Here is a 115,343-nt window from a genome sequence, read left to right on the forward strand (position 1 = left end):
GAGCCGAACAGCTATGTCTGCGTCGGTATCGCGGGCGAGCAGGTGCTGGTCACCCGCGACGCGGACGGTGTGCTGCACGGCATGTCGCCGATCTGCCGGCACCGGATGATGCCGCTCGTCGAACCCGGCGCCGCCGGCCGCGCCGAGTCCTTCACCTGCCCCTACCACCTGTGGAGGTACGGACTCGACGGCCGGCTCGTCGGCGCGACCCATATGCGCAGGAACCCCGACTTCGACCCCGGGAACTGCCGGCTGCCCGCCTTCGCCGTGGCGGAGTGGCACGGATTCGTGTACGTGAACCTCGACCCGGCCGCCGCCCCCCTCGCCCCCGAACTGAGCAGGATCTCCGACGACCTGGCCAACTACCGGCTCGACGGTATGGCTCAGCTCGGGGCGTGGAGCGAGGAGTGGGCCTGCAACTGGAAGGTCGCCGTCGAGAACGCCCATGAGAACTACCACGTGATGGGCTTCCACCCGGAGACCCTCCAGCCGTCGACGCCAGGCGGGTCGGACACGGACGTACGGGTCGACTCCCCGTGGGCGCTGCGCCTTCTCATCCCGTTCACCAAGCCCCAGGAGACCTACGTCCTGCCGCTGACCGACGAGGAGAAGGCCCATCTGTACGGCTTCTTCGTCTTTCCCTCGGCGAGCCTGGCCGCCGCCGGAGAAATGATCATCTGGCTCAGCCTGATCCCGCAGGCGATCGACCGGACGCTGGTCCGCGGCGGCATCCTCGTGCCGCGCGGCGCGCTGGAGGGCGCCGACGTCGACGAGTTGCGCCGACAGGCCGAGTCGTACGCGGGAATGATCAACAGCGAGGACCGGAACGGACTGGAGGCCGTCCAGCGCGCCGTGGGATCGCGCTTCGCCGCACGCGGCCATCTGAGCCCCAAGGAACCCGGCGTCGTGGCTTTCTACCAGAACCTGGCCAGGGCACTGCTGCGCGGCGACGGCGACTGGCCGGGAGTGCTGTGAGCCGCCGGCCGGACGTGTCGGCCACCGCACGTCATGACGATCGCTACTCCGCTTCTCGAGGAAGAGGACTTCCACCATGCCCAGTTGTCGGATCTGCGGCGGTCGGCTGCACGAGTTCATGGACTTCGGACAGCAGCCGCTCTCCAGTGGGCTCCTCGAACCGGAGTACCTCGGTGACGAGTACTTCTTCCGGCTGGCCGTCGGGGTCTGCGGGGAGTGCACCATGGTCCAGCTCACCGAGGAAGTGCCGCGGCACCTGATGTTCAACGGCCACTACCCGTACCTGTCGTCCGGGTCCTCCGTCATGCGCAAGCACTTCGAGGAGACCGCGCGGCACTTCCTGGAGACCGAACTCGCCCGGAAGGGCGCCTTCCTGGTCGAGCTGGGCTGCAACGACGGGATCATGCTCCGGGTCCTGGCCGAGGCAGGGGTCCGGCACCTGGGCGTAGAGCCGTCGCAGAGCGTGGCCGACCTCGCCCGCCGCCAGGGCATCCGGGTCACCACCGAGTTCTTCCAGGAGTCGACGGCGGCGGACATCCGCAAGGCCGAGGGGCAGGCGCAGGTCATCTACGCGGCCAACACGATCTGCCACATCCCCTACCTGGACTCGATCTTCCGGGGAGCGGACGCGCTGCTCGCGCCCGAAGGGGTGTTCGTCTTCGAGGACCCGTACCTCGCCGACATCGTCGACCTCGCCTCCTTCGACCAGATCTACGACGAGCACTACTACTTCTTCTCCGTCTCGTCCGTGAGCACCATGGCCGAGCGGTTCGGCTTTGAACTGGTCGACGTGGAGCGGTTGCCCGTGCACGGCGGCGAGGTGCGCTACACCGTCGCCCGCGCGGGGCGGCGCACCCCCTCGCCCGCGGTCGCCGAGCTGCTGGAGCGGGAGCGGCGGCGGGGGCTGTCGGACCTCGCAACCCTCACGGGCTTCGTCAGCCGGGTGGAGCGGGCCCGGGACGAACTCGTCTCGCTGCTCCGCGGACTGCGCGAGGAAGGCCGGACGGTCGCCGGGTACGGGGCCACGGCCAAGAGCGCCACGGTGGCCAACTACTGCGGCATCGGTCCCGACCTCGTCTCGTTCATCTCCGACACCACCCCGAACAAGCAGGGGCGGCTGACACCGGGCTCGCACATCCCGGTGCGGTCGCGGGAGGAGTTCGAGAACCCCTACCCCGACTACGCCGTGCTGTTCGCCTGGAACCACGCCGAGGAGATCATCGCCAAGGAGCAGCAGTTCCGTGCCTCGGGCGGCAAGTGGATCCTCTACGTCCCGGACGTCCGTGTGGTGTGAGCGCTCCCGCTCCCGCACCGACCGCGCCGGCCGAGGAAGGGTGCCCCATGAGGGTCCTGTTCACCACACACACCGCAAAGTCCCATCTGTTCGCGCAGGTCACGCTGGCGTGGGCGCTGCGGGCTGCCGGCCACGAAGTCCATGTGGCCGGCCAGCCGGATCTCGCCACCGACATCACGGGCACCGGCCTGACCGCCGTCACGGCCGGTGCCGCCCTCGACCTGGCGGCCCGGATGGAGTCCTACGAGCAGCACGACGGGCCGTCCGGGTCCGGTGAGGCCGCCGAGCACGGGGGCGCGGGAGGACACACGGCCCAGGACCCGGGCCCCCGGAGCGAACCGGAGACCGCCGCCGACCACCGCGCGATGGCGGAGCGGTTCGAGTACTGGACGGACATGACAGAGATCCGTCCGCACAAGCTGTCGTACGAGTACATGCACGGTGTCTTCACCGCCATGACCACCCACGTCTTCCAGCAGTACTCCGCACCGGCGATGGTCGACGACCTGGTCCGTCACGCCCGGTGGTGGCGGCCGGACCTGGTCGTCTGGGACCCGCTCACCTTCGCCGGGCCCATCGCCGCGCGGGCCAGCGGCGCGGCCCACGTCCGGCTCCTGTTCGGCCTGGACCTCATCGGCCGCATGCGCGAGTCCTACCTCGACGCGGTGCGCGAGCTGCCCCCCGGGCAGCGGGAGGACCCGATGGAGGAGTGGCTGGGCTGGACGGTGCGGCGGTACGGCGGCGAGTTCGGCGAGGACCTCGTCGTCGGGCAGCGCACCATCGACCCGCTGCCGCCCTCACTGCGCCTCCCCGTCGACCTGGACCGCGTGCCGATGCGGTCCACCACCCACAACGGCAGCTCGGTCCTTCCCGGCTGGCTGCGCGAACCGACGAGGCGCAGGCGGATCTGCCTCACGCTCGGCGTCTCGCACCGTGAGCTGCTCGGCGCCGACCGGGTGCCACTCGGAGAGGTGCTCGCGGCAGTGGCCGGGGAGGACGTCGAGGTGGTGGCCACCCTGAACAAGGCCCAGCTCGCGTCTGCCCCCGAAGTCCCGGACAACGTACGCGTCGTGGACTTCGTCCCCCTGGAGGCCCTGCTGCCCGGTTGCTCCGCGGTGATCCACCACGGCGGCGCCGGCACCTTCAACACCGCGCTGGGCTGCGGGGTGCCCCAGCTCATCCTGCCCGACGGGGTGTGGGACACCGACCACAAGGCACGCCTGCTGGAGGAGCGCGGAGCCGGGCTCCGCGTCGCGGAACCGGCGCGGGCCGACGCCGGGATGCTGCGCGGCATGCTCACGCGGCTGCTGGAGGAACGCTCCTTCGCCGACGCCGCCGCCCGGCTGAGCCGCGAGTCGGGGCGGATGCCGGCGCCCAGTGCCGTCGTGCCCGTCCTCGAAGAGCTGGCCGAGGCGAACAGGCGCGGCGCCCGGCCGGATCCGACGACCCACAACGAGACGGGGGAGTGACGGTGAAGGGTTTCTCACGCCGAGGGTTTCTCGCGGGCAGCGTCGTGGCCGGCGGCGTCGCGGCACTGGCCGGGCCCGGTACGGCGGCGGCGGACCGGACGGCCCACGGCTGCTTCCCGCCGCCTCCGGCCAGGGACATACGCCCGGGCGATCCGCGTTACGCGGAGCTGACCGTCCGGGGCTACAACGGGCGCTTCACCGCCCGGCCGGAGTCCGTACGCCTCGTCCACTGCGCCGACCACGTGGTCGACGCGGTGGACGACGCCCTGCGGACGGGCAGACGGATCGCCGTGCGCAGCGGCGGACACTGCTTCGAGAACTTCGTCGACGACCCCGCCGTCCAGATCGTCGTCGATGTCTCCGAAATGAGGTCCGTCTACTACGACCCCGGGCACCGTGCCTTCGCCATCGAGTCCGGCGCGACCCTCGGCGAGGTCTACCGCACCCTCTACCTGGGCTGGGGCGTGACCGTCCCGGCGGGCGCGTGCCCCGGCGTGGGAGCCGGCGGTCACATCGCGGGCGGTGGGTACGGCGGCCTGTCACGCCACCACGGCTTCGTCGCCGACCACCTCCACGGGCTCGAGGTGGTCGTCGCCGACCGCGGCGGTCGCGCCCGTCTGGTGCTGGCGACGCGAGACCCGGACGACCCCCACCACGACCTGTGGTGGGCCCACACCGGCGGGGGCGGTGGGAACTTCGGCATCGTCACCCGCTATCTGATGCGCTCGCCCGGCGCCCGCCCGGGCGACCCCGCGACCCTGCTGCCACGACCCCCGGCGACCATTCGCTCCGTCACCGTCGGCTGGTCGTGGGCGGACATGACCGAGTCCGCGTTCGTGCGAATCCTGCGCAACCACGGAACCTGGCACGAGAAGGAGTCCGGGACCGGCTCCCGCTACGCACCGCTCAGCAGCTGGCTCGTACTCAACCACCGGGCGAGCGGGCGCTTCACACTCGTGGCGAACGTGGACGGCTCCCTGCCGCACGGCAGGACGCTGCTCGACGAGTACGTCGCGGCGGTCACCGCGAACACCGGGGTGCGTCACGAGACCGAGCACTCCACCGCGCTGTGGATGAAGTCCACGCTGACCGCAGACCCGTACGCCGGCGGCAGATACCCCTTCAAGTCCAAGGCGGCGCTGCTGCGCAAGGGCTGGTCGGAGGCGCAGATCCGGACCATCCACCGCTGGCTGACCCGGGGCGGGGACGAGCACCAGGCATCGGCGGTGTACCTCTCCACCCTCGGAGGCAGGATCAACACGATCCCGGCGTCAGCGACGGCGGTCCCGCACCGCGACTCCCTCTTCAGCGCGACGTACGAGACCTCGTGGTGGCCCGGTGTCCCCGGGGACGGGCAACTGGCATGGGTGCGCGGTCTGTACCGGGACGTGTACGCGGACACCGGCGGCGTCCCGGTACCCGACGCCCGCAACGGCGGGGCCTACATCAACTACCCGGACGTCGACCTGACCGACCCCCGCTGGAACACCTCCGGGGTGCCGTGGCACACGCTCTACTACCGGGACAACTACCCCAGGCTCCAGCGGGTCAAGGCGCGGTGGGACCCCGCGAACGTCTTCCGCCACGCGATGTCCGTCCGGCCGCCGGGCCGCTGACGCGCCACCCGCCCGCGGCCCGACCGGCCCTGTGCCCCTCACCCGGCCCGCGACTCCAGCCGCCGGACCAGCGCCGCGGGGGACGGCATCGCCGCGGTCTCTTCCCGCACCTCGACCGCAGCCGCACGCAGCCCCTCGTCCTCCAGCAGGGCGCGGAACTCCTCCTGGCCGACCGTCTCGGCCGAGGTCCCGATCGCGATGCCCCGCGCCACGACCGCGCTCTCGTTGTCCTTCTGGTCCGGGCTGAGCGGCATCACGCACTGGGGCACGCCGGCGGTCATCGCGACCGCAGAGGTGCCCGACCCACCGTGGTGGATCAGCCCGCGACAGGTGCCCAGCAGCGGCCCGAGGGAGAGCCAGTCCACCGTCCTCACGTTGGGGGGAAGGTCGCCGAGAAGAGACGGGTCGCCGCCGCCGAGCGTGACGACGAACTCGGCGTCCGTGCCCGCCGCCGCCGCGACGAGCGGCGCCAGCACGGCCAGGCCACCCCACAGACCGGCGATCGACCCGAGGGTGACGGCGATCCTCGGCCGCCGCGGCGGCTCCAGCAGCCAGCCCGGCAGCTCCCCGTTGCCGTTGAAGGGCACATGGCGCACCGGTACGTCGTCGTCCGCCCGCACCCGGTCCGGAAGCAGCTCCCGAAGACTCGGCGGCATCGAGTTGAGCCGGAAGCCGGGCGGGGGCTCGGGGGTGACACCGTGCCGCAGGTAGTGCTCCTTCATGTGGTCGCGCAGCAGGCCGTCGATGCGCGGTGCGCTGTCGGCCGGCCCGGTCACCAACGACACGGCGGGCACGCCGAGCGCCCCCGCCGCCAGCGGGCCGGCACCCTGCAGCGGTGAGTGGACGATCAGGTCCGCGGACCAGCCACGGGCGACCTCCACCACCCGGTCGACGGTGACACCCGAGACCCTGGCGAACAGCGCGGCGACGAACTCGTCCCCGCCGTCGACGCTGAAGTCGATCTCCTCGGGCCGGAACACCGTCGCGTAGTCGAGTCCGGGGGTCACATCGACGACGTTGACGCCCGCGGCGGCCACCGCTTCGACGTCACCGCCCTGGGCGTACAGCACGTCGTGACCCGCTGCGGTCAGCGCGTGCGCCAGGGGCACGGAGGGGAAGATGTGCCCCAGTCCTGGGGAGTTGACGAACAGTACGCGCATGGGAACTCCTCGCCTCACGAGAGGGACGGGGTGGAGGTGTCACCTTGCACCGGCGCCCTTGAAGCCACGCGGAGCTTCGTTGAACGGACCTCCCGCCCCGCTCCCGGCCGGCGGTCCGAGACCTTTCGAGCGCCTTTCGACACCAGGCTGCGAAGGTCGTTGCCCCCAGCGACCCGAAGGGCTGCCTTGCCATATGGAGATCATCGGGAACGGGTTCCTCGCACGACATCTCGCACCCCTCTCGGCCGAGCATCCCGCAGCGACGGTGCTGGCCGCGGGCGTGCCCACGCACCCGCTGCCCGACGCGGAACACCGGCGTGAGAACAGGCTCGTCGAGGAAACGGTCCGGCACTGCCTGCGGCGCGACCGGATGCTCGTGTTCTTCTCCACCGTCAGCATGTACGGCGGCCCGGGCGGCCCGGGCGACGAGGGCGGCCCGCAGGTCGCGTCCACCCGTTACGGCCAGCACAAGCTGGACCTGGAACGGCTGATCAGGGCCTCCGGGGTGCGCCACCTGATCCTGCGGCTCGGCTATGTGCCGGGCCCGGGCGAACCCGGCTTCCGCCTCCTCGCCGCGCTCATCGCGCAGGTCCTGGCCGGCCGGGTGCGCGTCCAGCGCGGAGCGCGCCGGGACATGGTCCACGTGGAGGACTTCACCACCGTCGTGGACGCCCTGCTCCGCACCGGGGTGTGCGACGAGACCGTGAACGTCGCCTCCGGAGACTGCGTGGAGGTCGCCGCCATCGTGCGGCACCTCGAGCACCGCCTCGGCGTCACCGCGCGGTGGGAGGTCACCGGCGACAGCATCGAGCACTGCCCTTCGGTGGGAAAACTGCGACGGCTGGTGCCCGAGGTCGACCGGCTGGGATTCGGGCCGGGCTATCACCGGACCGCCATCGACCGATATCTGGCGGCGACGTGCCCCACGGAAGTCATCCGGACGGAAAGGACGGAAAGGCCATGACGGACCAGGCCGGCGGCACGCACCGGGCGTGGACGGGGGACCTCTCCCGGCCGCTCACCCCCGAGGGCGACGCACTGCTGGACATACTGAGCAGGCATCTGCCGGACCTGGCGTCCGGCGCGACCGAGCACGACCGCGACGGCTCGTTCCCGCTGGAAGCCTTCCGGCGCCTGGGCTCCGACGGCGTGCTCGGCGCTACCGTGCCGCGTGAGTTCGGCGGACTGGGCGTGAGCAGCGTCCACGACGTGTGCCTCGCCGTGAAACGGATCGCCGAGGCCGACGCGTCCGTTGCGCTGTCGCTGCACATGCAGTTCAGCCGCGGGATCACCATGTCGTACGAGCGCGAGCACGGCTCCGACACCGGGCGTGCCCTGGCCGGGCGGCTGCTGCGGCTGATGGGCAGGGAAGGGGCACTGGTCAGCGGCGCCCTCAAGGACGCCGGAGTCACCACCGAGCTGGCGCCCGCCGCCGACGGCGGCTGGCGGCTGACCGGCCGGAAGATCCTCGTCAGCATGGCCCCGTTCGCCACGCACTTCGTCGTCGCGGCGCAGACCCGTCCCACCGCCGGGCCCTCGCTGCTCGCCTCCGCCTTCCTGCCCGCGGACGCCCCCGGCCTGAAGGCGCCCGACAACTGGAACGGCATGGGCATGCGGGCCTCCGCCAGCACCGAGGTCGTCCTCCAGGACTGCCCGGTCCCCGCGACGGACGTGTTCCTGCGCGGACCCGTCGGCCTGCGCGACGACGCCGCGATGGCGGGCCGGACCGTCAGCTCCATCGGACTGCTGGGGGTCTACGCGGGCATCGCGCAGGCGGCGCGCGACTTCGCCGTCGCGGGCGTCGCCCGGCGCGGCGGACAGCCGGCGGCGGCGGTCCGCACCCTGGTGGCCGAGATCGACGTGAAGCTGTACACGCTGCGCGCCACGCTTGCGGCGGCACTGACCAACGCCGACCACCACGCGCGGCGGACGGCGGACGACCCCGGCGAACGCGGCCGGCTGATGATGGCCCCCTTCCAGTACGCGAAGCTCGTCGTCAACCGCACCGCGGCGAGCATCGTCGAGGACTGCATGACCCTGGTGGGCGGCGCGTCGTTCAACGCGAACCACCCCCTGTCCCGCCACTACCGCGACGTGCGTGCGGGCTGGTTCATGCAGCCCCTCACCTACGCCGACGCCGTCGACCACCTGAGCGCGCACGCCTTCGGATCCGACCGGGCAGGCGGTGCGACGTGAACGGTACGAGCGGCGGAACCGTCGGGGGCGCCGACGCGGACGAACGGCCCGTCGACGCCCTGGTGCGGATGTCGGACCTGGTGACCCCCATGGCGCTGCGGGTCGCCGCCACCCTGCGGCTGGTCGACCACCTCAGAGCCGGCGCCACGAGCCCCGAGGCCCTGGCCGAGGCCACCGGAGCGGCCCCGGACGCGCTGTCGCGGCTGATGCGGCACCTGGCGGCCGCCGGGGTCCTGGAGGAGACCGGACCCGGCCGGTACGCGCCGACCGGCATCGGCGAACTGCTCGCCGACGACGACCCCTCCCGGCAACGTTCGTGGCTCGACCTGGACCAGGCCGTCGGCCGCGCGGACCTGACGTTCCTCGATCTGCGCGAGGCGGTCCGCACCGGCCGGCCGCAGTACGAGGCCCACTACGGAAAGCCGTTCTGGACGGACCTGTCCGAGGACGGCGAACTCGGTGCCTCCTTCGACACCCTGATGACGACACGGGAGGACGCGGCCTTCGCCGCGCCCGTCGCCGCGTACGACTGGAGCCGGGCAGGGCATGTGCTCGACGTCGGCGGCGCCCCCGGTGGACTGCTCAGCGCCGTCCTGCGGGCCGCGCCCGGGGCCCGCGGCACGCTGCTGGACCTGCCGGGAGCGGCCGAGAGGGCGCGCGAGCGCATCGCGGCGGCCGGAATGGACGGCCGTATCGACGTCGTCGGCGGCGACTTCTTCGACGAACTGCCGGTGTCCGCCGATGTCGTCGTGCTGTCGTTCGTGCTCCTCAACTGGTCGGACGCGGACGCGCTGCGGATCCTCGGCCGCTGCCGTGACGCCCTGCGGCCGGGGGGCCGGATCGTCCTGCTGGAGCGGGCCGAGGCGCCGTCCGGCGGGACGCGGACATCGGACCTCTACTTCAGCGTGCTCGACATGCGCATGCTGGTGTTCCTCGGCGGCAGGGTCCGCACCGACCGCGAGTGGGCCGCTCTGGCCGGCGCCGCCGGCCTCGACATCGTCTCCCGGACCGGGCCCCTGGCGTCGCCCAACGTGCCGCTGGACTCGTGCCTCTGGGAGATGACCCCGCGCTGAGCCCGTCCGCCGCCGAAACGACGATCCACGGAACCGGGAGGTTCCCCGACCCGAGAGGAACGGCACAGTGGCACAACGCTTCGTCACGTCGAAGGACGTCGAGCTGTGGAGCGAGGACTTCGGTGACCCCGCCGACCCCGCCCTGCTCCTGGTGACGGGTGGGAACCTGACCGCGATGAGCTGGCCGGCCGAGTTCGTCGAACGGCTCGTCGCCGGCGGGCTGCACGTGATCCGCTACGACCACTGGGGGGTGGGCCGCTCCACCGGCTGGGATCCGGCCGAGCGCCCCTACGGCTATGTCGAGCTGGCCGCCGACGCCGTCGCGGTGCTCGACGGGTGGGACGTCGAACGGGCCCACTTCGTGGGCATGTCGATGGGCGCGGTCCTGTGCCAGCTGGTCGCGCTGGACCACCCCCGGCGGATGCTGAGCATGTCGATGGCGCTCGGCGGAGCACTCGACGTGGACTTCCCCGGCAACATCCGCCGCGCCATCGCCGGGGAGCCCTCCGCCGACGGGCTCCCCCTGCCGCAGGAACGGTTCCTGAAGGCGCTCGCTGTCATGAACGAGGAGGTGGACGGCCTGGAGGCGGAACTGGACCGGCGGGTGCGCCGGTGGAAGCTGTTCTCCGGCGACGCGGTCGCCTTCGACGAGGCCGAGTTCAGGCGCTGGGAACGGCAGGCCGTCGACCACTCGGGATCCCTCACCGAGCCGCAGGTGCACTACGCGGTGCAGCCGCCGCCGCGTGAGCGCGCCCCCGAACTGCGCGACGTCCGCGTCCCCACCCAGGTCGTCCAGGCCATGGAGGACCCGATCGCCCCACCGCCGCACGGCCGCCACCTCGCCGGTCTGATCCCCGGTGCGGAGCTGGTGGAGATCCCGGGCATGGGGCACGCGCTCCCGGGCTCGGTGCACCGGCCGCTCGCCGAGGCCGTGCTCCGGCATGTGCACCGGCAGCGGTAGGCGGCGCGGCCCCGCCGGACGTGCGGGTCAGTCGGCCATGTCGAACCGGGGCTCACCGGTCCGGGTCCGCTTGACCTCGTGGAAGCCCGGAACGGTGGCCATCAGCACGAAACCGTCCCACAGCCGTCCGGCCGCCTCCCCGGTGGGCGCGGGGGAGACGACCGGACCGAAGAAGCCGACGCGTTCGCCACCGGGCCCGGCGACCGAGACCACCGGCGTGCCGATGTCACCGCCGGCCAGGGCCACGGCCTGCGCGTGAGAGGACCGGATCGCCTCGTCGTAGGCGGTGGACCCGGCGGCCTCCGCGATCTCCTCGGGCAGCCCGGCATCCGCCAGGGCCGCGGTGAGGTTCCCCCAGTCCCCCCGCAGATGGAAACGGGTGCCCATCGCCGTGAAGAGTTCACCGAGCGCCTGCCCGCCGAACCGCTCCTCCACGGCGGCACACACCCGCACCGGAGCCCACATGTAGTCCTCCCACTCCCCCTCGGGATTGTCGTCCCGGTGCTCGTTGAGCACCGAAAGACTCATCACCCGCCAGCGGATGTCCACCGGCCGGACCTTGGTGACCTCCACCATCCACCGCGAGGCGATCCACGTGTACGGGCACACGGGGTCGAACCAGAAGTCGACGGTCCGCTGTTCGGTCATGATCGGCTCCTCGCACGGTCGCGTTCTATCGGCGCCAGCCCTCCGGCTCCGGCCACGGCTCACCGAGCTGGCGGTACGTGCTCTGGTACTCGGGCCAGTCCCGATGGTCCCTGATCTTGCCGTCGACGACGCGCAGCAGATGGATCTGCTCACCGGAGAAGCGGCGGCCGGTGGGCGCGAAGCCCACCATCGGTCCGACGTGCCTGCCGTAGAGCACCAGGTACGCCCGGACCCAGTCGCCCCGCTCCTCGATCCTGACCTCCTCCAGATGCGCGTCCTCGGAGAAGGTCATCCGCAGCCAGGCTACCGCCATCGCGAACGCCTCGGGCCCTTCCCCGATCCCGTGCTCGATCGTGGCCGGATTCAGGTACTCAGGGTGGATGAACTCGTGGACATCGCCGGTCCTGCCCGTGTTGTACGCCTTGATCATCCGCCGTACGACTTCGACGTTCTGACTCATCGTCACGCCTCCGGATCTCGGTCTGCTCCTCGCCGAAGAGCATCGCAACACCGCCATCGGCAGCGGATCGAGGTTCGCTCGACCCGCGGCTCCACGGCTGCTCGATCCACCTCCCCGCCACCTCCGGCGCCGGATCCAGACGCCGTCGAGCGGGCTGCGAGAGCCGACGCCCACGTTGGACGACGCCACACGTCAAAGCCCGACGTCGCACGTGGAAGGGGGAGCCGAGATGCAGCCGAACGACCTTGAGCCCACCGGGAGCGGGGTGGTCACCTTCATCAACCGGTTCACGGTGCACTCCTCGCCGGAGGAGTTCGAAAGGGCCTTCGCCGAGACCGGACGGTACGTGGCTGACCTGGACGGATTCCTGCGGTACACCCTGCACCGGCACGCCGAGGACCCCAACCGCTGGATCAACATCGCGCACTGGCGCGACGTGCGGGCCTTCCGCGCCGCGGTGGGCTCCCCCTCCTTCCCTCAGCACGCCGCAAGGTTGAGGGAACTGAGTACCAGTGAGCCCGGCCTCTACCTCCCCCGGCAGTACGTGTCGGCGGAGCGGGCGGCGGCGGGGGACCGCTGATGGCCGCGTCCGCGGGCCGCCGTGCCGTCATCACCGGCATCGGAGTCGTCGCTCCCAACTCCGTGGGCCGCAAGCCGTTCTGGGACGCCCTGACCGCCGGGCGCACGGCCACCAGGAGAATCAGCTTCTTCGACCCCACGCCCTACCGCTCGCAGGTCGCCGCCGAGGTCGACTTCGACCCGCTGCGGGAGGGACTGTCCCCGCAGCAGGCCCGCCGGATGGACCGCGCGGCGCAGTTCGCCGTGGTGAGCGCCCGGGAGTCCGTCGCGGACAGCGGGCTCGACCACGCGGAACTGGATCCCGCGCGGACCGGGGTCACCATCGGCAGCGCGGTGGGCTGCACCATGAGCCTCGAGGACGAGTACTCCGTCGTCAGCGACGGTGGGCGTCACTGGTACGTGGATGACGCCTACGCCGGGCGGCACCTGTTCGACTACTTCGTGCCGAGCTCGATCGCCGCAGAGGTCGCCCGCGACGTGGGCGCCGAGGGCCCCGTGTCCCTGATCTCGACCGGCTGCACCTCCGGCCTGGACTCGGTCGGGCACGCGGTGGAACTGATCCGGGACGGCTCGGCGGACGTGATGGTGGCAGGCGCCGGCGACGCCCCGATCTCGCCGATCACCGTGGCCTGCTTCGACGCGATCAAGGCGACCACGCCGCGCAACGACGAGCCCGGACGCGCGTCGCGGCCCTTCGACCGCACCAGGAACGGGTTCGTCCTCGGCGAGGGCGCCGCGGTGTTCGTCCTCGAGGAGCTCGGGCACGCCCGTCGGCGCGGCGCCCATGTGTACGCGGAGATCAGCGGCTTCGCCTCCCGCTCCAACGCCTTCCACATGACCGGGCTGCGCCCCGACGGCCGGGAGATGGCGGAGGCCATCCGCGTCGCGATGCGCCGGGCCGCCGTCGTCCCGCGAGACGTCGACTACGTCAACGCGCACGGGTCGGGCACCGTGCAGAACGACCGGCACGAGACGGCGGCCTTCAAGAGCGCCCTCGGCGAGCACGCCTACCGGGTGCCCGTCAGCGGTATCAAGTCGATGATCGGGCACTCCCTGGGGGCCGTCGGCTCCCTGGAGATCGCGGCCTGCGCGCTCGCCATCGAGCACGACACCGTCCCGCCCACGGCCAACCTGCACGAGCCCGACCCCGAGTGCGACCTGGACTACGTGCCGTTGACGGCGCGCGAACAGCGGGTGGACACCGTCCTCACGGTGGGCAGCGGTTTCGGGGGCTTCCAGAGCGCGATGGTGCTGCGGAGCCCGGAGAGGGCGGCGTCATGACCCCCACCGCCGTGATCACCGGTATGGGCGTCCTCGCGCCGACCGGCCTGGGCGCCGCCGCCCACTGGAGCAGCACGCTCGCCGGCCGGGCCGCGATCGGCCCGATCAGCAGCTTCGACCCGGACCGCTATCCCAGCCGGCTGGCCGGTGAGATCGCGGACTTCGACCCGAAGGCGCACGGCATCCCGAACCGGCTGCTCCCGCAGACCGATCACATGACGCGGCTGGCGCTGGTGGCCGCCGAATGGGCCGTCAAGGACGCCGGGGTGGAGCCCGGGGACCTGACGGAGTACGGCATCGGTGTCGTCACCGCCAGCTCGGCCGGCGGATTCGCGTTCGGCCACCGGGAACTGCACAACCTCTGGAGCAAGGGCCCGGAGCACGTCAGCGCCTACCAGTCCTTCGCGTGGTTCTACGCGGTCAACACCGGCCAGATCTCCATCCGGCACGGACTGCGCGGCCCGGGCGGTGTGGTCGTCACCGAGCAGGCCGGTGGGCTGGACGCGGTGGCGAAGGCGCGGCGGCAGCTGCACGACGACGTCCGGATGGTGATCGCGGGCGGCGTCGACGGCTCGCCGTCGCCGTGGGGCTGGGTCGCGCAGCTGGCGGGCGGCCGGATCAGCACCGTCGACGATCCCGAGCGGGCGTACCTGCCCTTCGACGCGGACGCCTCCGGCCATGTACCGGGCGAGGGCGGCGCGTTGTTCGTCCTGGAGTCCCCGGAGTCGGCACGCGCCCGCGGCGTGCGGTCCTGGTACGGGGAGATCGCCGGGTATGCGTCCACCTTCGACCCCCCACCCGCGACGGGCCGGCCCTCCAACCTGCGGCGCGCCGTCGAACTCGCCCTCGTCGACGCCGGTCTGGAGCCCGGCGGCATCGACGTGGTGTTCGCCGACGCCGCGGGCATCCCCGAACTCGACCGTGCCGAGGCGGACGCCGTCCGCGAGGTGTTCGGGCCGAACGGCGTGCCCGTGACCGCCCCCAAGACGATGACCGGACGGCTCGGTGCCGGTGGCGCCGCGCTGGACCTGGCCACGGCCGTGCTGTCCATCCGCGACGGGGTGATCCCGCCGACGGCGAACGTGCGGCGACCCGTGCCCGATTACGGGATCGACCTCGTCCTCGGCCGCCGCGACGTACCCGTGTCCGCCGCGCTCGTGCTGGCCAGGGGGCACGGCGGCTTCAACGCGGCCGCGGTGGTGACCCGACAACGATGAGGAGAGAAATGTCCGCTCAAGACGACCGGCACGCCGTGGTCACCGGCGCCACCAGTGGCATCGGCCTCGCCGTCACGACGCTGCTGTGCCGGCTGGGGCAGCGCGTGTTCATCTGCGCCCGCGACGCCCGGAACGTCGAGAACACCGTCGAACGGCTCCGCGACAAGGGCTACGACGTCGCGGGCCGGGCGTGCGACGTGCGCTCCACGGAACAGGTCGGTGCCTTCGTCCGCGCCGCCGTGGACCGGTACGGCCCGGTCGACGTGCTGGTGAACAACGCGGGCCGCAGCGGCGGAGGCCCCACCGCGCAGATCACCGACGAGCTGTGGCTCGACGTCGTCGACACCAACCTCAACAGCGTGCTCAGGCTCTCCCGTGAGGCGCTCACCACGGGCGGCATGCTCGACCGGGGCACCGGGCGGATCATCAACATCGCCTCGACCGGCGGCAAACAGGGCGTGGTGCTGGGGGCCCCGTACTCCGCGTCCAAGCACGGCGTCGTCGGCTTCACCAAGGCGCTGGGCCTGGAACTGGCCAGGACCGGCGTCACCGTGAACGCGGTCTGCCCCGGCTATGTGGAGACGCCGATGGCCCAGCGGGTGCGCGAGGGCTACGCCGCCGTCTGGGACACCACGGAGGAGGCCGTGCTGGAACGGTTCGAGGCGAAGATCCCGCTCGGCAGGTACACCACCCCGGAGGAGGTCGCCGGCCTCGTCGGCTACCTCGTCACCGACGAGGCCGCCCCCGTCACGGCGCAGGCGATCAATGTCTGCGGCGGACTGGGCAACTACTGACGGCCCGCGCGAGGACCAGGAGACCCGCAGCATGACGAACAACCACCGCGCCGAGCACCGGATCACCGTGGAGGCACCCGCGCGCACCGTCTTCGGCCTGATCGCGGACGTCGAGGCATGGCCACGGGTCTTCCCCCCGACCGTGCACGTGGACGTCCTCGAGCGGACCGCCGGCGAGGAGCGCATCCGGATCTGGGCGACCGCCAACGCCGCCGTCAAGACGTGGACCTCGCGCCGAGTCCTCGACTCCCAGGGGCTACGGGTGAGCTTCCGCCAGGAGGTGTCCCAGCCGCCGGTCGCCGCCATGGGCGGCGAATGGATCGTCGAGCCGCTGTCGGAGTCCCGGGCCCTGGTCCGCCTCACCCACGACTTCCGGGCCGTCGACGACGACCCGGAGGGCGTGGAGTGGATCACCCGGGCCGTCGACCGCAACAGCGACGCGGAACTGGGCGCGCTCGGGCGGGCCGCGGAACGGGCCGGCGCGGACGATCTGTCGTTGCAGTTCGACGACGTGGTGGAAGTGGCCGGAGACCCCGCCGAGGTCTACGACTTCCTCCACGACGCCCGGCGGTGGGAGGAGCGGCTGCCGCACGTGAAGCGGGTCGAGCTCGAGGAGAGCACCCCGAACCTGCAACTGCTGGAGATGGACACGCTCACCGCGAACGGCGCGATCCACACGACGACGTCGGTGCGGGTCTGCTTCCCCGACACGACCATCGTCTACAAGCAGCTGAGGACACCCGCGCTGATGTCCGTCCACAACGGCCGCTGGCACATCGCAAGAGGTCCGTCCGGGTGCGCCGTCACCTCGACGCACACGGTCGTGCTGAACCCCGACGCGGTCGTTCCGGTCCTCGGCGAGGGCTCCACGGTCGAGGACGCACGCGCCTTCGTCCGCGAGGCGCTGGGCCGCAACAGCACCGCGACGATGCTGCTGGCCAAGGAGTACGCCGAGCGCGCGGTACGGGAACGCTGATGCGCGTCCTGTTCACCACCTTCGGCGCCCGCAACCACGTCCACGCCCAGGTGGCTACGGCCTGGGCACTGCGGGTCGCCGGGCACGAGGTCTGCGTGGCCAGCCACCCCGACCTCGGCGACGTGATCGCCCGCACCGGGCTGACCGCGGTCCCGGTCGGCCGGGAGCTCAACGAGGACCAGGTGATGGAGGAGCTGCGGGAACGCGAGGAAGCCTCCCGAGACACGTACGACGACGCCCCCGACGCCCAGCTGCTGCTGGCGATGGACGAGCTGCGCCCGGAGAGGCTGACGTACGACCACATGCACGGCGTCCTCACCGCGATGACCTCGGCGGTCTTCCAGAACTACTCGTCGGCCGAGATGATCGACGACCTGGTGGGGTTCGCCCGCGCCTGGCGGCCCGACCTGGTGGTCTGGGACCCGCTGACCTTCGCCGGGGCCGTCGCCGCCCGGGTCACCGGTGCCGCGCACGCCCGGCTGATGTTCGGCCTGGACCTGGTCGGCCGCATGCGGGAGAGCTATCTGGCGGAGGTGCACCGGCGGCCGGCCGCGCTGCGCGAGGACCCCATGAGGGAGTGGCTCGGCTGGGTGATGGAGCGTTACGGCGGCACGTTCAGCGAGGACCTGGTGACCGGGCAGTGGACCATCGACCCGGTGCCGAACTCACTGCGGCTCCGGGTGGATCTGCCGTACGTGCCGGTCCGCTGCGTCGCCTACAACGGCAGGGGCAGCGTCCCGGCCTGGCTGCGCGCGGCGCCCGAACGCCCACGGGTGTGCCTGACGCTCGGGGTCTCGCACCGCGAGGTGATGGGCGGCGACCAGGCGTCCATCGGCGAGCTGATCGACGCGGTCGCCGGACTGGACGTCGAGGTGGTCGCCACTCTGGACGCCCGCCAGCTGCGGGAGGTCAGCACCCTTCCCGACAACGTCCGCACCGTCGACTTCGTGCCGATGGACGCGCTGCTGCCGAGTTGTTCGGCCATCGTCAGCCACGGCGGGTCCGGGACGGTCCACACGGCGTTCCTGTACGGCGTCCCGCAGGTCCTGGTGCCCGGAACCATGTGGGACAACGGCATCCGCGCCGACCTCGTGGAACGGTCGGGCGCCGGACTGCGTCTGGACGCGGACACCCTGACGGCCGGGGAGCTGCGCGACGCGCTCGGCCGGGTGCTGACGGAGCCGTCCTTCGCCGCCGGAGCCGACCGGCTGCGCCGGGAGACGCTGGCCACTCCCTCTCCCCGGGACATCGTCCCGGTACTGGAGTCGCTCACCGCCGAGCACCGGCGCCGCGGCGCCACGGGACACGACGACCACCCTGCGAGGAACGATGTCTGACACAGTTTCCCCGCCCTCCGCCCCGGGGCCGGTCGTGGTGACCGGCGGCGGTTCCGGTATCGGGCGAGCCGTCGCACGCGCCTTCGCCGACGAGGGCGCGGCCGTACTCGTCGTCGGCCGCACGGCCGCCGACCTCGTCGGCACGGCGAAGGGGTACGACACCATCAGGACGCTCGCCGTGGACCTCACCGAGGCGGACGCGCCGGGAAAGGTCGTGGAGACCGCGCTGCGCGAGCTGGGCGGGATCGACGTCCTGGTGAACAACGCGGCCGCACTGGGCCATCGCTCGCTCGCCGACGTCGACGCGGAGCAGGTGACCACCCAGCTCGGCACCAACCTCGCGGCGCCCGTGCTGCTCACCCGGTGCGCGCTCGACGCCCTCGCCGCCGGCGGCGGCACCGTGGTGAACGTCAGCTCGTCCGGTGCGCGGGGGTCCCGGGCCTGGCCGGGCAACGGCGTGTACGGGGCAGCCAAGGCGGCTCTCGACTTCCTCACCCGTACCTGGGCGGTCGAACTCGCACCGCGCGGCATCCGGGTCGTCGGCGTCGCCCCCGGGCTGGTCGACTCCGGTTTCGCGGAGCGGGCGGGCATGTCGGCCGAGCAGTACGACGGCATGCTCCACCACGTCGGCGCGCTGACACCCCAGGGCCGTGTCGGGACCCCGGAGGACATCGCCTGGTGGATCACGCAGCTGACCCGGCCGGGCGCCCACCACCTGACCGGCGCCGTGCTGCCGGTCGACGGCGGCCTCTCCCTGACGTGACCCGGTACGACCTGAACCGGGACCGGACCACGGCCCACCCCCTCGGAAGCTGGAGTTGACGACATGGCGAGCATGACCGAGAGCGAGTTGGGCCGGGTGCTGCTCACGCACCGCGGTGTCCAGTGGATCGTCGGTACGAAGGACGACCCGTACGCCCTGCTGCTGAGGGCCGCCGGTGACGATCCCCATCGGCTCGGCGAACTGATCCGGGAGCGGGGCCGGCTGTACCGGAGCAGTGCCGAGGCATGGGTGACGGCCCATCACGAGGTCGCCGCGGCCGCGCTCCGCGACCCGAGGCTCGGCTTCCGGCACCCCGACGCGGACGCTCCCGCCGCGGACGACGAGGGGGAGCGGCGCGAACCCATGCCGTGGGAGGTGCCCGCGCTGCGCGAGGTCCTCCCGTTCGACGAGCTGTTCCTGACCGCGGGCCGGGCCGACTGCGAGCGCGTGCGCGCAACCCTCGAACCGCTGCTCGGCGCGACGGCCCTGGAGCGGTGGCGGCCCGCGGCCGAACGGGCGCAGCGCCGTGCCCTCGCCGCCGCGGGCGCCGGTTTCGACCTCCGGTCGGACGTCGCCGACCCGTTCGCCGCCGAGTTCGTGCGGCAGCTCCTGGGCGTACCGGAGGAGGACGGCGACCGTTTCGCCGCGTTCTGCCGGGGTGCGGCGGGCGCCCTGGACGCCATGGTGTGTTCGCCGCACCTGCGTACGGCGCACGAGCTGATCACCTCCGTCGGGGGCATGCGGTCCCTGCTCACCGACCTGATCGCGCGGCGGGGCGAGCAGCCCGGGGACGACCTGGTCAGCGCCCTGCTGAAGGTCACGCACGACAACGAGGTGCGGTCGGTGTGCATGCTCCTGGCCCTCGTCGGGTCCGAGCTGTCCGCGACCCTGTTCTGCAACGCGGTGGCGTCCCTGCTCGACCACCCCGCATCGTGGCGGTCGCTGTGCGAGGACCCGGACCTCGCGCCGGCGGTGGTCGAGGAGACGCTGCGCTACGCCCCGCCCGTCCGGCTCGTCCCCCTGTACGCGCACGAGGACCTCGAACTGGCCGGGACGGCCGTCCCGGCCGGCGCCCAGGTCGTGGTGGCGGTCGAGGCGGCCAACCGGGACTCCGCGGTCCATGCGGAGCCGGCCGTCTTCGACCCGGCCAGGGAGCGGAGCGGGGAGCACCTGGCTTTTCCCGACGGTCTGCCCACGTCCCTGCTCGCGCCGCTGGTACGGCTCCAGGCCGGGTCGGGGCTCCGGGTCCTGTCGGCCGAGGCGCCCGGTGTGCGGCGCACCGGGCCCGTACTGCGGCGTCTGCGCTCCGGGGTCACCGGTGCCGTCCTGGAACTGCCCCTGGCTCTCTGACACATCTCCTCACGATGCGTCACCAATCTCGACCGTGTCACTTGTGCGGGTCGTAGTAGAGCTACTATCTTTGATCTAACAGGTCTGATCGAAAGGTAGAGGGCCTATGGCAGGGGCTAGCGATCTGCAAGAGCTGAGTCAGACGGGGGGAGCACCGGACGGCGCCTCGGGGGAACGAGTGATCGACATCCGCGGACTCCGGATGCGGTACGGCTCCAAGGACGTGCTGAACGGAGTCGACTTCAGCGTCCGGCGGGGTGAGGTCCTCGCTCTGCTGGGGCCGAACGGCGCGGGGAAGACCACGACCATCGAGATCATGGAGGGGTTCCGCACCCGTTCGGCGGGTGAGGTCAGTGTGCTCGGCGTCGATCCGGCCAAGGGTGACGAACGGTGGCGCGCCCGGCTGGGCATCGTGCTCCAGTCGTGGCGCGACCACGGGAAGTGGAAGGTCCGGGAGCTGCTGGCCCAGCTCGGCGACTTCTACCGGCCCTACTCCACCGCCGAGCGGCCCCGCCCGCGGAACGTGGACGAGCTGATCGCCATGGTCGGCCTGGAGCAGCAGGCGGACCAGAAGGTCGGGTCCCTGTCCGGCGGTCAGCGCCGCCGCCTCGACGTCGCCATCGGCATCGTCGGCCGGCCCGAGGTGCTGTTCCTGGACGAGCCCACCGTCGGGTTCGACCCCAAGGCCCGGCGGGACTTCCACGACGTGGTGCACCGGCTCTCCGACCTGGAGGACACCACGATCCTGCTGACCACCCACGACCTGGACGAGGCCGAGAAGCTGTCCGACCGCATCCTGATCCTGGCCGGCGGCCAGATCGTCGCCGACGGCAGCGCCGACCAGCTCGCCCGGGAGGCCGCGGGCAAGGCCGAGGTCCGCTGGAGCGTCGGGGGCGAGCACTTCGTCCACGCCACCCCGGACGCCAGTGTGTTCGTCCACGAGCTGTACAAGCAGCACGGCGACCGGGTCCGTGACCTCGAGGTGCGCAGGGCGAGCCTGGAGGACACGTACATGACCATGGTCCAGCAGCACGAGGCCGGCCGGTCCGAAGAGGCGATCGCGGCGTTCCGGGAGGCGAGCAAGTGAATCCCACGGCGTACGCGGTGCGGCTCGGACTGCGCCGCGGCTGGACCGAGTTCCGGCAGAGCGTGACCTCGCCCGGCGACATCGTCTACTACCTCGTCCTGGGGGGCGTGTTCCTCGGGGTGCTGTTCTTCATGCGGAACTCGACCGTGGAGGGTACGGACCTCTCGCTGGCGACGCTCTCCATGCCGAGCATGATCGGCGGACTGCTGGCGTTCCAGGCACTGGGCGGTGCGGCGTTCGCGCTGGCGGCCGAGCGGGAGGACGGCACTCTGCTGCGGGCCAGGACAGTGCCCCAGGGCCTCGTCGGGTACATCGCCGGCAGGGTGCTGGGAATCGCGCTGAGCACCGCGCTGACGCTGGCGATCATCCTGGTGCCGAGCGTGTTCCTCTTCGACGACCTGGTGACCGGCGACCTCGCCAAATGGCTGAACCTGCTGTGGGTGCTGGGCCTCGGGCTGCTCGCCACCCTGCCGGTCGGCCTGATCATCGGGGCGATGGTCAAGAACCCGCGCGGCGCGAACACCTGGGGCATCTTCCCGACGATGGGTCTGATGGCGATCTCGGGTATTTTTTACCCGATCACCTCACTGGCGGGCTGGCTCCAGGGCGTCGCGCAGGTCTTTCCCGTGTACTGGGTGGGACTGGGCACTCGCGCCGCGCTGCTGCCCGAGGCGGCGGTCGCGGTCGAGCTCGGCGAGTCCTGGCGCAGGCCCATGACCGCGGTCGTGCTGCTCGCCTGGGCCGTCGTCGCGCTGCTGATCGCGCCGAAGGTCCTGGGTCGTACGGCGCGCGGTGAGACGGGATCGAAGGTGGAGGCACGGCAGCAGGAGGCATTGAAGCGCGTTGGGTGACAGGGCATCCGGCAGGAAGGGCGGTCTGACGCGCCGCGGCACGTCGGCGCCTGAGCCGGAGACCGGGGCGTCGGAGCCCCGGCCCGGCACCGGCGCCGACAAGCCCGCCGCGGGCCGGCGGGCCGCCGGTGAACAGGGACGCTCCCGGGGCGGCACCGGGAGCGAGACGGTGCACAACCGCATCGCCATGCTGCGGGTGGAACGCGCCATCACCCGCAGGCAGCTCGCCGACGCCCTCGGGGTGCATTACCAGACGGTGGGTTATCTGGAGCGCGGTGAGTACAGCCCCAGTCTGTACCTGGCCCTGCGGATCGCGGAGTACTTCGAGGTCCCGGTCGAGGTGATCTTCTCGACCACCCCGTTCCCCCGCATCGGGAGCGCCCCACCCTCCGAGTGAAGGGTGCCGTGGCCGCGGGGCGTCGGCTCCCCGCGGCCGCGGCGGACGGAGGGCGGTCAGGTGCCGGACATGCCGTGGGGCGGTGCGCGTGTCGGTGGTGCCGGCGTCGGGCGGGTGGTGCCGGCCTGTCCCATGTCCGCGCTTCGGCGAGGGCGTCGGGTCGACCTGTCGTGAGTCCGGCGGCCCGGGCGCAGCCGTCGTGGGCGCGGAGGACCGCCCGGCCGGGACCGGACGGTTGTGCCCGGCCGTCCTCAACCGCGAGGATGAGTTCATGACAACCCGTCAGTTGGAGTCGGCGCGCGTGTTCCACGCCGGAGCGGCCCCCGGGCCCGCGCGGGTCGGAGCCTTCGGGGCCACGACGGATGCCGCACCGCAGGTGGCGACCAGCGCGCCACTGACCAGGTGCGCTCACGCCGGCCGTGCCTCGAGTCGGCCCGCACGGGCCGTGGCCCCCCGTGGTGCCGACATCCCCCGCCGTCCCTCCAGAGAAGGGCCAGGACATGGCCGCAGCACGTGAGGCAGCACGGTTCGGCATGCTCTGCGTGAGCCTGACGGCGGTCGTCGCGGCCACGGTCGCGTCCCCCGCCGCATACGCGGACGACTCCCCGAACGCACCCCTCACCGGCACCTTCGACGTGCTGACCTACAACATCGCGGGACTTCCCGAACCCCTCTCGGGCAGCCGGCCCGCGCAGAACACGAAGGAGATATCCAAGAGGATCAACGCCTACGACATCGTGAACGTCCAGGAGGACTTCGCGTACCACGCCGACCTCCTCAAGCACGACGAGCACCGCTACCGGACACCTCCGTCGGTGCCCTCGTGGGTGCCGGTGCCCGGTGTGCCCTTCTCGGACGGTCTCAACACCCTGTCCGGCTTCAAGCTCAGGAAGCTCGACCGGGTGACGTGGAACCGGTGCACCAACGCCGACTGCCTCACGCCGAAGGGCTTCACCTACCTGCGGCTGGAACTTCCCGGCGGGCGGTCGCTCGACCTGTACAACGCGCACATGAACGCGGGTTCCGGCACGGAGGACATGCTGCGCGCCCGCCGTGACAACGTCCGCCAGCTGTCCCGCTACATCGAGAAGCACTCCGCCGGGAGGGCCGTCATCGTCACCGGTGACACGAACAGCCGTTACACGAGGTCCGGCGACAACATCCGCGAACTGCGCGACGGCAACGGGCTCACCGACGCCTGGGTCCGACTGGTCAGGGGCGGCTCGACGCCCGACGTCGACGACTCGGCACCCACATGCAAGGAATCCACCGGGTGCGAGCTCCTCGACAAGATCTTCTACCGCAGCGGTCCGGGCCTGACGCTGGAAGCGGTCCGCTACGGCAACGAGTACCAACGGTTCCTCGACGGCAAGGGCAGGCCGCTGTCCGACCACAATCCGCCGTCCGTCACGTTCACCTTCACCGCGGACGGCGACGACGGCTGACGCCCACGCCTCCCAGGTGGGCACCCCCGAACCGGGCTGGTCACGCCATGCCCGCCCGGCTCAGGGGGCCCGGCGTGCGCATCCGGTGTGCGGGGCCTGCCCGGCAGCCCGGGTGACCAGGGTGTGCGGCGCGGCCGCACCCTGGAGCGCCCGGTGTTCGGCCGTGAGCCTCTCCAGCACCGGGACGATGTCGGCGGGAGCCGGCGTGCCGGCGACCTCGCGGCGCAGCCGGTCCGCGTTCGTGGCGAACGCCGGCTCCCCCAGCACCCGGACCAGTGCGGTGCGCAGCCCGTCCGGCGTCAGGTCCTCCGGATCGATGCAGAGTCCGGCGCCCGCATCCCGTACCCGGTGCGCCTTGGGGACGTTGCACCACATTTTGGCCGGCACCATCACCTGCGGTACGCCGTGCGCCAGTGCGGTCTGGAGCGTCCCCGAACCGCCGTGGTGGACGATCGCCGCGCTGGTGGCCAGCAGGGCGTCCAGCGGAACGAAGTCGACGACCCGCACATTGCCCGGCACGCGCCGGTCCGGATCGAGCTGGTCCGCGGTGAAGGTGGCGACCACCTCCACGTCCAGATCCGCCACCGCGGCCAGCAGATCGCCGACGGACGCCCGGTCGGCGCCGACCACCTCGCGGAACGACCTCCCGAGGGTCAGGCAGACGCGGGGCCGCCGGGGCCGCTCCCGCAGCCATCCGGGGATCGTCGCCTCGCCGTTGTACGGCACGTATCGCATCGGTACCGACGGCAGGTCGACGGGCAGCCGCAGCGACGGCGGAACGGGGTCGATGGTCCACTGGCCCACGACCAGGTCCTCGCTGAACTCCCGGCCGTGCCGCCGCAGGATGCGGCTCATCCACTCCTCGAGCGGGTCCTCCCGCAGGGCCGGCGGAAGTGCGGCGAGCCCGCCCAGGTAGTGCCTGCGCATGAGCCCCACCAGATCCAGCCCGAACATCAGCCGGGCGTGGGCCGCGCCGCTGATCCGCGCGGCGAGCGCGCCGGGGTAGTACATGGTGTCCCACACGACCAGGTCGGGCCGCCAGGCCCGGGCGAAGTCGATCAGCTCCTCGGTCGTGGTGTCCGGCAGCGTGTTCTGGTAGACGAACGACGTCCACGCGGTGAGCACCCCGTGCACATAGGAATGGGTCAGCTTCTCCGGCCGGGTCTCGCTGATGTCGAGGACGTCCAGCCAGGCCTCGTCGCGCATCTCCTCGGGCTCGTCCGTGTATTCCGGGTTCATCGTGGCCGGAACGTCGAGGACCTCGCCGACCGCGACAGCGGTCAGCCCGGCGTTGTTGATGTCCTCGACCACGTCCGGCTGGGTGGCCACACGGACCTCGTGTCCCGCGGCCCGCATCGCCCACGCCAGCGGTACCTGGGTGTGGACATGGGTGCTCGCGGGGAACGGCGTGAACAGCACTCGCATGGGCCCACCCTGCCGGTGCGCGTTCGCACGGCGCTCGAGGATTCCCGCAGCGCCGCACGAGGGCGCGCCAGCGGGCCTCCAGCGGACTTCGAAGCCCACCGGTGAGTCTCGGCCCCCGGGTACCGGCGGCCCCGACCGGGCGTCGCACCGAGGGAGGACGGCAATGGCCACAGCCGACGCAGAAGTCGATGTCCTGGTCGTGGGCGCGGGCCTGGGCGGGCTCTCCACGACGATGTTCCTGGCCCGGCTCGGCGTACGGGTCCTCATGGCAGAGAAGCACCCGACGACGTCGATCCACCCCAGGGCCATCGGCCAGAACCCGCGGACCATGGAACTGCTGAGGCTCGGCGGCATCGCCGAGCAGGTGCAGCAGGTCACCGACCACCGCGGTGCGAAGGGCCACTTCACGACCCGGGTCGCCGAGACGGTGCGGGGCGAGGTGCTCGACACCTTCGAGGAGGGCTTCGACCACCTGGTCGCCACCACCGCGCCCTGCTCCCCGATGCCCTGGGCGCTGGCCTGGCAGGACCAGCTGGAGCCGCTGATGCGGGCCCGGGCGGTCCAGGACGGGGCGCTGATCCGGTTCGGCACCGCGCTGGTCTCCTACGAGCAGGACGCGCACGGGGTCACCGCGGTGCTGCGCGACCGCGAGAGCGACGCCGAGACCACCGTCCGGGCGAGCTACCTCGTCGCCGCCGACGGCGACCGCAGCCCCGTGAGGGAGGGACTCGGCATCGCCCGCCACGGCCACGGCTCGCTGGCCCACGTGGTCGGCACGATCTTCGAAGCCGATCTGTCGGAGGTGCTCCCGAAGGACGCGTCCGGGCTGTACTACCTGCGCAACCCCCACTTCAGCGGCATCTTCATCGGCAGTGACCGGCCCGAACGGCACACCTTCCTGGTGGAGTACGACCCCGGACGCGGAGAATCCGCCGAGGACTTCACCCATGACCGCTGCGTCGAGCTGGTCCGCATCGGCCTGGACGCACCCGACCTGGAACCCAAGGTGCTGGACATCCAGCGCTGGGAGATGGCGGCCCGTATCGCCGAACGGTGGCGCGCCGGCCGAGTGTTCCTGGTCGGAGACTCGGCCAAGGTCGTGCCGCCCACCGGCGGGCTCGGCGGCAACACGGCCATCGGTGACGGCTACGACCTGGCCTGGAAGCTGTCCGCCGTACTGACCGGCCAGGCAGGGCCGGGGCTGCTGGACAGCTACGAGACCGAGCGCGGGCTCGTGGCCCGGCTGGTGATGGACGAGTCCATGCACCTCTACGCCTCCCGGCTCGCCCCGCACCTGAAGGACCGGATGGCGGAGCCCGCCGGCTACGCCGAGGTGATCCTCGGCTTCCGGTACCGCTCGAACGCCGTGCTCGTCGACGACGGAGACCCCCACCGGGTCGAGTCCCCGGCCCGGCCCAGCGGACGGCCCGGATTCCGGATGCCGCACGTGTGGGTGCGGCGAGCCGGTCAGCGGATCTCCACCGTGGACCTCTTCGGCTCCGGCTGGCTGCTGATCACCGGGGAGGACGGTGCGGGCTGGACCGAATGGGCCCTGGGCGCGGGCGACGAACTCGGCGTCCCGGTCCAGGTCCACGGCCTGGCCACCGACCTCAGCGACCCCGGCGGCGAACTGGCCGAGCGGTTCGGCATCGGCACGGGCGGCGCCAGCCTGATCCGGCCCGACGGTGTCGTCGCCTGGCGCACCGCCACCAGCCCGGACGACCCCGCCGCGACGCTGCGCGACGTACTCGCCCGGGTGCTGTCCCGCTGAACGCGAACCCCGACGGGAACGGGCCGGTCGGCCCGGCCGCACGACGTCCGCACCACCGCGACAAGGAGTGAATCCGCCATGACGGCACGAACCGACCCGATCACGGCCGACGTCCTCACCGACGAGGCGTACCGGTACTACCAGGAGAACGGCTTCGTCCGGATCCCCCAGGTCCTCTCCGCCTCCGAAGTGGCGCGGTTCAGGGCGGCCTCCGAGGAAGCGATGGCCCAGCACGGCCCGGAGATCTGGGGCGCGGGCGAGGACACGGTGGAGGTGCACTTCGTCGCCCAGGCCTGGCTCAAGCACGAGGCCCTGCGCGACCTCGCGCTGCACCCGGCCGTCACCCGCGCGGCGAAGCGGCTCGCCGGGGTGCCGCTGCGCCTGTACAGCACCGACGTCCTCCTCAAGCCGGGCCGCAAGACCCTGACCACGCTTCCCACGCTCGTGCACGACGACGAGACGGGCCTGCCGCTCGACGGCCTCGACCGGACGCTCACCGCGTGGATCGCCCTGGTCGACGTACCGGTCGAAAGCGGCTGCCTCAGCTACGTGCCGGGTTCCCATCTGCGCGAAACCGCCCACCGGCAGACCCACATGACCAGCTTCGCCGAGCACCGGGCCATCTCCGACATCTGGCCGGAGTACGCCTGGCAGCCCCGGACCACCGTCCCGCTGAGGGCCGGCGACGTCGCCTTCCACCACTGCCGCACCGTGCACATGGCCGGACCGAACCTGACCGACAGCCCCCGGCTGGGCCACGGCATCGTCTTCATGGACGCCGGAGCCACCTACCGGCCCGGGACCGAGGACGCCCACATCTCCCACCTGGCGCCCGGTGCCCCGCTGGACAACGAGAACTTCCCCCTCGTCTAGAGGAGACCGTCAAAGGTGAGCGCCATTCACGGGACACGCGAACGCGAGGACATCGGCGAGCTGGGCAGGCGGCTGCAGCGGGCGCACGGGGAGGTGTGGCTGCGGCAGGTCAAGGGCGACCCGTACGCCGATGTGCTCCGCGGTCACGCCGAGGACCCCGGTCCGGGCCACGAGCGGATCCGTGCGCTCGGCCCGCTGTGGCGCAGTAGCACGGGCACCTGGGTGACGGCGGACCACCGCCTCGCCGGGGCGCTGCTGGGCGACGCCTGGCCGCACGCCCCGGTGAGCGGCGAGGACGCCCACGTACCCGTGGACGACGCGGGACTGGGCGGCGACGCGGCGCACTACGAGCGGCTGCGCGGGCGGGCGGCGAACGCCGTCACCCCCTCCGCCGTGGCATCGGTGTGCGAGCGGGTGGCCGGCGGCCTGGCCGGCAGTTTCGACCTCGTCACCGACCTCGCGGAGCAGGTCCCCGTGGAACTGCTGGCCGAGACCTTCGGGTTGCCCGAGCCGCGGCGCCGGGAACTCGCCGGAGCCTGCGCCGCCGCCGGCGTCGTCCTCGACGGTCTGCTGTGCCCGCAGCGGCTGGACGTCACCCGCCGAGCGGTCACCGCCGTCGGCCGGTTGCGGGCACTCCTCGCGGAACCCGACGACGGCGGGGCCGCCGGCACGCGGGAGCCGGCGATCCTGCTGGCCACCGCCGGTGTGCGCACCGCGGCGCGCCTGGTCGCGAGCGCGGTGCTGGCGGTGGTCGACCACCCCCGGGAGTGGGCGCGGGTGGCGGAGGACCCCGCGCACGCGGCCCGGGTCGTGGGCGAGACCCTGCGGTACGACTCCCCGGTGCAGCTCCATCCGATGGTCGCCCGCGCCGACGTCGCGCTCGCCGGGCAGCAGGTGCGGGCGGGCGAACGGGTGGTGGTGCTCGTCGGGGCCGCGAACCGCGACCCCGGGATCTTCGACCACCCCGACCGGTTCGCCCCCGGCCGGCCCGCCGACGCTCTCGTCCCCGGCCTGTACCACCGTGTGACGCTGCCGTTCGCCCGCGCCCAGGCCGAAGCCGTGCTTCGCGCGCTGGTGGCCGCCGGTCCTCGGCCGCGCCGGGCGGGCCCTCTCCTGCGCAGCCGCCGGTCACCGGTGACCCGGCACCTGCTCAGCTGCCCGCTGGTCATCGGCTGACCCCGACCGACAGAAGGGAATCCGGCGATGCGAGTCCTGTTCACCTCCGTCGAGGGCAATCACTTCCACCAGATGGTTCCGTTGGCGTGGGCCCTGCGCACCGCGGGCCACGAGGTGCTGGCGGCATGCAATGAGCAACTCGTCGACACCGTCACCCAGACGGGTCTGACCGCGGTGCCGATCCAGTCGCCGACCCTGTGGGAGCGGCTGGACGACTTCCAGAAGGAGGCGATCGCCCTCTTCAACGAGATCGGTACCCGCAAGCAGGACCCCTCGAAGGTGACCTGGGAGGACCACCTCGCCTACGAGAACATGGTGGTCCCCGCCCTCTACCAGCCGCTCAACAACGACGCGCAGCTCGACCAGCTGGTGGAGGTGGCCCGCGGCTGGCAGCCGGACCTGGTGCTCTGGGAGAGCTTCTCCATCGCGGGGGCGGTCGTCGCCGTCGCCACCGGCGCCGCCCACGCGCGCCTGGTGTCCGGCCCCGAGCTGGCCCTGCAGATGGTCACCCGCGGGCACTTCCTGCGCCATCGGGCCCAGCAGCCCGAGCCGCTGCGCGAGGACCCGACCGCCGAGTGGCTCGACTGGACGCTCGAACGCCTCGGCAGCGACCGGCGGTTCGACGAGACGATGCTGACGGGCCAGTGGGTCGTGGACACCCGGCCCGGCAGACTGCGCCAGGAGCTCGACCTGCCCACGGTGCCGATGCGCTACGTCCCGTACAACGGGCGGTGCGCCGTGCCGAGGTGGCTCCACGAACCGGCGCAGCGCCGACGGGTGTGCGTCACCCTCGGCACGTCCATCACCAGCGAGGAGTCCGAGCGGTTCCGGCTGGGCGACACCCTCGCCGCCCTGTTCCGGAGCCTGGCCGGACTGGACGTCGAGATCATCGCCGCGCTCGACCCGGCACAGCGCGAGGCCCTGCCCGAGCTGCCCGACAACATCCGCACCACCGACTTCGTCCCGCTCAACGAACTGGCCCCGTCATGCTCGGTGATCGTGCACCACGCCGGCTACCAGACGAAGGCCACGGCGGACCTGCACGGCGTCCCCCAGGTCGTCATCGTGGGCTACGAGTGGGTGAGCGAGGACATGGGGGAGGAGTACGAGAAGTCGGGCACGACCCTGGCCGTCTCCGCCCGTGACCTGACCGCCGACGTGCTGCGGGAGAGGATCCTCCGGCTGCTCGACGACCCCTCGTACACCGAACGGGCCAGGGAACTCCGCGAGGAGATCCGCGCCATGCCGACACCCAACGAGGTCGTGCCCGTCCTCGAGAAGATGACCAGGGAGCACCGGCACGGAACGTGACCGGCCCCGCCGGACCCGTGACGGTGGACCAGTGCTCCTCATGCCTTCCTCGAGACCGGTGCGACAGCGTCGTCGGCATGCCGAATCCGTGGGACCTCCCCGACGAACTGCCCACCGACCTCCCCGTCGCGCGCTGCGAACTGCCCGACGGCCGCGCGGTGTCGGCGGTGCAGGAAGCGGAAGCACACACCCTCTGGGAGGAGATCAACAGCGCCGCCCCCTACCGCAGGGCCGCCGAGGGCCTCCGACCCGACGAGGCCGTCGTCGACGTCGGCGCACACATCGGCCTGGCGTCCCTGCTCTTCGCCCGACTGGCGCCCGACAGCCGCCTGATCGCCTTCGAACCCGCCCCCAAGGCCTACGCCTGCCTCGAGGAGAACCTGGCCCGTCACCTTCCGGGGGCGACGACGTGCCGGCAGGCGCTCGGAGCCGCACCCGGGAAGTCCGAGCTGATCTACCGCCCCTACGTGGCCTCGGCCTCGACCCTGTACGACGACGCCGAGGACGACGCCCGCAACCTCGAGGCGCATCTCGACAACATCGACGCGGACGAACGGACCAGGGAGGTCGTGCGCCGGACCTTCCACGTGACCCGGCGGGTGCCGGTCGAGGTGACCACCCTGACCGCCGTCATGACGGAGCACCACGTGGAGCGCGTGGGCCTGCTCAAGATCGACGTCGAACGCGGTGAACTCGACGTCCTCGACGGCATCGATCCGGCCTGCTGGCCCCGTATCCGGCGGATCCTGCTCGAAGTCCACGACATCGACGGCAGGCTCGGCCAGGTCGTGTCGCGCCTGGTCGGTCTCGGCTTCCGGGCCACGGCCTCCCAGTGGGGGGTCTATGTCGGGGGCAGCGTCCACCTGGTGCTCGCGGAGCGGGACTGACACGTCGAGGAGGAAGGACCGATGAGCGACGGCGCTGCGCGCCTGTCCGAACCCGGGGCCCCGAGCAGGCGCGCCCTCGCCCCCGATCTCGCCCGGGGCCTCATGCTGCTGATCGTCGCCCTGGTGCACGCCCACATGTTCGTGCGGGGGAGCGCCGTGGTGATCCGCGGGTACCCACCGGTGTCCGGCTCACCGGCGGACGCCCTGACGGCGGCGCTGCTCACCGTACTGGCCGACAGCCGCAGCTTCCCCATGTTCGCCCTGCTGTTCGGCTACGGCACGGGCCGGATCCTCGCCCGCGAGAGGGAGCGGGGACGGGACGGAGCCGGGGCCCGGGCGGTGCTGCGGCGGCGCTCACGATGGCTGCTGGTGTTCGGGTTCGCCCATGCGCTGCTGCTGTTCGCCGGGGACGTGCTCGGCGCCTACGGGCTGCTCGGACTGGTCGCGCTCGGTCTGACCGGTGTCCGTGACCGCACGCTGTTCACACTGGCGGGCGCCGCCGCCCTCGTGGGGGCGCTGCTGTACGGGGGCACGATGGCGGCGAACGCCTCCGGCGATCCGGGCGACACCGCCGCGGCGATGTTCCTGGCCGCCGAGCCGGCGACCGACGCCGCGTACCGCGTCGGCACCTGGCTGTTCACCACCCCGCTCTTCGCCGTCGTGTCCCTCGGGCCGTTCCTGATCGGTGCGCGGGCGGCCCGGCAGCGGATCCTGGAGGAACCGGGCCGACACTGGCTGCTGCTGCGGCGGGTGGCGGTGGCGGGCACCGTCACCGGCGTCGCCGGCGGGCTTCCCCTGGCGCTGATCACCTCGGGCACGTGGACGACCGCGCCCTCGGGCGTGACGCTGGGACTCAGCGTGCTGCACGTCCTGACGGGCTACGCGGGCGGCTGCGCACTGGCCGCGGCCGTCGCCCTGCTCGCGCTGCGCCTTGGCGAGCGGCGGAGCGGGGCGGTGGTGACGGCGGTCGCCGAGTGCGGCCGGCGGTCCATGAGCTGCTACGTCTGGCAGTCGGTCGTGTGGCTGGTGCTGTTCGCCCCGTACGCCTTCGGGCTCGGGGACCGGATCGGTGTCCACGGGTCGGCACTCGTCGCGTTCGGCGCCTGGTGCTGCGGTGTTCTGATCGCCGAACTGCTGCGCCGCCTGGACAGACGCGGTCCGGCCGAAGCACTGCTGTACCGGGCGACCCGCCGGGCCGGGAAACCGCCCGGCGCGCACCGACTCGGGAGCGCGGCGGCGCGGTCCACCGTGCCGCCGCGGCCCTGACCGCCGACCCGGCAGAGCCCCGCCCCGTCGTGCGCGGGGGCGGGGCCCTCGTGACGGTCGGCCCCGGACGCCGATGCCGGACCGGGCGCCACGAGGCCGTCGCGGTGGCTCAACCGGCGGGTGCGGCCGGCCGCGCAGGCGCCGGACCGGCCGCACGGCCCAGCAGCGGTTCCCACCAGTCACGGTTGTCGCGGTACCACCGGACGGTCTCGGGGAGTCCGCGCTCGAAGGGGATCCCCGGCTCGAAGCCGAGCTCCGTCCTGATCCTCTCGGCGTTCAGCGCGTACCGGCGGTCGTGCCCCGGACGGTCGGTGACGTGGTCCACCCGGTCCCAGCCGGCCCCGAACTCCCCGAGCAACAGCCGGGTCAGGTCCCGGTTCGTCAGCTCCGTCCCGCCGGCGACGTTGTAGACGGCACCCGCCCGGCCCGACTCCAGCACGAGCTGGACCGCCCTGCAGTGGTCGTCGACGTGCAACCACTCCCGCATGTGCATCCCGTCACCGTAGAGCGGGACGTTCCTGCCCTCCAGCAGGTGCGTGACGAACAGGGGGATGACCTTCTCGGGAAACTGGTGGGGTCCGTAGTTGTTGGCGCAGCGGGTGATCGTGGTCCACAGCCCGTGGGTGCGGTGGAAGGCCCGCACGATCAGATCGGCGGCCGCCTTGGACGCGGCATAGGGGGAGTTGGGCTCCAGCGGGGAGTCCTCCGAGGACGACCCCTGCTCCACCGACCCGTACACCTCGTCCGTCGAGACGTGCACGAACCGGCTCACCCCGGTGCGGACACAGCAGTCCAGCAGGGTGTGGGTGCCGGTGACGTTGGTGGTGACGAAGGGGGCGGAGCCGGCGATGGAGCGGTCCACATGGGACTCCGCCGCGAAGTGCACCACGGCGTCGTGGCCGGGCAGCAGGTCCATCAGCAGCCCGTGATCGCAGATGTCGCCCCGGACGAAGGCCAGCCTCGGACCGGAGGGTGGCAGATTGGTCAGCGTGCCGGCATAGGTGAGCTTGTCCAGGACGGTCACCCGCGCGTCCTCGTAGCCGCGGTAGCGGCCCGCGAGCAGGCTTCTGACGTAGTGCGAACCGATGAAGCCGGCACCGCCGGTGATCAGCAACCTCGTGGTGTGCGGCCCTTCGGACGCGGGCGGGGGAGACGGCGCGGACGGCGCTCCCCGGCGGACGGAATCGTGCCGGATGCCGCGGTGCCGTACAGGGTGGTCGTACCGCCGCTCAACGGGCCACGCTCGCCGTGACGTAGCGCACCGGAGTCTCGATCGACACCGGTCCGCCGTCCGTGCGCATGTCGTCCAGCGCCTCGGTGAGGCGGACCCGCAGCCGTTCCCGGTCGTCGTCGGGCAGGTGCTCCCACAACAGGCGCATGCCCTGGGTGTGGGACCACTCCACCCACACGGCGCCTGACGGGGCCACCAGGGCGACCGGTTCGTCGTTGGTCTCCACCTCGCCGAACCCCGCGGACTCCAGGGTCGCGCGCAGGTCGTCCTCCTTCGCCAGCCAGCTGTTGAAGCGCCGCTGGAGCTCCTCCGGCCGCCACTGGGCCGGCAGGTTCTCCAGCAGCGAGCGGGGGATGAGTTCCGTGAAGACCGGGGGAAGGAAGGGGAAGGTGTCGTCGGTGAACACCGGGCTGGTGAAGGCGATGCGTCCGCCGTCGGCGAGCAGCCGGGCATAGCGCGGCAGGGCGCCCCGTGCGTCCGGGAAGAAGATGAGGCTGTAGCTGCCGGTCACGAGGTCGAAGGAGCCCGGCGGCAACTCGGGGAACTCGCCGTCCATCACCCTGAGCTCCACATTGTCGGCCCCGGCGGCCGCGGCCTCCTTGCGCGCTTCCTCGATCATGGCCGGGGCGATGTCGATGCCGAGGACCCGGCCCGACTCCCCGACCAGCGAGGCGGCGTGGAAGAGGCAGGCGCCCCGGCCGCAGCCCACGTCCAGCACCCGCTCGCCGGGCTTCGGGGCGGCCCGCTCGACGAGGCGGCGGCCCATGGGTGTGAAGAAGGTGACCCCCAGCCGGTCGTAGGACCCCGCGGCCCGGTCGAAGGCCGCCGTGACACGGGCCTTGTACGTTGTGTCGTCCACGTGTGCTCCCAGGAAATCCCGCCGAATTGGCGGTACGGCCCACCATCGTCCGGCGGCCGCCTTCGAAAGCACTCGAAAACAGGTGGAGCATGGCTGGATCAAAACCCGGTGGGTCGTTCGTTCCCGGTATCGGGTTTACACGTCCTGAGCGGCAAAATAGGGTACTTCGATGACTCTCTCAGATCAGCCCGGAAACCAGCGGCTCGAGGCCGACAGTCATGACTTCATCGAGGTTCGCGGCGCCCGGGAGAACAACCTGGCCGATGTCTCCCTCGATATCCCCAAGCGCCGCATCACCGTTTTCACCGGTGTTTCCGGTTCCGGCAAGTCCTCGCTGGTCTTCGGCACCGTCGCCGCCGAGTCCCGGCGACTGATCAACGAGACGTACACGGCGTTCGTCCAGTCGTTCATGCCGAATTTCGGCCGACCTGATGTCGACGCACTGCGCAATCTGAGCGCGGCGATCGTCCTCGATCAGGAACGGATGGGTGCCAACTCCCGCTCGACCGTGGGCACCGCCACGGACGCGCACGCCATGCTGCGGGTCATTTTCAGCCGTTTAGGCACTCCGCACGTCGGCACGTCCGGAGCGTTCAGCTTCAATCTGCCCGAGGGCATGTGCCCCGACTGCCAGGGAATCGGCCAGGTGTCCGCTCTCGACGTCGACCGGTTGGTGGACGCCGAACTCTCCCTCGACGAGGGGGCGATCACGGTTCCCAACTTCAACGTCGGTTCCTGGTACTGGAAGTCGATCGCCCACTCCGGCTATTTCGACCCAGCCGTGAAGCTCAAGGACTACACCCCGACCCAGTGGCACGACCTGCTGCACAGGACCGCCACCAAGATCAGGCTCCTGCACGGCGGCGCCGGCAGCACCTACGAGGGTCTGGTGGTCAAGGTGCGCCGCCTGTACCTCGGCAAGGACCGGGACGCCCTGCAGCCCCACATCCGCGCCTTCGTCGACCGGGCCGTTGCCTTCGCCCGCTGCCGGGCCTGCGGCGGTGGCCGGCTCAACCCCGCCGCCCTCTCCTGCCGGATCGACGGGCTCAACATAGCCGAGTGCTGCGCCCTGCAGATCAGTGAGCTGGCCCGGTTCGTCCGGGCCGTCGACGCCCCCTCGGTGGCACCGCTGCTGACGAACCTGGGCGAACTCCTCGACTCGCTGGTGGAGATCGGCCTCGGCTATCTGAGCCTGGACCGCGAGTCGGGCACCCTGTCCGGCGGTGAGGCCCAGCGGGTCAGGATGGTGCGGCACCTGGGATCGAGCCTCACGGACGCCACCTATGTCTTCGACGAGCCCACCGTCGGTCTGCACCCGCACGACATCCAGAGGGTGAACTCCATCCTGCTCCGGCTGCGGGACAAGGGGAACACCGTCCTCGTCGTGGAGCACAAGCCGGAGCTGATCCGCATCGCCGACCACGTGGTCGACCTGGGCCCCGGCGCGGGACCGGCCGGCGGCAGGGTCTGCTACACCGGGGATGTCGCCGGGATGCGCCGGTCCGGGACGCTGACCGGGCGGTACCTGGACCACCGGGTGCGGACCAAGGAGCAGGTGCGTCGGCCCACCGGGCACCTGCCGATCACCGGTGCCACGACGCACAACCTCCGGAACGTCAGCGTCGAGGTGCCCCTCGGCGTGCTGACCGCCGTGACCGGCGTGGCCGGATCGGGCAAGAGTTCGCTCATCCACGGCTCGCTGTCCGGGCGGGACGGTGTGGTCGTGGTGGACCAGTCCGCGATCCGCGGTTCCCGGCGCAGCAACACGGCGACCTACACCGGTCTGCTCGACTCGATCCGCGCCACCTTCGCCAAGGCCAACGGCGTCAAGCCGGCGCTGTTCAGCCCCAACTCCGAGGGGGCCTGCCGCAACTGCCGGGGCATCGGACTTGTCTACACGGACCTGGCGATGATGGCGGGCGTCGCGACCGTGTGCGAGGAGTGCGAGGGCAAGCGGTTCATTCCCGAGGTCCTCACCTACACACTGCGCGGCAAGGACATCAGCGAGGTGCTCGCACTGACCGTGGACGAGGCCCGCGACTTCTTCACCACCGGCCAGGCCCGGATCGTCCTCGACCGGCTCGCCGACGTCGGCCTCGGGTACGTCGGTGTGGGCCAGCCCCTGACCACGCTGTCCGGCGGTGAGCGGCAGCGCCTCAAGCTGGCCGTCCGCATGGCCGAGAAGGCCGCCGTCTACATCCTGGACGAGCCGACGAGCGGACTGCACCTCGCCGATGTGGACCAACTGCTGAACCTGCTCGACCGGCTCGTCGACGACGGCAACACGGTCGTCGCCATCGAGCACCACCAGGCCGTGATGGCCCGCGCCGACTGGATCATCGACCTCGGACCGGGCGCGGGCCACGACGGCGGCCGGGTCGTGTTCACCGGCACCCCGGCCGGACTCGTCGCCGGCGGGGACACCCTCACGGCCCGGCATCTGCGCGAGTACGTCGCCGCGCCGGAAGCGTGAGGACGGACATCGCCACCCCGCCCCACCCCGGCGGTGGGGACCGGCCCGCGTCGACTGCCGGCCGGGCCTGGTCCAGCCGTCGTTGAGGCGGGCACGAGACGTCGGGGACACCATCGGCAGCACACGGGCCCACCGGAGAGCAGCGAATCCCGAACCGCCGGACACGGAACCCAGGCCCACACGGAACGCAGACCGAGCAATACGGCTTTGAATCGGAGTCCGTTATGGTTTCCACCATGCAGTCGCGGGCACTTCTCGTCGAGGGCGCGTTTGAATTCACCCCACGGGTGTTCGACGACGAGCGCGGCATCTTCGTATCGCCCTACCAGGAGTCGGCGTTCTCGGGTGCCACCGGGCTTTCGCTGTTCCGCGTTGCCCAGACCAATCACAGCAGGTCACGCAGGGGAGTGGTGCGCGGGCTGCACTACACCCTGACACCGCCGGGGTGCGGCAAGTACGTGTACTGCGCCCGAGGGAGGACGCTCGACATCGCGCTGGACGTCCGGGTGGGATCGCCGACCTTCGGCAGGTGGGACGCCGTGCTGCTGGACACCGAGGAATTTCGCGCCGTGTACTTCCCCGTCGGCGTGGCCCACGGCTTCGTCGCGCTCGAGGACGACACCGTCGTCTCCTATCTGCTCTCCGGCGAGTACGTCCCGGAGAACGAGCTGGCACTGTCGATCCTCGACCCGGAACTGGCCCTGCCCATCCCGGGCGACATCGATCCGGTCCTTTCGGGACGCGACCTCGCGGCACCCACCCTGGAGAAGGCCGCTTCGGACGGCCTGCTGCCCGACTACACCGAGTGCCTGGCGATCGACCGGGCGCTGCGGGCCGCCTGAGCCGCCCGGCGGTACGACGAACGGTGGCGGCCCACCGGAGACCGGTGAGCCGCCACCGACCGGCCGTGTCCGGCCGGCCCCTCGGCTCCCTCACCGTGGTGGTGCCGCACCCGGGGGCAACAGACCGTGCAGGCAGGCCACCAGGCTGCGGGCCTGGACGTTGAGGTAGTGGCTGTGCCGCAGGAGCGCGCTGAGCTGGTGCAGCGTCAGCCAGCGGTGGTTCCCGTCCTCCAGCGCCTCGGCCGCACCGTCGGCCTCCACGACGAGGTAGCGGTTCAGGGCGTGATGGAAGCGGCCGCCCTCCTCGGACAGCAGGCAGGAGAACCTGATCCGCTCCGGCGGGGCCGACAGCACGTCGTCCAGGAAGCGCGGCCGCGCCCCGTCGGGCAGCACCTCGTAGCTGTCCGGGACGCACTGGACGGTGGGCGAGAGCTCTACGCCGTCCACGTAGCCGGGTTGCGCGCCGGCCCGCATCAGCGCGTGGAGCACTCCGCCGATCTCCTTCACCAGTACGGCGATCACACCGATCCCGTGTGGCTCGACCATCGGCTGGGACCAGCCGCCGACCTCGCGGGTGCCGGCCGAGACGGTCACCCCGATCACGGAGAAGAAGCGGCCGCTGTCATGGCTGATCCGGTCCGGCGAACTGCGCCAGTCCCGCAGTTCGCTCAACGGCACCGGGTGCGTGGTGAGATCGCCCTGGGCGCGGTGCTCGGTGATCCAGCTCAAAATCTCCTCCATGCCGTGCGCACCGGCCCCTCCGCCGGCGCAGGAGCGGACCAGCGCATCCCGGAAACCGCCACCGGTGCCCAGCACGCCCTCGACACCGCCGCCGGCCAGGGGAAGACAGGACAGCGTCGTACGCGTGTCCATGTTGACGATGTCCTCGACCGCCAGCTGCCGGTATATCTCACCGAGCGTCATCCAACGGAAGTCCTCCTCGACGACGACGTCCTCCGCGACCTCCACGACGATGTTCCGGTTCCGCTTTCGGAAGAACCAGGCACCCTGTTCCGACTGCAGGACGTCGGCGACGACGTGGTGCCGGGTCCGGTCCTGGAAGTACGTCAGATAGGGCACCCCGCGGCCGTTGTGCAGCCGCAGGAAGTTGCTGCGGGTGGCCTGCACGGTGGGGGAGAGCTGCAGGTGGTTCTTGTTGCCGGGTTCGACCTTGGCCTGCATCAGGAAGTGCAGCACCCCGTCGAACTCGCGGGCCAGCAGACCCAGTACGCCGATCTCCGGCTGATGGATGATCGGCTGCTGCCAGTGGGGCACCGGGCCGGAGGGACACCGGACCCCGATGCCGTCGATGGCGAAAAAGCCACCGCTGCGGTGGCGCAGCGCCCCCGTGTGCGGGTCCCGGTCCCAGCCCGGCAGACTGTCGAGTTCCGCCCGTTCGACCCGCAGGCGGGACCGTTCACGGGCGGTGGCGAACCAGGTGGCGAACGTGGTCGCCTGTTCCACCCTGCACTCCTCGGTGAGGGCCGACCTCGCGAGCCGGGCCGGGAGCGTACCGGAGAGGGGCGGGGGCGGCTGGGCGATTCGGTTCACCAGGGGTTCCTTTGCGCTGGCAGGACGGGGTGTCGGGCACGCAGTGGTCCTCCGGGGCCGCGCTGCCGGTGAGAGCGGCCGTACCGGTGTCCTCGTACGCTCCGGTTCGGGCGGGGCCGCCGGCGGCGCGCACGGTTCAGTACAGTGCGGACGGCCCGCAAGGACCTCGAATTCCCCTGGACCCTCCCGGGAGGAGGAGCGGCCGGCGCGCCGGAGGGCGGCGGGTTCCGGTCACCGGGACGCGCACCGCCGGGGCCGCTCTCGGGCCCTACCGGCGGAATTCCAGCGTCCAGCCGGAGCCGGGCGTTCGGTTCGACCGTTCTTCGAGGACGGGACCCGAGGGTACGTGCATGACGACCCCACGCGATGGTGTCCCGTCGGACCCGGTCGCCGTCATGCGGCAGCAGCGAAGTCGGGCAGCGACCGGCCACACGGTTCGAACGCCCCGGGTGACCACCGGGAGACCGAGCGTCCGTCGTGCCTCCACCGCTGATGGCTTCCTACCCCGGCGGCTGGATCCACCCGGGTCGGTACCGGAATCGGTCCGCATTTCAATTTCAAACTTCAATTGACTGTTTCCCCGGCGTCCGGCCGGCCGGCGCGAAGACCGTCGGGTGTGCCATCTGGCCGCATCCGAGGTGTGCGTGTCGCGCGCCGGGCGGCCGCGGGGCGTGCAGTGGCCTGAATGTGTGCCGAGCATCGATGGAATGACCTTTTCCAGTTGTGCGACAAGGGCCGGCCGCGTAAAGATTACGGTTGGCCTCTTGCGGATATCACGCCAAGAGCGCATGTCATCGAACGGGGGACGAGATGGATTTTCGGCTGCTCGGGCCGTTAGAAATTCTCGACGGTGCACGCAATGTCGTGCCCACCGCACCCAAGCCGCGCCAGGTGATCGCCCTTCTGCTGATGCGGAGAAACACCCTGGTGCAGACATCGGAGTTGATCGACGAACTGTGGGAGAACGATCCTCCCGCGAGTGCGATGACCACCCTTCAGACGTACATCTACAAGCTCCGGAAAATCCTTACCGCGCGTAATTCGGTGGAAATTCTGCTCACCCGGCCGGGGGGATATACGCTGGCCGTCCCGGACTCCTGCACCGACCTCCACCAATTCGAAGTGGAAGCTGACGAGGGAAAAGCACTGCTCAAGAAGGGCGAGCCGGCCGCGGCAGCCGACGTCCTCAAGCGCGCCCTCGGGCGCTGGCGGGGCTCCGCACTCGTCGACGTCGTGCCGGGCGGCCTGCTGTCGTCCTACGTCACGCGGCTGGAGGAGCTCCGCGAGCGGACGCTCGATCTGCGCATCGAGGCGGATCTGCAGCTGGGGCGCCACCAGGAGCTGATCAGCGAGCTGAAGTCGCTTGTGCTCAGCCGCCCCCTGCACGAGAACGTGCACGCATCCCTGATGATCGCACTCCACCGCTCCGGGCGGCGCCACGAGGCCCTGGAGGTGTACCAGGCGCTGCGGCGCAGCATGATCGACAACCTCGGTCTGGAACCGGGCCAGGAGCTTCGGTCCCTGCACCAGGCGCTGCTGTCGGAGGGCACCGTCGGTGTGCCCTACGCGCCGCGCCGCCCCATCGTCCCCATCGAGCAGCACCATCGGACCGCCACCCCGCGTCCCGAGCCCGAGAAACCGACGGTGCCCGCGGCGGGCGCCGCGCCCCCGGCTCGCCCCGCGACCCATGGCGTTCCCGTTCCCGCGCAACTCCCGGCCGACCTCACGGACTTCACCGGGCGGCGGTCCGTCGTGGCACAGGCGCCCGCGGTCCTCGCCCGGGACGCGGAGCACACCCGTCCCCGCACGGCCACCCCCGTCGCCGTCATCAGCGGGATGCCGGGAGTGGGGAAGACCGCGCTCGCGGTGCACTTGTCCCACACCGTCCGATCGCTCTTCCACGACGGGCAGCTCTACGCGGACCTGTGCGGCTCCACCGGCCCCGCGGACGTACTCCACGGATTCCTGCGGGCCCTGGGGACGCCGGCCGGCGACATCCCGGCCGACCTCGAGGAACGGTCCAAGCTGTTCAGGTCCACCACGGTCGGCCGGCGGCTGCTGGTCCTGCTGGACGACGTGTCCTCGCCGGCGGAGGTGCGCCCGCTGCTTCCCGGCGATCCGGAGTGTGCCGTCGTCATCACCAGCCGCAGGCGGCTCCACGGTCTGGACGGCGCCTGGAACATCGACCTGGACGCCATGGACACGGCGGAGGGCAGCGAGTTGCTCTCCCACATCGTCGGCTTGGCGCGGGTGCGCCGGGAGCGGCAGGCCGCCGAAGAGCTCGTGGAGACCGTCGGCGGTCTCCCCCTGGCGGTGCGGTGCCTCGGAGGCCGTCTGAACGGCAGCCCGGGGCTCACCCTGTCCGGTCTGGCCCTGCAGCTGGCCTGTGCCGACAAGCTGCTGGACGAGCTGCGTCTGGGGGACCTCGACGTGCGGTCCCGGTACGACCGCAGCTACGAGGGGCTGGGCCGCGTGGAACGGAGCGTCTTCCGGCTGCTGAGCATCCTCCCGTCGAGGCAGTTCACCACCGACTCCGTCGTCGAACTCCTCGGCAGCGACCGCCGCACGGTGGAACGTCAGCTCGAGCGCTTCGTCGACGGCCACCTCATCAGCATCCGGTGGGAGAACGACACCGCCCACTACGCCATCCCCGCAGTGACCCGGGCCTACGCCCGTGAACGGCTGCTGGACACCCTCTGGCACGACGGGCTGGACCACGAGAGAGGGCGGCAGCAGATCGCGGAGTCCACGACCGCGTCCGGCGAACCGGCCACCGAGCGCCGATCACGGCGCTCCCAGAGAACTCCCAACCGAAGCGCCCGGACGGCACTGCCCGCCGGCGTCCGCCCGGACTGCAATCGTTGGTGAGAGGGGCCGAGACCCCGGCTGGGGCGACGCCCCCGCTTGTTCCCGGATGCGCATGACGGATCGAATCGGCTGACCGGGCGCCCTGGCCGGCGTCGGCCGAGCGCCCTCGCCCCTCTCCGTCACGCCTGTCCGCAGGACGGGCTTGCCGTGCGGGCGGTCAGCTCGCCGCGTCGGCGGCGCGCCGGGGGAGCTTCCAGCCGGGGCGGGGGAAGTGGCAGGTGTAGCCGTCCGGGTACCGCTCCAGGTAGTCCTGGTGCTCCGGCTCCGCCTCCCAGAAGGCGCCCTCGGGCGCCACCTCGGTCACCACCGGGCCCGGCCACAACCCGCTGGCCTCGACGTCGGCGATGGTGTCGAGCGCGACGCGCCGCTGCTCCTCGTCCGTGTAGTAGATCGCGGAGCGGTAGCTGCGGCCGATGTCGTTGCCCTGGCGGTCCTTGGTGGTCGGGTCGTGGATCTGGAAGAAGAACGCCAGCAGATCCCGGTAGCTCGTCGCACCGGGGTCATAGACGATCTCGATCGCCTCGGCGTGGTCCCCGTGGTTCCGGTGAGTGGCGTCGGGGGTGTCGCCCCCGGTGTAGCCGACCCGGGTCGCCAGCACGCCCGGCTGTCTGCGGATGAGGTCCTGCATCCCCCAGAAGCAGCCGCCCGCCAGAACGGCCCTCTCGGTACGGGCAGTCATGTCCCACTTCCTTTCTGTCCGGTCCCCAGTCTCCTCCGGCCGCTGCGTCCCGGGCCAACGGGGGGGTGGCCCGGGTACCCGGCGGACGCCCGCACGGTCAGGCCCAGGGGCGCGACGCCGTCGTCCGCGCCGGTCGCACTTCATGATCTGAAGTCACTTCTCTGAAGGAAAGGGCACGCGGCTGCTCAGTGGTGCTACAGACTGGGTCCATGAATTCAATACTCGAACTCAGATTAGCGACACGACAGTTGATTGGTTCAACTGTCGGCGTGACGATGGCGGCTGCGCTGCTCTCGGCAGGTGCGGCCCAGGCGGCGCCGGCACCGGCCGGGGGAGGCGAACCGGCTCCCGGGTGCGTCCAGTACGCGGCGAGCTGGCGCTACACCCATGTCGGCAACGGCTGCGACACCGCGTACCGGCTGACGGTCGAGTACGCCGACGGCACCGACGTGCCGTGCCGTGAGGCGCAGCCCGGGACGACGGTCACGTTCCCCGGGTACGGCACCGGTGGCAACGCCGTGCTCGGGGTGCGGCTCTGCCCGTCGCCGTCCGCCTGAGCCCTTGCCGAGAGGCCCCGCATCGGCCGGCCGCTCACCGGCGTCACCGGCCCGTCCGCCCCCACCGTAGGGTGGCGCGCCATGGACACACGATTCCGCACCGGTGAGGCCATCGTCCGCCGGGAGATGCTGGACGGGCGCGAATGGCTGGTCCACCCGGTGCGGGTGGCCGGTGACGACGAGCACGCGCTCGCCGTGTACCTGGCCCAGGGCACACCCCTCACCTTCGGTCACGGGAAGTTCCGCTGGGGCCCGCACCCCTGGCGCGAGTTCCCCCACGTGTGGCAGTCGAGCGGTGTGCTCCAGCTCCAGCGCCCGGGCGAGGGCTACGCGGTGTGGGGCCGCTGGGAGAGCGGTGGACTGAAGGAGTGGTACGTCAACTTCCAGGCGCCGTACACCCGTACGGCGCGCGGGTTCGACACTCTCGACCACGAGCTGGACCTCGTCATCCCGGGCGACGGTTCCCCGTACCGGTGGAAGGACGTCGAGCACTTCGAGGAACGCGTGCGCACGGGCGGTTTCACGCCCGGGGAGGCGGCCGCCGTGCGGGCGGCCGCCTCCCACGTCGCCGACCTCGTCGAGCGCGGTGAGTGCTGGTGGGAACGGTGGCGGGAGTGGACGCCGCCCGCCGGGTGGGACGTCCCCGCACCCGTCGCCCTGGCGGACGGCGGCGCCCCGGGCGGGCGCTGAGGACCGCAGCGCCCCGGTGGCGCCCGCGCCCCGCGGCCCCGCCCGGCGCGACCGCCCGGACCAGGAGGGAGGCCCGGAGCCCGGGCGTTCCGGGCTCGCGTTGCGCCCGGTTCCCGGGGACGGCAGCATGGTGGGACGGCCCGCGGGACGGGCCGTCCGCCGGTGAGCCGGCGGCGACCGCCGGGACCACCGGCGTGCCGACGGTGCGGCGATTCTCCCAGATCAGCCGGTCATTCCGGGAACGGCTGAGCGGGCGCCCCGGGCGCCACGGAAGTCCGAGCGACTCCACCACGAGACCGATCAGCGTTCTAGCACCAGACGGATCTGCCACTCGGGTACACCGGCGGCGTCGGCGCGGAGGCGGCCGATGCGGGCCGCGGCGCGACACAAGGCGCCGGGCGTCGTCCGGTACGGCGGCCATGTCGGGCGGCGAAGCACCGAACAACGACGTGTCCGTTCACTCATCGCTCCGGACGAAGCTGGGAGTGAGCCATGACGACTGGGACCGCGTTGCACTGGATCGACGGCGCCTGGGTGGGGCCGGGCGGCCGAGGCGCCGGCATCCGCCCGGCGCGGGGGGAGCGGGGTACGGACCGACGCGCCGCTGACGGACAGGAGATGGCGGCACGGGCGCTCCTGGCGGCCCGGCGGGCCTTCGGCGAGACCCGCTGGAAGGACGACCGGCATCTGCGCGCGAGGGCCCTGCACGAGATGGCGGACGTGTTCGCCGCGCACATCGGGCAGTTGACCGAGGCGCTGGCCCAGGCGGACGGAAGGCCGAGGCAGCACGCGCGCTTCGAGGCGGAGACGGTGCCCTCCCGGCTGCGGTACTTCGCCTCGCTCGTACGCACCGGGCACGGGCGCGCCCTCGAAGTCGCCCCGGGGAACTGCGCCCTCGTGCTGCGGCGCCCGCGCGGTGTGGCGGGAATCGTCGTGCCGGGCCGGTCACCGGTCGTCCTGCTCATCTGCTCCCTGGCCCCGGCCCTGGCGGCCGGCACGACCAGCGTGGTGCGGATGCCGGGGCAGACCGCGCGCGTCAACGCCCTGGTCTTCCGGATCTTCTCCGAGGTCGAGTCCCTGCCGCGAGGCGTCGTCAACGGGTTCACGGAGGACGACGGCGCGGGCGCCCGGTACCTGGTCGCCGCGGCCGATGTGCCGTGCGCTCTCGACGGGACCGCCGGGGAGGCGTCGGCGATGGAGGACTTCGTCGAGTACGAGCGTGTGACGATCACCCCGGGAAGCATTCAGCGGTAGCGGCGTCCGGGGCGGGCCTGCTTCCCGCCCCTCGGCGGGCGGTTGACGGAGCGTCATGCGTGACGGCGCGACCCGACCCCGATCCGGCGCGGACGGGGACCGGTGTCACCGCCACGGCCCCCGCCCGGTGCACGATCGCCACCGCGGCGAGGGCCGCGGCCATGCCGACCCCGGTCCGCACGCCGAACGGCTCCCCGTGGAGCAGCGCTCCCCACACGGCCGTCACCGGCGCCATCAGGAACATCAGAGCATTGACCCGGGCCACCCCGGAGCGGCGCAGGATCAGCCAGTACAGGCCGTACCCGCCGAGGGTGGAGAGCGCCACCAGCCAGACGACCGCCGTCCAGAAGGAGGCGTCGGCAGGAGGTGCGGCGGTCCCGGTGGCCGAGGCGAGGGCGGTGAAGACCACAGCACTGGTGGCGCAGTGGACCGTGAGGGCGACCGAGGGGGGCGTATCCGCAGGCGCGCGGCGCTCCAGGAACGTCGCTGCGACGAGGGAGAGCATCCCCAGGAACGGCACGAGGTAGGCCCACGTCGCCACCCCCCGGGTGGCGCCCGCGTCGGCCGCCGTCACGACCGCGACACCCGCGAGCCCCAGGAGCAGGCCGCACCACTGCCGGCCGGTGACGCGCTGCCGCAGCAGCGGCCCGGCGAGCGCGCCTGCGACCAGCGGCTGGGTGGCGTCGACCAGGGCGGTGGTGCCCGTGGAGACGCCGAGCCGGATCGCCGCGTACACCGTCAGCAGGTACCCGCTCTGCGAGAGCAGGCCGATCGCCGACTGCCGCAGGAGACCGCGCCGGGTCACACCCCGCCAGGAGTCGCGCAGGAGTGTCGCGGCGAGCAGCGCGAGTACGGCGGTGAGGGGGACGAAGCGCCACATCAGCACGGTCACCGCGGCCGCGTCGGCCGTGCCGAGCTTCGCGCCGATGAATCCGGAGCTCCAGCAGATCACGAAGGCGGCGGACAGAAGTGGGTTCACAGGCTTCACCACCAGGCGATGGGGTCGGACGACTCTCTGTAGACAGACCTGTTTACTTACTCCCCGCCACTATACAGATCGGTATACTTCTCGCCATGGTCCCCACGACGCGGCCGGCAGCCCTCCGGCGCATCACCCTGACCCCCGGCGCCCGACGCGTTCTGGAGGCCGCCTCACGGCTGTTCTACGAGCACGGCATCCACGCCGTCGGGGTGGACCTGATCGCCGCCGAGGCCCGGGTGACCAAGAAGACCCTCTACGACCGCTTCGGCTCCAAGGACCAGCTGGTCGTGGAGTACCTCGCCGACCGCGACGAGCGATGGCGCGACTTCCTCGCGGGCCGCCTGGCCGAGGCCGGCCCCTCACCCGAGGACGGCGTCCTCGCCGTCCTCGACGCCTCCCGCGACTGGTCGGAGCGGCACGGCACCCGCGGCTGCAGCATGGTCAACGCGCACGCCGAGATCGACGACCCCGGGCACCCCGCCCACCAGGTCATCGCCGGTCAGAAGCAATGGATGCTCGCCCTCTTCACCGACCTCGCGCGTTCCGTCGCCCCCGACGGCGCGCAGATGCTCGGGCGCGACCTGATGCTGCTGCACGAGGGCGCCCTCGTGGCGTACGGGCTGGGGATCTTCCCGGATCCCTTCGGCGCAGCTCGCGAGCAGGCCCGCGCCCTGCTCGCGGCGGCTTCCGGCCCGCGCCCGGACGGCTGCTCGTAGGCTTCGCGCAAGCCCCCGCGAGGCGCCCGGCCGGCCTCACTCCCGCACACGGGCGATGAGCAGCGCCACGTCGTCCTCCACGGTGCCCCGCCGCAGCGAGTCCAGGAGGCGGTCGCACGTCTCCTCGAGACCCGCCGCCGGCCCCGCCATCAGGGTGAGGAGCACATGCAGCCGGGTGTCGATGTCCTGGTCGCGCGTCTCCACCAGACCGTCGGTGTAGAGCACGAGGGTGTCCCCGGGGCTCAGCGCGAAGTCGACGGAGCAGAAGTCCACCCCGCCGACGCCCAGCGGGACCCCGGTGGGCAGGTCGAGCAGCACCGGCGCCTCACCGGGCCGCTGCAGCACCGGCGGCAGATGACCGGCCGTGGAGATGCACACCCGGCCCTCGTGCGGGTCGTACAGGGCGTACAGGCACGTCGCGATGTACGGCTCCAGCTCACCCGTGATCGCGTCCAGGTGCCGCAGCACCTCGTCGGGCCCGAGGCCCAGCGAGGCGAGGGTCTGGGTGGCGGTTCGCAGCCGCCCCATGGCCGTCGCCGCGTTGATCCCGCTGCCCATGACGTCCCCCACCACCAGCGCGGTCCTCCCGCCGCTCAGGGGGAGGATGTCGAACCAGTCGCCGCCGACCTCGCTGACCGCTCCCGCGGGCTGGTAGCGGGAGGCGACCTCCAGCCCCACCAGGTTCGGCGGATGCCGGGGCAGCAGACTGCGCTGGAGGGCGAGTGCGGCGTTGCGCTGCTGGTGGTACCAGCGGGCGTTGTCGATGCACACCGCGGCCCGGCTGGCCAGTTCGCTGGCGAGCAGCACGTCGTCGGAGTCGAACGGGACGGGGTTGCGGAAGCGCTTGAGGTCCAGCGCCCCGAGCACCTCCCCGCGGGCGATCAGCGGCACGGCGAGGTACGAGTGCACCCCGGCCGCCGCCAGGAGCACCGCCGCCGAGGCGTCCCGCGCGATGCGGGACAGGTCGTCGTTCGCCACCTGCGGCACCACGATCGGCTCGCCCGTCTGCACGCACTGGGTGACCAGCCGGTCGGCCGCGTAACGCGTGATCTCGCCCGGAGGGTCCGCGGCCTGCACGGCGACGGTCGGGTGCGCGGCGGCGACGGCGAGCGCGCGGAACACCGCCGTGCCCCCTGCCTGCACCGACTCCCGGCGCCCCTCGACCGCCGAGTCCAGCACGTCCACCGCGGCGATGTCGGCGAGCTCCGGCACCGTCACGTCGGCCAGTTCCCGGGCGGTCTCCCACAGGTCCAGGCTGGTGCCGATGCGCATCGACGCGTCGGCCACCAGGGACAGCCGGTGCCGGGCCCGCTCCGCCTCCTTGGCGGCGTGGTGCCGGTCCGTCACGTCCACCACGGACGCCGCGACCCCGAGGATGCGGCCACGAGGGTCCTCGAGCCGGTACAGGGACACCGACCAGGCGCGCTCGGTGTCCTCGTCGGACGGTGTACGCCCGAGCACCTGCCGGTCCACCATCGGCGTGCCGGTCTCCAGCACCCGGCGCATCGCGGCCTCGAGCCGGGCGGCGTCCAGGAACGGCAGGGTCTCGCTCACCCGCCGGCCCACGTGCTGCTCCGCCGGGAGCCCGCTCACCCCCGCCAGCGCCGGGTTGACCGTCACGCACCGCAGATCGGGGTCGAGCACGGCCAGACCGATCGGCGACTGGTCGACCAGCCGCACCGAAAGGGCCAGGTCGCGCTCCACCTGGCGCAGTGTCTCCTGGCTGGTGGACAGCCCCAGCGCGTAGAAGCCGCCGTGCCGGTCCTGGAGCCGCATGTTGCGGAACTCCAGCTGCCGGAGCGCGCCGTCCTTGTGCCTGACCGGGAACACCCCGGCCCAGTTCTCGCCGCTCTCCATCACGCTCGAGAACAGTTCGAGGACGGTCTCGATGTGCTCCTCGTCGACCAGCAGCCGCAGCGCGTACTCGCCGAGCGCCTCCTCCGCGGTGTAGCCCAGCAGCTCCTCGGCCTGCCGGCTCCACAGGGCGATCCGCCCCTCGGCGTCCAGCACCACCGGTGCCAGACCGAGCACGTCGAGCAGCCCGCCGGGCGGGGCGGGGCCGGCCTCCACGCTCGGTACCAGGTCGCCGGGGAACGCCTCGGTGCCACCCATCCGCAGCTGCTCCTCCCGCCACCGTCACAGGGTATGTGTGCAGGTCATGCCCACCCCGCCGGAAACCCGGGCGCTCTCATCGTCCCTCCACGCCCGGATCCGTGCAGCTTCGGCCCCACCGGTCAGCCCGGCAGCTCCTGCTCGGTCCAGACAGTCTTGCCCTCATGTGCGTGCCGTGTACCCCACCGTGACGTCAGTTGTGCCACGAGCAGCAGTCCGCGGCCGCCCTCGTCGGTGCTGCGGGCCCGTCGCAGGTGCGGCGACGTGCTGCTCGGGTCGGAGACCTCGCAGATCAGACGGTGCAGTCGGATGAGTCTCAGGGTCACCGGACCACCGGCGTAGCGGTAGGCGTTGGTGACGAGCTCGCTCACGACCAGCTCGGTGGTGAAGATCATCTCCTGTAGGCCCCACTCGGTCAGCTTCTGGGAGGTCAGCACCCTGGCCCGGGCCGGAGTGGTCGGCTCGGCGGGCAGCACCCAGGTCGCGACCTGCTCGGACGCCAGGGTCCGGGTCCTGGCCAGAAGCAGCGCCACGTCGTCGGTGGGCCGTGCTGGAAGCAGCGCGTCCACCACCGACTGGGCCATGTCGTCCAGCGGCCGGTCCGGGCCCCGCAGGGCCTCCGACAGCCGGTCGAGACCCGCGTCGATGTCATGGGCCTCGCCCTCGATGAGCCCGTTGGTGTACAGAGCGAGCACGCTGTTCTCCGGCAGCTCCAGCTCCTCGGACTCGAACGGCAGCCCTCCGAGGCCCAGCGGCGGCCCGGCCGGCAGATCGGGCAGACTCACCTCGCCGTCCGGTGCGACGAGCGCGGGCGGCGGATGACCCGCGCGGGCCACGGAGCAGATCCGGGACACCGGGTCGTACACGGCGTACAGGCAGGTGGCGCCGACCACCTGCTCGCCGGGGGAGCCCTCGTCGCCCTGCTCCTGCTCGCCCGCCAGCCGGGTGACCAGGTCGTCGAGGTGGGACAGCACCTCGTCCGGCTCCAGGTCCAGATCGGCCAGGGTGTGCACGGCGGTGCGCAGCCTGCCCATCGTCGCCGCGGCGTTGATGCCGTGGCCCACGACGTCGCCGACGACCAGCGCCACCCGGGCCCCGGAGAGCGGGATCACGTCGAACCAGTCACCGCCGACGCCCGCCGAGCCGCCCGCCGGGAGGTACCGGTGCGCGACGCGCACCGCCGGCTGCGAGGGCACCTCGCGCGGAAGCAGCCGGCGCTGCAGGGCCAGTGCCGTCCGGTGCTGCTGCGTGTAGCGGCGGGCGTTGTCGATGGCGACCCCGGCCCGGGCCGCGAACTCGTTCGCCAGCGTCAGGTCGTCCTCCTCGAACGGTTCCGGGACGACGTACCGCCACAGGCACACGAGCCCCAGCACCAGGCCCCGGGCGGTCAGCGGCACGACCATCAGCGAGTGGACGCCCAGCGCCCGGGCGTGCTCGGCCCGTACGGGGTCCAGTCCCAGCTCCACGTCGCCGGGAGCCATGTGCGGAACCAGCACCGGGCGCCGGCTCACCAGGCATTGGGCCTGCGGAGAGTCCTTCGGGAACGACCTGAGGGTGCCCACCGGGTACATCACCCGCTCGGGGTACGGCGCGACCGACTTGAACGCGGCCCTGCGCAGCGGCCCGCCGCGCTCCGGGAACAGCGCCTCGCCCAGTCCGACCGCCGGCAGGAGGTCGACCGTCACACAGTCGGCGATCCCGGGCACGGCGACGTCCACCAGCTCCTGCGCCGTGGTCTCCACGTCCAGCGTGGTGCCGATGAGCTCGCTCGCCTCGTTCAGCATCGCCAGCCGGCGGCGCGCCCGGTGCCGGTCGGTGACGTCCTCGACGAGCTGGGTCACCCCCAGCGTCCGCCCGCCCGAGTCCTCCATGCGGAAGGCGGACACGGCGACGTACCGCTCGATCCCCGGTTCGACGAGCAGCCTGCAGGACTGCTCGGTGAAGATCATCGGAATCCCGGTCTCCAGGACCTCCTTCAGCCGGGACTCGATCGTCTCGGCGTCCACGGCCACCAGGAAGTCGCCGATGCGATGGCCCCTGGCCTGGTCGCTGGTGATGCCGCCGATATGGGCTATCGGCCGGTTGATCCGCAGGATCGCGAGATTCGGGTCGTGCACCGCCAGACCGATGGGGGAGCGGCGGAACAGCCCCTCCATGACCGACCGGTCGATCTCCCACTGGGCGACATCCTCGGCGGGCGCGCCCACCAGCAGCCACTCGTCCGCCCGGCCCGGCCGTATCACCCGTCTGGCCCGGACCCCGTAACGGGACCTGCGGCCCTCCCGGTCGAGGACCGGCACCACCCCGAACCAGCCGCCGTCCCGTACGCAACCCGCCGCGGCCTCCAGCACGAGGCCGCGGTCCGGCCCGTCGACGAGGAAGTCCTGCGCACGGCGGCCGAGGGCCTCCTCGCCGGTGTACCCCAGGAGTTCGGTCGCGCGCTCGCTCCAGCCGACCACCGACCCCCGCTCGTCCAGCACGACGGAGAGGGCCCGCCCCAGCGAGAACGGGTCCTCCGGGCTCTCACTGATCAGGGTCACGGATCCGGTCATCACTCTCATGCTCCACCGGCTCCGACGGTTGCGCACGCCCCGTGGCCCACTTGACACCGATCCACCGGGAGCCCCGGACCGGCGGCCGGCACGCCCGGCGGCGGACCGGCGCGGGCGCGACGGCGGACGGTCCTCCGCGGTCGCCGGCATGCGATCTTGATCGCCGCGACGCACCCTGGAGCCATGGCGGCCGTCCGCCCGTGGGGTGTGCCCCCGGGCGCGCCCGTTCGCCGATGCGCCTGCGCGCGGGCTGCGTTCACCGGTCACCCCTCCCAGGCCGGCTCCTGCCCGGCTCCCACCGATGCCGCCCGGCGGCGACATGTGCCCGCCCGGCCGAGGGCAGGACGGGGGCGTACCGCGATGCCGGGCTGCTCCACCCCGACCGACCCCGTGTCAGAAGGCTTCCGGGACTCCGCGGTGACGGCCCGCCGCCCCGCGCCCGTTGGGCCCGGGGCCTCGACCCGCTGCCGGTGATCGACTCGCCGCTGAGGTGCGGGGTGCGGGCCGGTTCGGTGCGGACCACGCTCTTTCACGCGGTGAACCCGCAGGCGTCCTGCGGAAGCCTCCGCAGGCCGGGGCCGGGGCCGGGACCGTGGACCCGGTACGCCGCCGGGTCCACGGCCGCGGGTCCTCCCGCACGCTGCCCGCCGGTGCGGACTCGCCCGTGTCGCTGTTGGGCCGAACGGGTGAGGGGCGCGAAGATGGTCGCATGAGCAGGTACGAGAGGTACGACGTCACCGACGAGCAGTGGGAGGGCCTGGCCCAGGTCGTGCCGCTGCGGGGCCGCAACGAGTGGCCCTCGCGCGTGGACCACCGCACGATCCCCCGGGACGGCCTGGCCGCCGCCGCGCCCGGCGCCGAGCCGGAGCAGCGCCGGATGGTCGTCCTGCGCGTCCAGGTCTTCGCCGATGCGCGCGAGGTCGCCGAGCACCTCGTCGCCCGGGTCCCCGTCCTGCTCGACCTCACCAGTGCCGACGCCGAAGTGGCCAAGCGCATCCTCGACTTCAGCAGCGGCGTCGTCTTCGGTCTCGGCTGCGGGATGCACCGCGTCGACCGCAATGTGTTCCTGCTCGCGCCCGTCGGCACGGAGGTCGACGGTCTCGCGGCGGCCGCGGTCCCCCATTCGTAGGAAGCGTTTCCAGAGGTAACGGTTCGGCGTTCCGGGCCCTGCGTAGCGTCCCCCGCATGGACGCACCGGCCATCCGCCCCACCGTCACCGAACTGCGACTCTCCTCCTTCGCCGCGCACCGCGGGAGGGTCCTGCCGCTCGGCCCCGTGACCCTCTTCGCCGGGCCGAGCGGCAGCGGCAAGTCGACCGCCCTGCGCGCGTACGAGGCCCTCGCCCGGCTCGGGGCCGGCGCCGCACTGGGCGAGGTCTTCCCCGATCCGGCGGGCTGCGTGCCCGAGGGCACGGCACGCGACGAGCAGGGCAGGCGCGGCTTCCGGATCGGCTGCACCGCCGACGGACCGGAAGGACCCGTCCGGCTCGACCTCGCCGTGCAGGCCGAACCCGAACTGCGCATCGTCGGCGAGCGGTTGACCGCCCGTGGACGGGCGTTGCTGAGCACCGCCCTGCGCGACCCCGGACGCTCCTGCGTCCAGGCCGCCTGGCACACCGCCGGCGACGGCGGGGTCACCCGCGCGCCGTTGCCCGACGACCTGCTCGGCACCGCGCTCCTGCCGCTGCGGGTCGCGGGGACGACGGACGGGCAGCGGCAGGTGCTCGCGGCCGCCGAGCAGGTCGTGGTGGCGCTGCGGTCGGTGTTCCCCTGCGATCCGCGGCCCGAGCGGATGCGCGAGCCCGTGGCGCCGGAGGAGGGGCGGTTGCGGCGCGGCTGCGACAACATCGCCGCCGTGCTCCACCGCACCCGCCACGAGTGCGCGCGCCGCCATGCGCGGCTGACGTCCGTCGCCCGTGCGCGCGCCGCCATGCGCGGCTGACGTCCGTCGCCCGTGCGGGATGCGCCGGCCCGGTCAGCGAGGTCGGGGTCGAGGAGCTCACCGACGGGACGGTCCGCGCGGTCCTCGGCCGGGGCCCGGCGGACCGCGCGGCGGCCCGGGCCACCCCGCTCGGCCGTCTCGGCGACGGCGAACTGCGGTTCCTGGCACTCGCCCTGGTCCTCCTGACCGGCCCCGGGGTGCTGGCGGTCGACCAGGCGGCGGAGGTCCCGCGGGCCCTGCAGTCGTTGACCGTCCTCGCCGAGAACCTCGACCGCACCCTGGACGCCGCCCAGTTCCGCGCGCTCCTCGCCCTGGCCGCGTCCATCTGCGCGGACGGGCACCTCCGGCTGGTGGGGGAGGTCGCGGGGGCCGCGGCCGCCCGGGAGGTCCGGGGCGTGACGGTGGTAGACCTGGTGCGATGACGGAACTGGACGTGCGGGCGCTGCAGCACAGACTGGCCGAGTTCGCCGCGGCGAGGAACTGGCAGCCCTACCACACACCGAAGAACCTGGCCGTGGCGCTGACGGTCGAGGCGGCGGAACTCGTCGAGATCTTCCAGTGGCTGACGCCGGAGGAGTCGGCGCGGGTGATGGACGACCCGCGCAAGGCCCACCGGGTGGCCGACGAGGTCGCCGATGTGCTCGCGTATCTGCTCCAGTTCTGTGAGGTGGTCGGGGTCGACGTGCTCCGGGCGCTGTCGGAGAAGATCGACCGGAACGAACTCCGCTTCCCGCCGGACGAACGGGCGTCCGACGGTCCGTCCGTACGGGATCGTCACTCTGCGGAGTGACTGATCTTTCCCCAAGCGGCTACCTGTCCACAGATTTCCGAATTCCCCTGGCTTTTCGTCTGGAGCGCCTTCACTCTGGGTAGTGACCCAGTGGGCAGAATGTCGTACGAACGGGGGCGGCGTACATGGACGCGGAACGGCTCGTGGCAATCGGCAGGCGCGCACTCGCGGAGTGCCGCACGGCGCTCGACGTCGTGGCGGAGGCGTGGCAGGCGCAGGCCCTCGCCCAGGCGGTCGGAAGCCGACTGGCGGTGAACGGCCCGCAGGAGCTGAGAGGCGAGGCGCGCGGACTCAGCGAGGCAGGTGGCCGGGCCGGCATGCTCGCCGACCCGGCCGTACTGCGCTCGGGCGGGCCGAGAGCCGCCCGGCTCACCGAAGTGGCGGATCCCGGACGCTCGTTGGACGCGCTCGGGATCCTCCTCGGCGAGGTCGGCATAGCGCTCGTCGGCGTCGCCTGCGCCACCGACGAGGAGGGGCTCTACTGGCAGTGCATCGAGGCGATCGACGCGGCGGACGAGTCCAGCGACCACGTCCGCGCCATGCTCCACCGCCTCTCCCTGGGCGAGCGCGAACGGGAGCGCCGAAGAGACCGCGACCGCGAGCTCGGTCGCCACCGGGAACGGGGACGGGAGGATGCCGGTGGCCGCGGGCTCGCCGCCCGCCGTCCGGATGCGGCGGAACCCACGGCGAGCCCCCCTTGAGCCGGACCTTCCCGCACCGACCCACCGCGCATCCCTGAACGCGCCTGAACGCGCCCACTCCGCCACGGCGCCCTGGACGCTCGGCCGACCCGGCTCATGCGGCCCGGCCCGGCACGAGGCGTCCGGCGCGACGTGACGGTCCCGGCCCGCGCAGCGTGCCCGTCCACCCCGGCCCGCACGGTACGGCGCGGCACGGTGACGTCGAAGCACGGACCGAGGTGCAGGATGGATGTATGGACCTTCGAATCTTCACCGAGCCCCAGCAGGGGGCCTCCTACGACACCCTGCTCACCGTGGCCAGGGCCACCGAGGCCCTCGGCTTCGACGCCTTCTTCCGCTCGGACCACTACCTCAGCATGGGATCGGCGGACGGCCTGCCCGGGCCCACCGACGCCTGGATCACCCTGGCCGGCCTCGCCCGGGAGACCAGGAGGATCAGGCTCGGCACCCTGATGACGGCCGGCACCTTCCGACTGCCGGGTGTGCTCGCGATCCAGGTCGCGCAGGTCGACCAGATGTCCGGCGGCCGGGTCGAGCTCGGCCTCGGCGCCGGCTGGTTCGAGGAGGAGCACAGGGCCTACGGCATCCCCTTCCCCAAGGAGAAGTTCGCCCGGCTCGAGGAGCAACTGGCCATCGTCACCGGTCTGTGGAACACCGACACGGGCAAGTCCTTCAGCTACGAAGGCCGGTACTACCAGCTGCGGGACTCGCCGGCGCTGCCCAAGCCCGCCCAGCGAAAGGTCCCGGTGCTCATCGGCGGCCACGGCACCACCCGCACCCCGCGCCTGGCCGCGCAGTACGCCGACGAGTTCAACATCCCGTTCGCGTCGCCGGAGGACACGGAGCGGCAGTTCGGACGGGTCCGCGCGGCCGCCGAGGAGGCCGGACGCTCCCCCGGAGACCTCGTCTACTCCAACGCCCTCGTCGTCTGCGTCGGCAGGGACGACACGGAGGTCGCCCGACGCGCCGCCGCCATCGGCCGCGAGGTCGACGAGCTGAAGGCCAACGGCCTCGCCGGCTCGCCCGCCGAAGTCGTCGACAAGCTCGGCCGCTACGCCGCCGCAGGGTCCTCCCGCATCTACCTCCAAGTCCTCGACCTCGACGACCTCGACCACCTCGAGCTGATCTCCGCGCAGGTCCAGTCCCAGCTGAACTGAGGCCGTCCGCCGCCCGGCCGCCCGACCACCGGAAGTGGGGCCACCCGTGAAGCCCACCCGCAGCCTCGCCGCCGCCCTGGCCGGGGACGGCCCGCTCGTCCTGGACGGCGGACTGTCCAACCAACTGGAAACACAGGGCTGTGACCTGTCCGACGACCTCTGGTCGGCACGGCTGCTCGCCGACGGTCCCGAACAGATCGAGGCCGCGCACACGGCGTACGTGCGTGCGGGCGCCCAGGTGCTCATCACCTCCGGCTACCAGGCCACGTACGAGGGGTTCGCCAGGCGCGGTACCGGACGGGGCGAGGCGGCAGCGCTCCTCGCCCGCAGCGTGGAGCTCGCGCGCGCCGCCGCGGAGCGCACGGCTCGGGAGGTGTGGGTGGCCGCCTCGGTGGGCCCGTACGGCGCGATGCTCGCGGACGGCAGCGAGTACCGCGGCCGCTACGGACTCACGGTGCGGGAGCTGGAGGCATTCCACCGGCCACGCATCGAGACCCTGGCCCGGGCTTGCCCGGACGTGCTCGCCCTGGAGACCGTACCGGACACCGACGAGGCAACGGCCCTGCTGCGGGCCACGGCGGACACCGGCGTGCCGGTGTGGCTCTCCTACACGATCGAGGGCGGACGCACCCGCGCCGGCCAGGAACTCGCGGCGGCCTTCGCCCTCGCCGCCGGCCATGACCACGTCATCGCCGTCGGCGTCAACTGCTGCGAGCCCGCCGACGCCGGCCGGGCCGTGGAGATCGCCGCCCGCGAAACGGGCAGACCGGTCGTCGTCTACCCCAACAGCGGGGAACGGTGGGACGCCCGGGCCCGTGCCTGGACCGGCGACATCGCCTTCGACCCCGCCCGGCTGACCGACTGGGTCGCCGCCGGGGCCCGTCTGGCAGGCGGATGCTGCCGCGTCGGCCCGGACCGCATCGCCGCCCTCGCCGCACGCACCCGGACCGCATCACACCGCTGAACCCGGCCCGGCAGCCGCCGTCCAGCGGTCGAAGCCGAGAAAAGCGCTGGTCGGGAGGGGGAGAGTCGGTGATACTCGGACACGTGTTCCTGACGATCAGTACGACCGGCACCCCCGAGCGTCCCGCCACCGACCTGGGCTTCCTGCTGCACAAGCACCCCGGCAGGGCGCAGGAGTTCTCCACCTCGCACGGCACGGCCCATGTCCTCTACCCCGAGGCGAGCGCCGAACGCTGCACGGCCGCACTGCTGCTGGAGGTGGATCCCGTGGCGCTGGTGCGGCGCGGCAGGGGCAAGGGCAGCGGTGGAACCCCCGACGCCGCGCTCGCCCAGTACGTCAACGACCGCCCCTACGCGGCGTCCTCGCTGCTCTCCGTCGCGATGAGCACCGTCTTCAAGAGCGCGCTGCGAGGCGTGTGCGCCGCGATGCCGGAGCGGGCCGCGAGCCCGCTGCCCCTGCGGATCGAGGTGCCCGCACTGCCCGCGCGCGGCGGTGCCGAACTCGTCCGAAAGCTCTTCGGGCCCCTGGGCTGGCACCGGGTGGAGGCCGAGCCGGTCCCCCTCGATGAGCACTTCCCGGAGTGGGGCGACTCCCGCTACGTACGGCTGGCACTCGAAGGGGAGCTGCGCCTCGCCGACGCACTGCGCCAGCTCTACGTCCTGCTGCCGGTCCTCGACGACGCCAAGCACTACTGGGTGGCACCCGACGAGGTCGACAAGCTGCTGCGGGCCGGCGAGGGGTGGCTGGCCGACCACCCCGAACAGAAACTGATCACCAGCCGCTATCTGTCCCGCCGCTGGGGCCTCACCCGGCAGGCGACGGAACGGCTCGAACTGGTGCGACTCGCCGAGAGCGACGATCTCGAGGTCGAGGACGTCGACAACGCCGTGGACGAGACCAAGGACACCGACGAGCGTCCCGTCCCGCTCGCCGAGCAGCGGCGCGCCGCGATCCTGGACGCCCTCCGCACGGCGGGCGCGTCGAGCGTGCTCGACCTCGGCTGCGGTCAGGGCCGGCTCGTCCAGGCGCTCCTGAAGGACGTCCGGTTCACCGACGTCGTCGGTGTGGACGTGTCCGTGCGGGCCCTCGCGATCGCCGCCCGCCGGCTGCGCCTGGAACGCATGGGCGAACGGCAGTCCGGCCGCGTCACCCTCCTCCAGGGCTCGCTCACCTACACCGACAAGCGCCTGACCGGTTATGACGCCGCGGTCCTCAGCGAGGTGATCGAGCACCTCGACCTGCCACGGCTGCCCGCCCTCGAGTACGCCGTGTTCGGTTCCGCACGCCCCCGCACGGTGATCGTCACCACGCCGAACGTCGAGTACAACGTGCGCTGGGAGACGCTGCCCGCCGGCCACGCGCGCCACGGCGACCACCGCTTCGAATGGAACCGCGAGGAGTTCCGCGCCTGGGCCGCCCGGGTCGCGCAGCGGCACGGCTACGGCGTCACGTACGCACCGGTCGGCGACGACGACCCGGAGGTCGGCCCGCCGACGCAGATGGCGGTGTTCACCCTGACCTCACCGGAGCCGGCGGCCGACGGCCGGACGGCCACGACCGCGGGCACCGAAACCCGGGCGACCGCGCCCCCGGACGCCGGCGCCCACCCGGCGCGCGCGACCACCACGGCCGCGACGACCCGCGCGACCACGAGCACCCCACTGGTGCCCGCAGAAGAAGGGGTCCACCAGTGACCACCACCCGCGAACTGCCCGTCACCGACCTCTCCCTCGTGGTCCTCGTCGGCGCCAGCGGCTCCGGCAAGTCCACCTTCGCCCGCAAGCACTTCAAGCCCACCGAAGTGATCTCCTCGGACTTCTGCCGCGGCCTCGTCGCCGACGACGAGAACGACCAGAGCGCGAGCGGCGACGCCTTCGACCTGCTCCACTACATCGTCGGCAAGCGGCTCGCCGCCGGCCGGCTGACCGTCGTCGACGCGACCAGCGTGCAGCGGGAGAGCCGCCGCGAACTGGTCCAGCTCGCCCGCCGGCACGACGTCCTCCCGATCGCCATCGTCCTCGACATGCCCGAGGAGGTGTGCGCCGCACGCAACGCCGCCCGCCCCGACCGGGCCGACATGCCCCGTCACGTCATCCAACGCCACCGGCGCGAACTGCGCCGCTCCCTGCGCGGCCTGGAGCGCGAGGGCTTCCGCAAGGTCCACGTCCTGCGGAGCGTCGAGGAGGCGGACACCGCCGAGATCGTCCTTGAGAAGCGCTACAACGACCTGCGCCACCTCACCGGACCCTTCGACATCATCGGTGACATCCACGGCTGCAGCTCCGAACTGGACACCCTGCTCGGCCGGCTCGGCTATGTGGACGGCGCACACCCCGAGGGCCGAACCGCGGTCTTCGTGGGCGACCTCGTCGACCGCGGGCCGGACAGCCCCGGCGTGCTGCGCCGCGTGATGGACATGGTCGCCGGCGGCAACGCCCTGTGCGTGCCGGGCAACCACGAGAACAAACTCGGACGCTGGCTCAGGGGCCGCAACGTCCAGCACACCCACGGGCTCGCCGAGACCGTCGAGCAGCTGGAGCGCGAGGACGCCACCGACCCCGAGTTCCGCGAGCGGGTGGCCGCGTTCATCGACGGGCTCGTCAGCCACTACGTCCTCGACGAGGGCCGGCTCGTCGTCTGCCACGCCGGCCTGCCCGAGAAGTACCACGGCCGCACCTCGGGACGGGTCCGCTCCCACGCCCTCTACGGCGACACCACCGGCGAAACCGACGAGTTCGGCCTGCCCGTGCGCTACCCCTGGGCGGAGGACTACCGCGGCCGGGCCGCGGTGGTGTACGGACACACCCCCGTGCCCACGGCCTCCTGGGTCAACAACACCATCTGCCTGGACACCGGCGCCGTCTTCGGCGGCAGGCTGACCGCGCTGCGCTGGCCGGAGCGGGAACTCGTCGACGTCCCCGCCGAGCGGGTCTGGTACGAACCCGTCAAGCCGCTCGCCACGGAGGCACCCGGCGGACACGAGGGCCGCCCGCTCGACCTCGCCGACGTCCACGGACGCCGCATCGTGGAGACACGCCACATGGGACGCGTCGCCGTCCGCGAGGAGAACGCCGCCGCCGCGCTGGAGGTCATGAGCCGTTTCGCGGTCGACCCGCGCCTGCTCGCCTACCTCCCACCGACCATGGCTCCCACCGCCACCTCGCGGACGGACGGCTATCTGGAGCACCCGGAGGAGGCGTTCGCCCAGTACCGGGCGGACGGCGTCGACCGCGTCGTGTGCGAGGAGAAGCACATGGGCTCCCGGGCCGTCGCCCTCGTCTGCCGCGACGCGGACGTCGTGCGGGAGCGCTTCGGCGCCGACGGCGTCACCGGCGCGCTGCACACCCGCACCGGCCGCCCATTCTTCGACGACCCCGCCGTCACCGAGCAGATCCTCGCCCGACTGCGCACGGCCGTCACCGGAGCCGGGCTCTGGGAGGAACTCGGCACCGACTGGCTGCTCCTGGACGCCGAGCTGATGCCGTGGTCGCTCAAGGCGTCCGGGCTGCTCCGCAGGCAGTACGCCGCCGTCGGCGCCGCGTCCCGCGCGGTGCTCCCCGGCGCCACGGCCGCCCTCGAGGCGGCCGTGGCCCGAGGGATCGACGCCGGTGCCCTGCTGGCACGACAGCGCGAACGCGCCGTGGACGCGGCCGCGTTCACCGACGCCTACCGCCGCTACTGCTGGACCACGGACGGCCTGGACGGTGTGCGCCTCGCGCCCTTCCAGATCCTCGCCGTCCAGGGCCGCTCCCTGGCCGGCGTGCCCCACGACGAGCAACTGGAGCTGCTGGACAAGCTCGTGGAAGCCGACGGCACGGCCGACGGACCGGGGCTGCTCCAGCGCACCCGACGCCTCGTCGTGGACACCGGGGACGAGGCGTCGGTGAAGGCCGGCACCGACTGGTGGCTGGAGATGACCGCGGCGGGCGGCGAGGGCATGGTCGTCAAGCCCCTGCACGCCCTCGTCCGCGACGCCAAGGGCCGGCTCGTCCAGCCGGGCATCAAGGTCCGCGGACGGGAGTACCTGCGGATCATCTACGGCCCCGAGTACACCCGCCCGGACAACCTGACGCGGCTGCGCGAACGGTTCCTCGGCCACAAGCGCTCACTGGCCCTGCGTGAGTACGCACTCGGCCTGGAGGCCCTCGACCGCCTCGCCGGCGACGAGCCGCTGTGGCGCGTCCACGAGGCCGTGTTCGCGGTGCTCGCGCTCGAGTCGGAGCCGGTCGACCCCCGGCTGTAGACAGGCTGCGGACCGGCCGGCGCCGCACCGGAGCCGTGCGGCCGAGGTGCCGTGACCGTACGGGGAGGCAACGCCGGCCGGTGCCTCCCCGTGCGCTGGGATCACCCGCTCCGGGCGGGCCCTTCGGAACGCCGTCCGGGAGGGTGCGCACCGTGTGCGCGGGGCGACGGCACGGGGAGTACGGCCACCGGGCCGGGCGCCGGGCCCGGCGCCCGGCCCGGACGCGGCGCCGCGGCCGCGTCCCGTGGGCGGTCGCGTCCGCGCCACCGACCGCCGGCGGGACCCCGCGGCCCGCGTCCCGCTCCCGGGGCCGGGCACCGGGAGAGCGGGCCCGGGGGGCGTCCCTCTTCCGGGTGCCCGCCGCCGAGGACGGCCCGGCGTCCGCGCGGTCCGGGATACGGCAGGGGACGGTCCGGGCGTTCGCCGGGTGAAGTGCCCTCCGGACGGCCAGGATGGGGTCATGGGATTCCACGTCGACTCCGAGACCGGGCGGCTGCGCCGGGTCGTTCTGCACCGGCCGGATCTGGAGCTGAAGAGGCTCACGCCCAGCAACAAGGACGCGCTGCTCTTCGACGACCTGCTCTGGGTCCGGCGCGCCCGCCAGGAGCACGACGGCTTCGCCGACGTGCTGCGCGACCGGGGCGTCGCCGTCCATCTCTTCGGCGACCTGCTGCGAGAGTCGCTGGAGGTCCCGGCGGCGCGCAAGCTCGTGCTGGACCGGGTCTTCGACGAGAAGGAGTACGGTCCGCTCGCCACGGACCATCTGCGGGCCGCCTTCGACGAGATGGACACCCGCGGGCTCACCGAGGCGCTCATCGGGGGCATGACGAAGCGGGAGTTCCTCGCCGGCCACTCCGAGCCCTCGTCGGTCCGCTTCCACGTGATGGACCTCGACGACTTCCTCCTCGGCCCCCTGCCCAATCACATCTTCACCCGCGACACCTCCGCCTGGATCTACGACGGCGTCTCCATCAACGCCATGCGCTGGCCCGCCCGTCAGCGCGAGACCGTGCACTTCGAGGCGATCTACAAGCACCATCCGGTGTTCACCGGCCCCGAGGCGGGCGAGTTCCACCACTGGTCCGAGGGCCAGGACGACTACCCCTCCACCATCGAGGGCGGCGACGTCCTCGTGATCGGCAACGGAGCCGTGCTCATCGGCATGAGCGAGCGCACCACCCCGCAGGCCGTGGAGATGCTCGCCCGGGGGCTGTTCGCCGCCGGCTCGGCCCGGACGATCGTCGCGCTCGACATGCCCAAGCGCCGCGCTTTCATGCACCTGGACACGGTGATGACGATGGTGGACCACGACACGTTCACGCAGTACGCGGGCCTCGGCATGCTGCGCTCGTACACGATCGAGCCGGCGGCGGGCGACCGGGCCGTGTCCCTGAGGGTCACCGACCATCCGCCGGAGCAGATGCACAGCGCCATCGCGGCGGCTCTCGGGCTGAAGGACATCCGTGTGCTCACCGCGACGCAGGACGTGCACTCGGCGGAACGGGAGCAGTGGGACGACGGCTGCAACGTCCTCGCCGTCGAGCCCGGCGTGGTCGTCGCCTACGACCGCAATGTGACGACCAACACACATCTGCGCAAGCAGGGGATCGAGGTGATCGAGATCCCGGGCAGTGAACTCGGCCGCGGTCGGGGCGGCCCCCGCTGCATGAGCTGTCCCGTGGAGCGGGACGCCGTCCAGCCCGGCACCTGAGGCCACCACCCCCCGGTCGTATAGCAATACGGGAGTGTGTATAGAATTCCAGCATCCCGTTCGCGATCCAGGAGCAGCCGACCATGGCGACACAACTCGAAGGCCGCCACTTCCTCAAGGAGCTCGACTTCACGGCCGAGGAGTTCCGCGGCCTCGTCGACCTGGCCGCCGAGCTCAAGGCCGCCAAGCGGGCCGGCGCCGAGGTGCAGCGCCTGCGAGGGAAGAACATCGCGCTGATCTTCGAGAAGACGTCCACCCGCACCCGCTGTGCCTTCGAGGTCGCCGCCGCCGACCAGGGGGCGTCGACGACGTATCTCGACCCGGCCGCGTCCCAGCTGGGGCACAAGGAGTCCGTCAGGGACACCGCACGCGTGCTCGGTCGGATGTTCGACGGTATCGAGTACCGGGGGGAGAGTCAGGAGGCCGTCGAGGAGCTCGCCGCGTACGCCGGGGTCCCGGTGTTCAACGGACTCACCGACGACTGGCACCCCACCCAGATGCTCGCCGACGTGCTCACCATGACCGAGCACAGCGACAAGCCCCTCACCTCGATCGCCCTGGCCTACCTCGGCGACGCCCGCTTCAACATGGGCAACTCCTACCTCGTCACGGGTGCCCTGCTCGGCATGGACGTGCGGATCGTCGCCCCCAGGGCCTACTGGCCCGCCGACGACGTCGTCGCCGAGGCCCGCGCGGCCGCGGAGGCGAGCGGGGCGACGATCACCCTGACCGAGGACGTCGCCGAGGGTGTCGCCGGCGCGGACTTCGTCGCCACCGACGTCTGGGTCTCCATGGGCGAGCCCAAGGAGGTGTGGGACGAGCGCATCGCGGCCCTCGCCCCCTACGCCGTGACCATGGACGTCCTGCGCGCCACCGGCAACACGGACGTCAGGTTCCTCCACTGCCTGCCCGCCTTCCACGACCTCGGCACCCGTATCGGACGCGAACTCCACGAACGCCACGGCCTCACCGAGCTCGAAGTCACCGACGAGGTCTTCGAGTCCGCGCACTCGGTCGTCTTCGACGAGGCCGAGAACCGGATGCACACGATCAAGGCCGTCCTCGTGGCGACCATGGCCGCGGCCGGGTAACGCATCAGGAGCCCGGTCCGACCGATCGCCGCCAGGTTCACCACGGCCATCAGGACCCTCACGGCGAGCGTGCAGGACGGCGGGCGTGCAGGACGGCGGGCGTGCAGGACGGCGGGCGTGCAGGACGGTGAGCTCGACGCTGTACGGCCTCCACCGCCGCCGCGACTCGCGCCTCGCCGGAACCGGAGCCACCCCGTCCGGGCCGACGGGCCACACACAGCCCGACGTCACGCCCGAGCGGGAGCCCCGCGGAGTCTGAACCAGACGGCCTTCCCCCGCGCGGTCGGGCGGTGCCCGCACGCCGCGCTCAGCGTGCGCACGAGCAGCAGCCCGCGGCCGTGCTCCTGCCACGGGTCGGGCACCGGGTGCGGGGGAGGGTCGGACAGCCGGCCGGGCGGGGACGGGTCGGGGTCGTGCACCTCGACCCGGCAGCCCTCCGGCAGCAGCTCCACCGCCAGCTCGATCGGTGTAATGCCGTCGGTGTGCTCGACGGCATTGGCGACCAGCTCCGCCGTGAGCAGCTCCGCGGTGTCGCAGTCGGCCCCGTCCTCCACATCGGCCAGGGCCGTGCGCACCAGCGCCCGGGCGATCGGTACCGCCGCGGTGGTGTGCGGCAGTGCGATCCGCCAGAGGCCGGTGGCCTCGGCGGTGGGGGCGGTTCCGGGGGAGTGGGACAAGGCTCTGATTCCGATCACGGCCCGCGTGCGGCCGGTGCTGCGTCTGGTGCTGGTTTCAACCTTACGAGACGGAATCGGATGCGACGGCATTGCCCCGAGCGATCCCCGGGAGCTGTGCGGACCCATGACGGGACCTTCACCGAGCCGCGACGCCCGAGTTATCGCGCTCTCGTGACGGAAGTCACGCAGGAGTGATAAATTCGGGTGGCAGGCAGACGTGGGACGAGACGCGCCCACCGAGGAGGCCACACGTCCATGAGCCCCTTTCCCAGCTCCGCACCCCGTACCGAGCAGTGGCGCCACATCCGCCTGACCAGGCAGGACGGCGTCGCCACCGTCACCCTCGACCGACCGGAGAAGCTCAACGCGCTCACCTTCGGCGCCTACGCCGACCTGCGCGACCTCCTCGCGGAACTCTCCCGGGAACGCTCGGTGCGCGCCCTGGTCCTCGCCGGTGAGGGCCGCGGCTTCTGCTCCGGCGGCGACGTCGACGACATCATCGGTGCCACCCTCGCCATGGACACCGCCCAGCTCCTCGACTTCAACCGGATGACCGGCCAGGTCGTGCGCGCGCTGCGTGAATGCCCGTTCCCCGTGATCGCCGCGGTCCACGGCGTCGCCGCCGGCGCCGGGGCCGTCCTCGCCCTCGCCGCCGACTTCCGCGTCGCCGACCCCACCGCCCGGTTCTCCTTCCTCTTCACCAGGGTCGGGCTCTCCGGCGGGGACATGGGGGCGGCGTATCTCCTGCCCCGCGTCGTCGGCCTCGGTCACGCCACCCGCCTGCTGATGCTCGGCGAACCCGTCCGCGCCGCGGAGGCCGAACGCATCGGGCTCATCAGCGAACTCACCGAGGAGGGCCAGGCCGGCAAGGCCGCCGCCGACCTCGCCCGCCGCCTCGCCGACGGCCCCGCCCTCGCCCACGCCCAGACCAAGGCCCTGCTCACCGCGGAACTCGACATGCCGCTCGCGGCCTCGGTCGAACTGGACGCCGCCACCCAGGCCCTGCTGATGAACGGCGAGGACTACGCCGAGTTCCACGCCGCCTTCACCGAGAAGCGCGCCCCGAACTGGCAGGGACGATGACCCCGCCGCCCCGCGCCCCGGACGCCCCGCTCTCGTCCGGCACCGCAACCGGTACGCCACCTTCGGGCTCATCGGTCACATCGGGCACGCCCGGCGCTCCGGACACCCCCCGCCTCCCCCCGGGCCCCGACCGCACACCACCCCGGAGCGCCCCCCTGCGCGTCGCCGTCGTCGGCGGCGGCCCCGGCGGCCTCTACGCCGCCGCACTCCTCAAACGCCTCGACCCCGCACGCGACATCACCGTCTGGGAACGCAACGCCCCCGACGACACCTTCGGCTTCGGGGTCGTCCTCTCCGACGAGACACTCGGCGGCATCGAACACGCCGACCCCACCGTCCACCGCGCACTCCAGCGCGCCTTCGTCCGCTGGGACGACATCGACATCGTCCACCGCGGCCACACCCTCACCTCCGGCGGACACGGATTCGCCGCACTCGGCCGCCACACCCTCCTGCGTGTCCTCCACGACCGCTGCCGAGAACTCGGCGTGAAGCTGCGCTTCCGCACCCCGGCCCCACCCCCGGCCGCACTCGCCGCCCACCACGACCTCGTCATCGCCGCCGACGGCGTCAACAGCACCACCCGCACCGCGTACGCCGACGTCTTCCGCCCACGCATCACCACCCACCGATGCCGCTACATCTGGCTGGCCGCCGGCTTCGCCCTCGACGCCTTCCGCTTCGACATCGCCGAGACCGAACACGGCGTCATGCAGCTCCACGCCTACCCCTTCGAACGCCCGGAACCCCGCCCCCACCCGCGGACGGAACACCCCGGCGAACCCCGTACGACCGGAGCATCCACCGTCATCGTCGAAATGCGCGAAGAGGTCTGGCGCGCCGCCGGACTCGACGAATGCGACGAGCAGCAGTCAGCGGAACGCTGCGCCAAGATCTTCGCCGAGACCCTCGGCGGCCGCCCACTCCGCGGCAACAACTCCGCCTGGACCGCCTTCCGCACCGTCGTCAACGAACGCTGGTCCCACGGCAACACCGTCCTCCTCGGCGACGCCGCGCACACCGCCCACTTCTCCATCGGCTCCGGCACCAAGCTCGCCGTCGAGGACGCCCTCGCCCTCGCCGCCTGCATCGAGGAACACCCCGGCCTCCCCGACGCCCTCACCGCCTACGAGACCGAACGCCGCCCCGTCGTCGAATCCACCCAGCGCGCCGCCGCCGCCAGCCTCCGCTGGTTCGAGGACCTCCCCACCTACCTCGACCAGCCACCCCGCCAGTTCGCCTTCAACCTCCTCACCCGCAGCCGCCGCGTCACCCACGACAACCTCAGGCTCCGCGACCCCGCCTTCACCCGCACCGTCGAGGACGACTTCGGCTGCCCGCCCGGCACCCCGCCCATGTTCACGCCCCTGCGGCTGCGCGGACTCACCCTGCGCAACCGCGTGGTGGTCTCACCCATGGACATGTACTCCGCCAACGACGGCAACCCCGGGGACTTCCACCTCGTCCACCTCGGCGCCCGGGCCCTCGGCGGAGCCGGACTCGTCATGACCGAGATGGTCTGCGTCAGCGCCGAAGGCCGCATCACCCCCGGCTGCGCCGGCCTCTACACCGACGCCCACACCGCCGCCTGGCGCCGCGTCACCGACTTCGTCCACGAGCAGGCACCCGGCACCGCCATCGGCGTCCAGATCGGCCACTCCGGCCGCAAGGGGTCCACCCGGCTCATGTGGGAAGGCATCGACCAGCCCCTGCCCGACGGCAACTGGCCCCTCGTCGCCGCCTCACCCCTCCCGTACCGGCCCGGCGTCAACCAGACACCGCACCAGCTCGACCGCGCCGGACTGGCCCTCGTCCGCGCCCAGTTCGCCGCCGCCGCCCGCCGCGCCGCCGACAGCGGATTCGACCTCCTCGAACTCCACTGCGCCCACGGCTACCTCCTCTCCGGCTTCCTCTCCCCGCTCACCAACCACCGCACCGACGCCTACGGAGGCAGCCTCGCCCACCGCCTCCGCTACCCCCTCGAAGTCTTCGACACCGTGCGCGACATCTGGCCCGACGACCGGCCCATGACCGTCCGGATCTCCGCCACCGACTGGGCCGCCGGAGGCACCACCGCCGACGACGCCGTCGAGATCGCCCGCGCCTTCGCCGCCCACGGCGCCGACGCCATCGACGTCTCCACCGGCCAGGTCGTGCCCGATGAACGCCCCGAGTACGGCCGCTCCTACCAGACCCCCTACGCCGACCGCATCCGCAACACCCTCCGCGTCCCCGTCATCGCCGTGGGTGCGATCTCCTCCTGGGACGACGTCAACTCCCTCCTCCTCGCCGGGCGCACCGATCTCTGCGCCCTGGCAAGGCCCCATCTGTACGACCCCCACTGGACGCTCCACGCCGCCGCCGAGCAGAGCTACGCCGGGGACGCCGCAACCTGGCCCGCGCCCTACCGGGCCGGCAGCCGCACACCCCCGACCGGCCGCACCGACGCCCCGAAGCCGCGCCTCACCCTCACCGGGCCGCCGACACAGTGACGCACCGGACCGGGGCGGAAACGACAGCAGGCGGCCGTACCGTGATCCAGAAGCGGCGGCCGTACCATGCTCGCCTGCCGCCCTGCCGCCCTGCCGCCCTGCCGCCCTGCCGCCCTGCCGCCCTGCCGCCCTGCCGCCCGCCTGCGCCGGCGCGGCCGGACGAGGGCCGCCGGGACCACCGCCCGTGCAGGACCCGGCCGGCGACGGCGCCGGACCGCCGCAACCGCGGACCGCTCACACGCCGTCGCTCCGGACGTACCCCGCGCCCGCGTCCCGCAGCCGTTCGTGCAACCCCGAGAACACCTCCGCCGAACGCCCGCCCGGCCAGTCATCCGGCAACAGCTCCGCCGGCAGCCCCGGATCCGCGTACGGAAGCCGGCGCCACGAATCCAGCGCCAGGAGGTAGTCCCGGTACGCCTCCTCCGCCGGCGTCGCCCCACGCGACTCCCAGGCCCGCAGCACCGGACCGTGGGCGTCCAGGAACTCCTCGTGCTGCTTGGCCACCCCCGCCAGGTCCCACCAGCGACCCACCGCCTCTGCCGTCGCCGCGAACCCCAGATGCTCGCCCCGGAACAGGTCCACGTACGGATCCAGATGCAGCCGCCGCAGCGTGTGACGCGTCTCCTCGTAGAAACGCGCCGGCGCGATCCACACCCCCGGCGCCGCCGTGCCGAACCCCAGCCGGCCCAGACGCGACCGCAGCAGATGCCGCTTGTTCCGCTCCGCCTCCGGCACCGAGAACACCGCCAGCACCCAGCCGTCCGACAGCAACGCCGCACGGCTGCCGAAAATGCGCTCGTCACCGTCGTCCAGCAGCTGCCGGGCGTCGGCCGACAGGGCGTAGCCCGCCGCCCCGGCCCCCGTCCGCCGCGGGACGAGCAGCCCCCGCCGCTTCAGCCGCGACACCGACGAACGCACCGAAGGGGCGTCCACCCCCACCGCCCCCAGCAGCCGGATCAGCTCCGCCACCGCGAACGGCCCCGCCGACTCGCGTCCGTACGCGCCGTACAGGGTGACGATCAGGGAACGGGGAGTGTGCTGCTCGGCCACGTGATCACTCTAGGCCCCGCAGCCTGAACCGCTGCAGCTTCCCCGTCGGTGTGCGCGGCAACGCGTCCATGAAGACGATCGCCCGCGGACACTTGTACGGCACCAGACGCGTCTTCACGAACTCCCGCAGCGCCTCCGCCCCCGCCTCGTCCCGCGCGGCACCGTCCCGCAGCACCACGTACGCCGCGACGATCTGGCCCCGCAGCTCGTCGGCACGGCCGACCACCGCCGCCTCCATCACGTCGGGATGCGCGAGCAGAGCCTCCTCCACCTCCGGGCCCGCGATGTTGTACCCGGCTGAGATGATCATGTCGTCTGCACGGGCCACGTACCGGAACCACCCGTCCGGCTCCCGTACATACGTGTCACCCGTCAGGTTCCAGCCGTTCCGCACGTACACGCCCTGCCGCCGATCCGACAGATAGCGGCAGCCCACCGGACCCCGCACCGCCAGCAGCCCCGGCTCACCGTCCGGCACCGGCTCCCCGGAATCCCCGTCCACCACCCGCGCCTCCCAGCCCGGGACCGGAACGCCCGTCGTCCCCGGCCGGATGTCCCCGTCCGCCGCCGAGATGAAGATGTGCAGCAGCTCGGTCGCCCCGATGCCGTTGATGATCCGCAGCCCCGTCCGCTCCCGCCACGCCTGCCAGGTCGCGGCCGGCAGGTTCTCCCCGGCGGACACGCAGCGCCGCAGCGAGGAGACATCGTGGCCACCCACACCGTCCAGCATCACCCGGTACGCCGTCGGTGCCGTGAACAGCACCGACACCCGATGCTCGGCGATCGCAGGCAGCAACTGTCCCGGTCCCGCCTGTTCCAGCAGCAGCGCCGACGCCCCCGCTCGCAGCGGGAACACCACCAGACCGCCCAGACCGAAGGTGAAACCGAGCGGCGGGCTCCCCGCGAACACATCGTCAGTCGACGGCCGCAGCACCCGCGCCGAGAACGTGTCGGCCACGGCCAGCACATCCCGGTGGAAGTGCATGCACCCCTTCGGCCGGCCCGTCGTCCCGCTGGTGAACGCGATCAGCGCCACGTCGTCCGCCGCCGTTTCCACCGCCCGGAACACGGCCGGACCGCCCTCCGCCAGCCGCAGCAGATCGTCGGGCCCGTCCCCGCCGAACACGGTGACCCGCAGCCCGGGCACCTCCGCCTTCACCAGATCGTCCACGGAGCGGACGTCGCACAGCGCATGCGTCACCTGTGCGATGTCACACATGACGGCCAGCTCCCGGGCCCGCTGTTGGGCGAGTACCGTCACGGCCACCCCGCCCGCCTTCATCACCGCGAGCCAGCACGCGGCCAGCCACGGCGTCGTCGGGCCCCGCAGCAGCACCCGGTTGCCGGGCACCACGCCCAGCTCGCCGGTCAGCACATGCGCGATCCGGTCGACCCGCTCACGCAGTTCCCCGTACGTCCAGACGCCGCCCTGGCCGTCCCGGAACGCCGGACGGTCGGCCCCGTGGCGCTCGATCGTGGCGTCCAGCAACTCCCCGCCGCAGTTGAGCCGCTCCGGATACCGAAGCTCCGGAAGCCCGAACAGCAACCGCGGCCACTGCTCCGGCGGCGGCAGATGGTCCCGCGCGAACGTGTCGTGATGAGCCGAAGGAGTCAGCTCCGAGCCGGCCGAGGGTGTCAGCGCCATTTCGCCCCCTTGTCGTGGTGGGGTCGCGCAACGAGCGTAGCGTGATGGTGACGACAGTCAACGGTTCGCGATAACCTGCTTTCCGAGGCCGCCGCGCAACCGCGCCACCCGCCCCGTCATCCGGCCGCAGGAAGTGGGGAATCGGATGCCCGCATTCTCGCTCGAACCGGCACAGACCGCCTGGTGCGCCGAACTGCGCACCCTGGCCGCCGAACGACTGCGCCCGCTCGCCGACAAGGGCGAACCCGGTCGTGTCAACCGGCCGCTCCTCACCGCACTCGGTGAACTCGGCCTGCTGGCAAGGCTCTTCACCGCCGGCGCACTCGACCTCTGCCTGATGCGCGAATCCCTCGCCCACGGCTGCACCGAGGCCGAGACCGCCCTCGCCCTCCAGGGTCTCGGTGCACACCCGCTCCACCGATCGGGTACCCCCGCCCAGCGCGACCGCTGGCTGCCCGCCGTCGCCGCAGGCCGCGCCGTGGCCGCCTTCGCCCTCAGCGAGCCGGACGCCGGCTCCGACGCCGCCGCGCTCGCCCTCCACGCCGCAGCCGAACCGCACGGCCCGGGCTGGCGCCTCACCGGCGAGAAACTCTGGATCTCCAACGCCCCCGAGGCCGACTTCTGCACCGTCTTCGCCCGCACGGGCGAAGCCCCCGGCGCCCGCGGCATCACCGCCTTCCTCGTCCCCGCCGACCGCCCAGGACTCACCGGCCGGCCCCTCGACATGCTCTCCCCTCACCCGATCGGCGCCCTCACCTTCGACGGCGTCCCCGTCACCCCCGACGACGTCCTCGGCACCCCCGGCGCCGGCTTCCGGGTCGCCATGGACACCCTCAACCTCTTCCGGCCCAGCGTCGGCGCCTTCGCCGTCGGCATGGCCCAGGCCGCACTCGACGCCACCCTCCACCACACCGCACACCGCAACGCCTTCGGCGGCCCCCTCAAGGACCTCCAGGCCGTCTCCCACCAGGCGGCAGACATGGCCACCCGGACCGAAGCGGCCCGTCTCCTCGTCCACGCCGCCGCCTGCGCCCACGACGCCGGCGCCCCCGACGTGCCACGCCGCTCCGCCATGGCGAAACTGTTCGCGACCGAGACCGCCCAGTACGTCGTCGACACAGCGGTGCAACTCCACGGCGCACGTGCACTCCAGCGCGGCCATCTGCTCGAACACCTCTACCGGGAAGTGCGCGCCCCACGCATCTACGAAGGCGCCAGCGAGGTCCAGCGCGGCATCATCGCCAAGGAGCTGTACGCCGCCGCCAGTGCCGAGGGGACCACCCGATGAGCCTCGAACGGATCAACCCGCCCGGGCTGTCACCCGCCGGCGGGTTCTCCCACGCCGTCGCCGCCACCGGCTCCCGCCTGGTCTTCCTCGCCGGCCAGACCGCACTCGACGCCGACGGCAAGGTCGTCGGCGACAGGCTCGTCGAGCAGTTCGAAACAGCCCTCGCCAACCTTCTCGCCGCCCTCGCCGCGGCCGGAGGCACCCCCCACGACCTCGCCCGCGTCACCGTGTACGCCACCGACGTCGCCGACTACCGCCGCCAGGCCGGCGAACTCGGGCGCGTATGGCGCCGGCTCGCCGGCCGCGACTACCCCGCCATGGCGGTCATCGGCGCCGTGCGCCTCTGGGACGAACAAGCCCTCGTCGAACTCGACGGAGTCGCCGTACTGCCCTGACCTGACCTGCCCTGACCCGCTCGACACACGGCCCGCCCGGTGTCAGCCCTCCAGCAGCGAACCCATCCACTCCTCGACGGCCTCCGGCACCCGAGGCAGCGCCCCCGACATCAGCCGAGCCCCGTCCGCCGTCACCACCAGATCGTCCTCGATGCGCACCCCGATCCCACGCAACTCAGGGGGCAGCGTCCCGTCGTCGGGCTGGAAGTACAGACCCGGCTCCACCGTCAGCACCTGCCCCTCCTCCAGAACCCCGTCGAGATACGCCTCGGCACGCGCCCGGGCGCAGTCGTGGACGTCGAGCCCCAGCATGTGGCCGCTGCTGCACAGCGTGTACCGGCGGTGGAGGTCGCCCTCCCGGCCCTTCAGCACGCCCCAGTCCTCCAGGCCCTCGGCGATCACGCCCATGCATGCCCGGTGGAATTCACGGAACCGCGCCCCCGGCCGCAGCGCCGCCATGCCCGCCTCCTGCGCGGCGAGGACGAGTTCGTACACCCGCCGCTGCACGGGTGAGAAGCGGCCGGACAGCGGCAGGGTGCGGGTGACGTCCGCCGTGTGGAGAGTGTCCGTCTCGACGCCCGCGTCGAGCAGCAGCAACTCCGAAGGGTCGAGAGGGCCGTCGTTGCGGGTCCAGTGGAGCACACACGCGTGCGCGCCCGACGCGGCGATGGTCTCGTAGCCCGTGCCGTTGCCCTCCAGTCGGGCCCGCAGCCCGAATACCCCCTCGACCAGCCGCTCACCGCGCGGATGGGCGAGCGCACGCGGCAGCGCACGGACGACGTCCTCGAAACCGGCCACCGTGTGGTCGACGGCGCGCTGCAACTCACCGATCTCCCAGAGGTCCTTGACCAGCCGGAGCTCGGAGAGGGCCGCGGCGAGCGCGGGATCGGACGCGGCGTCGCGGCCGGGCGGCAGCAGGCCGAGATCGTCGAGATGGACGCAGCGGATCCCCGTCAACCGCTCGGCCTCGGCCAGGTCGGGCCGCCGGCCCACCCAGAACTCCCCGTACCGGCGGTCCCGGTAGAACGTGTCGTCGCCGGTGGCCCGCACCGGCCGGGGGCGGATGTACAGCACGGCCTCGTGCCCGCCGCCCGGACCCGACGGCTCCAGGACCAGCACATGGCCGTGCTGGTCCTCTCCGGTCAGCCCCGTCAGCCAGGCGTATGCGCTGTGCGGACGGAAACGGTGGTCGCAGTCGTTGGAGCGGACCTTCACCTCCCCGGCCGGAACCAGCAGCCGCTCACCGGGGAAGCGGGCCGAGAGCCGGGCCCGCCGCGCCGGCGTCATGTCACGCGCCGCGACGCGCGCATCGGCGGGCAGCGTGCCCTCCGCCCAGTTCTCGGTCATGAACGCCGCCAACTCCGCGGAAACCGGCAGGTCATGGCTGCCGGTGCGGAGGCGCTGGGGGACGGGGTCACTGCCGGCCATCTCGACTCCTCGAGTCCTGGAATTCGTCAATCCTCGAATCCGCGCATGCGGAACGGTACTGAGGGGTTGTCAGTGCAATTTCACATTACTATGTTACGGGTCACATCGCGCTGCTCCGAACGCGGCCAATCCCCGCGCATCCCAACGGAGTTCGTGACCACCGCACCGCTGACTCACCCCCAGCCACCTCCCACACAGGAGACACCGGTGTCCCAGCCTCGACCCACGCTGCACGGATCCCCGCGCAGACCGCTGCTCGCCGCAGCGGTCGCCGTCGCCCTCCTCGCTCCAATCGGCCAGGCCGCGAACGCCGGCGCCGCCGTACCCGGCGGCGGTGCCGCCCGTCCCGCGCCCGCCGCCTCCACCGGCCGTCCCGCGCCCACCGCGCCCGACCGCCACGGCGCGAACCCCCATGACGAGGTCGACCGCCTCGCGCGCGCCCCCAAACCCGTCGCAGCCCCCGCCCCCGCTCCGGGAGACCTGGTCCAGGGCCGCACCCCGGGCCGCCGGGACAACGGCACCGCACACACCGGCACGGTGCGGGGCGACACCCCCCGCACCGCCGCCGGCGTCCCCTGCACCCTCGACGGCCTCACCCGCCTCGGCCCCCGGCAGCTCGCCGACTTCCTCGCCGACCCCGCCGTCACAGCCGACGGCTGCCTCTCAGGACTCATCTGGAACTGGGACCCACGCCTCGCCCCGGTCATGTCCGACGCCCACGTCCAGGCCGTGGGCCGGCGCATATCCTCACTCGCCGCCACGCACAACGGCACCAACGGCAGCCACCTGCTGGAGATGTTCACCTTTCTCCACGCCGTCGCCTACCACGACTTCTCGCGCCCCGAGATCGACATCACCGACATCCCGACCACCGAAGTCCTGCGACGCGCGGTCAACGACTTCGGCACGGCCGCCCGCACCTTCGACGTCACCCGCACCAACGCCGAGACCCTCCGGGAGGCGCTCTACACCGCCAGCGCCCCCGGCCTGCGGCACGGCGGGCTCGGGCTGATCAAGAAGGTTCTCGCCACGATGGACGAGTACCACAAGGGCCAGTACGACGACGCCTCCTGGGGCGGTGCGGCACTCGCCGCCCTCTCCGTCAACTACCTCGGCGTCTACCCGGGCAACAAGGACACCGCGTTCCACAACGCCGTCACCGGGAACGTCTCGTACCGCGCCGCCTTCCGGGCCTTCGCCGGCCACACCCATCTCAAGGGCACCGTCAACGAGTGGATCGTGCGCGACGCGCTGAGCGAGTACGGCCGATTCGGCCAGGTCGCCCCGCTCCACGCCGGGATCGTCCCCGACCTGGGCGCCCTGCTGCCCGTCACCCGCGCCAACTTCGGCCACGGCAGCCGCCCCTGGGCCTCGCTCGTCTCCTGGCTCAACTTCTACGGAGCGTGCAGACCCTACGCGGTCTGCAAGGACGACATCGAGCGGCAGATCTTCCCCAACGCCTTCACCTACGACAACGGCGCCATCAAGGTCCGCACCGGCCTCGACCGTGCCACCGTCGACCAGCTCTACTACGCGAGCAAGCAGGTGAAGGCGCAGTTCCACCGGGTCCTCGGCGCCGAGGACCCGCTCGCCGGCGATACCAACACCTCACTGAACATCGTGCTCTACGCCTCCCGCGCCGACTACGAGGTCTACCACCCGATCCTCACCGGCATGGGCACCGGGAACGGCGGCATCTACATCGAACGCGGCGCCACGTTCTACACCTACCAGCGCAGGGTCCCGCAGGACTCCTCCCTCACCCTCGAGGAGCTCTTCCGGCACGAGTACGTCCACTACCTCAACGGCCGCTGGGCCGTGCCCGGGTACTTCGGCGAAGGCCCCTGGTACAGCGGCGACCGCACCACCGCCATGGACGAGGGCACGGCGGAGTTCTTCGACGGCGCCACCCGCGACGACGGCATAGCCGTCCGCAGGTCCCTCGTCCAGGGGGTCATCGACGACACCGCCGCCGGCGGCCCCCGGATGACCGTGAACCGGCTCCTCCACGCCACCTACGACGGAGACGGCTTCCGCTTCTACGACTACGCGGGCACCTTCTTCGAGTTCCTGTGGACCGAACGGCCCTCACTGCTCAGGGAGATGTACGGTCTGCTCCGGGCGGACGACCCCGCTGGCTTCGACGCCTGGCGCAGCCGACTCGGCGGAGACCCGGCGCTCCAGCGCGCCTACGACGCCTTCCTCGACGCTCAGATCGCCAAGGTCGACGAGCTGTTCGTGCCCGACACCACCTACATCCCCAACGACCGGCTCAGGGACGCCTCAGCCGAAGCGGTCCGCGCTTCCTTCGTCGCCGCCACCCAGTCCCAGCCCGTCTGCGCGGACAACGGCGACCCCGGAAAGCGGCGCTACACCTGCACCGGCCGGATCACCGCCAACCTCACCGACTCCGCCTCCCCGGACCTCGTCTTCAAGGACATGTCCGAGACGGTCGACTACTTCATCCTCGACCGCGCCGGAGCGGCCTCCACCAATCTCGCCGACATGAACTGCTCCTTCGGGCCGGTCGAGATCTGGACCAACGGGCGGGCCGGCACGTCCACTTACCGCTGCGAGGGACCCTTGCGCAGCTGAGCCGGGCGGGGACGGACCCGTTCGCTCGATTCCCTTCCCCGGCAACATGGCAATGTGACATATTACTGCCGTGCCCACCGGAAACCCTCGCGGTCCCCTGGACGCCGTCATCGTCGGCGCCGGCGTCGTCGGAGCGGCCTGCGCCCACTACGCGAGCCGCGCCGGCCTTGTCGTCGCGGTCGTCGACCGCGGCTCCGTCGCGGGAGGCACCACCGGCGCCGGGGAAGGCAATCTCCTCGTCTCCGACAAGGAGGCGGGCCCCGAACTCGACCTCGCGCTGCTGTCCACCCGGCTGTGGCGCGAACTCGCCGACGTCCTCCCACCGGAGACGGAGTACGAGCCCAAAGGCGGTCTCGTCGTCGCGCCCGACGAGACCGCCCTCACCGCACTCCGCCGATTCGCCGGAGCCCAGCGCGAAGCCGGCGTCGAGACACACGAAGTCCCCTCCCACGCCCTCCGCGACCTGGAACCCCATCTGGCCCCCGGCCTCGCAGGCGGCTTCCACTACCCCCAGGACGCCCAGGTCCAGCCCGCCCGCGCCGCCGCCCAACTCCTCGCCTCGGCCCGGCGGTCGGGCGCCACCGTCCACCTCGGCGAACAGGTCACCGCGGTGCTCACCCACCCCGACGGCACCCTGCGCGGCGTCCGCACACCCCAACGCGAACTCCACGCCCCCGCCGTCGTCAATGCCACCGGTACCTGGGCCGGCGACCTCGCCCGCCTCGCCGGCACCCATCTGCCCGTCCACCCGCGCCGAGGCTTCGTCCTCGTCACCGAACCCCTGCCGCGCGTCGTCCGCCACAAGGTCTACGCCGCCGACTACATCTCCGACGTCGCCAGCGGCTCCGCGGCCCTCCAGTCCTCCGCCGTCGTCGAGGGCACCCCCGCAGGACCGGTCCTGGTCGGCGCCACCCGCGAACGTGTCGGCTTCGACCGAGCCCTGTCCGCCGAAGCCCTCCGCAGGCTGGCCCGCCAGGCCGCCGCCCTGTTCCCCGTTCTCGCCGGTGTCCGCGTCATCCGCGCCTACCACGGATTCCGCCCCTACCTCCCCGACCACCTCCCCGCCATCGGCCCCGACCCGCGGGCCCCCGGACTGTTCCACGCGTGCGGCCACGAGGGCGCGGGCATCGGCCTCGCCCCCGCCACCGGGCTCCTCGTCGCCGCCGCACTGGCCGGCGACAGGCCGGCCCTGGACCCGACCCCGTTCCGGCCCGAACGATTCGACCAGGCAGGAGCAGCGCAGTGACCACCACCCCGGCCCGGCTCGTCCGCGCCGAACCCGGCCCTCCGTACGAGATCACCTTCGACGGGCTCCCCGTCCCCGCCCTGCCCGGGCAGAGCGTCGCCGCAGCGCTCTGGGCCGCCGGGATCCTCACCTGGCGCACCACCCGCGAAGGCGGCTCCCCCAGGGGCGCCTTCTGCGGGATCGGCACCTGCTTCGACTGCCTCGCCACCGTCAACGGCCGCCCCAACCGCCGCGCCTGTCTCGTCCCCGCCCGCCCGGGCGACGTGATCACCACACAGAAGGGGACCGGCCATGACGACCTCGCCGTCTGAACCCGGCACACCCCCCGGTGCCGCCCGTGGTGACACGCCCTGCGACCTCGCCGTCGTCGGCGCCGGCCCGGCCGGGCTCGCGGCCGCCGTCACCGCCGCCGGCCTCGGACTGCGCGTGACGCTCCTCGACGCGGCCGAACACCCCGGTGGCCAGTACTACCGCCACCCCGCGCCCGGCCTCCGCGCCGCCCGACCCCAGGCGCTGCACCACCGCTGGCAGACGTTCGCCCGCCTCGAACGCCTGCTGCGGGCCCACGCCGCCGCCGGCCGCCTCCGGTACCTGCCCGGCCACCATGTGTGGAGCGTCCTGCCCGAACAGCCGGCGGAGACAGGGGAGTCCTCCCCGGTCGCAGCCCCGGCCCCGGCCTGGAGACTGCACGCCGTCGCAGGCGACGGCGCCGGCGCGGGCCGGGGCCCGGAGGGAGGCGATCAGGACGCCCACGGAGACGGGGACGAGAGACCCGTCACCGTCCGGGCCCGCACCGTCCTCCTCGCCACCGGAGCCCACGAACGCCAACTGCCCTTCCCCGGATGGACCCTTCCCGGCGTCGTCGGCGCCGGCGGGGCCCAGGCCATGCTCAAGTCGGGACTCGTCCTCCCCGGCCGCAGGACCGTCGTCGCCGGCAGCGGCCCACTGCTGCTCGCCGTCGCCGCGGCACTCTCATCCGCCGGTGCCGCCGTGCCCGCGGTCGTCGAGGCCGCCGCCTACCGCGCCTATGCACGCCGGCCGGCCGCCCTGCTGCGCAACCCCGGCAAACTCGCCGAAGGGGCCGCGCACGGCGCCACGCTGCTCCGGCACGGCGTACGGGTCCTCACCCGCCACGCGGTCACCGCCGCCCACGGCACCTCCCGGGTCGAGGCAGTGACGGTCGAACGGCTCGACCGCGACTGGCGGCCCGTGCCGGGCAGCGCCCGCCGCATCCTCTGCGACGCCCTCGCCACCGGCCACGGACTCGTCCCCCAGCTCGAACTCGCCACCGGACTGGGCTGTGCCACCAGCCGCACGACTGACGGCACCCCCGCCCTCGCGCTCGACGGCGAACAGCGCACCTCCGTGGCGGGCGTCTGGTCGGCTGGGGAGACCGGCGGGATCGGTGGCGCCGAACTCGCCCTGGCCGAGGGCGAGCTGGCCGCCCGCTCGGTCGCCCGCGCCCTGCGCGGCATCCCGCTGCCGCCGCGGGCGGCGGTCCTGCGCGGGCGCCGCGACCGGCTGCGGGTCTTCGCCGACACGATGGCCACCGTGCACCGGCCGGGCGAGGGCTGGACCGCATGGCTCGACGACGGCACGCACGTGTGCCGCTGCGAGGAGGTCACGGCCGGGGCGATCAGGCAGGCGGCCGGTGAACTCGGTGCGCACGACACCCGCACGGTCAAACTGCTCACCCGCGCCGGAATGGGCTGGTGCCAGGGGCGCATGTGCGGACCCGCGGTCGCCCGCCTGGCCGGCGGAGGTCCCGCTGCCGACCGGAGGCCCCTGTCCTGCCCCGTACCGCTCGCCCACCTCGCCGGTCTGTCCGGCGACGGTCCGTCCGCCCACGCGGGCCGGGCGGACCCGTCCGATCCGCACGCCCCGGCGGACCGCTGACCGGGGAACGGAACGGCACCCGCGACGGCGGTCGGTCGGGAGGAACGCCGTCCGCCGGGGCCCGTCGGTGGCCGCGCCGGCCGAGGGGCCCGGCCGGCGGCCCCCGGGAAGCGACGGCCGGCAGCCGGCGGCCCGCAGTGGGCGGCACCCGGCGGACGGCCCGCAAAGGAGGGCCGGCAGCCGGCGGTCCCGAAGCCGACGGGACCGAGGGCCCTGCAGCCCGGCCGTCCGCCGTCCGGGGGCCAGGCACGAACTCACCCGACGGCACGTCAGAAGGCCATCGTCGCACCGCGGCCCGCCCTTGTGGCGCCGCAGCGTCGATAAGTAAAATGTCACACCTCACATTAGGAGTCGCCATGGCATCCGCACCTCGCCGCACACGTCCCTGGCACGGCATCATGGTCGCCACCGCCCTTCCCCTGCGCGACGACCTCTCCGTCGACTACGACGCCTACGCCGCCCATGTCGCCTGGCTGATCGGGAACGGCTGCGACGGCGTCGTGCCCAACGGCTCCCTCGGCGAGTACCAGACACTCACCGACGACGAACGCGCCCGTGTCGTCCGCACCGCCGTCGAGGCGGCGGGCGACGGGAGCCGTGTGATGCCCGGCGTCTCGGCGTACGGTTGCGCCGAAGCCCGCCGCTGGGCCGACCAGGCCGCCGACGCCGGCGCCGGGTCCGTCCTCCTGCTTCCCCCCAACGCCTACCGCGCCGACCCGAACACCGTCGCCGCCCACTACGCCGAGGTCGCCCGGTCCGGTCTGCCCGTCGTCGCCTACAACAATCCCTACGACACCCGCACCGACCTCACCCCCGATCTGCTCGCCCGGCTGCACGGCGAGCAGAGCATCGTCGCCGTCAAGGAGTTCAGCGGCGACGTCCGCCGCGCCTACGAGATCGCCGAACTCGCCCCGGGCCTCGACCTGCTGATCGGAGCAGACGACGTCCTGCTCGAACTCGCCCTGGCCGGCGCGGTCGGCTGGATCGCCGGATACCCCAACGCCCTTCCCGCAGCCTGCGCCACGCTCTACCGCGCCGCCGTCGCCGGCGACCTCGACACCGCACTGCCGCTCTACAGGTCCCTGCACCCCCTGCTGCGCTGGGACTCCCGCACCGAGTTCGTCCAAGCCATCAAGCTCTCCATGGACCTTGCCGGACGCCCCGGCGGTCCGACCCGCCCGCCCCGCTCACCCCTGACCGGCGATCAGGAGACCGCCGTCCGCGCCGCCACCGGGAAGGCACTCGCGGAGGGCCACCACTAGCCGGAACCGGCCGGACGGCACCGGACCGGACGGCACGAGACCGCGCAACACGCGAACGGGCAACACGCGAACGGGCAACACGCGAACGCGCAGCACGCGAACGGGCAGCACGAGAAGGGAAGACCCCCCATGCGTACCCGCCACCTCTACCACGCCGTCGACTCGCACACCGAAGGGATGCCGACCCGCGTCATCACCGGAGGGGTCGGCGTCGTCCCCGGCGCCACCATGGCCGAGCGCCGACTGCACTTCGCCGCGCACCTCGACCACATCCGCACCCTGCTGATGTACGAGCCGCGCGGCCACTCCGCCATGAGCGGCGCGATCCTGCAGCCCCCCACCCGGCCCGACGCCGACCACGGCGTGCTGTTCGTCGAGGTGTCCGGACTGCTGCCCATGTGCGGCCACGGGACCATCGGCGTCGCCACCGTCCTCGTCGAGACCGGCATGGTGCCCGTCACCGAACCGGTCACCACCGTCCGTCTCGACACCCCCGCCGGGCTCGTCTGCGTCGACGTCCGTGTCGAGAACGGCGAGGCGCGCTCCGTCACGCTCACCAACGTGCCCTCGTTCTGCCTGGGACTCGGCCTCAAGGCCGACGTCCCCGGATACGGCACCGTCACCTACGACATGGCGTACGGCGGCAACTTCTACGCCTTCGTCTCCCTCGACGACCTCGGGCTGCCCTTCGACCGCGACCGCAAGGACGACCTGCTCGCGGCCGGCCTCGCCGTCATGGACGCCATCAACAGCACCGACCGGCCCGTTCACCCGGAGGACCCCGGCATCGCGGGCGTCAAGCACGTCCACCTCACCGCACCCGGCTCGGACGCCGTACGCTCCCGGCACGCCATGGCCATCCACCCGGGCTGGTTCGACCGCTCCCCGTGCGGCACCGGCACCAGCGCCCGCATGGCACAGCTGCACGCCCGCGGCGAGCTCCCCCTCGGCCGGGACTTCGTCAACGAGTCGTTCATCGGGACCGAGTTCAAAGGCCGTCTCGTCGGGGAGACCTCCGTCGGCGGGCTGCCCGCAGTGATCCCCGCCGTCACGGGCCGGGCCTGGATCACCGGCACGGCCCAGTACTTCCTCGATCCGTCCGACCCGTTCCCCGGAGGCTTCCTCCTGTGAACGCGGGCTTTCCGGCACCGCGCCACCTCGACGCCGCCGATGTCGCCCGACTGCTGACGCCGTCGGCCGCGGCCGACGCGGTCGAGGCCGCACTGCTCGACGGCCTCGACCCGGAGGAGGGCCCACCCCGTACCCAGGTGTTCCTGCCATCGGGTCAGTTGCTGCTCATGCCGGCCGCAGCGGGCGGCCTCGCGGGGGTGAAGATCGCGGGCGTAGCACCGGCCAATCCCGCCCGCGGACTGCCGCGCATCACCGGCGGCTACCTGCTCCTCGACGGCGCGACCCTGATGCCACTGGCCCTTCTGGACGCCCCCGCGCTGACCGCCCTGCGCACCCCCGCCGTCTCCGCCGTCGCCCTGAGGCACCTCGCCGCGCCCGACGCCCGCCACGCGGTGATCTTCGGTGCGGGCCCCCAGGCGTACGGGCATCTCGAAGCGGCCCTCGCGCAGAGGCCGTTGACCCGCATCACCGTCGTCTCGCGGCGTGCCGAGAACGCCGAGGCGCTCGCCGCGCATGCCCGCTCACTCGGTACGGACGCCCGTACCGGCACGCCCGACGACGTCGCCGGCGCCGACCTCGTGCTGTGCTGCACCACCTCGCGCGAGCCGCTGTTCGACGGCGGTCCGGTCCCCGGCCATGCCGCCGTCATAGCCGTCGGCTCCCACGAACCGGACGCCCGCGAGACCGACACCGCACTCGTCCGCCGATCGGCCGTGTACGTCGAGGCGCGAACGGCCGCCCGACGCGAGGCGGGGGACATCCTCCTCCCCGAAGCCGAGGGGGCGGTCGGACCGGACCACATCAGGGGAACGCTGGCCGACCTGGTCACCGGTCGCGCCCGTCCCGCCCCCGGTTGTCCACAGCTCTTCAAGAGCGTGGGCATGGCCTGGGAGGATCTTGCCGTGGCCGCCGCAGTCCACAGCGCGGCCACGACCGAAGAGGGCAGGGAAACGTGACATTGTACGCTTGCCCTCCACTGGATTCTCGGAGGAAACGCCATGGGGGACCTGAAGCAGATCGGCCTGATCACCGCTCAGGAGCGGCTGCGCGACCAGGTCGCCCACGCCCTGCGGGCCGCGCTGGTCGCCGGTGAACTCCGCCCCGGTCATGTGTACTCCGCGCCCGGACTCGCTGCGGACTTCGGGATCTCCGCCACACCGGTCCGGGAGGCCATGCTGGACCTCGCCCGCGAGGGACTGGTCGAACCCGTGCGCAACAAGGGCTTCCGTGTCACCGAGGTCAGCGAGCGCGACCTCGACCAGTACACCGAACTCCGCGCCCTGATCGAGGTGCCGACCATCGGCCGGGTCACGCAGATCGCCACCGGGGCCCAGCTCGAGGCACTGCGCCCGGTGGCCGAGGAGATCGTGGAGCACGCGGGCAACCACAACCTGATCGGCTACCTCGACGCCGACCGCCGCTTCCACCTCGGCCTGCTCTCCCTGGCCGGCAACGACCGTCTCGTCGAGACCGTAGGCGACCTGCGCAAGCGGTCACGGCTCTACGGGCTGACGCGGCTCGACGAACTCGGCCTGCTGGTCGCCTCCGCGGAGGAGCACCACGAACTGCTGGACCTCATGCTCACCGGTGACGAGCTCGCCGCCGAGGAGTGCATGGCCCGCCACCTCGGCCACGTCCGCTCGCTCTGGGCGCAGGCCGGTGAGGAACCGGTGGAGCCGCGCACCAAGCGCACCCTCGGCGTCCGCTGACGGAGGGGCCATCACACGTGGTCCCGGCACCCCGGCACGGCCGGGTACCGTCACCCGCTGTGGTCGGTCTCCGGCAGCCGCTGTCGCGAACGTCCTCCGCAACCGTTGCTGCCGATGCCCCGCCTCGCCCCGGTCGCCCCCTCGCCCCCGGACGCCCCGAACCTGCGTCCCTCCCGCCGAACTCGAACAGTGCCCTCCCCAGTTGATCAACCGGCCCACCTGCGCGGCCCGCATCTGATCAACTGGTCGACCCCTCCGGCCGGGCTTACGGTCGAAGGACGGATGCCCGACGTCCGACCAGGCAGCCATGCCATGACCACGCCCCGGCCCACGCCCGCACCACGCTCCGCCGCCCCCGCCCGGGGCGACGGAACCGGGATCGCTCTGCTGGTCATCGCCTCGTGCCAGTTGATGGTCGTCCTCGACGCCACCATCGTGAACATCGCCCTCCCGCACATCCAGCGATCGCTGCACTTCTCCACCACGGGTCTGGCCTGGGTGGTGAGCGCCTACACGCTCGCCTTCGGCGGCCTGCTGCTCCTCGGCGGACGCACGGGCGACATCCTCGGCCGGCGGCGGGTGTTCATCACCGGCGTACTGGTCTTCGTCGTCGCTTCACTGCTCGGCGGCCTCGCGCAGAACGCCCCGCAACTGCTGGCCGCCCGCGCCCTGCAGGGCGCGGGCGGCGCCGTCGCCTCCCCGACCGCCCTCGCCCTGATCAGCACGACGTTCCGGGAGGGACCGGAGCGGAACCGGGCGTTCGGAATCTTCGCAGCCGTGTCCGCGGCCGGCGGCGCCATCGGACTCCTCGCGGGCGGCGTCACCGTCGAATGGCTGGACTGGCGCTGGGTGTTCTTCGTCAACGTTCCCATCGGACTGCTCATCGTCCTCGCCGCCCCGCGCCGCATCCGCGAGTCCGCACGCCACCCGGGGCACTTCGACGTCGCCGGCGCCCTGACCTCCACACTCGGCATGGTGCTGCTCGTCTACGCCTTCATCCGCGCCGCCCAGGACGGCTGGCGGGACGGGGTCACGCTGGCGTCCTTCGCCTCCGCCGCCGTGGTCCTCACGGTGTTCCTCCTGGTGGAGACCCGTTCCAGGCAGCCGATCACCCCGCTGCACATGTTCGCCGACCGCAACCGTGCGGGCACCTACGGGATGATGCTCAGCCTCGCCGCGGCGATGTTCGGGATGTTCTTCTTCCTGACGCTCTTTGTTCAGAACGTGCTCGGCTTCAGTCCGTTGCGGGCTGGTCTGTCCTTCCTTCCCGTCAGCGCGGTGATCGCGACCGGCGCGGGCCTGGCCTCGCGCCTCCTGCCCCGGTTCGGGCCCAAGCCCTTCATGGTGACCGGGTCGCTGCTCGCCACGGCCGGACTGTCCTGGCTGACCGGTGTCGACGTCCACGCCACGTACGCGGGCGACATCCTCGGTCCGATGATCATATTCGGCTTCGGCATGGGGCTGCAGTTCGTCTCGCTCACCCTCATGGCGCTGTCCCACGTCCCGCCGCACGAGTCGGGCGCGGCCTCGGGGCTGCTCAACACCAGTCAGCAGCTCGGCGGGTCGCTCGGTCTGTCCGTCCTGGTCACGGTCTTCGGCGCGGCGGCCGCGCACGAGGCGGCCCGGCTGGCGCCGGAGTTCCTCGCCCGGGCGACCCCGCCGCAGCGACTGCTCCACGAGCGCACCGGGCAGCTGCCGCCGCCCTGGGGCGAACAGGTGCTCGCGGCCGGGACCAGCGCCGCATTCGTACTGGCCGCGGTGTTCACCGGAGTCGCCGCGCTGATCGCGCTGTTCGTCATCCAGGTGCGTCCCGCGGACATCGCGCGACTGAAGGGCACGGCAGGGCCGGGAGGACGCTGACGCGCACCGCACCCACCGCCGTTCGGGCCGCAGGCAGTGGGAACCGCACCCATGCGCCGTGGTCACCCACCGTGGTCGCCCCGGGACACCGCCAGGGCCTCCACCAGGACCAGGCCTCGGGTCGACTCCGGACCGTCGGAGGGCACATCGCCGGAGCGGCTTCCGGGGCCCACGTCGGGTGCACCGTCGTAGACCGCACCGTCGAGCCCCGGCCCTCGAAATCTCCCGCCCTCCGGCTTCCCCGCCCTCCGGCTTCCCCGCCCTCCGGCTTCCCTGCCCTCCGGCCCCCGGCCGAGCGGTTGCCCGGTGCCTCAGTCAGTGGCAGCGTTGTCGGCATCGCCCCGTTCCGACGGAGGGAGGCGGTATGACGGGGGAGCACGCAACCGGCGCGCCGAGCACCTGGCCCGCGCTGCGCGTGGCCGACTGGACCGCGACACGGGACACGCTCCACATGTGGATGCAGATCGTGGGCAAGATCAGGCTGGCGCACGCCCCATTGCTCAACCACTGGTGGCAGGTCACCTCGTACGTCAGTCCCCGCGGCCTGACGACGTCCGCGATCCCCTACCGGTCGGGTGTCTTCGACATCGAGTTCGACTTTGTCGACCACCGGCTGGTCGTCCGCACCAGTGAGGGCGACGTCCGCACCGTCGCACTCGAGCCCAAACCGGTGGCGGACTTCTATCGCGAGACGATGCAGGCCCTCGGTGAACTCGGGATTCCGACGAGGATCCAGCCGGCCCCGAACGAGGTCGAAGTGGCCATCCCCTTCGCCGAGGACGACCGGCACGACACCTACGACCCCACCGCAGCACACCTGTTCTGGCGGCAGTTGCTGCAGGCGGACCGGGTGCTGGGCGAGTTCCGCTCGTACTACGTGGGCAAGGTCAGCCCGGTCCACTTCTTCTGGGGCGCGATGGACCTGGCCTGCACCCGCTTCTCCGGAAGGCCGGCACCGCGCCACCCGGGCGGGGCGCCGAACTGCGGCGACTGGGTGATGGAGGAGGGCTACTCCCGCGAGCTGAGCAGCTGCGGCTTCTGGCCTGGGGGCGGGGAGGAGGGCGCCTTCTACGCGTACGCCTATCCCGAACCCGACGGCTTCGCCGACCACGCGGTCGCGCCCGAGGCCGCGTTCTACAGCAAGGACAACGGCCAGTTCCTCCTGCCGTACGAGGCGGTCCGCACCGCCGAGGACCCCGACCGGGCCCTCGCCGAGTTCCTGCACACGACCTACGAGGCGGCGGCCGAGCACGGAGGGTGGGACAGGGCGGCGCTGGAGGACGATCCCGACCGGTGGGCCCGGCAGCGGCCGCGGCACCACCGACGCCAAGGGGGCTGACATGCCCGATCTGCCCGACCTGCCCGTTCTCCCGGCGCCGGAGACCGGACTGCTGCTGACACACTTCCTCACGGTGCGCGACGTGGCCCGTTCGCGGGACTTCTACGCAGACGTCCTCGGCGGCGAGGTGGTGCTGGCGGAGAACCCGGCCATCGTGAAGGCCGCCAACAGCTGGATCATCATGAACCCGGGCGGCGGCCCCACCCCGGACAAGCCCGGCATCACCCTGACCGCGCCGGAGCCGGGCGACCCCGTTTCGGCGTTCATGAACATCCGCGTCGCGGACATCGCGCAGTTCTACGACCGCGCGAAGGAGAAGGGCGTCCGGTTCCTGACCGAACCCCTCGACCGCAAGGCCGAACTGCGGTGCTACATGCAGGACCCGGACGGCCGTCTCATCGAGGTCGGCCAGGCCACCGGCATGCTCCGGGGCGTCTACGCCGACCCGCCGGCGGGGTCCGGCACCGACTGAGGCCGCCCGGATCGCTCCTCCACCGCGGGCCGACGTCTGCCCCCCGGTGGCACGCGGGCACGGTGGGCGGACCGGCCGGAGGCGGGCGCCGCAGCGCCCTCCCGGTCAGATGTCGCGGAAGATCTCGATCTGCGCGCCCACAGAGTTGAGGCGTTCCGCCAGGTCCTCGTAACCGCGGTTGATGACGTAGACGTTGCGCAGCACCGAGGTCCCCTCGGCCGCCATCATCGCGAGCAGGACGACCACGGCCGGGCGCAGCGCCGGCGGGCACATCATCTCGGCGGCCCGCCAGCGGGTCGGGCCCTCGACCAGGACGCGGTGCGGGTCGAGGAGCTGGAGCCGGCCGCCGAGGCGGTTGAGGTCGGTGAGGTAGATGGCGCGGTTGTCGTAGACCCAGTCGTGGATGAGGGTCTGGCCCTGGGCGACGGCGGCGATCGCCGCGAAGAACGGCACGTTGTCGATGTTCAGGCCGGGGAACGGCATCGGGTGGATCTTGTCGATCGGCGCCTCGAGCTTGGAGGGGCGCACGGTCAGGTCCACCAGCCGGGTCCGCCCGTTGTCGGCGGTGTACTCGGGGGTGCGGTCGTGGTCGAGGCCCATCTCCTCCAGCACCGCGAGTTCGATCTCCAGGAACTCGATCGGCACCCGGCGGATCGTCAGCTGGGACTCGGTGACGACGGCGGCCGCGATCAGGCTCATCGCCTCGACCGGGTCCTCGGACGGGGAGTAGTCGACGTCCACGTCGATCTCGGGCACACCGTGGACGGTCAGCGTGGTCGTGCCGATGCCGTCGACGCGTACGCCCAGGGCCTCCAGGAAGAAGCACAGGTCCTGGACCATGTAGTTGGAGGAGGCGTTGCGGATCACGGTGACGCCGTCGTGGCGGGCGGCCGCCAGCAGGGCGTTCTCGGTCACCGTGTCGCCGCGTTCGGTCAGCACGATCGGGCGGTCCGGAGCGACGGAGCTCTCGACGGCCGCGTGGTACTGGCCCTCGGTCGCGGTGATGTCCAGACCGAAGCGGCGCAGCGCGATCATGTGCGGCTCGATGGTGCGGGTGCCGAGGTCGCAGCCGCCGGCGTACGGGAGTCGGAAGCGGTCCGTCCGGTGCAGCAGCGGACCGAGGAACATGATGATGGAGCGGGTCCTCCGCGCGGCCTCCGCGTCGATGGCGTCCATGTCGAGCCGGGCCGGGGGGACGATCTCGAGGTCGGTGCCGTCGTTGATCCAGCGGGTGCGCACGCCGATGGAGTGCAGCACTTCCAGCAGCCGGTAGACCTCCTCGATCCGCGCGACCCGGCGCAGCACGGTCCGTCCCTTGTTGAGCAGCGATCCGCAGAGCAGCGCTACGCAGGCGTTCTTGCTCGTCTTGACGTCGATGGAGCCGGAGAGGCGGCGCCGGCCGACGACCCGCAGATGCATGGGACCGGCGTAGCCCAGGGACACGATCTCGCTGTCGAGCGCCTCGCCGATCCGGGCGATCATCTCAAGACTGATGTTCTGATTGCCGCGTTCGATGCGGTTGACGGCGCTCTGGCTGGTGCCGAGTGCATCGGCGAGCTGCGACTGTGTCCAGCCCCGATGCTGACGGGCGTCACGGATGAGCTTGCCGATGCGTACGAGGTAGTCGTCTGCCATGGGGGCAGGCTATCTCAGATATGAGATGAGGAGTCCACTGGGGTGGACCATACGGGTGAGACCTGGCTTTGATGCTCCATCACCTGCCCAACCGGGGCAAAGCGGGTTGGTCCATTCGGGGGCCGGGTGCCGGGTGCCGGGTGCCGCGAGTCGCGGGCCCGGCGTCCCCGGGGTCCCCGGCGTCCCCGGGGACGCGGCGGCGGGTCGTCCGTCGCCCGGGGGCGCGGGTGCGCGCCTGCCGCCGTCCGTCCGGCTCGGGGCGCGGCGGTGCCGTCCTGTGGGCCTCGGTGCGGCGTCCGTCACTTGCGTTCGGACATGACCCGTCAGCGGTCATGTACTAGAGTTATCTCGACATCGAGATATCTGCAGAAAGCGCACCGCAACCACTTTCCGCCGGGCCGCCGAGTAAGGGTGACCTAACTAAGCCTTACCTTAGCGGATCCGGGCGAGTCGCAGGCGGCAGGATGCGGTCAGTACGCGCACATTGATGAAGGAGACTGTCGTGTCGGCGAACAGCTTCGACGCCCGCAGCACGCTGAGCGTGGGTGACGAGTCGTACGAGATCTTCAGGCTGGACAAGGTCGAGGGCTCCGCGCGCCTCCCCTACAGCCTCAAGGTCCTCCTGGAGAACCTGCTCCGCACCGAGGACGGCGCGAACATCACCGCCGACCACATCCGGGCGCTCGGCGGCTGGGACTCGCAGGCGCAGCCGAGCCAGGAGATCCAGTTCACGCCGGCCCGCGTGATCATGCAGGACTTCACCGGCGTGCCCTGTGTCGTGGACCTCGCCACCATGCGCGAGGCCGTCAAGGCGCTCGGCGGCGACCCGGCGAAGATCAACCCGCTCGCCCCCGCCGAGCTGGTCATCGACCACTCCGTCATCGCCGACAAGTTCGGCACCCCGGACTCCTTCGCGCAGAACGTGGAGCTGGAGTACGGCCGCAACAAGGAGCGCTACCAGTTCCTGCGCTGGGGCCAGACCGCCTTCGACGAGTTCAAGGTCGTCCCGCCCGGCACCGGCATCGTCCACCAGGTGAACATCGAGCACCTGGCCCGCACCGTCATGGTCCGGAACGGCCAGGCCTACCCCGACACCCTCGTCGGCACCGACTCGCACACCACCATGGTCAACGGCCTCGGCGTGCTCGGCTGGGGCGTCGGCGGCATCGAGGCCGAGGCCGCCATGCTCGGCCAGCCCGTCTCGATGCTCATCCCGCGCGTCGTCGGCTTCAAGCTCACCGGCGAGCTGCAGCCCGGCACCACCGCCACCGACCTCGTCCTCACGATCACCGAGATGCTGCGCAAGCACGGCGTCGTCGGCAAGTTCGTCGAGTTCTACGGCGAGGGCGTCGCCGCCACCTCCCTCGCGAACCGCGCCACCATCGGCAACATGTCGCCGGAGTTCGGCTCCACCGCCGCGATCTTCCCGATCGACGACGAGACCCTGAACTACCTCAAGCTCACCGGACGCAGCGAGCAGCAGGTCGCGCTCGTCGAGGCGTACGCCAAGGAGCAGGGGCTGTGGCTCGACCCGGCCGCCGAGCCCGACTTCTCCGAGAAGCTGGAGCTCGACCTCTCCACGGTCGTCCCCTCCATCGCCGGCCCGAAGCGCCCGCAGGACCGCATCGTCCTCGCCGACGCCGCCCAGCAGTTCGCACTGGACGTCCGCAACTACGTCGACGACGTCGACGAGGCCGGCAAGGAGTCCTTCCCGGCCTCCGACGCCCCGGCGATCTCCCCGAACGGCGCCCCGTCGAAGCCGACCACGGTCACCGCCCCCGACGGCTCGACGTACGAGATCGACCACGGCGCCGTCACCGTCGCCGCGATCACCTCCTGCACCAACACCTCGAACCCCTACGTCATGGTCGCCGCCGCGCTGGTGGCCAAGAAGGCGGTCGAGAAGGGCCTGACCCGCAAGCCGTGGGTCAAGACCACCCTCGCCCCGGGCTCCAAGGTCGTCACCGACTACTTCGACAAGGCGGGCCTGACCCCGTACCTCGACAAGGTCGGCTTCAACCTCGTCGGCTACGGCTGCACCACCTGCATCGGCAACTCCGGTCCGCTGCCGGAGGAGGTCTCCAAGGCCGTCAACGACCACGACCTGGCCGTCACCTCGGTGCTCTCCGGCAACCGCAACTTCGAAGGCCGGATCAACCCCGACGTCAAGATGAACTACCTGGCGTCCCCGCCGCTGGTCGTCGCCTACGCCCTCGCGGGCTCCATGAAGGTGGACATCACCCGCGAGGCGCTCGGCACCGACACCGAGGGCAACCCGGTCTACCTCAAGGACATCTGGCCCTCCGAGGCCGAGGTCAACGACGTCGTGGCCAACGCCATCGGCGAGGACATGTTCAACAAGTCCTACCAGGACGTCTTCGCGGGCGACGCCCAGTGGCAGGCGCTGCCGATCCCGACCGGGAACACCTTCGAGTGGGACGCCGAGTCGACCTACGTCCGCAAGCCCCCGTACTTCGAGGGCATGACGATGGAGACCACCCCGGTCACCGACATCGAGGGCGCCCGCGTCCTCGCCAAGCTCGGCGACTCGGTCACCACCGACCACATCTCCCCGGCCGGCGCCATCAAGGCCGACACCCCGGCGGGCAAGTACCTCACCGAGCACGGTGTCGAGCGCCGCGACTTCAACTCCTACGGCTCGCGCCGCGGCAACCACGAGGTCATGATCCGCGGTACCTTCGCCAACATCCGCCTGCGCAACCAGATCGCGCCGGGCACCGAGGGCGGCTACACCCGCGACTTCACCCGGTCCGCGACTGCTGACGCGGCTCCGGTGTCGTTCATCTACGACGCCTCCCGCAACTACATCGAGCAGGGCATCCCGCTGGTCGTCCTCGCCGGCAAGGAGTACGGCTCCGGCTCGTCCCGCGACTGGGCCGCCAAGGGCACCGCGCTCCTCGGCGTCAAGGCCGTCATCGCCGAGTCCTACGAGCGCATCCACCGCTCGAACCTCATCGGCATGGGCGTCCTCCCGCTGCAGTTCCCCGAGGGCGCCTCGGCCGAGTCCCTCGGCCTGACGGGCGAGGAGACGTTCTCCATCGCCGGTGTCACCGAGCTCAACGAGGGCACGACGCCCCGCACGGTGAAGGTGACCACCGACACCGGTGTGGAGTTCGACGCGGTCGTCCGCATCGACACCCCCGGTGAGGCGGACTACTACCGCAACGGCGGCATCATGCAGTACGTGCTCCGGAGCCTGATCCGCAAGTAGGCGACCCGGTGGCGCTCCGGACACCCGACCGGAGCGCCATCGGCACGGCGGTACCGGCATCCGCACGGCGGTACCGCCGCACTGCCACCCGCGGTACAGGCGGTCCGGCAGTACGGCGAAGGGCCGTACCGCGCCCGGCGGGTCCCCGGGTCGCAGCAGCACGTGGTCGTGTCGATCAGGCCGCGAACGGTTCGCGCAGGCGCTCGGCCGGGGTTTCCCCGGCCGAGCGTTTCGCGTGTGCGGCGGCCGGGCTGGTCGGCGACGGCGGTCAGGTGCCCGGGGCCGTGCGCGGACAGGTCACCGCCGCGGCGGCGAAGCGGCGCGGAGGCCGCAGCCCCAAAGGGGACTGCGGCCTCGGACACGAGTACGCGGGAGCGGTCAGGAGATCAGTTCGACCTCCGCCAGCACGGGCTTCACCGCGCCCACGGCCGGGACCAGCCGGTACTGCCGGTACGTGCCGGGGCGCGCGACCGTGAAGACCCGTGTCTGCCGGTCCCACGCGAACGACTCGCCGGACCGTCTGTCCAGATCGGTCCAGGCCGTGCCGTCCCGGGAGCCCTGCAGCACCCAGCCGACCGGAGCCTTGCCGCGGGCCGCCGAGGTGAGCGTGTACTGCACGGCCCGGGTGCCCTCCGCGACCGGCAGGTCCACGGCCGCCTCCAGCGCCGCCTCCGTACCGGAGGTGTCGTCGAAGAGCGCGCCCGTGCCGCTGGTCGCGTCGCGGCGGGGCGAGGGCACCTCGTCGTCCTCGGTGACCGAGACGGGCGCCGCGCCCCTGCCCGTGCCCCAGCGCGACGGCTTCGGGCCCATGTCGAACTCCAGCGTGCCTCCACGCGCCAGCAACGCGTGCGGGAGAGCGGTGGAGTTCCAGCGCTTGCCGTTCACCCTCAGGCCCTGGACGTAGATGTTGCGGGCGCTGTTCCGGGGCGCCTTCACCACGAGTTCGCGGCCGTTCTCCAGGTGGACCGTCGCCTTGGTGAACAGCGGCGAGCCGACCGCGTACTCCCCGCTGCCCATCACCAGCGGATAGAAGCCGAGCGCGGAGAACAGGAACCAGGCCGACTGCTCGCCGTTGTCCTCGTCGCCGTGGTAGCCCTGACCGATCTCGCTGCCGGTGTAGAGGCGGGACAGCACCTCGCGCACCTTCTCCTGCGTCTTCCACGGCTGCGAGGCGGCGTTGTACATGTAGGTGACGTGGTGGGCGACCTGGTTGGAGTGCCCGTACATGCCCATCCGCACGTCACGGGCCTCGGTCATCTCGTGGATGACGCTGCCGTACGAGCCGACGAACTCCGGTGACGCCGTCTCCGGGGTGGCGAAGTAGGTGTCCAGCTTCTTCCCGAGGGCCGGCCGGCCGCCGTAGAGGTTCGCCAGACCGCGGCTGTCCTGCGGCGCGGTGAAGGCGTAGCCCCAGCCGTTGGTCTCGGTGTAGTCGTGACCCCAGACCCGGGGGTCGTACTCCTGCGACGGAACCCGCCAGTCACCCTTGAGATCGCGCCCCTGGAAGAATCCCGCCTTCTCGTCGAACAGCGTCACGTAGTTCCGGGCCCGGTTCCGGAAGTACGCGGACTCGTCCTTGTAGCGCGCCTTCTTCGTCTTCGCGTGGAGGGCGTCGGCCATCCTCGAGAGGCCGTAGTCGTTGAGGTAGCCCTCCAGCGACCACGACAGGCCCTCGTGCGTCTCGGTGGAGGCGTAGCCGAGGAACGGAGAGGTCTCCATGCCCTTGCGGCCCACGCCCCGGTGCGGCGGGGCCACCGTCGCGTTCTTCAGCGCCGCCTCGTACGCCTCCTCCGCGTCGAAGCCGCGGACGCCCTTCACATAGGCGTCGGCGAATGCGACGTCGGAGGAGGTGCCGGTCATCAGATCGGCGTAACCGGGGGAGGACCAGCGGGAGATCCAGCCGCCGTCCCGGTACTGCTGGACGAATCCGTCCACCAGTTCGCCCGCTTTCCCGGGGGTGAGGAAGGAGTAGGCCGGCCAGGTCGTCCGGTAGGTGTCCCAGAAGCCGTTGTTGACGTACACCCGGCCGTCGACGATCTTCGCGCCCGTGCGGGTCGGGGTGTCCGGGCCGGTCTGCGGCGAGAAGGGGCTGGCGTACCTGTCCTTGCCGTCGACCTTCTCGAACCCGGAGTTCGGGTAGAGGTACAGCCGGTAGAGCGAGGAGTAGAGGGTCACGAGCTGGTCGTGGGTGGCGCCCTCGACCTCGACCCGGCCGAGCAGGTCGTCCCAGGCGTCCTGCGCACGCTCCTTGACGCGGCCGAAGGACGCGGACGCGGGGATCTCCTGCGCGAGGTTCTTCCTGGCCTGGTCGACGCTGATCAGCGAGGTGGCGATGCGCAGGGTGACCGTGCGGTCCGCACCGGCGTCGAACCGGAGGTGGCCCTTGACGCCCTGGGACGCGGACGAGGTGACGGGCGCGTCGAAGACGCCGTACACGAACAGCCGGGTGGCGCCCGTGGACAGTCCGCTCTTCACGTCGGAGTAGCCGGTGAAGGAGCGGGTCTGCGGATCGAGCGTCAGCCCGGCCTGCTCCGTGACGTTGTCGAAGACGACCGACGCGTGGTCGCCGGGGTAGGTGAACCGCATCATCGCCGCGTGGTCCGTCGGGGTGATCTCAGCCTTCAGCCCGTTCTCGAACGTCACGCCGTAGTAGTGCGGGCGGGCGGTCTCCTTCTCGTGGCGGAACGGCAGGGCGCGGGCGGCCCGGCCCGTGTCCGGGGTGCCCTCGGCGACGGACGGCATCAGCTGGAAGGTCTGCCGGTCGCCCATCCACGGGCTCGGCTCGTGGCTGGCGCTGAAGGCCTGCACCGTGGGCAGGTTGTCGGCGTTGTTGGCGCGCGCGTACTCGTACAGCCAGCTCAGCGAGCCGGCGTTGGTCACCGGCGTCCAGAAGTTGAAGCCGTGCGGGACGGCCGTCGCCGGGAAGGTGTTGCCGCGCGAGAACGAACCGCTGGAGTTGGTCCCGCGCACGGTCGAGGCGTAGTCCGACAGACGCGCGAGCCGCTTCTCCGGCGTCTTCGGGGCGATGCGGACGTCGTCGATCCACCCCTGGAACTTCGCCGGGCCCTTGGGCGCGTCGTAGGCCACGAGGATCCGGTCCACGGTCTTGCCGGCGGCCACCGAGCCGATCCGGGACGCGACCTGGTTCCACTGGTTGACGTAGAGCCGCTTCGCGGCGCCCTGTCCCTGTGGCGTCAACCGTCCTCCGTGCGAGTCCACCGCACGGAGGTCGCTCAGACGGGTGCCGTCGGTGAACGCGAGATCGACCGCCACGCTGGTGGCCGGGTAGTTCAGATCGGTCTCGGCCATCGACGGGAAGATCCGGTACGACAACTCCGTGTCCCGCCGCACGTCCAGGTCGACGTCGAAGACCTTGTTGTACGAGTACGCGCGGCCGTCCGGCTTGTGCGTGCCCGCGTACCGCAGGGCGCGTTTTCCGGTGAAGCCGGCGTTGGCCTTCGCGGTGGGGGAGCCCGCCGGACCGCGGTCGACGTGGCTGCGCATGTCCTCCGGCACCGGGCTGCCGGTGTCGCCGTCGGAGAACTGTACGTCGGCGAGTTGGACGATGCCCGAGGCCCCGTTGTTGCGGGTGATCTCCAGACGGTAGTGCGCGTACGAGCCGGCCTTCTCCGGGGCGATGCCGTACGTCTTCGTCTGGAAGCGCTTCTCGAACGTCTGGCCCTCGCGGGTGTCCAGGACCGTCCAGTCCTCGCCGTTCTCCGAGCCCTTGAGCGTCCAGTCCCTCGGGTCGCGCTCGTCGAAGTCGTTGGCCGAGGTCAGCGCGTAGGTGACGACCCTGACGGGGCTGTCCGTGTCGAACTCGACCCAGCCCGTGGGTTCGAACGTGAGCCATTTGGTGGAGGGCTGGAGGTCGACCAGGTTCTCCTTGGTCTCACCGGCGCCGGCGTTCTCGCCGCTGGCGCGCAGTTCGACGACCTTGTCGGTGACGTTGCCCGGTATGCCCGAGGCGAAGCCGCCGTCCACCCCGTCGGACCGCTTCGCGCCGTCCGGACCCGTGTCCACGGTGTTGCGCCAGTCGGGCTGGGCCTCGTCCGCCTCGAACGAACTGGAGAACTCCGGCGCGGGGGCCGGGGGACGGGCGGGCAGGGCGACGGCCGCCGACTGCGCCGTCACCGCCAGCAGGGAAGCGGCCGCCACAAGGGCGGCCGAGCGGGCGTGGGGGTGCCTGGGGCTGGATCTTGGCCGCATGTCGAAGCCGTTCCTCCCGCCGAAGCGATGGACAACGTTGTCAGGAGCAATGCGCAGGCACCAGTAGGGGGTAAGTGCCGCATGGTGTCAAGGGTGTTGACGGTGCGCCGGGTTGGATTCCAGCCGGTCCGGCGAGTTTCCCGCGGCGGTTTACCGGCGCCCGCCGCTACCGTGTGCGGGAGGTCTCAACTCGGGAAAGACTGCCGCGCAACCTTGCTTTCGATCTTGCTCCGCCCGCGGAAAGTGGACTATACCTGTCGGCGTCCGCCTCGCCGGAAGTCACGGCGAAGGGCCGGGGGAACGGGCAGGCGAAGTATCGTCTGCGGCCCGGGCAGAAGTCCGTTCCCACTGCCACGGTATTACCCCTGCACGACCAGCTTCAGCAATTGACCGCGGTGGCGGGGCCCTTCATCCCAGGAAGGCGGGCGACCGGTTCACCGCCTGAGTCCTGGAGAAGGCGAGGACTTGAGCATGGGATCCACCTCCGGCCACTCGAACGGCGGTCTCGGCCGCCGCGACCTGATCAAGCGGTCCGCGGCGCTCGGCCTGGTCACCATTCCCACGATGAGCTTCCTGTCCGCCTGCGCGAGCGGCGACGGCGGAGCCGGCGGCTCCAAGGTCGAGAAGGGGAAGGTCACCAAGACCAACCCGCTCGGCGTCAACGAGACCGCGGCCCTCGAAGTCGTCATCTTCGACGGGGGTTTCGGGCAGCAGTACGCGATCGACGCGGAGAAGAAGTACAACGCGGCCTTCCCCAAGGCGCCCAAGGTCAAGCACAAGGCCACCCAGAAGATCCAGTCCGAGCTCCAGCCCCGCTTCAACGGCGGCACCCCGCCGGACCTCATCGACAACTCCGGCGCCGAGCAGATGGACATGGGCGTCCTCGTCGCCAAGAAGCAGCTCGCCGACCTCACCCCGCTGCTGGACGCGCCCTCCGTCGACGACCCGAACAAGAAGGTGCGGGACACCCTGCGCCCCGGCATCGTCGAGATGGGCCAGTTCGACGGCGCGCCCGTGTGGATCCTCTACTACGCCTACACCGTCTACGGCGTCTGGTACTCGCGGACCGCGCTCGACCGGCTCGACGCGCAGTACCCCGAGACCTGGGACGAGATGCTCGCCCTGTGCGAGAAGGCGAAGAAGCAGGGCATCGCGGGCTGGACGTACGCCGGCAAGCACCCCTACTACCTCCCCTTCTCGCTCTACCCCTTCATCGCCAAGATCGGCGGCCGGGAGGTCCTGGAGTCCATCGACAACCTGGAGCCCAACGCCTGGAAGCACCCGGCCGTCAAGGCCGCGTTCGAGGCGTACTACGAGCTCCACAAGAAGGGCTACATCCTCCAGGGCACCCCTGGCCTGGACCACATCCAGTCCCAGACCGCCTGGACCAAGGGCAAGGCGCTGTTCATCCCCAACGGCTCCTGGGTGGAGAACGAGGCCGCCGGCACCATGCCGAAGGACTTCGACCTGGCCGTCTCGGCGCCGTCCGGCCTGGACGCCTCGGACAGGATGCCCTTCGGCACCCTCTGGGCCTCCGGCGGTGAGCCGTTCATCGTCCCGGCGAAGGCGAAGAACGTCGAGGGCGGCATGGAGCAGCTGCGCATCATGCTCGGCGAGGAGTCCTCGAAGAACTTCACCAAGCAGGTCAAGTCGCTGACCGCGTTCAACGGCGGCACCGACGGCATCGAGCTGACGCCGGGGCTGAGGTCGGGCGTCGCCGCGCTGGAGAAGGCCGGCGAGAACGTCGTCAACCCCCGTCTGCAGGACTGGTACGTCAAGCTCCAGAAGGAGCAGATCGGCGTGGCCGGTCTGGGCGAGATGATGGCCGGACGGCTCACCCCGGCCGAGGCCATCAGCAAGATCCAGGGCTTCGCCGACAAGGCCGCCCAGGACTCGTCCGTCAAGAAGTACAAGCACCAGTGAGCGGCCTGTGCTCCCGGGGGCGGCGTGCCCCCGGGAGCACACAGCACCAGCGGCGGCACACTCCGGAAGATCGGGGTCGGTAACCATGCAGCACGGCAAGTACCGGTTCATCGTGGGGTTCCTGGCGGCGCCCCTGGCGCTGTACGCGCTCTTCGTGCTCTGGCCGTTCGCCCAGTCCATCTACTACTCGTTCACTGACTGGACCGGTCTCAGCCCGGAATTCTCGGTGGTCGGTCTCGACAACTACGCACGGCTGTGGGACGACGACGTCTTCTGGAAGTCGCTCCAGCACAGCCTGCTGTTCGCGCTGCTGCTGCCGGTGGTGACGATCGGCCTCGCCCTGTTCTTCGCCTTCATGATCAACGTCGGCGGGCGGCACCGGAGGGGAGCCGCGGTCTCCGGGGTGCGGGGGTCGTCGTTCTACAAGATCGCCTACTTCTTCCCGCAGGTGCTGTCGATCGCGATCGTCGCCCTGCTCTTCCAGTTCGCGTACAACCCGGAGAGCGGAGCGATCAACTCCGGGCTCAAGGCGATCGGGCTCGGCGACGTTCAGCCGCTCTGGCTCGGTGACCCGGACCTCGCCCTGTGGTGTGTGATGGCGGTCCTGGTCTGGTCCACGGTCGGTTTCTTCGTCGTCCTCTTCTCCGCGGGCATGGCGTCGATCCCGAAGGACTTCTACGAGGCGGCGCTGCTGGACGGCGCGAGCAGGGTCACCACCTTCTTCCGGATCACCCTGCCGCTGCTGTGGGACACCATCCAGTCGGGCTGGGTCTACATGGGCATCCTCGCGCTCGGCGCCGAGTCCTTCGCGGTGGTGCAGATCATGACGACGGGGCCCGGCGGTCCCGACTACTCGACCACGGTGATGGTGCTGTACGTGTACCAGTCGGCGTTCCGCGACGGCGCGGCGGCCTACGCGACCACGATCGGCGTCGCCCTGCTGGTCGTCACGCTGGCCTTCGCGGCCGTCGTGATGAAGCTGGGCCGGCGCGAGCGCCTGGAGTACTGAGATGAAGACGACCGAAACCTCTCCCGCCGGCACCGCGGAGCCCCTGCCGCACGTGGTGAAGACCGATCTGCCCGGCCCGAGGCCGAAGGCCGGGAAGCGCGGTGACGGCAGGGTCCTCAACGTCTTCTCGCACGGCATGCTGGTCCTCTGGGCCTTCATGGTGGTCATGCCGCTGCTGTGGGCGGTGATGACGTCCTTCAAGGACGACAGCGCGATCTTCGGCTCGCCGTGGTCGCTGCCGGACCGGCTCCACTTCGAGAACTGGTCCCGGGCCTGGGGCCAGGCGCACATGAGCGACTACTTCCTGAACACCGTCCTGGTGGTGGCCGGCTCCCTCGCGGGCACCCTTCTGCTGGGCTCGATGGCGGCCTACGTCCTGGCCCGGTTCGACTTCCCGGGCAACCGCTTCGTCTACTTCCTCTTCATCGGGGGGATGAGCTTCCCGATCATGCTCGCGCTGGTCCCGTTGTTCTACGTCATGAACAACATCCAGCTCCTGAACACGATCCACGGCCTGATCCTGGTCTACATCGCCTACTCGCTGCCGTTCACCGTGTTCTTCCTGACCGCCTTCTTCCGTACGTTGCCGACCTCGGTCGCGGAGGCGGCACTGATCGACGGGGCCTCGCACACCCGGACGTTCTTCCAGGTCATGCTTCCGATGGCCAAGCCCGGCCTGATCAGCGTTGGGATCTTCAACTTCCTCGGCCAGTGGAACCAGTACATGCTGCCGACGGTGCTGAACACCGAGCAGGAGAACAAGGTGCTGTCCCAGGGCCTGGTGCAGCTGGCCGTCAGCCAGGGGTACAAGGGGGACTGGTCGGGCCTGTTCGCGGGCCTGGTGATGGCGATGCTGCCGGTGCTGGCCGCGTACGTCGTCTTCCAGCGCCAGGTCGTCGCGGGCCTCACGGCGGGCGCCCTGAAGTAGCCGGCCCCCCGCCCCGCCACCGCCCGCCGGCAGCCGCCGGCGGGCGGTGCTCGTGCGTTCCGGCCGTGCGCCGGGCTTTCGCTCAGGTCTTGACGGGGGGCGGCCCGAAAGGCTCCCCTTAGAGTTCACATGTTGGAGTGAAGAGCGGGAGTGTGTGAGTCGATGGAGACTCCGGGGTCGCAGACATCTCTGCATCGGGCCAATCTCGAGCGGGTCGTACGTGCCGTGCGGCTGGCCGGGTCGCTCACCCAGGCCGAGATCGCCAGGAGCACGGGCCTGTCCGCCGCCACCGTCTCCAACATCGTCCGAGAGCTGAAGGACGGCGGGACCGTCGAGGTCACCCCCACCTCCGCCGGCGGCCGCCGTGCCCGCAGCGTCTCGCTCAGCGGGGACGCCGGGATCGTCGTCGGCGTCGACTTCGGCCATACGCACCTGCGCGTCGCCATCGGCAACCTCGCCCACCAGGTCCTCGCCGAGGAGTCCGAGCCGCTCGACGTGGACGCCTCCTCCGCGCAGGGCTTCGACCGGGCGGAACAGCTGGTCAAACGGCTTGTCGAGGCCACCGGGATCAGCCAGGACAAGATCGTGGGAGTGGGCCTGGGCGTGCCCGGGCCGATCGACGTGGAGACCGGCACGCTGGGCTCCACCGCGATCCTGCCGGGCTGGAGCGGCATCAATCCCAGCGAGGAGCTGTCCGGCCGGCTGGGCGTGCCCGTGTACGTCGACAACGACGCCAACCTCGGCGCCCTGGGAGAACTGGTCTGGGGCAGTGGCCGCGGGGTCAAGGACCTGGCCTACATCAAGGTCGCCAGCGGTGTCGGCGCCGGGCTCGTCATAGAGGGCCAGATCTACCGGGGCCCCGGCGGTACCGCGGGGGAGATCGGGCACATCACACTGGACGAGTCGGGGCCCGTCTGCCGTTGCGGCAACCGGGGCTGCCTCGAGACCTTCGCGGCGGCCCGCTACGTGCTGCCGCTGCTCCGGCCCAGCCACGGTCCGGACCTGACCATGGAACGGGTCGTGCAGCTGGCGCGGGAGGGCGATCCGGGCTGCCGCCGGGTCGTCGCCGACGTCGGCCGGCACATCGGCAGCGGCGTGGCCAACCTGTGCAACCTGCTGAACCCCAGCAGGGTGGTCCTCGGAGGCGGTCTGGCGGAGGCCGGGGAGCTGGTCCTCGCGCCGATCCGCGACTCCGTCTCCCGGTACGCCATCCCCAGCGCCGCCCGCCGTCTGTCCGTCCTTCCGGGCGCTCTGGGAAGCCGGGCCGAGGTGCTGGGGGCACTGGCCCTCGTACTCAGCGAAATGGGTGATTCGACACTTCTGGACAGCTCGGTACCGGCCGGGACGCCTGCCTTCACTTAGATAACGAATGGCACCGTTGTCATCTCGTTAAGGATTTACTCCTTGACGCTGGCGTTGCGGCCGAGTTGACTTCCAGCCACCTCGGCCGCAAGGACGCGGCCTCGTCAGGGAGGTTTCTGAATGAACACGCAGATGCGTCGCGTCGCCGTTGCAGTGAGCGCCGCCGCGATGGCCGTGTCCCTCGCCGCCTGCGGCAGCGCCAAGGAGTCCGGCGAGAACGGTGCCAAGACCGGTGCCGCCAAGGGCGACGCCCTCACCATCGGTCTGCTGCTCCCGGAGAACCAGACCGCGCGCTACGAGAAGTTCGACAAGCCCCTCATCGAGAAGAAGATCAGCGAGCTGACGAACGGCAAGGCGAAGGTCGTCTACGCCAACGCCAAGCAGGACGCGACCCTGCAGACGCAGCAGGTCGACACGATGATCACCAACAAGGTCGACGCGCTGATCGTGGACGCGGTGGACTCCAAGGCCATCGCGGGCGGCGTGAAGAAGGCGAAGGAGGCCGGCATCCCGGTCGTCGCCTTCGACCGTCTCGCCGAGGGCCCCATCGACGCCTACACCTCCTTCGACAACGAAGAGGTCGGCAAGGTCCAGGGCGAGGCCCTTCTCAAGGCACTGGGCGACAAGGCCAAGAGCGGCCAGATCGTCATGATGAACGGCTCCATCACCGACCCGAACGCCGCGCTCTTCAAGAAGGGCGCCCACAGCGTCCTGGACGGCAAGGTGAACGTCGGCAAGGAGTACGACACCAAGGAGTGGAAGCCGGAGAACGCCAACGCCAACATGGAGGCGGCGATCTCGGCCCTCGGCAAGGACAAGATCGTCGGCGTCTACTCCGCGAACGACGGCATGGCGGGCGGCATCATCACCGCCCTGAAGGCCGGCGGCTTCGACAAGCTCCCGCCGGTCACCGGCCAGGACGCCGAGCTCGCCGGTGTGCAGCGCATCGTCGCGGGCGAGCAGTTCATGAGCGTCTACAAGCCGTACGCCCCGGAGGCCGCCGCGGCCGCCGAGATGGCCGTCGCGCTCGCCAAGGGCCAGAGCCTGGACGCGATCGCCACGTCCAAGGTCGACAGCCCGACCGCCAAGGGCATCCCCTCGGTGCTCGTCCCGGTCGTCTCGCTGACCAAGGACAACATCAAGGACTCGGTCATCAAGGACGGCGTCTACACCGCCGCCGAGATCTGCACCCCGAAGTTCAAGGCCGCCTGCGACGCGATCGGCCTGAAGTAGGCACCACGTCCCCGAGGGACGCTCCCTGAAGCCTGCCCGGTGCCCCGCCCCATCCCAGCCCCCGCTATCGGGGCGGGGCACCGGACAGAAACGCTTCTCCCCGCTTCTGCTCAACCTCCGCGCCACCCCTCCCGGCGCGGCATCCCGCCGGACAGGCGGCGAAGGAGATGGTTCACGTGTCCGCTACGCCCGTGCTGGCGTTGCGCGGGGTCTCCAAGCGGTTCGGTGCCGTTCAGGCGCTCACCGACGTAGAGCTTGAGGTCCACGCCGGTGAGGTCGTCGCCCTGGTGGGCGACAACGGCGCCGGAAAGTCCACGCTGGTCAAGACGATCGCCGGCGTGCACCCCATCGATGAGGGCGTCATCGAGTGGGAAGGCAGGGCCGTGTCGATCGGCAAGCCGCACGACGCCCAGAACCTGGGCATCGCGACCGTCTACCAGGACCTCGCGCTGTGCGACAACATCGACGTCGTCGGCAACCTGTACCTCGGCCGGGAGCTCCGCAAGCGCGGCGTCCTCGACGAGGTCGAGATGGAGCGCCGCTCGCGCGAGCTGCTGAGCACGCTCTCCATCCGCATCCCCAGCGTCCGCATCCCGATCGCCTCGCTCTCCGGCGGTCAGCGGCAGACCGTGGCCATCGCCCGTTCGATGCTCGGCGCGCCCAAGCTCGTCATCCTCGACGAGCCCACCGCGGCGCTCGGCGTCGAGCAGACCGCGCAGGTGCTCGACCTGGTGGAGCGGCTGCGGGAACGCGGCCACGCGGTCATCCTCATCAGCCACAACATGGCCGATGTGAAGGCCGTCGCGGACAGGGTGGCGGTGCTCCGGCTCGGCCGGAACAACGGCGTCTTCGACGTCAAGTCCACCTCGCAGGAACAGATCATCTCCGCCATCACCGGCGCCACGGACAACGCCGTGACCCGTCGTGCGGCGCGCACCTCGGAGGCGCAGAAGTGAGCATCGACAAGACTCCGGCACCCGCCGGCGGCCGCCACCGGGTGGTCAACCCGGACGCCGCCCACGACGCGGTCACCGCGGTCGACCCCCGCCTCCTCGTGCGAGAGCAGGGCTTCGGCGGCTACATCGCCGAGTTCAAGCGCAAGCTGCACGCCGGCGACCTGGGCTCCATCCCGGTCGTCATCGGCCTGATCCTGATCTGCGCGATCTTCCAGAGCCTGAACTCGCAGTTCCTCTCCGCGCAGAACCTCAGCAACATCGCGGTCACGATGGTCGCCACCGGCATGATGGCCGTCGGCATCATCTTCGTGCTGCTGCTTGGGGAGATCGACCTGTCCGTCGGCGCGGTCAGTGGCGTCTCGGGCGCGATCGTGGCCGTCCTCAGCGTCACGAACGGGATGAACGAGTGGCTGGCCCTGCTGGTCGCGATCGCCGGTGGAGCGGTCATCGGAGCGCTCCACGGCTTCTTCTTCGCCCGGATCGGCGCGCCCGCCTTCGCCGTCACCCTGGCCGGTCTGCTGTTCTGGCAGGGCTTCATGCTCCAGCTCCTCGGCTCCCAGGGCACGATCAACCTGGACGGCGACGGCGTCGTCGCCAAGCTGACCACGTACTACTTCTCCGACGTGGCGGCGGCCTACGGTCTCGCCGGGCTGGCCGTGGCTCTGTTCTTCCTCTCGGCGTTCCTCGACAGCCGCCGCCGCGACGCGGCCGGCATCCCGTCCCGGCCGCTCGGCGACATCGTGTTCCGCACGGTCCTCCTCGCCGTCGTGTCCTTCGGCGCCGCGTACATGCTCAACCAGTACAAGGGCCTGCCCCTGGCGCTGGTGCTGTTCCTCGTGGTCCTGGTGATCACCGACTTCGTCCTGCGGCGCACCGCCTACGGCCGGAAGATCTTCGCGCTCGGCGGCAGCGTCGAGGCGTCCCGCCGCGCGGGCATCAACGTCACCGCGGTGCGGATCTCGGTCTTCGCCATCGCCGGCACCTTCGCGGCCGTCGGCGGTCTGTTCTGGGCCTCCAAGATCGCCGCCGCCAACCAGAGCGCCGGCGCCGGTGAGCTGCTGATGAACGTCATCGCGGCGGCCGTCATCGGCGGCACCAGCCTCTTCGGCGGCCGCGGCCGCACCTGGAACGCGCTGCTCGGCGTCATGGTGATCGTCTCCATCCAGTACGGCCTCGCGCTGGAGGGCATCGCCACCCCGATCCAGTTCATGATCACCGGCGGTGTGCTCCTCGCCACGGTCGTGATCGACTCGGTCACGCGCAAGACGCAGAAGACCGCCGGCCGCGCGTAGCGGCCACCGCAGCAGTGCCCGGCGCCGGAACCGGCGCCGGGCACTGCTGCGTGTTCCCCCGGGGGCCCGCGGCCCGTCCCGGAAGGACCTCCGTGTCCTCCGATGGCGTGACGCGGAACGCACCGCCCGATGACAGCGGCCGGGAGCGGAACATTAGACTCGACGGATCGGCAAGCTCGACCAGCTCAAACGCAAGGAGGCACGGGTGGCATTGCTTACCCGTATCAGGGGACCGCGCGATCTGGACCGACTCGGCCCGGAGCAGCTCGACCAGCTGGCCGCAGAGATCCGCACCTTCCTCGTGGACGCGGTCTCGAAGACCGGCGGACACCTCGGTCCCAACCTCGGCGTGGTCGAGCTGACCATCGCCCTGCACCGCGTCTTCGACTCACCGAACGACAAGGTCCTCTTCGACACCGGTCACCAGAGCTATGTCCACAAGCTGCTGACCGGTCGCCAGGACTTCTCCCGGCTCCGCGCCAAGGGGGGCCTGTCCGGCTACCCGTCGCGCGCCGAGTCCGAGCACGACGTCATCGAGAACTCGCACGCCTCGACGGTCCTCGGCTGGGCGGACGGCCTCGCCAAGGCCAACGAGGTGCTGAAGAAGGACGACCACGTCGTCGCGGTCATCGGTGACGGTGCCCTCACCGGCGGTATGGCCTGGGAGGCGCTGAACAACATCGCCGACGCCAAGGACCGCCCGCTCGTCATCGTCGTCAACGACAACGAGCGCTCCTACTCCCCGACGATCGGCGGCCTCGCCAATCACCTGGCCACCCTGCGCACCACCGACGGCTACGAGCGGTTCCTCGCCCGCGGCAAGGACATCCTGGAGCGCACCCCCGTCGTCGGGCGGCCGCTCTACGAGACCCTGCACGGCGCCAAGAAGGGCCTGAAGGACTTCATCGCCCCGCAGGGCATGTTCGAGGACCTCGGGCTGAAGTACGTCGGCCCCATCGACGGCCACGACATCGAGGCCCTGGAGTCCGCGCTGACCCGCGCCAAGCGGTTCGGCGGCCCGGTCATCGTGCACTGCCTCACCGAGAAGGGCCGCGGCTACCAGCACGCGGAGCAGGACGAGGCGGACCGCTTCCACGGGATCGGCCCCATCCACCCCGACACCGGCCTGCCGGTGAAGGCCGCGGCGGCCAGCTGGACGTCCGTCTTCGGCGACGAGATGGTCAAGCTCGGCCGCGAGCGCGAGGACATCGTCGCCATCACCGCGGCGATGCTCCAGCCCGTCGGTCTGAAGCAGTTCGCCGAGACCTTCCCGGAACGGGTGTTCGACGTCGGCATCGCCGAGCAGCACGCGGCGACCTCCGCCGCCGGTCTCGCCACCGGCGGGCTCCACCCGGTCTTCGCCGTCTACGCCACCTTCCTCAACCGCGCCTTCGACCAGGTGCTGATGGACGTCGCCCTCCACAAGTGCGGTGTGACCTTCGTGCTGGACCGCGCCGGCGTCACCGGCGACGACGGCGCCTCCCACAACGGCATGTGGGACATGTCGATCCTCCAGGTCGTCCCCACCCTGCGGATGGCCGCCCCGCGCGACGCCGAGCAACTGCGCGCCCAGCTCCGCGAGGCCGTCGAGGTCGACGACGCGCCGACCGTGGTCCGTTACTCCAAGGGCGTGGTCGGCCCCGCGGTCCCGGCAGTCGGCCGCGTCGGCGGCATGGACGTCCTGCGCGAGCCGCGCACCGCCCCCCATGGCCCTTCGGGCATGGGAGGCACCCCCGGGCCCGACGTCCTCCTCGTCTCCGTCGGCGCCCTGGCGCCGATGTGCCTGGAGATCGCCGACCTCCTCGACAAGCAGGGCATCTCCACCACCGTCGTCGACCCCCGCTGGGTCAAGCCGGTCGACGAGGCCCTCGCCCCGCTCGCCGAGCGGCACCGGGTCGTCGTCACCGTCGAGGACAACGGCCGCGTCGGCGGTGTCGGCTCCGCCGTGTCCCAGGCACTGCGCGATGCCGGAGTGGACCTGCCGCTGCGCGATTTCGGCATCCCGCCGCGCTTCCTCGACCACGCCTCCCGCAAGGAGGTCATGGCGGAGATCGGGCTGACCGCTACGGACATCGCCCGCCAGGTCACCGGCCTCGTCGCCAAGTTGGACGGCCGGCTCGACGACGAACCCAGCAGGACCGCCGAGCCGGCGCGGGACTGAGCGGGCGCGCCGAGCGGCGCGCACCCGGCGGACGGAGACGGATTGGGCCGGTCGGAGTACCGTGAGAGGTTCCCGGCCGGTCCTTTCGTGTGAAACGCACTCCGTGGGCGGGCGAGGTCCAGCACTCCTCTCGATCATGGCCATACGGCCATGGGTACGGAGGTACGCCGGTGAGCACACAGCAGCAGCCCCCGAGGAGCACCGGGGCGTTCCGGACCAAGACGGTCGAGCAGTCGATCCGGGACACGGAGGAGCCGGAGCACGCGCTCAGGAAGTCGCTCTCCGCCTGGGACCTCACCGTCTTCGGCGTCGGTGTCATCATCGGCACCGGCATCTTCGTCCTGACGGGCATCGCCGCGAAGGAGAACGCCGGGCCCGCCACGTCCCTGTCGTTCGTCGCCGCCGGAGTCGTCTGCGCCCTCGCCGCGCTCTGCTACGCCGAGTTCGCGTCCACCGTGCCGGTGGCCGGCTCGGCGTACACCTTCTCGTACGCCTCGATCGGGGAACTCCCCGCCTGGATCATCGGCTGGGACCTGGTCCTGGAGTTCGCCCTCGGCACGGCGGTCGTGGCGGTCGGCTGGTCCGGGTACGCGCGCGCCCTCCTGGAGACCAACCTGGGCTGGCAGATGCCCGCCGCGCTCTCCGGGCCCGACGCGGGCGGCCACTTCGACCTGCTGGCCTTCCTGCTGATCCTGGCGCTGACCGCCGTGCTCGTCATCGGCATGAAGCTGTCCGCCCGCATCACCGCGATCGTCGTCGCGATCAAGGTCACCGTGGTGCTGCTGGTCATCGTCGCGGGTGCCTTCTTCATCAAGGCGGACAACTACACCCCGTTCATCCCCCCGGCCCAGCCGCAGGAGACCGGCAGCGGCCTCGCGGCGCCGCTGGTGCAGCTGCTGTTCGGCTACGAGCCCACGAACTTCGGCGTGATGGGCATCTTCACCGCGGCCTCCATCGTGTTCTTCGCCTTCATCGGATTCGACGTCGTCGCCACCGCCGCCGAGGAGACCAGGAACCCCCAGCGGGACATGCCGCGCGGCATCCTGGGCTCCCTCCTCATCTGCACCCTGCTGTACGTGGCCGTGACGCTCGTCGTCACCGGCATGCAGCACTACATGGACATGTCGGCGACAGCTCCGCTCGCCGACGCCTTCAAGGCGGTCGACCAGCCCTTCTTCGCCGGCGCCATCAGCCTCGGCGCGGTCGTGGGACTCATCACCGTCTGCATGATCCTGCTGCTGGGCCAGACCCGGGTGTTCTTCGCGATGAGCCGCGACGGACTGCTGCCCCGCTTCTTCTCCATCACCCACCCGAAGTTCCGCACGCCCCACCGCGCGACCATCGTGCTCGGCGGCGCCATCGCGATCATCGCGGGCTTCACCAGCCTGGAGGCGCTCGCCGCCCTGGTGAACATCGGCACGCTCTTCGCGTTCGTCATCGTGGCCCTCGGCGTCATCATCCTCCGCAACACCCGGCCCGACCTGCACCGCGCGTTCCGGACGCCATGGGTGCCGGTGCTGCCCATCGTGTCGATCGCGGCGTCGCTCTGGCTGATGCTGAACCTCCCGGCGGAGACCTGGCTGCGGTTCGCCGTGTGGATGGCGATCGGCGTGGTCGTCTACTACCTGTACGGCCGCTCCCACAGCCGCCTCGGCAAGCTGGGCAAGGACGCCGAGTTCTAGCCGGGGCGTGTCGCGGGAGTCCCTGCTGGCCCGTGACGCCCGGCACGCACTCCCCGGTAGCCCTTCGGCACGGGAGGTACCCCCCACGCCGACGACTCGCGGGACGGACCGTACGCACCCGAACACCTGCCCACGCCGCGGCGATTCCCGCCCGCCGCGCCGAGCCGCTGACCGGCGACGTCGGCGGAGCGGTGCGCCACGTGCGCCCGGCGCGGCGGTGAGGGGCGAGCGGGCGCGGGGTCAGCCGCGGCGGACCGTGCGCGGCCCGACGACCCGCGCGCCGAGCGCCTCGACCCGCTCCCGCAGCCCCCGGTCGGCCGTGACCACGACGGCGGTACGGCCGGCGCTCTCCCGGACCAGTTCCACGACCCGGTCGTCACCGCTGCCGGGTGCGGCCTCGACCCGTACGCCGGGGACGGGCCCGACGCCCCTCGCGCGGCCCTCGACGACCAGGACCACCTCCACCGGACCGGGGTGCCCGGGGACACCCTCCTCGGCGAGCGGGACGAGCCCGTCGCGCAGCCGCTCGGCCGCCCCCCGGCGGTCGCGCCACCAGCCGTCGGGTACCGAACCGACCACGTTCGCGCCATCGACGATCAGAAGAGGGACCATGGCTGAAGGGTGCCACAGGGCCGGTCCGCGGGCGGGCGAAACGCTCTCCCACCGGGTGTTATCGTCACGTGAATCAAGCGCTTGCACGGCGCTCGGGGAAGGTGGGCAACGGGCCATGTCATTGCGGTCTGCGCGGCGGTCGAAGCGTCGGACGGGCACCCCGCCCGACACCGTGGGCGCCGAAGGCCGGCAGCGTCGGGCGGCCCGGGCCACGACCTCGCTGCCCGCCGACCCGTCGCTCCCGTCGACCAGCGGCTGGCTGCTGCGCGGCAAGGACGGAAGGCTCTCCGCGTACACGCCGGTCGCCGACGGCGTGCTGCGCTGGACGGAGCGACGGCCCGGCGGGCCCCAGTGGACCGGCCCCGAGCTGTTCCCGGCCCCCGGCATCCTGCCGTACCTGGCGATCGCCCAGGGCTCGGACGGCTATGTGCAGCTGGTCGCGCTGCGGCGCACCCAGCTCCCTGGCGGCGACGTCGCCACGGACGTCGTGCAGGCCATCCAGTACCAGTCGGGGCGCCCCCTGCGGGACTGGTACGCGCTCGGTACCCCGTACGCCCAGGACCGGGCCCTCGCGGCCACCATAGGGCTCCCCGCGGCCGTCGTGGACTCGGAGGGCTCCCTCCACGTCTTCGCGCGGAACGCGGGCGGCGGTGTCTGCGGCCGGGCGCAGGTGCCCAACGGCAAGTGGAACAAGTGGGCCGACCTCAAGGGCAGTGACACGCTCGGCCTGCCCGCCGCGACGGTCACCGACCACGGGCTGATGGAGGTCCTCGCCCCGACGGATGACGCCGTGCTGCGGTGGAACCAGGAGACCCAGGGCGTGAAGTTCCAGCGCGCCGACGACATCGCCTTCTCCGCCGCCAACGGCTCCGTCAGCTCCGAGCGCACCGGCCGCGAGCGGCTGACCCACTTCTGGCGCGACGCGGCCACGGGCGCCGTCCACGCCTGGCGCGAGGGGATGGCCGCGCCCGCGGCCCTCGGCGGCGAGGGCGGCACCGGGCCGGTCGCCGTCCTCCGCACCCCCGTCGACGGGCAGGACTGCACGATCCTCGCCCAGCGCGGCCGCGACGGCCGCCCGGCCATCGCGGCCTATCCGACGGAGGAGGAGTCCGCCGGCCTCGACTGGACGCCCACGGGCGACCCTTGTGCAGGCGCTCCGGCCCTCGCCATCGACGGCACCGGCCGTGTCGTCCTCGCCGCACTCGGTGCCGACGGCTCCCTGCGCGTGACCCGGCAGAAGTCGGAGTCGGGGCTGGCGATGGAGGCGTGGACGCAGGTGTGAGCCTCCCCGGCCGGGGCGCAGCGCGGACGGTCGCATCGGAACGGGCCGTACGGGAGCAATCCCGTACGGCCCGTTCCTGTCGGCCTGTGACCACCGCACCGTCACCGGTGCGGCGGTCATATGGTCACACGGTCACGCGGGGACGCTCGCCACGCCCCGCGCCAGGAACCGCTTGCCGTTGACGCGCTCGCTGACGCCCTCGCGGTCCAGGTACGGCGTGATGCCGCCCAGGTGGAAGGGCCAGCCGGCGCCCGTGATCAGGCACAGGTCGATGTCCTGCGCCTCGGCGACGACACCCTCCTCCAGCATCAGGCCGATCTCCTGCGCCACCGCGTCGAGGACACGGGCGCGGACCTGCTCCTCCGTCAGTACGCTGTCGCCCTGCTTCAGCAGCGCGGCGACCTCCGGGTCCAGCTCCGGCTTGCCGCTGTCGTACACGTAGAAGCCGCGCTTGCCGGCCTCGACGACCGCCTTCAGGTTGGGGGAGACGGTGAAGCGCTCCGGGAAGGCGCGGTTCAGCGTCTCGGACACGTGCAGACCGATCGCCGGGCCGACGAGCTCCAGCAGCACCAGCGGGGACATCGGCAGACCGAGCGGCTCGATCGCCTTCTCGGCGGTGGCGACCGGGGTGCCCTCGTCGATGACGTTCTGGATCTCGCCCATGAAGCGGGTCAGGATGCGGTTCACGACGAACGCCGGGGCGTCCTTGGTGAGCACCGCGGTCTTCTTCAGCTTCTTCGCGACACCGAACGCCGTGGCCAGCGAGGCGTCGTCGGTCTTCTCACCGCGGACGATCTCCAGCAGCGGCAGGACCGCGACCGGGTTGAAGAAGTGGAAACCGACCACGCGCTCCGGGTGCTTGAGCTTCGAGGCCATCTCGGAGACCGACAGCGAGGAGGTGTTGGTGGCGAGGATCGCGTGCGCCGGGGCGACGGCCTCGACCTCCGCGAACACCTTCTGCTTGACGGACATCTCCTCGAACACGGCCTCGATGACGAAGTCCGCGTCCGCGAAGCCCTCGGCCTTGTCCAGGACACCGCTCACCAGCGCCTTGAGGCGGTTGGCCCTGTCCTGGTTGATACGGCCCTTGGCCAGCAGCTTCTCGATCTCGGCGTGGACGTAGCCCACGCCCTTGTCGACGCGCTCCTGGTCGATGTCGGTGAGGACCACCGGGACCTCCAGACGGCGCAGGAACAGCAGCGCCAGCTGGGAGGCCATCAGACCGGCGCCGACGACACCGACCTTGGTGACCGGGCGGGCCAGCGACTTGTCCGGGGCGCCGGCGGGGCGCTTGCCGCGCTTCTGCACCAGGTTGAAGGCGTAGATGCCGGAGCGCAGCTCGCCGCCCATGATGAGGTCGGCGAGCGCGGTGTCCTCGGCGTCGAAGCCCTTCTGCAGGTCGCCGTCCTTGGCGGCCTCGATGATGTCGAGGGCGCGGTAGGCGGCCGGGGCGGCGCCGTGCACCTTGGAGTCGGCGATGAACCGGCCCTTGGCGACGGCCTGGTCCCAGGCCTCGCCGCGGTCGATCTCGGGGCGCTCCACCACGATCTCGCCCTTGAGGACGGACGCGGTCCAGATCAGCGACTGCTCAAGGAAGTCGGCGCCCTCGAAGATGGCGTCGGCGATGCCCAGCTCGTGCACCTGGACGCCCTTGAGCTGCTTGTTCTGGTTGAGCGAGTTCTCGATGATCACCGAGACGGCGCGGTCCGCCCCGATCAGGTTCGGCAGGATGGTGCAGCCGCCCCAGCCGGGAACCAGACCGAGGAAGACCTCGGGCAGCGAGAAGGCCGGCAGGGCGCTGGAGACCGTGCGGTAGGAGCAGTGCAGGCCCACCTCGACGCCGCCGCCCATCGCCGCGCCGTTGTAGTAGGCGAAGGTCGGGACGGCGAGCGAGGACAGCCGCTTGAAGACGTCGTGGCCGCCCTTGCCGATGGCGAGCGCGTCCGAGTGCTGCTTCAGCAGTTCGACGCCCTTGAGGTCGGCGCCGACGGCGAAGATGAACGGCTTGCCGGTGATGCCGGCGCCGACGACGGTGCCCTCGGACGCCTCCTGCTCGACCTGGTCGATCGCTGCGTCGAGGTTCGCCAGCGACTGCGGGCCGAAGGTCGTCGGCTTGGTGTGGTCCAGGCCGTTGTCCAGCGTGATGAGGGCGAACCTGCCCGCGCCGCCGGGGAGGTCGAGGTGGCGTACGTGCGCCTGGGTGACGACCTCGTCGGGGAACAGCTCGGCCGCGCCCTTCAGGAGCTCAGCGGTGGTGGTCACTTGTCGCCTCCGGCGTCCTTGTGGTGCGGGTTCTCCCAAATGACGGTGGCGCCCATGCCGAAGCCGACGCACATCGTGGTGAGGCCGTAGCGGACCTCCGGCTGCTCCTCGAACTGCCGCGCCAGCTGCGTCATCAGACGCACGCCGGAGGAGGCCAGCGGGTGGCCGAAGGCGATGGCGCCGCCGTACTGGTTCACCCGGGCGTCGTCGTCGGCGATGCCGTAGTGCTCCAGGAAGGCCAGGACCTGGACGGCGAAGGCCTCGTTGATCTCGAAAAGGCCGATGTCCTCGATGGACAGACCCGCCTGGGCGAGGGCCTTCTCCGTCGCGGGGATCGGGCCGTAGCCCATGACCTCGGGCTCGACGCCGGCGAAGGAGTACGAGACCAGGCGCATCTTGACCGGGAGGTTGTTCTCCCGGGCGAAGTCCTCGGAGGCGATCAGCGAGGCGGTGGCGCCGTCGTTGAGGCCCGCGGCGTTGCCGGCGGTGACGCGGCCGTGGACGCGGAAGGGCGTCTTCAGACCCTGGAGGTTCTCGAACGTGGTGCCCGGGCGCATCGGCTCGTCGGCGGTGACCAGGCCCCAGCCGGTCTCGCCCGCCTCAGCGTTGGTGCGGCGCACCGACACCGGCACCAGGTCCTGCTGGATCTTGCCGTCGGCGTACGCCTTGGCGGCCTTCTCCTGCGAGCGCACGGCGTACTCGTCGGCGCGCTGCTTGGTGATCGTGGGGTAGCGGTCGTGCAGGTTCTCGGCGGTCATGCCCATGAAGAGGGCCGACTGGTCGACGAGCTTCTCCGACACGAAGCGCGGGTTCGGGTCCACGCCCTCGCCCATCGGGTGGCGGCCCATGTGCTCCACACCACCGGCGATGGCGATGTCGTACGCGCCGAAGGCGACCGAGCCGGCGACCGAGGTCACGGCGGTCAGCGCGCCCGCGCACATGCGGTCGATGGAGTAGCCCGGGACGGACTGCGGCAGACCCGCGAGGATGCCGGCGGTGCGGCCGATGGTCAGGCCCTGGTCGCCGATCTGAGTGGTCGCCGCGATGGCGACCTCGTCGATCTTCTTGGGGTCGAGGTCCGGGTTGCGGCGCAGCAGCTCCCGGATGGCCTTCACGACGAGATCGTCGGCACGGGTCTCGTGGTAGATGCCCTTCGGGCCCGCCTTGCCGAACGGGGTGCGGACGCCGTCGACGAAGACGACGTCCCTGACGGTACGAGGCACGATGGCTCTCCTCCAGGGTGCGGGGTGGCACTGCTGCGTGGCGCACGGCTAAGCGTGCGCTTGCTGCCCTCATGCTACTTGCGGGTAACTGGGTTGCCCACCCCCCGCGACGGGAGCGGCGAACGTCACACGCGTTCGCCCCGGCCCGGCGGCGGGCGTCCGCTCGGCGCTC

88 protein-coding genes and 1 pseudogene (1 of these 89 only partly in view) are annotated in these 115,343 nt (G+C 71.8%); 69 read left to right on the forward strand and 20 right to left on the reverse strand.

Annotation, left to right across the window (positions count from 1 at the left end; all coding sequences use genetic code 11):
- The 4 genes from AB0J10_RS08260 to AB0J10_RS08275 all read left to right on the forward strand — a co-directional run.
- Window positions 1-975, forward strand: the 3' portion of a protein-coding gene (locus AB0J10_RS08260; protein WP_363059062.1) for an aromatic ring-hydroxylating dioxygenase subunit alpha. It extends 282 nt beyond the left edge of the window; only the last 975 of its 1,257 coding nucleotides appear in the window; its start codon lies off the left edge, out of view; it ends in the stop codon at window positions 973-975.
- 76 nt (window positions 976-1,051) lie between these two features.
- Window positions 1,052-2,269 (forward strand): class I SAM-dependent methyltransferase, encoded by a 1,218-nt coding sequence (locus AB0J10_RS08265; protein WP_363059064.1) that lies wholly within the window; start codon window positions 1,052-1,054, stop codon window positions 2,267-2,269.
- Window positions 2,270-2,316: 47 nt separating this feature from the next.
- Window positions 2,317-3,738 carry an activator-dependent family glycosyltransferase gene (locus AB0J10_RS08270; protein ID WP_363059066.1) on the forward strand — a complete coding sequence of 474 codons (1,422 nt, stop codon included), beginning with the start codon at window positions 2,317-2,319 and terminating at the stop codon, window positions 3,736-3,738.
- A 2-nt stretch (window positions 3,739-3,740) separates the two neighbouring features.
- Window positions 3,741-5,354, forward strand: a complete 1,614-nt coding sequence (locus AB0J10_RS08275; protein WP_363059068.1) for a BBE domain-containing protein — start codon at window positions 3,741-3,743, stop codon at window positions 5,352-5,354.
- Window positions 5,355-5,392: 38 nt separating this feature from the next.
- Here the strand turns inward: AB0J10_RS08275 and AB0J10_RS08280 are convergent, their stop codons facing one another.
- On the reverse strand, window positions 5,393-6,514 hold the full coding sequence (locus AB0J10_RS08280; protein ID WP_363059070.1) for a nucleotide disphospho-sugar-binding domain-containing protein: 1,122 nt from the start codon (window positions 6,512-6,514) through the stop codon (window positions 5,393-5,395).
- Window positions 6,515-6,707: 193 nt separating this feature from the next.
- Here AB0J10_RS08280 and AB0J10_RS08285 point away from each other — a divergent pair, with 193 nt between their 5' ends.
- The 4 genes from AB0J10_RS08285 to AB0J10_RS08300 all read left to right on the forward strand — a co-directional run bounded on the left by AB0J10_RS08285 (window position 6,708) and on the right by AB0J10_RS08300 (window position 10,744).
- Window positions 6,708-7,478 carry an NAD-dependent epimerase/dehydratase family protein gene (locus AB0J10_RS08285; RefSeq protein WP_363059072.1) on the forward strand — a complete coding sequence of 257 codons (771 nt, stop codon included), beginning with the start codon at window positions 6,708-6,710 and terminating at the stop codon, window positions 7,476-7,478.
- Window positions 7,475-8,710: an acyl-CoA dehydrogenase family protein gene (locus tag AB0J10_RS08290; protein ID WP_363059074.1), complete on the forward strand. Its 1,236-nt coding sequence runs from the start codon at window positions 7,475-7,477 to the stop codon at window positions 8,708-8,710. Before AB0J10_RS08285 ends, AB0J10_RS08290 begins: the two co-directional genes overlap by 4 nt.
- Window positions 8,707-9,783: a methyltransferase gene (locus AB0J10_RS08295; protein WP_363059076.1), complete on the forward strand. Its 1,077-nt coding sequence runs from the start codon at window positions 8,707-8,709 to the stop codon at window positions 9,781-9,783. The genes AB0J10_RS08290 and AB0J10_RS08295 overlap by 4 nt, the downstream gene beginning before the upstream one ends.
- Window positions 9,784-9,850: 67 nt before the next feature.
- Window positions 9,851-10,744 carry an alpha/beta hydrolase gene (locus AB0J10_RS08300; protein ID WP_363059078.1) on the forward strand — a complete coding sequence of 298 codons (894 nt, stop codon included), beginning with the start codon at window positions 9,851-9,853 and terminating at the stop codon, window positions 10,742-10,744.
- Between the two features lie 27 nt (window positions 10,745-10,771).
- On the opposite strand, the gene AB0J10_RS08305 is transcribed toward AB0J10_RS08300, so the two are convergent.
- A complete protein-coding gene (locus AB0J10_RS08305) occupies window positions 10,772-11,392 on the reverse strand; it encodes a disulfide bond formation protein DsbA (RefSeq protein ID WP_363059080.1) in 621 nt (206 codons plus the stop codon).
- A gap of 25 nt (window positions 11,393-11,417) precedes the next feature.
- On the reverse strand, window positions 11,418-11,852 hold the full coding sequence (locus AB0J10_RS08310; protein ID WP_363059082.1) for an ester cyclase: 435 nt from the start codon (window positions 11,850-11,852) through the stop codon (window positions 11,418-11,420).
- A 229-nt stretch (window positions 11,853-12,081) separates the two neighbouring features.
- On the opposite strand from AB0J10_RS08310, the gene AB0J10_RS08315 reads away from it, so the two are divergent.
- From AB0J10_RS08315 to AB0J10_RS08370, 12 genes are all read left to right on the forward strand, one after another.
- Window positions 12,082-12,432 carry an antibiotic biosynthesis monooxygenase family protein gene (locus AB0J10_RS08315; protein ID WP_363059084.1) on the forward strand — a complete coding sequence of 117 codons (351 nt, stop codon included), beginning with the start codon at window positions 12,082-12,084 and terminating at the stop codon, window positions 12,430-12,432.
- A complete protein-coding gene (locus tag AB0J10_RS08320) occupies window positions 12,432-13,712 on the forward strand; it encodes a beta-ketoacyl-[acyl-carrier-protein] synthase family protein (RefSeq protein ID WP_363059086.1) in 1,281 nt (426 codons plus the stop codon). The genes AB0J10_RS08315 and AB0J10_RS08320 overlap by 1 nt, the downstream gene beginning before the upstream one ends.
- Entirely contained in the window at window positions 13,709-14,929 is a 1,221-nt protein-coding gene (locus tag AB0J10_RS08325) for a ketosynthase chain-length factor (protein ID WP_363059088.1), read from the forward strand. Before AB0J10_RS08320 ends, AB0J10_RS08325 begins: the two co-directional genes overlap by 4 nt.
- 8 nt (window positions 14,930-14,937) lie before the next feature.
- Window positions 14,938-15,723, forward strand: coding sequence for an SDR family NAD(P)-dependent oxidoreductase (locus AB0J10_RS08330; protein ID WP_363059090.1), 786 nt, complete (start codon window positions 14,938-14,940; stop codon window positions 15,721-15,723).
- A 31-nt stretch (window positions 15,724-15,754) separates the two neighbouring features.
- Entirely contained in the window at window positions 15,755-16,699 is a 945-nt protein-coding gene (locus AB0J10_RS08335; RefSeq protein ID WP_363059092.1) for an aromatase/cyclase, read from the forward strand.
- Complete coding sequence (locus tag AB0J10_RS08340; RefSeq protein WP_363059094.1) at window positions 16,699-18,036, forward strand: activator-dependent family glycosyltransferase; 1,338 nt, start codon at window positions 16,699-16,701, stop codon at window positions 18,034-18,036. The genes AB0J10_RS08335 and AB0J10_RS08340 overlap by 1 nt, the downstream gene beginning before the upstream one ends.
- Complete coding sequence (locus tag AB0J10_RS08345; protein WP_363059096.1) at window positions 18,029-18,799, forward strand: SDR family oxidoreductase; 771 nt, start codon at window positions 18,029-18,031, stop codon at window positions 18,797-18,799. The genes AB0J10_RS08340 and AB0J10_RS08345 overlap by 8 nt, the downstream gene beginning before the upstream one ends.
- A 63-nt stretch (window positions 18,800-18,862) precedes the next feature.
- Complete coding sequence (locus AB0J10_RS08350; RefSeq protein ID WP_363059098.1) at window positions 18,863-20,149, forward strand: P450-derived glycosyltransferase activator; 1,287 nt, start codon at window positions 18,863-18,865, stop codon at window positions 20,147-20,149.
- Window positions 20,150-20,351: 202 nt separating this feature from the next.
- Entirely contained in the window at window positions 20,352-21,236 is an 885-nt protein-coding gene (locus AB0J10_RS08355; RefSeq protein ID WP_363059414.1) for an ABC transporter ATP-binding protein, read from the forward strand.
- On the forward strand, window positions 21,233-22,087 hold the full coding sequence (locus tag AB0J10_RS08360; RefSeq protein WP_363059100.1) for an ABC transporter permease: 855 nt from the start codon (window positions 21,233-21,235) through the stop codon (window positions 22,085-22,087). The genes AB0J10_RS08355 and AB0J10_RS08360 overlap by 4 nt, the downstream gene beginning before the upstream one ends.
- A gap of 187 nt (window positions 22,088-22,274) precedes the next feature.
- A complete protein-coding gene (locus tag AB0J10_RS08365; RefSeq protein ID WP_363059416.1) occupies window positions 22,275-22,484 on the forward strand; it encodes a helix-turn-helix transcriptional regulator in 210 nt (69 codons plus the stop codon).
- 500 nt (window positions 22,485-22,984) lie between these two features.
- Window positions 22,985-23,929, forward strand: coding sequence for an endonuclease/exonuclease/phosphatase family protein (locus AB0J10_RS08370; protein ID WP_363059102.1), 945 nt, complete (start codon window positions 22,985-22,987; stop codon window positions 23,927-23,929).
- A 60-nt stretch (window positions 23,930-23,989) separates the two neighbouring features.
- Here AB0J10_RS08370 and AB0J10_RS08375 read toward each other — a convergent pair whose 3' ends face one another.
- Window positions 23,990-25,354 carry an activator-dependent family glycosyltransferase gene (locus tag AB0J10_RS08375; protein WP_363059104.1) on the reverse strand — a complete coding sequence of 455 codons (1,365 nt, stop codon included), beginning with the start codon at window positions 25,352-25,354 and terminating at the stop codon, window positions 23,990-23,992.
- A 163-nt stretch (window positions 25,355-25,517) separates the two neighbouring features.
- On the opposite strand from AB0J10_RS08375, the gene rdmE reads away from it, so the two are divergent.
- The 6 genes from rdmE to AB0J10_RS08405 all read left to right on the forward strand — a co-directional run bounded on the left by rdmE (window position 25,518) and on the right by AB0J10_RS08405 (window position 32,638).
- Window positions 25,518-27,125 (forward strand): aklavinone 12-hydroxylase RdmE, encoded by a 1,608-nt coding sequence (gene rdmE / locus AB0J10_RS08380; RefSeq protein WP_363059106.1) that lies wholly within the window; start codon window positions 25,518-25,520, stop codon window positions 27,123-27,125.
- 78 nt (window positions 27,126-27,203) lie between these two features.
- Window positions 27,204-27,998 carry a phytanoyl-CoA dioxygenase family protein gene (locus AB0J10_RS08385; protein ID WP_363059108.1) on the forward strand — a complete coding sequence of 265 codons (795 nt, stop codon included), beginning with the start codon at window positions 27,204-27,206 and terminating at the stop codon, window positions 27,996-27,998.
- 15 nt (window positions 27,999-28,013) lie between these two features.
- Window positions 28,014-29,174 (forward strand): P450-derived glycosyltransferase activator, encoded by a 1,161-nt coding sequence (locus AB0J10_RS08390; protein WP_363059110.1) that lies wholly within the window; start codon window positions 28,014-28,016, stop codon window positions 29,172-29,174.
- A gap of 27 nt (window positions 29,175-29,201) precedes the next feature.
- The gene (locus tag AB0J10_RS08395) at window positions 29,202-30,485 is read left to right on the forward strand and encodes an activator-dependent family glycosyltransferase (protein ID WP_363059112.1); all 1,284 of its coding nucleotides are present in this window, start codon (window positions 29,202-29,204) and stop codon (window positions 30,483-30,485) included.
- A 77-nt stretch (window positions 30,486-30,562) separates the two neighbouring features.
- Window positions 30,563-31,372 (forward strand): FkbM family methyltransferase, encoded by an 810-nt coding sequence (locus AB0J10_RS08400; RefSeq protein ID WP_363059114.1) that lies wholly within the window; start codon window positions 30,563-30,565, stop codon window positions 31,370-31,372.
- Window positions 31,373-31,393: 21 nt separating this feature from the next.
- Complete coding sequence (locus tag AB0J10_RS08405; RefSeq protein WP_363059116.1) at window positions 31,394-32,638, forward strand: DUF418 domain-containing protein; 1,245 nt, start codon at window positions 31,394-31,396, stop codon at window positions 32,636-32,638.
- A 109-nt stretch (window positions 32,639-32,747) separates the two neighbouring features.
- On the opposite strand, the gene rfbB is transcribed toward AB0J10_RS08405, so the two are convergent.
- Window positions 32,748-33,752: a dTDP-glucose 4,6-dehydratase gene (rfbB, locus tag AB0J10_RS08410; RefSeq protein ID WP_363059118.1), complete on the reverse strand. Its 1,005-nt coding sequence runs from the start codon at window positions 33,750-33,752 to the stop codon at window positions 32,748-32,750.
- A gap of 115 nt (window positions 33,753-33,867) precedes the next feature.
- The gene (locus AB0J10_RS08415; RefSeq protein WP_363059120.1) at window positions 33,868-34,728 is read right to left on the reverse strand and encodes a methyltransferase domain-containing protein; all 861 of its coding nucleotides are present in this window, start codon (window positions 34,726-34,728) and stop codon (window positions 33,868-33,870) included.
- Between the two features lie 169 nt (window positions 34,729-34,897).
- On the opposite strand from AB0J10_RS08415, the gene AB0J10_RS08420 reads away from it, so the two are divergent.
- Window positions 34,898-37,201, forward strand: a complete 2,304-nt coding sequence (locus AB0J10_RS08420) for an excinuclease ABC subunit UvrA (protein WP_363059122.1) — start codon at window positions 34,898-34,900, stop codon at window positions 37,199-37,201.
- Window positions 37,202-37,437: 236 nt separating this feature from the next.
- Window positions 37,438-38,043 (forward strand): dTDP-4-dehydrorhamnose 3,5-epimerase, encoded by a 606-nt coding sequence (gene rfbC, locus AB0J10_RS08425; protein WP_363059124.1) that lies wholly within the window; start codon window positions 37,438-37,440, stop codon window positions 38,041-38,043.
- A 90-nt stretch (window positions 38,044-38,133) separates the two neighbouring features.
- Here rfbC and AB0J10_RS08430 read toward each other — a convergent pair whose 3' ends face one another.
- Window positions 38,134-39,594 (reverse strand): NDP-hexose 2,3-dehydratase family protein, encoded by a 1,461-nt coding sequence (locus AB0J10_RS08430; protein ID WP_363059126.1) that lies wholly within the window; start codon window positions 39,592-39,594, stop codon window positions 38,134-38,136.
- 864 nt (window positions 39,595-40,458) lie between these two features.
- On the opposite strand from AB0J10_RS08430, the gene AB0J10_RS08435 reads away from it, so the two are divergent.
- Entirely contained in the window at window positions 40,459-42,462 is a 2,004-nt protein-coding gene (locus AB0J10_RS08435) for a BTAD domain-containing putative transcriptional regulator (RefSeq protein WP_363059128.1), read from the forward strand.
- A 157-nt stretch (window positions 42,463-42,619) separates the two neighbouring features.
- On the opposite strand, the gene msrA is transcribed toward AB0J10_RS08435, so the two are convergent.
- Window positions 42,620-43,141 (reverse strand): peptide-methionine (S)-S-oxide reductase MsrA, encoded by a 522-nt coding sequence (msrA, locus tag AB0J10_RS08440; protein WP_363059130.1) that lies wholly within the window; start codon window positions 43,139-43,141, stop codon window positions 42,620-42,622.
- 275 nt (window positions 43,142-43,416) lie between these two features.
- Between msrA and AB0J10_RS08445 the strand changes: the two genes are divergently transcribed.
- The 3 genes from AB0J10_RS08445 (at window position 43,417) to AB0J10_RS08455 (ending at window position 45,642) form a co-directional block, all read left to right on the forward strand.
- On the forward strand, window positions 43,417-43,698 hold the full coding sequence (locus tag AB0J10_RS08445) for an alpha-amylase (RefSeq protein WP_363059418.1): 282 nt from the start codon (window positions 43,417-43,419) through the stop codon (window positions 43,696-43,698).
- A gap of 81 nt (window positions 43,699-43,779) precedes the next feature.
- Window positions 43,780-44,388, forward strand: a complete 609-nt coding sequence (locus AB0J10_RS08450; RefSeq protein WP_363059132.1) for a DUF402 domain-containing protein — start codon at window positions 43,780-43,782, stop codon at window positions 44,386-44,388.
- Window positions 44,389-44,880: 492 nt separating this feature from the next.
- Window positions 44,881-45,642 (forward strand): aldehyde dehydrogenase family protein, encoded by a 762-nt coding sequence (locus tag AB0J10_RS08455; RefSeq protein WP_363059134.1) that lies wholly within the window; start codon window positions 44,881-44,883, stop codon window positions 45,640-45,642.
- Here the strand turns inward: AB0J10_RS08455 and AB0J10_RS08460 are convergent.
- Window positions 45,617-46,621, reverse strand: a complete 1,005-nt coding sequence (locus tag AB0J10_RS08460) for a DMT family transporter (RefSeq protein WP_363059136.1) — start codon at window positions 46,619-46,621, stop codon at window positions 45,617-45,619. The two genes, AB0J10_RS08455 and AB0J10_RS08460, sit on opposite strands and share 26 nt — an antisense overlap.
- 95 nt (window positions 46,622-46,716) lie before the next feature.
- Between AB0J10_RS08460 and AB0J10_RS08465 the strand changes: the two genes are divergently transcribed.
- A complete protein-coding gene (locus AB0J10_RS08465; RefSeq protein ID WP_363059138.1) occupies window positions 46,717-47,340 on the forward strand; it encodes a helix-turn-helix domain-containing protein in 624 nt (207 codons plus the stop codon).
- Between the two features lie 36 nt (window positions 47,341-47,376).
- On the opposite strand, the gene AB0J10_RS08470 is transcribed toward AB0J10_RS08465, so the two are convergent.
- Window positions 47,377-49,452, reverse strand: a complete 2,076-nt coding sequence (locus AB0J10_RS08470) for a SpoIIE family protein phosphatase (protein WP_363059140.1) — start codon at window positions 49,450-49,452, stop codon at window positions 47,377-47,379.
- A 122-nt stretch (window positions 49,453-49,574) separates the two neighbouring features.
- Complete coding sequence (locus AB0J10_RS08475) at window positions 49,575-52,004, reverse strand: SpoIIE family protein phosphatase (protein ID WP_363059142.1); 2,430 nt, start codon at window positions 52,002-52,004, stop codon at window positions 49,575-49,577.
- 709 nt (window positions 52,005-52,713) lie between these two features.
- Here AB0J10_RS08475 and AB0J10_RS08480 point away from each other — a divergent pair.
- The 10 genes and pseudogenes from AB0J10_RS08480 (at window position 52,714) to argF (ending at window position 64,602) form a co-directional block, all read left to right on the forward strand.
- Window positions 52,714-53,133, forward strand: a complete 420-nt coding sequence (locus tag AB0J10_RS08480) for a cell division protein SepF (RefSeq protein ID WP_363059144.1) — start codon at window positions 52,714-52,716, stop codon at window positions 53,131-53,133.
- A 56-nt stretch (window positions 53,134-53,189) separates the two neighbouring features.
- Window positions 53,190-54,367 (forward strand): annotated as a pseudogene (locus tag AB0J10_RS08485) (ATP-binding protein).
- Entirely contained in the window at window positions 54,364-54,735 is a 372-nt protein-coding gene (locus tag AB0J10_RS08490; protein ID WP_363059146.1) for a nucleotide pyrophosphohydrolase, read from the forward strand. The pseudogene AB0J10_RS08485 and the gene AB0J10_RS08490 overlap by 4 nt, the downstream one beginning before the upstream one ends.
- Before the next feature lie 125 nt (window positions 54,736-54,860).
- Window positions 54,861-55,436: a DUF6099 family protein gene (locus AB0J10_RS08495; RefSeq protein ID WP_363059148.1), complete on the forward strand. Its 576-nt coding sequence runs from the start codon at window positions 54,861-54,863 to the stop codon at window positions 55,434-55,436.
- A gap of 233 nt (window positions 55,437-55,669) precedes the next feature.
- Window positions 55,670-56,593: an LLM class F420-dependent oxidoreductase gene (locus AB0J10_RS08500; protein ID WP_363059150.1), complete on the forward strand. Its 924-nt coding sequence runs from the start codon at window positions 55,670-55,672 to the stop codon at window positions 56,591-56,593.
- Window positions 56,594-56,639: 46 nt separating this feature from the next.
- Window positions 56,640-57,557, forward strand: coding sequence for a homocysteine S-methyltransferase (gene mmuM / locus AB0J10_RS08505; RefSeq protein ID WP_363059152.1), 918 nt, complete (start codon window positions 56,640-56,642; stop codon window positions 57,555-57,557).
- 83 nt (window positions 57,558-57,640) lie between these two features.
- Window positions 57,641-59,251, forward strand: a complete 1,611-nt coding sequence (locus AB0J10_RS08510) for a 3' terminal RNA ribose 2'-O-methyltransferase Hen1 (protein ID WP_363059154.1) — start codon at window positions 57,641-57,643, stop codon at window positions 59,249-59,251.
- Window positions 59,248-61,800 carry a polynucleotide kinase-phosphatase gene (locus tag AB0J10_RS08515; protein WP_363059156.1) on the forward strand — a complete coding sequence of 851 codons (2,553 nt, stop codon included), beginning with the start codon at window positions 59,248-59,250 and terminating at the stop codon, window positions 61,798-61,800. The genes AB0J10_RS08510 and AB0J10_RS08515 overlap by 4 nt, the downstream gene beginning before the upstream one ends.
- A gap of 460 nt (window positions 61,801-62,260) precedes the next feature.
- On the forward strand, window positions 62,261-63,511 hold the full coding sequence (locus tag AB0J10_RS08520; RefSeq protein ID WP_363059158.1) for an arginine deiminase: 1,251 nt from the start codon (window positions 62,261-62,263) through the stop codon (window positions 63,509-63,511).
- Window positions 63,512-63,594: 83 nt separating this feature from the next.
- The gene (gene argF / locus AB0J10_RS08525) at window positions 63,595-64,602 is read left to right on the forward strand and encodes an ornithine carbamoyltransferase (protein WP_363059160.1); all 1,008 of its coding nucleotides are present in this window, start codon (window positions 63,595-63,597) and stop codon (window positions 64,600-64,602) included.
- Window positions 64,603-64,829: 227 nt separating this feature from the next.
- On the opposite strand, the gene AB0J10_RS08530 is transcribed toward argF, so the two are convergent.
- The gene (locus AB0J10_RS08530) at window positions 64,830-65,279 is read right to left on the reverse strand and encodes an ATP-binding protein (RefSeq protein ID WP_363059162.1); all 450 of its coding nucleotides are present in this window, start codon (window positions 65,277-65,279) and stop codon (window positions 64,830-64,832) included.
- A gap of 255 nt (window positions 65,280-65,534) precedes the next feature.
- Between AB0J10_RS08530 and AB0J10_RS08535 the strand changes: the two genes are divergently transcribed.
- Complete coding sequence (locus AB0J10_RS08535; protein ID WP_363059164.1) at window positions 65,535-66,362, forward strand: enoyl-CoA hydratase family protein; 828 nt, start codon at window positions 65,535-65,537, stop codon at window positions 66,360-66,362.
- Window positions 66,359-68,854, forward strand: coding sequence for a bifunctional salicylyl-CoA 5-hydroxylase/oxidoreductase (locus tag AB0J10_RS08540; RefSeq protein ID WP_363059166.1), 2,496 nt, complete (start codon window positions 66,359-66,361; stop codon window positions 68,852-68,854). The genes AB0J10_RS08535 and AB0J10_RS08540 overlap by 4 nt, the downstream gene beginning before the upstream one ends.
- Before the next feature lie 234 nt (window positions 68,855-69,088).
- On the opposite strand, the gene AB0J10_RS08545 is transcribed toward AB0J10_RS08540, so the two are convergent.
- Entirely contained in the window at window positions 69,089-69,904 is an 816-nt protein-coding gene (locus AB0J10_RS08545) for a PaaX family transcriptional regulator C-terminal domain-containing protein (protein WP_363059168.1), read from the reverse strand.
- A 4-nt stretch (window positions 69,905-69,908) separates the two neighbouring features.
- Window positions 69,909-71,549, reverse strand: coding sequence for an AMP-binding protein (locus AB0J10_RS08550; RefSeq protein ID WP_363059170.1), 1,641 nt, complete (start codon window positions 71,547-71,549; stop codon window positions 69,909-69,911).
- A gap of 145 nt (window positions 71,550-71,694) precedes the next feature.
- On the opposite strand from AB0J10_RS08550, the gene AB0J10_RS08555 reads away from it, so the two are divergent.
- Together AB0J10_RS08555 and AB0J10_RS08560 are read left to right on the forward strand one after the other, a co-directional pair.
- On the forward strand, window positions 71,695-72,837 hold the full coding sequence (locus tag AB0J10_RS08555; RefSeq protein WP_363059172.1) for an acyl-CoA dehydrogenase family protein: 1,143 nt from the start codon (window positions 71,695-71,697) through the stop codon (window positions 72,835-72,837).
- Entirely contained in the window at window positions 72,834-73,232 is a 399-nt protein-coding gene (locus AB0J10_RS08560; RefSeq protein WP_363059174.1) for a RidA family protein, read from the forward strand. Before AB0J10_RS08555 ends, AB0J10_RS08560 begins: the two co-directional genes overlap by 4 nt.
- 42 nt (window positions 73,233-73,274) lie before the next feature.
- Here AB0J10_RS08560 and AB0J10_RS08565 read toward each other — a convergent pair whose 3' ends face one another.
- Window positions 73,275-74,660 (reverse strand): aminopeptidase P family protein, encoded by a 1,386-nt coding sequence (locus AB0J10_RS08565; protein WP_363059176.1) that lies wholly within the window; start codon window positions 74,658-74,660, stop codon window positions 73,275-73,277.
- 45 nt (window positions 74,661-74,705) lie between these two features.
- Between AB0J10_RS08565 and AB0J10_RS08570 the strand changes: the two genes are divergently transcribed.
- The 11 genes from AB0J10_RS08570 to AB0J10_RS08620 all read left to right on the forward strand — a co-directional run bounded on the left by AB0J10_RS08570 (window position 74,706) and on the right by AB0J10_RS08620 (window position 88,170).
- A complete protein-coding gene (locus AB0J10_RS08570; protein WP_363059178.1) occupies window positions 74,706-77,255 on the forward strand; it encodes a collagenase in 2,550 nt (849 codons plus the stop codon).
- A gap of 70 nt (window positions 77,256-77,325) precedes the next feature.
- On the forward strand, window positions 77,326-78,501 hold the full coding sequence (locus tag AB0J10_RS08575; RefSeq protein ID WP_363059180.1) for an FAD-dependent oxidoreductase: 1,176 nt from the start codon (window positions 77,326-77,328) through the stop codon (window positions 78,499-78,501).
- The gene (locus AB0J10_RS08580) at window positions 78,498-78,812 is read left to right on the forward strand and encodes a (2Fe-2S)-binding protein (RefSeq protein ID WP_363059182.1); all 315 of its coding nucleotides are present in this window, start codon (window positions 78,498-78,500) and stop codon (window positions 78,810-78,812) included. Before AB0J10_RS08575 ends, AB0J10_RS08580 begins: the two co-directional genes overlap by 4 nt.
- Window positions 78,793-80,397, forward strand: coding sequence for an FAD-dependent oxidoreductase (locus tag AB0J10_RS08585; protein ID WP_363059184.1), 1,605 nt, complete (start codon window positions 78,793-78,795; stop codon window positions 80,395-80,397). The genes AB0J10_RS08580 and AB0J10_RS08585 overlap by 20 nt, the downstream gene beginning before the upstream one ends.
- A 356-nt stretch (window positions 80,398-80,753) precedes the next feature.
- Window positions 80,754-81,659: a dihydrodipicolinate synthase family protein gene (locus AB0J10_RS08590; protein ID WP_363059186.1), complete on the forward strand. Its 906-nt coding sequence runs from the start codon at window positions 80,754-80,756 to the stop codon at window positions 81,657-81,659.
- 129 nt (window positions 81,660-81,788) lie between these two features.
- A complete protein-coding gene (locus AB0J10_RS08595) occupies window positions 81,789-82,790 on the forward strand; it encodes a proline racemase family protein (RefSeq protein WP_363059188.1) in 1,002 nt (333 codons plus the stop codon).
- Window positions 82,787-83,746 carry an NAD(P)-dependent oxidoreductase gene (locus AB0J10_RS08600; protein ID WP_363059190.1) on the forward strand — a complete coding sequence of 320 codons (960 nt, stop codon included), beginning with the start codon at window positions 82,787-82,789 and terminating at the stop codon, window positions 83,744-83,746. Before AB0J10_RS08595 ends, AB0J10_RS08600 begins: the two co-directional genes overlap by 4 nt.
- A gap of 42 nt (window positions 83,747-83,788) precedes the next feature.
- Window positions 83,789-84,499: a GntR family transcriptional regulator gene (locus AB0J10_RS08605; protein ID WP_363059192.1), complete on the forward strand. Its 711-nt coding sequence runs from the start codon at window positions 83,789-83,791 to the stop codon at window positions 84,497-84,499.
- 312 nt (window positions 84,500-84,811) lie between these two features.
- Window positions 84,812-86,359: an MFS transporter gene (locus tag AB0J10_RS08610; protein WP_363059194.1), complete on the forward strand. Its 1,548-nt coding sequence runs from the start codon at window positions 84,812-84,814 to the stop codon at window positions 86,357-86,359.
- Between the two features lie 364 nt (window positions 86,360-86,723).
- On the forward strand, window positions 86,724-87,698 hold the full coding sequence (locus tag AB0J10_RS08615; RefSeq protein WP_363059196.1) for a DUF5996 family protein: 975 nt from the start codon (window positions 86,724-86,726) through the stop codon (window positions 87,696-87,698).
- A gap of 1 nt (window position 87,699) precedes the next feature.
- A complete protein-coding gene (locus AB0J10_RS08620; protein WP_363059198.1) occupies window positions 87,700-88,170 on the forward strand; it encodes a VOC family protein in 471 nt (156 codons plus the stop codon).
- Window positions 88,171-88,275: 105 nt separating this feature from the next.
- Here the strand turns inward: AB0J10_RS08620 and AB0J10_RS08625 are convergent, their stop codons facing one another.
- Window positions 88,276-89,805, reverse strand: coding sequence for a UDP-N-acetylglucosamine 1-carboxyvinyltransferase (locus tag AB0J10_RS08625; RefSeq protein ID WP_363059200.1), 1,530 nt, complete (start codon window positions 89,803-89,805; stop codon window positions 88,276-88,278).
- Between the two features lie 502 nt (window positions 89,806-90,307).
- Here AB0J10_RS08625 and acnA point away from each other — a divergent pair.
- Window positions 90,308-93,037, forward strand: a complete 2,730-nt coding sequence (gene acnA, locus AB0J10_RS08630) for an aconitate hydratase AcnA (RefSeq protein ID WP_363059202.1) — start codon at window positions 90,308-90,310, stop codon at window positions 93,035-93,037.
- 378 nt (window positions 93,038-93,415) lie between these two features.
- Here acnA and AB0J10_RS08635 read toward each other — a convergent pair whose 3' ends face one another.
- Window positions 93,416-97,246, reverse strand: a complete 3,831-nt coding sequence (locus AB0J10_RS08635; RefSeq protein WP_363059204.1) for a GH92 family glycosyl hydrolase — start codon at window positions 97,244-97,246, stop codon at window positions 93,416-93,418.
- Window positions 97,247-97,717: 471 nt separating this feature from the next.
- On the opposite strand from AB0J10_RS08635, the gene ngcE reads away from it, so the two are divergent.
- From ngcE to AB0J10_RS08680, 9 genes are all read left to right on the forward strand, one after another.
- Window positions 97,718-99,169 carry an N-acetylglucosamine/diacetylchitobiose ABC transporter substrate-binding protein gene (ngcE, locus tag AB0J10_RS08640; RefSeq protein WP_363059206.1) on the forward strand — a complete coding sequence of 484 codons (1,452 nt, stop codon included), beginning with the start codon at window positions 97,718-97,720 and terminating at the stop codon, window positions 99,167-99,169.
- A gap of 85 nt (window positions 99,170-99,254) precedes the next feature.
- Complete coding sequence (locus tag AB0J10_RS08645) at window positions 99,255-100,178, forward strand: sugar ABC transporter permease (RefSeq protein ID WP_363059208.1); 924 nt, start codon at window positions 99,255-99,257, stop codon at window positions 100,176-100,178.
- A gap of 1 nt (window position 100,179) precedes the next feature.
- Window positions 100,180-101,106 (forward strand): carbohydrate ABC transporter permease, encoded by a 927-nt coding sequence (locus tag AB0J10_RS08650; protein ID WP_363059210.1) that lies wholly within the window; start codon window positions 100,180-100,182, stop codon window positions 101,104-101,106.
- Window positions 101,107-101,268: 162 nt separating this feature from the next.
- On the forward strand, window positions 101,269-102,468 hold the full coding sequence (locus AB0J10_RS08655) for an ROK family transcriptional regulator (protein ID WP_363059212.1): 1,200 nt from the start codon (window positions 101,269-101,271) through the stop codon (window positions 102,466-102,468).
- Window positions 102,469-102,588: 120 nt separating this feature from the next.
- Window positions 102,589-103,701: a substrate-binding domain-containing protein gene (locus AB0J10_RS08660; RefSeq protein WP_363059214.1), complete on the forward strand. Its 1,113-nt coding sequence runs from the start codon at window positions 102,589-102,591 to the stop codon at window positions 103,699-103,701.
- A 167-nt stretch (window positions 103,702-103,868) separates the two neighbouring features.
- The gene (locus AB0J10_RS08665; protein ID WP_363059216.1) at window positions 103,869-104,657 is read left to right on the forward strand and encodes an ATP-binding cassette domain-containing protein; all 789 of its coding nucleotides are present in this window, start codon (window positions 103,869-103,871) and stop codon (window positions 104,655-104,657) included.
- Window positions 104,654-105,949 carry a sugar ABC transporter permease gene (locus AB0J10_RS08670; protein WP_363059218.1) on the forward strand — a complete coding sequence of 432 codons (1,296 nt, stop codon included), beginning with the start codon at window positions 104,654-104,656 and terminating at the stop codon, window positions 105,947-105,949. Before AB0J10_RS08665 ends, AB0J10_RS08670 begins: the two co-directional genes overlap by 4 nt.
- A gap of 205 nt (window positions 105,950-106,154) precedes the next feature.
- Window positions 106,155-108,110: a 1-deoxy-D-xylulose-5-phosphate synthase gene (gene dxs / locus AB0J10_RS08675; RefSeq protein WP_363059220.1), complete on the forward strand. Its 1,956-nt coding sequence runs from the start codon at window positions 106,155-106,157 to the stop codon at window positions 108,108-108,110.
- A gap of 170 nt (window positions 108,111-108,280) precedes the next feature.
- Window positions 108,281-109,792 (forward strand): amino acid permease, encoded by a 1,512-nt coding sequence (locus tag AB0J10_RS08680; RefSeq protein ID WP_363059222.1) that lies wholly within the window; start codon window positions 108,281-108,283, stop codon window positions 109,790-109,792.
- Window positions 109,793-110,032: 240 nt separating this feature from the next.
- Here AB0J10_RS08680 and AB0J10_RS08685 read toward each other — a convergent pair whose 3' ends face one another.
- A complete protein-coding gene (locus AB0J10_RS08685; protein WP_363059224.1) occupies window positions 110,033-110,404 on the reverse strand; it encodes an NTP pyrophosphohydrolase in 372 nt (123 codons plus the stop codon).
- 172 nt (window positions 110,405-110,576) lie between these two features.
- Between AB0J10_RS08685 and AB0J10_RS08690 the strand changes: the two genes are divergently transcribed.
- Window positions 110,577-111,686: a hypothetical protein gene (locus AB0J10_RS08690; protein WP_363059420.1), complete on the forward strand. Its 1,110-nt coding sequence runs from the start codon at window positions 110,577-110,579 to the stop codon at window positions 111,684-111,686.
- 132 nt (window positions 111,687-111,818) lie between these two features.
- Here the strand turns inward: AB0J10_RS08690 and AB0J10_RS08695 are convergent, their stop codons facing one another.
- Together AB0J10_RS08695 and AB0J10_RS08700 are read right to left on the reverse strand one after the other, a co-directional pair.
- Window positions 111,819-113,948, reverse strand: coding sequence for a 3-hydroxyacyl-CoA dehydrogenase NAD-binding domain-containing protein (locus AB0J10_RS08695; RefSeq protein ID WP_363059226.1), 2,130 nt, complete (start codon window positions 113,946-113,948; stop codon window positions 111,819-111,821).
- A complete protein-coding gene (locus AB0J10_RS08700; protein ID WP_363059228.1) occupies window positions 113,945-115,171 on the reverse strand; it encodes an acetyl-CoA C-acyltransferase in 1,227 nt (408 codons plus the stop codon). Before AB0J10_RS08700 ends, AB0J10_RS08695 begins: the two co-directional genes overlap by 4 nt.
- Window positions 115,172-115,343: the final 172 nt, after the last annotated feature.

Origin of the sequence: Streptomyces sp. NPDC049887 (genome assembly GCF_040656535.1) — a bacterium.
In the GTDB taxonomy this organism is placed as follows: Bacteria; Actinomycetota; Actinomycetes; order Streptomycetales; family Streptomycetaceae; genus Streptomyces.

Excerpts from the sequence above, each read along its gene's own strand:
- AB0J10_RS08265 (WP_363059064.1), top strand. The coding sequence starts at position 1,052 with ATGCCCAGTTGTCGGATCTGCGGCGGTCGGCTGCACGAGTTCATGGAC.
- AB0J10_RS08270 (WP_363059066.1), top strand. The coding sequence starts at position 2,317 with ATGAGGGTCCTGTTCACCACACACACCGCAAAGTCCCATCTGTTCGCG.
- AB0J10_RS08280 (WP_363059070.1), bottom strand. The coding sequence starts at position 6,514 with ATGCGCGTACTGTTCGTCAACTCCCCAGGACTGGGGCACATCTTCCCC.
- AB0J10_RS08285 (WP_363059072.1), top strand. The coding sequence starts at position 6,708 with ATGGAGATCATCGGGAACGGGTTCCTCGCACGACATCTCGCACCCCTC.
- AB0J10_RS08290 (WP_363059074.1), top strand. The coding sequence starts at position 7,475 with ATGACGGACCAGGCCGGCGGCACGCACCGGGCGTGGACGGGGGACCTC.
- AB0J10_RS08305 (WP_363059080.1), bottom strand. The coding sequence starts at position 11,392 with ATGACCGAACAGCGGACCGTCGACTTCTGGTTCGACCCCGTGTGCCCG.
- AB0J10_RS08310 (WP_363059082.1), bottom strand. The coding sequence starts at position 11,852 with ATGAGTCAGAACGTCGAAGTCGTACGGCGGATGATCAAGGCGTACAAC.
- AB0J10_RS08315 (WP_363059084.1), top strand. The coding sequence starts at position 12,082 with ATGCAGCCGAACGACCTTGAGCCCACCGGGAGCGGGGTGGTCACCTTC.
- AB0J10_RS08320 (WP_363059086.1), top strand. The coding sequence starts at position 12,432 with ATGGCCGCGTCCGCGGGCCGCCGTGCCGTCATCACCGGCATCGGAGTC.
- AB0J10_RS08325 (WP_363059088.1), top strand. The coding sequence starts at position 13,709 with ATGACCCCCACCGCCGTGATCACCGGTATGGGCGTCCTCGCGCCGACC.
- AB0J10_RS08330 (WP_363059090.1), top strand. The coding sequence starts at position 14,938 with ATGTCCGCTCAAGACGACCGGCACGCCGTGGTCACCGGCGCCACCAGT.
- AB0J10_RS08335 (WP_363059092.1), top strand. The coding sequence starts at position 15,755 with ATGACGAACAACCACCGCGCCGAGCACCGGATCACCGTGGAGGCACCC.
- AB0J10_RS08340 (WP_363059094.1), top strand. The coding sequence starts at position 16,699 with ATGCGCGTCCTGTTCACCACCTTCGGCGCCCGCAACCACGTCCACGCC.
- AB0J10_RS08345 (WP_363059096.1), top strand. The coding sequence starts at position 18,029 with ATGTCTGACACAGTTTCCCCGCCCTCCGCCCCGGGGCCGGTCGTGGTG.
- AB0J10_RS08350 (WP_363059098.1), top strand. The coding sequence starts at position 18,863 with ATGGCGAGCATGACCGAGAGCGAGTTGGGCCGGGTGCTGCTCACGCAC.
- AB0J10_RS08355 (WP_363059414.1), top strand. The coding sequence starts at position 20,352 with ATGCGGTACGGCTCCAAGGACGTGCTGAACGGAGTCGACTTCAGCGTC.
- AB0J10_RS08365 (WP_363059416.1), top strand. The coding sequence starts at position 22,275 with ATGCTGCGGGTGGAACGCGCCATCACCCGCAGGCAGCTCGCCGACGCC.
- AB0J10_RS08370 (WP_363059102.1), top strand. The coding sequence starts at position 22,985 with ATGGCCGCAGCACGTGAGGCAGCACGGTTCGGCATGCTCTGCGTGAGC.
- AB0J10_RS08375 (WP_363059104.1), bottom strand. The coding sequence starts at position 25,354 with ATGCGAGTGCTGTTCACGCCGTTCCCCGCGAGCACCCATGTCCACACC.
- rdmE (WP_363059106.1), top strand. The coding sequence starts at position 25,518 with ATGGCCACAGCCGACGCAGAAGTCGATGTCCTGGTCGTGGGCGCGGGC.
- AB0J10_RS08385 (WP_363059108.1), top strand. The coding sequence starts at position 27,204 with ATGACGGCACGAACCGACCCGATCACGGCCGACGTCCTCACCGACGAG.
- AB0J10_RS08395 (WP_363059112.1), top strand. The coding sequence starts at position 29,202 with ATGCGAGTCCTGTTCACCTCCGTCGAGGGCAATCACTTCCACCAGATG.
- AB0J10_RS08400 (WP_363059114.1), top strand. The coding sequence starts at position 30,563 with ATGCCGAATCCGTGGGACCTCCCCGACGAACTGCCCACCGACCTCCCC.
- AB0J10_RS08405 (WP_363059116.1), top strand. The coding sequence starts at position 31,394 with ATGAGCGACGGCGCTGCGCGCCTGTCCGAACCCGGGGCCCCGAGCAGG.
- AB0J10_RS08420 (WP_363059122.1), top strand. The coding sequence starts at position 34,898 with ATGACTCTCTCAGATCAGCCCGGAAACCAGCGGCTCGAGGCCGACAGT.
- rfbC (WP_363059124.1), top strand. The coding sequence starts at position 37,438 with ATGCAGTCGCGGGCACTTCTCGTCGAGGGCGCGTTTGAATTCACCCCA.
- msrA (WP_363059130.1), bottom strand. The coding sequence starts at position 43,141 with ATGACTGCCCGTACCGAGAGGGCCGTTCTGGCGGGCGGCTGCTTCTGG.
- AB0J10_RS08445 (WP_363059418.1), top strand. The coding sequence starts at position 43,417 with ATGGCGGCTGCGCTGCTCTCGGCAGGTGCGGCCCAGGCGGCGCCGGCA.
- AB0J10_RS08450 (WP_363059132.1), top strand. The coding sequence starts at position 43,780 with ATGGACACACGATTCCGCACCGGTGAGGCCATCGTCCGCCGGGAGATG.
- AB0J10_RS08455 (WP_363059134.1), top strand. The coding sequence starts at position 44,881 with ATGACGACTGGGACCGCGTTGCACTGGATCGACGGCGCCTGGGTGGGG.
- AB0J10_RS08465 (WP_363059138.1), top strand. The coding sequence starts at position 46,717 with ATGGTCCCCACGACGCGGCCGGCAGCCCTCCGGCGCATCACCCTGACC.
- AB0J10_RS08470 (WP_363059140.1), bottom strand. The coding sequence starts at position 49,452 with ATGGGTGGCACCGAGGCGTTCCCCGGCGACCTGGTACCGAGCGTGGAG.
- AB0J10_RS08475 (WP_363059142.1), bottom strand. The coding sequence starts at position 52,004 with ATGACCGGATCCGTGACCCTGATCAGTGAGAGCCCGGAGGACCCGTTC.
- AB0J10_RS08480 (WP_363059144.1), top strand. The coding sequence starts at position 52,714 with ATGAGCAGGTACGAGAGGTACGACGTCACCGACGAGCAGTGGGAGGGC.
- AB0J10_RS08490 (WP_363059146.1), top strand. The coding sequence starts at position 54,364 with ATGACGGAACTGGACGTGCGGGCGCTGCAGCACAGACTGGCCGAGTTC.
- AB0J10_RS08495 (WP_363059148.1), top strand. The coding sequence starts at position 54,861 with ATGGACGCGGAACGGCTCGTGGCAATCGGCAGGCGCGCACTCGCGGAG.
- AB0J10_RS08500 (WP_363059150.1), top strand. The coding sequence starts at position 55,670 with ATGGACCTTCGAATCTTCACCGAGCCCCAGCAGGGGGCCTCCTACGAC.
- AB0J10_RS08520 (WP_363059158.1), top strand. The coding sequence starts at position 62,261 with ATGGGATTCCACGTCGACTCCGAGACCGGGCGGCTGCGCCGGGTCGTT.
- argF (WP_363059160.1), top strand. The coding sequence starts at position 63,595 with ATGGCGACACAACTCGAAGGCCGCCACTTCCTCAAGGAGCTCGACTTC.
- AB0J10_RS08535 (WP_363059164.1), top strand. The coding sequence starts at position 65,535 with ATGAGCCCCTTTCCCAGCTCCGCACCCCGTACCGAGCAGTGGCGCCAC.
- AB0J10_RS08540 (WP_363059166.1), top strand. The coding sequence starts at position 66,359 with ATGACCCCGCCGCCCCGCGCCCCGGACGCCCCGCTCTCGTCCGGCACC.
- AB0J10_RS08550 (WP_363059170.1), bottom strand. The coding sequence starts at position 71,549 with ATGGCGCTGACACCCTCGGCCGGCTCGGAGCTGACTCCTTCGGCTCAT.
- AB0J10_RS08555 (WP_363059172.1), top strand. The coding sequence starts at position 71,695 with ATGCCCGCATTCTCGCTCGAACCGGCACAGACCGCCTGGTGCGCCGAA.
- AB0J10_RS08560 (WP_363059174.1), top strand. The coding sequence starts at position 72,834 with ATGAGCCTCGAACGGATCAACCCGCCCGGGCTGTCACCCGCCGGCGGG.
- AB0J10_RS08565 (WP_363059176.1), bottom strand. The coding sequence starts at position 74,660 with ATGGCCGGCAGTGACCCCGTCCCCCAGCGCCTCCGCACCGGCAGCCAT.
- AB0J10_RS08570 (WP_363059178.1), top strand. The coding sequence starts at position 74,706 with ATGCGGAACGGTACTGAGGGGTTGTCAGTGCAATTTCACATTACTATG.
- AB0J10_RS08585 (WP_363059184.1), top strand. The coding sequence starts at position 78,793 with ATGACGACCTCGCCGTCTGAACCCGGCACACCCCCCGGTGCCGCCCGT.
- AB0J10_RS08590 (WP_363059186.1), top strand. The coding sequence starts at position 80,754 with ATGGCATCCGCACCTCGCCGCACACGTCCCTGGCACGGCATCATGGTC.
- AB0J10_RS08595 (WP_363059188.1), top strand. The coding sequence starts at position 81,789 with ATGCGTACCCGCCACCTCTACCACGCCGTCGACTCGCACACCGAAGGG.
- AB0J10_RS08605 (WP_363059192.1), top strand. The coding sequence starts at position 83,789 with ATGGGGGACCTGAAGCAGATCGGCCTGATCACCGCTCAGGAGCGGCTG.
- AB0J10_RS08610 (WP_363059194.1), top strand. The coding sequence starts at position 84,812 with ATGACCACGCCCCGGCCCACGCCCGCACCACGCTCCGCCGCCCCCGCC.
- AB0J10_RS08615 (WP_363059196.1), top strand. The coding sequence starts at position 86,724 with ATGACGGGGGAGCACGCAACCGGCGCGCCGAGCACCTGGCCCGCGCTG.
- AB0J10_RS08620 (WP_363059198.1), top strand. The coding sequence starts at position 87,700 with ATGCCCGATCTGCCCGACCTGCCCGTTCTCCCGGCGCCGGAGACCGGA.
- AB0J10_RS08625 (WP_363059200.1), bottom strand. The coding sequence starts at position 89,805 with ATGGCAGACGACTACCTCGTACGCATCGGCAAGCTCATCCGTGACGCC.
- AB0J10_RS08635 (WP_363059204.1), bottom strand. The coding sequence starts at position 97,246 with ATGCGGCCAAGATCCAGCCCCAGGCACCCCCACGCCCGCTCGGCCGCC.
- ngcE (WP_363059206.1), top strand. The coding sequence starts at position 97,718 with ATGGGATCCACCTCCGGCCACTCGAACGGCGGTCTCGGCCGCCGCGAC.
- AB0J10_RS08645 (WP_363059208.1), top strand. The coding sequence starts at position 99,255 with ATGCAGCACGGCAAGTACCGGTTCATCGTGGGGTTCCTGGCGGCGCCC.
- AB0J10_RS08650 (WP_363059210.1), top strand. The coding sequence starts at position 100,180 with ATGAAGACGACCGAAACCTCTCCCGCCGGCACCGCGGAGCCCCTGCCG.
- AB0J10_RS08655 (WP_363059212.1), top strand. The coding sequence starts at position 101,269 with ATGGAGACTCCGGGGTCGCAGACATCTCTGCATCGGGCCAATCTCGAG.
- AB0J10_RS08660 (WP_363059214.1), top strand. The coding sequence starts at position 102,589 with ATGAACACGCAGATGCGTCGCGTCGCCGTTGCAGTGAGCGCCGCCGCG.
- AB0J10_RS08665 (WP_363059216.1), top strand. The coding sequence starts at position 103,869 with ATGGTTCACGTGTCCGCTACGCCCGTGCTGGCGTTGCGCGGGGTCTCC.
- AB0J10_RS08685 (WP_363059224.1), bottom strand. The coding sequence starts at position 110,404 with ATGGTCCCTCTTCTGATCGTCGATGGCGCGAACGTGGTCGGTTCGGTA.